The sequence below is a fragment of the Bradyrhizobium sp. CCGUVB14 genome, from assembly GCF_024199935.1.
Classification (GTDB): domain Bacteria; phylum Pseudomonadota; class Alphaproteobacteria; order Rhizobiales; family Xanthobacteraceae; genus Bradyrhizobium.
Map to the genome: position 1 here is coordinate 2332724 of NZ_JANADS010000001.1, position 115343 is coordinate 2448066.

At 63.3% G+C, this 115343-nt stretch carries 96 protein-coding genes, 1 tRNA gene and 7 pseudogenes (2 of these 104 running past the window's edge); 53 read left to right on the forward strand and 51 right to left on the reverse strand.

Annotated elements, in window-relative coordinates:
• On the forward strand, positions 1–84 hold the 3' end of the coding sequence (locus tag NLM32_RS10795) for an SIR2 family protein (protein ID WP_254128969.1). Its footprint begins 1305 nt before the window's first position; only the last 84 of its 1389 coding nucleotides appear in the window; its start codon lies off the left edge, out of view; the stop codon is at positions 82–84.
• A gap of 1 nt (position 85) precedes the next feature.
• Positions 86–2080 carry an ATP-binding protein gene (locus NLM32_RS10800; protein WP_254128970.1) on the forward strand — a complete coding sequence of 665 codons (1995 nt, stop codon included), beginning with the start codon at positions 86–88 and terminating at the stop codon, positions 2078–2080.
• A gap of 145 nt (positions 2081–2225) precedes the next feature.
• Here the strand turns inward: NLM32_RS10800 and NLM32_RS10805 are convergent, their stop codons facing one another.
• Positions 2226–4964: a hypothetical protein gene (locus NLM32_RS10805; protein WP_254128971.1), complete on the reverse strand. Its 2739-nt coding sequence runs from the start codon at positions 4962–4964 to the stop codon at positions 2226–2228.
• A gap of 258 nt (positions 4965–5222) precedes the next feature.
• On the opposite strand from NLM32_RS10805, the gene NLM32_RS10810 reads away from it, so the two are divergent.
• Positions 5223–5711 (forward strand): DUF2937 family protein, encoded by a 489-nt coding sequence (locus tag NLM32_RS10810; protein WP_254128972.1) that lies wholly within the window; start codon positions 5223–5225, stop codon positions 5709–5711.
• Between the two features lie 74 nt (positions 5712–5785).
• On the opposite strand, the gene NLM32_RS10815 is transcribed toward NLM32_RS10810, so the two are convergent.
• Both NLM32_RS10815 and NLM32_RS10820 read right to left on the reverse strand, forming a co-directional pair.
• Positions 5786–6892 carry a hypothetical protein gene (locus NLM32_RS10815; protein ID WP_254128973.1) on the reverse strand — a complete coding sequence of 369 codons (1107 nt, stop codon included), beginning with the start codon at positions 6890–6892 and terminating at the stop codon, positions 5786–5788.
• An 80-nt stretch (positions 6893–6972) separates the two neighbouring features.
• Positions 6973–7902, reverse strand: a pseudogene (locus NLM32_RS10820) (IS701 family transposase); the annotation flags it as partial.
• Between the two features lie 104 nt (positions 7903–8006).
• Here NLM32_RS10820 and NLM32_RS10825 point away from each other — a divergent pair.
• On the forward strand, positions 8007–9125 hold the full coding sequence (locus NLM32_RS10825) for an IS110 family transposase (protein ID WP_254128974.1): 1119 nt from the start codon (positions 8007–8009) through the stop codon (positions 9123–9125).
• Between the two features lie 329 nt (positions 9126–9454).
• Here the strand turns inward: NLM32_RS10825 and NLM32_RS10830 are convergent.
• From NLM32_RS10830 to NLM32_RS10840, 3 genes and pseudogenes are all read right to left on the reverse strand, one after another.
• Positions 9455–9853: pseudogene (locus NLM32_RS10830) on the reverse strand (transposase); the annotation flags it as partial.
• A 58-nt stretch (positions 9854–9911) separates the two neighbouring features.
• Positions 9912–10901, reverse strand: coding sequence for a serine protease (locus tag NLM32_RS10835; RefSeq protein WP_254128975.1), 990 nt, complete (start codon positions 10899–10901; stop codon positions 9912–9914).
• A 120-nt stretch (positions 10902–11021) separates the two neighbouring features.
• Positions 11022–11588, reverse strand: coding sequence for a hypothetical protein (locus NLM32_RS10840; RefSeq protein WP_254128976.1), 567 nt, complete (start codon positions 11586–11588; stop codon positions 11022–11024).
• A gap of 178 nt (positions 11589–11766) precedes the next feature.
• On the opposite strand from NLM32_RS10840, the gene NLM32_RS10845 reads away from it, so the two are divergent.
• From NLM32_RS10845 to NLM32_RS10865, 4 genes and pseudogenes are all read left to right on the forward strand, one after another.
• The gene (locus tag NLM32_RS10845) at positions 11767–12963 is read left to right on the forward strand and encodes a Fic family protein (RefSeq protein WP_254128977.1); all 1197 of its coding nucleotides are present in this window, start codon (positions 11767–11769) and stop codon (positions 12961–12963) included.
• A 534-nt stretch (positions 12964–13497) separates the two neighbouring features.
• A pseudogene (locus NLM32_RS10850) lies at positions 13498–14503 on the forward strand (IS3 family transposase); the annotation flags it as partial.
• Positions 14504–15019: 516 nt separating this feature from the next.
• A pseudogene (gene ltrA / locus NLM32_RS10855) lies at positions 15020–16308 on the forward strand (group II intron reverse transcriptase/maturase).
• A 63-nt stretch (positions 16309–16371) separates the two neighbouring features.
• Positions 16372–16524 (forward strand): annotated as a pseudogene (locus NLM32_RS10865) (integrase core domain-containing protein); the annotation flags it as partial.
• Positions 16525–17091: 567 nt separating this feature from the next.
• Here NLM32_RS10865 and NLM32_RS10870 read toward each other — a convergent pair.
• Complete coding sequence (locus tag NLM32_RS10870; RefSeq protein WP_254128979.1) at positions 17092–18879, reverse strand: sigma-54-dependent Fis family transcriptional regulator; 1788 nt, start codon at positions 18877–18879, stop codon at positions 17092–17094.
• Between the two features lie 394 nt (positions 18880–19273).
• Between NLM32_RS10870 and NLM32_RS10875 the strand changes: the two genes are divergently transcribed.
• The 3 genes from NLM32_RS10875 (at position 19274) to NLM32_RS10885 (ending at position 22842) form a co-directional block, all read left to right on the forward strand.
• A complete protein-coding gene (locus tag NLM32_RS10875; protein ID WP_254128980.1) occupies positions 19274–20749 on the forward strand; it encodes a benzaldehyde dehydrogenase in 1476 nt (491 codons plus the stop codon).
• 84 nt (positions 20750–20833) lie between these two features.
• Positions 20834–21934: an NAD(P)-dependent alcohol dehydrogenase gene (locus tag NLM32_RS10880; RefSeq protein ID WP_254128981.1), complete on the forward strand. Its 1101-nt coding sequence runs from the start codon at positions 20834–20836 to the stop codon at positions 21932–21934.
• Between the two features lie 17 nt (positions 21935–21951).
• Positions 21952–22842, forward strand: a complete 891-nt coding sequence (locus NLM32_RS10885; protein ID WP_254128982.1) for an alpha/beta hydrolase — start codon at positions 21952–21954, stop codon at positions 22840–22842.
• Between the two features lie 117 nt (positions 22843–22959).
• On the opposite strand, the gene NLM32_RS10890 is transcribed toward NLM32_RS10885, so the two are convergent.
• The 3 genes from NLM32_RS10890 to NLM32_RS10900 are packed head-to-tail and all read right to left on the reverse strand — an operon-like array spanning position 22960 to position 25114.
• The gene (locus NLM32_RS10890; protein WP_254128983.1) at positions 22960–23826 is read right to left on the reverse strand and encodes a HEPN domain-containing protein; all 867 of its coding nucleotides are present in this window, start codon (positions 23824–23826) and stop codon (positions 22960–22962) included.
• Positions 23823–24596, reverse strand: coding sequence for a Qat anti-phage system TatD family nuclease QatD (gene qatD / locus NLM32_RS10895; protein ID WP_254128984.1), 774 nt, complete (start codon positions 24594–24596; stop codon positions 23823–23825). Before qatD ends, NLM32_RS10890 begins: the two co-directional genes overlap by 4 nt.
• Positions 24593–25114: a hypothetical protein gene (locus tag NLM32_RS10900; protein WP_254128985.1), complete on the reverse strand. Its 522-nt coding sequence runs from the start codon at positions 25112–25114 to the stop codon at positions 24593–24595. The genes qatD and NLM32_RS10900 overlap by 4 nt, the downstream gene beginning before the upstream one ends.
• A gap of 89 nt (positions 25115–25203) precedes the next feature.
• On the opposite strand from NLM32_RS10900, the gene NLM32_RS10905 reads away from it, so the two are divergent.
• The gene (locus NLM32_RS10905) at positions 25204–26640 is read left to right on the forward strand and encodes an IS701 family transposase (protein ID WP_254128466.1); all 1437 of its coding nucleotides are present in this window, start codon (positions 25204–25206) and stop codon (positions 26638–26640) included.
• Positions 26641–26703: 63 nt separating this feature from the next.
• Positions 26704–28044: an IS1182 family transposase gene (locus tag NLM32_RS10910; protein ID WP_254128467.1), complete on the forward strand. Its 1341-nt coding sequence runs from the start codon at positions 26704–26706 to the stop codon at positions 28042–28044.
• Positions 28045–28100: 56 nt separating this feature from the next.
• On the opposite strand, the gene NLM32_RS10915 is transcribed toward NLM32_RS10910, so the two are convergent.
• Positions 28101–29519 (reverse strand): IS701 family transposase, encoded by a 1419-nt coding sequence (locus tag NLM32_RS10915; protein ID WP_254128986.1) that lies wholly within the window; start codon positions 29517–29519, stop codon positions 28101–28103.
• 930 nt (positions 29520–30449) lie between these two features.
• Here NLM32_RS10915 and NLM32_RS10920 point away from each other — a divergent pair.
• From NLM32_RS10920 to NLM32_RS10930, 3 genes are all read left to right on the forward strand, one after another.
• Positions 30450–33650 carry a hypothetical protein gene (locus NLM32_RS10920; protein WP_254128987.1) on the forward strand — a complete coding sequence of 1067 codons (3201 nt, stop codon included), beginning with the start codon at positions 30450–30452 and terminating at the stop codon, positions 33648–33650.
• A gap of 40 nt (positions 33651–33690) precedes the next feature.
• Entirely contained in the window at positions 33691–35130 is a 1440-nt protein-coding gene (locus NLM32_RS10925) for a hypothetical protein (RefSeq protein ID WP_254128988.1), read from the forward strand.
• Between the two features lie 142 nt (positions 35131–35272).
• Positions 35273–37453 carry a di-heme-cytochrome C peroxidase gene (locus tag NLM32_RS10930; RefSeq protein ID WP_254128989.1) on the forward strand — a complete coding sequence of 727 codons (2181 nt, stop codon included), beginning with the start codon at positions 35273–35275 and terminating at the stop codon, positions 37451–37453.
• A gap of 285 nt (positions 37454–37738) precedes the next feature.
• On the opposite strand, the gene NLM32_RS10935 is transcribed toward NLM32_RS10930, so the two are convergent.
• From NLM32_RS10935 to NLM32_RS10955, 6 genes and pseudogenes are all read right to left on the reverse strand, one after another.
• Positions 37739–38803 (reverse strand): ISL3 family transposase, encoded by a 1065-nt coding sequence (locus NLM32_RS10935; protein WP_375143632.1) that lies wholly within the window; start codon positions 38801–38803, stop codon positions 37739–37741.
• Positions 38709–38927: pseudogene (locus NLM32_RS46340) on the reverse strand (transposase family protein); the annotation flags it as partial. The gene NLM32_RS10935 and the pseudogene NLM32_RS46340, both read right to left, overlap by 95 nt.
• Before the next feature lie 182 nt (positions 38928–39109).
• Positions 39110–39622: a recombinase zinc beta ribbon domain-containing protein gene (locus NLM32_RS10940; RefSeq protein ID WP_254128990.1), complete on the reverse strand. Its 513-nt coding sequence runs from the start codon at positions 39620–39622 to the stop codon at positions 39110–39112.
• A complete protein-coding gene (locus NLM32_RS10945) occupies positions 39517–40008 on the reverse strand; it encodes a recombinase family protein (protein ID WP_375143551.1) in 492 nt (163 codons plus the stop codon). Before NLM32_RS10945 ends, NLM32_RS10940 begins: the two co-directional genes overlap by 106 nt.
• Positions 39912–40310 carry a recombinase family protein gene (locus NLM32_RS46345; protein WP_375143552.1) on the reverse strand — a complete coding sequence of 133 codons (399 nt, stop codon included), beginning with the start codon at positions 40308–40310 and terminating at the stop codon, positions 39912–39914. Before NLM32_RS46345 ends, NLM32_RS10945 begins: the two co-directional genes overlap by 97 nt.
• A complete protein-coding gene (locus tag NLM32_RS10955) occupies positions 40291–40482 on the reverse strand; it encodes a hypothetical protein (RefSeq protein ID WP_254128992.1) in 192 nt (63 codons plus the stop codon). Before NLM32_RS10955 ends, NLM32_RS46345 begins: the two co-directional genes overlap by 20 nt.
• Before the next feature lie 318 nt (positions 40483–40800).
• On the opposite strand from NLM32_RS10955, the pseudogene NLM32_RS10960 reads away from it, so the two are divergent.
• The 3 genes and pseudogenes from NLM32_RS10960 to NLM32_RS10970 form a co-directional block, all read left to right on the forward strand.
• A pseudogene (locus tag NLM32_RS10960) lies at positions 40801–40992 on the forward strand (transposase domain-containing protein); the annotation flags it as partial.
• A 41-nt stretch (positions 40993–41033) separates the two neighbouring features.
• Positions 41034–41633, forward strand: coding sequence for a UPF0149 family protein (locus NLM32_RS10965; RefSeq protein ID WP_254128993.1), 600 nt, complete (start codon positions 41034–41036; stop codon positions 41631–41633).
• Positions 41634–41837: 204 nt separating this feature from the next.
• Positions 41838–43634 (forward strand): IS1634 family transposase, encoded by a 1797-nt coding sequence (locus NLM32_RS10970; protein ID WP_254128994.1) that lies wholly within the window; start codon positions 41838–41840, stop codon positions 43632–43634.
• 205 nt (positions 43635–43839) lie between these two features.
• On the opposite strand, the gene NLM32_RS10975 is transcribed toward NLM32_RS10970, so the two are convergent.
• The 3 genes from NLM32_RS10975 to NLM32_RS10985 form a co-directional block, all read right to left on the reverse strand.
• Positions 43840–43914: transfer RNA gene (locus NLM32_RS10975), tRNA-Val, on the reverse strand.
• Positions 43915–44074: 160 nt separating this feature from the next.
• The gene (locus tag NLM32_RS10980) at positions 44075–45373 is read right to left on the reverse strand and encodes a hypothetical protein (RefSeq protein WP_254128995.1); all 1299 of its coding nucleotides are present in this window, start codon (positions 45371–45373) and stop codon (positions 44075–44077) included.
• A gap of 117 nt (positions 45374–45490) precedes the next feature.
• Positions 45491–46099 (reverse strand): DUF1134 domain-containing protein, encoded by a 609-nt coding sequence (locus NLM32_RS10985; protein WP_254128996.1) that lies wholly within the window; start codon positions 46097–46099, stop codon positions 45491–45493.
• A 140-nt stretch (positions 46100–46239) separates the two neighbouring features.
• Between NLM32_RS10985 and NLM32_RS10990 the strand changes: the two genes are divergently transcribed.
• Entirely contained in the window at positions 46240–46725 is a 486-nt protein-coding gene (locus NLM32_RS10990) for a YHS domain-containing (seleno)protein (RefSeq protein ID WP_254128997.1), read from the forward strand.
• On the opposite strand, the gene NLM32_RS10995 is transcribed toward NLM32_RS10990, so the two are convergent.
• Positions 46715–47545, reverse strand: a complete 831-nt coding sequence (locus NLM32_RS10995) for a 3'(2'),5'-bisphosphate nucleotidase CysQ (protein WP_254128998.1) — start codon at positions 47543–47545, stop codon at positions 46715–46717. The two genes, NLM32_RS10990 and NLM32_RS10995, sit on opposite strands and share 11 nt — an antisense overlap.
• 191 nt (positions 47546–47736) lie before the next feature.
• Here NLM32_RS10995 and chpT point away from each other — a divergent pair, with 191 nt between their 5' ends.
• The 6 genes from chpT to NLM32_RS11025 all read left to right on the forward strand — a co-directional run bounded on the left by chpT (position 47737) and on the right by NLM32_RS11025 (position 54448).
• Positions 47737–48390, forward strand: coding sequence for a histidine phosphotransferase ChpT (gene chpT / locus NLM32_RS11000; protein ID WP_254128999.1), 654 nt, complete (start codon positions 47737–47739; stop codon positions 48388–48390).
• 196 nt (positions 48391–48586) lie between these two features.
• A complete protein-coding gene (locus NLM32_RS11005; RefSeq protein ID WP_254127717.1) occupies positions 48587–51370 on the forward strand; it encodes a hybrid sensor histidine kinase/response regulator in 2784 nt (927 codons plus the stop codon).
• Positions 51371–51394: 24 nt separating this feature from the next.
• On the forward strand, positions 51395–51865 hold the full coding sequence (locus NLM32_RS11010; RefSeq protein WP_254129000.1) for a chemotaxis protein CheW: 471 nt from the start codon (positions 51395–51397) through the stop codon (positions 51863–51865).
• Between the two features lie 74 nt (positions 51866–51939).
• Complete coding sequence (locus NLM32_RS11015; protein WP_007600538.1) at positions 51940–52305, forward strand: PleD family two-component system response regulator; 366 nt, start codon at positions 51940–51942, stop codon at positions 52303–52305.
• 74 nt (positions 52306–52379) lie between these two features.
• Complete coding sequence (locus NLM32_RS11020; RefSeq protein ID WP_254129001.1) at positions 52380–53579, forward strand: chemotaxis response regulator protein-glutamate methylesterase; 1200 nt, start codon at positions 52380–52382, stop codon at positions 53577–53579.
• On the forward strand, positions 53576–54448 hold the full coding sequence (locus NLM32_RS11025) for a protein-glutamate O-methyltransferase CheR (RefSeq protein WP_254129002.1): 873 nt from the start codon (positions 53576–53578) through the stop codon (positions 54446–54448). The genes NLM32_RS11020 and NLM32_RS11025 overlap by 4 nt, the downstream gene beginning before the upstream one ends.
• Before the next feature lie 167 nt (positions 54449–54615).
• On the opposite strand, the gene NLM32_RS11030 is transcribed toward NLM32_RS11025, so the two are convergent.
• From NLM32_RS11030 to NLM32_RS11045, 4 genes are all read right to left on the reverse strand, one after another.
• Positions 54616–55776: a glutathionylspermidine synthase family protein gene (locus NLM32_RS11030; RefSeq protein WP_254129003.1), complete on the reverse strand. Its 1161-nt coding sequence runs from the start codon at positions 55774–55776 to the stop codon at positions 54616–54618.
• A 3-nt stretch (positions 55777–55779) separates the two neighbouring features.
• Positions 55780–56040 (reverse strand): hypothetical protein, encoded by a 261-nt coding sequence (locus tag NLM32_RS11035; protein ID WP_254129004.1) that lies wholly within the window; start codon positions 56038–56040, stop codon positions 55780–55782.
• A gap of 66 nt (positions 56041–56106) precedes the next feature.
• Positions 56107–56535, reverse strand: coding sequence for a hypothetical protein (locus tag NLM32_RS11040; protein ID WP_254129005.1), 429 nt, complete (start codon positions 56533–56535; stop codon positions 56107–56109).
• 1 nt (position 56536) lies between these two features.
• Positions 56537–56941, reverse strand: coding sequence for a DUF350 domain-containing protein (locus tag NLM32_RS11045; RefSeq protein ID WP_254129006.1), 405 nt, complete (start codon positions 56939–56941; stop codon positions 56537–56539).
• 275 nt (positions 56942–57216) lie between these two features.
• Between NLM32_RS11045 and NLM32_RS11050 the strand changes: the two genes are divergently transcribed.
• On the forward strand, positions 57217–59034 hold the full coding sequence (locus NLM32_RS11050; protein ID WP_254129007.1) for a CHAT domain-containing protein: 1818 nt from the start codon (positions 57217–57219) through the stop codon (positions 59032–59034).
• Between the two features lie 74 nt (positions 59035–59108).
• Positions 59109–60692, forward strand: coding sequence for a hypothetical protein (locus NLM32_RS11055; RefSeq protein WP_254129008.1), 1584 nt, complete (start codon positions 59109–59111; stop codon positions 60690–60692).
• A gap of 88 nt (positions 60693–60780) precedes the next feature.
• Here NLM32_RS11055 and ctrA read toward each other — a convergent pair whose 3' ends face one another.
• On the reverse strand, positions 60781–61482 hold the full coding sequence (ctrA, locus tag NLM32_RS11060) for a response regulator transcription factor CtrA (protein ID WP_008138878.1): 702 nt from the start codon (positions 61480–61482) through the stop codon (positions 60781–60783).
• A gap of 415 nt (positions 61483–61897) precedes the next feature.
• On the opposite strand from ctrA, the gene fliI reads away from it, so the two are divergent.
• The 6 genes from fliI (at position 61898) to NLM32_RS11090 (ending at position 68119) form a co-directional block, all read left to right on the forward strand.
• On the forward strand, positions 61898–63223 hold the full coding sequence (fliI, locus tag NLM32_RS11065; protein ID WP_254129009.1) for a flagellar protein export ATPase FliI: 1326 nt from the start codon (positions 61898–61900) through the stop codon (positions 63221–63223).
• A gap of 135 nt (positions 63224–63358) precedes the next feature.
• On the forward strand, positions 63359–63778 hold the full coding sequence (gene fliJ / locus NLM32_RS11070; RefSeq protein WP_254129010.1) for a flagellar export protein FliJ: 420 nt from the start codon (positions 63359–63361) through the stop codon (positions 63776–63778).
• 182 nt (positions 63779–63960) lie between these two features.
• Entirely contained in the window at positions 63961–64506 is a 546-nt protein-coding gene (locus tag NLM32_RS11075; protein ID WP_254129011.1) for a sigma-70 family RNA polymerase sigma factor, read from the forward strand.
• Between the two features lie 37 nt (positions 64507–64543).
• On the forward strand, positions 64544–65647 hold the full coding sequence (locus tag NLM32_RS11080) for an anti-sigma factor domain-containing protein (protein WP_254129012.1): 1104 nt from the start codon (positions 64544–64546) through the stop codon (positions 65645–65647).
• A gap of 169 nt (positions 65648–65816) precedes the next feature.
• Positions 65817–66776, forward strand: coding sequence for an AraC family transcriptional regulator (locus NLM32_RS11085; protein WP_254129013.1), 960 nt, complete (start codon positions 65817–65819; stop codon positions 66774–66776).
• A 116-nt stretch (positions 66777–66892) separates the two neighbouring features.
• Positions 66893–68119 carry an NAD(P)/FAD-dependent oxidoreductase gene (locus tag NLM32_RS11090; RefSeq protein ID WP_254129014.1) on the forward strand — a complete coding sequence of 409 codons (1227 nt, stop codon included), beginning with the start codon at positions 66893–66895 and terminating at the stop codon, positions 68117–68119.
• 114 nt (positions 68120–68233) lie between these two features.
• Here the strand turns inward: NLM32_RS11090 and NLM32_RS11095 are convergent, their stop codons facing one another.
• The 10 genes from NLM32_RS11095 to NLM32_RS11140 all read right to left on the reverse strand — a co-directional run bounded on the left by NLM32_RS11095 (position 68234) and on the right by NLM32_RS11140 (position 78016).
• The gene (locus tag NLM32_RS11095) at positions 68234–68845 is read right to left on the reverse strand and encodes an LpxA family transferase (RefSeq protein WP_254129015.1); all 612 of its coding nucleotides are present in this window, start codon (positions 68843–68845) and stop codon (positions 68234–68236) included.
• Between the two features lie 87 nt (positions 68846–68932).
• The gene (locus NLM32_RS11100) at positions 68933–69712 is read right to left on the reverse strand and encodes a class I SAM-dependent methyltransferase (protein WP_254129016.1); all 780 of its coding nucleotides are present in this window, start codon (positions 69710–69712) and stop codon (positions 68933–68935) included.
• A gap of 934 nt (positions 69713–70646) precedes the next feature.
• Positions 70647–70847: a hypothetical protein gene (locus tag NLM32_RS11105; RefSeq protein WP_027532768.1), complete on the reverse strand. Its 201-nt coding sequence runs from the start codon at positions 70845–70847 to the stop codon at positions 70647–70649.
• Positions 70848–71141: 294 nt separating this feature from the next.
• Positions 71142–73283, reverse strand: a complete 2142-nt coding sequence (gene flhA / locus NLM32_RS11110) for a flagellar biosynthesis protein FlhA (RefSeq protein ID WP_254129017.1) — start codon at positions 73281–73283, stop codon at positions 71142–71144.
• A gap of 346 nt (positions 73284–73629) precedes the next feature.
• Positions 73630–73929 carry a copper-binding protein gene (locus NLM32_RS11115; RefSeq protein ID WP_254129018.1) on the reverse strand — a complete coding sequence of 100 codons (300 nt, stop codon included), beginning with the start codon at positions 73927–73929 and terminating at the stop codon, positions 73630–73632.
• Between the two features lie 17 nt (positions 73930–73946).
• Complete coding sequence (locus NLM32_RS11120; RefSeq protein WP_254129019.1) at positions 73947–74402, reverse strand: cupredoxin domain-containing protein; 456 nt, start codon at positions 74400–74402, stop codon at positions 73947–73949.
• A 32-nt stretch (positions 74403–74434) separates the two neighbouring features.
• The gene (locus NLM32_RS11125) at positions 74435–75766 is read right to left on the reverse strand and encodes a copper oxidase (RefSeq protein ID WP_254129020.1); all 1332 of its coding nucleotides are present in this window, start codon (positions 75764–75766) and stop codon (positions 74435–74437) included.
• A gap of 13 nt (positions 75767–75779) precedes the next feature.
• Positions 75780–77201, reverse strand: coding sequence for a TolC family protein (locus NLM32_RS11130; RefSeq protein ID WP_254129021.1), 1422 nt, complete (start codon positions 77199–77201; stop codon positions 75780–75782).
• Between the two features lie 9 nt (positions 77202–77210).
• The gene (locus NLM32_RS11135) at positions 77211–77492 is read right to left on the reverse strand and encodes a hypothetical protein (RefSeq protein WP_254129022.1); all 282 of its coding nucleotides are present in this window, start codon (positions 77490–77492) and stop codon (positions 77211–77213) included.
• Between the two features lie 77 nt (positions 77493–77569).
• Complete coding sequence (locus tag NLM32_RS11140) at positions 77570–78016, reverse strand: hypothetical protein (protein WP_254129023.1); 447 nt, start codon at positions 78014–78016, stop codon at positions 77570–77572.
• A gap of 148 nt (positions 78017–78164) precedes the next feature.
• Between NLM32_RS11140 and NLM32_RS11145 the strand changes: the two genes are divergently transcribed.
• Positions 78165–79430 carry an MFS transporter gene (locus NLM32_RS11145; RefSeq protein WP_254129024.1) on the forward strand — a complete coding sequence of 422 codons (1266 nt, stop codon included), beginning with the start codon at positions 78165–78167 and terminating at the stop codon, positions 79428–79430.
• Positions 79420–79920, forward strand: a complete 501-nt coding sequence (gene lspA / locus NLM32_RS11150; protein ID WP_254129025.1) for a signal peptidase II — start codon at positions 79420–79422, stop codon at positions 79918–79920. Before NLM32_RS11145 ends, lspA begins: the two co-directional genes overlap by 11 nt.
• On the opposite strand, the gene NLM32_RS11155 is transcribed toward lspA, so the two are convergent.
• Positions 79917–80324: a DUF4864 domain-containing protein gene (locus NLM32_RS11155; RefSeq protein ID WP_254129026.1), complete on the reverse strand. Its 408-nt coding sequence runs from the start codon at positions 80322–80324 to the stop codon at positions 79917–79919. The two genes, lspA and NLM32_RS11155, sit on opposite strands and share 4 nt — an antisense overlap.
• Before the next feature lie 65 nt (positions 80325–80389).
• The gene (locus NLM32_RS11160; RefSeq protein WP_254135285.1) at positions 80390–81028 is read right to left on the reverse strand and encodes a TetR/AcrR family transcriptional regulator; all 639 of its coding nucleotides are present in this window, start codon (positions 81026–81028) and stop codon (positions 80390–80392) included.
• A 242-nt stretch (positions 81029–81270) separates the two neighbouring features.
• Between NLM32_RS11160 and NLM32_RS11165 the strand changes: the two genes are divergently transcribed.
• From NLM32_RS11165 to NLM32_RS11175, 3 genes are read left to right on the forward strand one after another with little or no spacing between them, the layout of a single operon-like run.
• Positions 81271–81768, forward strand: a complete 498-nt coding sequence (locus tag NLM32_RS11165; protein ID WP_254129027.1) for a (2Fe-2S)-binding protein — start codon at positions 81271–81273, stop codon at positions 81766–81768.
• Positions 81765–82817 carry a xanthine dehydrogenase family protein subunit M gene (locus tag NLM32_RS11170; protein ID WP_254129028.1) on the forward strand — a complete coding sequence of 351 codons (1053 nt, stop codon included), beginning with the start codon at positions 81765–81767 and terminating at the stop codon, positions 82815–82817. The genes NLM32_RS11165 and NLM32_RS11170 overlap by 4 nt, the downstream gene beginning before the upstream one ends.
• Positions 82810–85071 (forward strand): xanthine dehydrogenase family protein molybdopterin-binding subunit, encoded by a 2262-nt coding sequence (locus NLM32_RS11175; protein ID WP_254129029.1) that lies wholly within the window; start codon positions 82810–82812, stop codon positions 85069–85071. The genes NLM32_RS11170 and NLM32_RS11175 overlap by 8 nt, the downstream gene beginning before the upstream one ends.
• A gap of 46 nt (positions 85072–85117) precedes the next feature.
• On the opposite strand, the gene NLM32_RS11180 is transcribed toward NLM32_RS11175, so the two are convergent.
• Positions 85118–85270, reverse strand: a complete 153-nt coding sequence (locus tag NLM32_RS11180; protein ID WP_254129030.1) for a hypothetical protein — start codon at positions 85268–85270, stop codon at positions 85118–85120.
• 146 nt (positions 85271–85416) lie between these two features.
• Positions 85417–85965, reverse strand: a complete 549-nt coding sequence (locus tag NLM32_RS11185; protein WP_254129031.1) for a cupin domain-containing protein — start codon at positions 85963–85965, stop codon at positions 85417–85419.
• Positions 85966–86113: 148 nt separating this feature from the next.
• Here NLM32_RS11185 and NLM32_RS11190 point away from each other — a divergent pair, with 148 nt between their 5' ends.
• Both NLM32_RS11190 and NLM32_RS11195 read left to right on the forward strand, forming a co-directional pair.
• Positions 86114–87442, forward strand: a complete 1329-nt coding sequence (locus NLM32_RS11190; RefSeq protein ID WP_254129032.1) for an aspartate aminotransferase family protein — start codon at positions 86114–86116, stop codon at positions 87440–87442.
• Between the two features lie 70 nt (positions 87443–87512).
• Positions 87513–88778: a D-amino acid dehydrogenase gene (locus tag NLM32_RS11195; protein WP_254129033.1), complete on the forward strand. Its 1266-nt coding sequence runs from the start codon at positions 87513–87515 to the stop codon at positions 88776–88778.
• Positions 88779–88943: 165 nt separating this feature from the next.
• Here the strand turns inward: NLM32_RS11195 and NLM32_RS11200 are convergent, their stop codons facing one another.
• Complete coding sequence (locus NLM32_RS11200; protein ID WP_254129034.1) at positions 88944–89585, reverse strand: helix-turn-helix domain-containing protein; 642 nt, start codon at positions 89583–89585, stop codon at positions 88944–88946.
• Between the two features lie 179 nt (positions 89586–89764).
• Between NLM32_RS11200 and NLM32_RS11205 the strand changes: the two genes are divergently transcribed.
• The 4 genes from NLM32_RS11205 to NLM32_RS11220 are packed head-to-tail and all read left to right on the forward strand — an operon-like array spanning position 89765 to position 93226.
• Positions 89765–90523 carry an ABC transporter substrate-binding protein gene (locus NLM32_RS11205; protein WP_254129035.1) on the forward strand — a complete coding sequence of 253 codons (759 nt, stop codon included), beginning with the start codon at positions 89765–89767 and terminating at the stop codon, positions 90521–90523.
• Between the two features lie 24 nt (positions 90524–90547).
• Positions 90548–91201: an amino acid ABC transporter permease gene (locus NLM32_RS11210; protein ID WP_254129036.1), complete on the forward strand. Its 654-nt coding sequence runs from the start codon at positions 90548–90550 to the stop codon at positions 91199–91201.
• A complete protein-coding gene (locus NLM32_RS11215) occupies positions 91198–91929 on the forward strand; it encodes an amino acid ABC transporter ATP-binding protein (protein ID WP_254129037.1) in 732 nt (243 codons plus the stop codon). The genes NLM32_RS11210 and NLM32_RS11215 overlap by 4 nt, the downstream gene beginning before the upstream one ends.
• Before the next feature lie 13 nt (positions 91930–91942).
• Positions 91943–93226, forward strand: a complete 1284-nt coding sequence (locus NLM32_RS11220) for an FAD-binding oxidoreductase (protein ID WP_254129038.1) — start codon at positions 91943–91945, stop codon at positions 93224–93226.
• Between the two features lie 54 nt (positions 93227–93280).
• Here the strand turns inward: NLM32_RS11220 and NLM32_RS11225 are convergent, their stop codons facing one another.
• Together NLM32_RS11225 and NLM32_RS11230 are read right to left on the reverse strand one after the other, a co-directional pair.
• A complete protein-coding gene (locus tag NLM32_RS11225) occupies positions 93281–93496 on the reverse strand; it encodes a hypothetical protein (RefSeq protein WP_254129039.1) in 216 nt (71 codons plus the stop codon).
• Between the two features lie 195 nt (positions 93497–93691).
• Positions 93692–95281 carry a gamma-glutamyltransferase family protein gene (locus NLM32_RS11230; RefSeq protein WP_254129040.1) on the reverse strand — a complete coding sequence of 530 codons (1590 nt, stop codon included), beginning with the start codon at positions 95279–95281 and terminating at the stop codon, positions 93692–93694.
• A gap of 158 nt (positions 95282–95439) precedes the next feature.
• On the opposite strand from NLM32_RS11230, the gene NLM32_RS11235 reads away from it, so the two are divergent.
• Positions 95440–96213, forward strand: a complete 774-nt coding sequence (locus NLM32_RS11235; protein ID WP_254129041.1) for an enoyl-CoA hydratase-related protein — start codon at positions 95440–95442, stop codon at positions 96211–96213.
• A 132-nt stretch (positions 96214–96345) separates the two neighbouring features.
• Here NLM32_RS11235 and NLM32_RS11240 read toward each other — a convergent pair whose 3' ends face one another.
• Both NLM32_RS11240 and NLM32_RS11245 read right to left on the reverse strand, forming a co-directional pair.
• The gene (locus NLM32_RS11240) at positions 96346–96522 is read right to left on the reverse strand and encodes a hypothetical protein (protein ID WP_254129042.1); all 177 of its coding nucleotides are present in this window, start codon (positions 96520–96522) and stop codon (positions 96346–96348) included.
• 9 nt (positions 96523–96531) lie between these two features.
• Entirely contained in the window at positions 96532–96765 is a 234-nt protein-coding gene (locus NLM32_RS11245; protein ID WP_254129043.1) for a DUF6894 family protein, read from the reverse strand.
• Positions 96766–96971: 206 nt separating this feature from the next.
• Here NLM32_RS11245 and NLM32_RS11250 point away from each other — a divergent pair, with 206 nt between their 5' ends.
• From NLM32_RS11250 to NLM32_RS11260, 3 genes are all read left to right on the forward strand, one after another.
• A complete protein-coding gene (locus NLM32_RS11250) occupies positions 96972–99047 on the forward strand; it encodes a PQQ-dependent sugar dehydrogenase (RefSeq protein WP_254129044.1) in 2076 nt (691 codons plus the stop codon).
• Positions 99004–99945 (forward strand): SMP-30/gluconolactonase/LRE family protein, encoded by a 942-nt coding sequence (locus NLM32_RS11255; RefSeq protein WP_254129045.1) that lies wholly within the window; start codon positions 99004–99006, stop codon positions 99943–99945. Before NLM32_RS11250 ends, NLM32_RS11255 begins: the two co-directional genes overlap by 44 nt.
• A gap of 120 nt (positions 99946–100065) precedes the next feature.
• Positions 100066–101091 (forward strand): histone deacetylase family protein, encoded by a 1026-nt coding sequence (locus NLM32_RS11260; RefSeq protein WP_254129046.1) that lies wholly within the window; start codon positions 100066–100068, stop codon positions 101089–101091.
• Between the two features lie 49 nt (positions 101092–101140).
• On the opposite strand, the gene NLM32_RS11265 is transcribed toward NLM32_RS11260, so the two are convergent.
• Both NLM32_RS11265 and NLM32_RS11270 read right to left on the reverse strand, forming a co-directional pair.
• The gene (locus tag NLM32_RS11265; protein ID WP_375143553.1) at positions 101141–101980 is read right to left on the reverse strand and encodes a Crp/Fnr family transcriptional regulator; all 840 of its coding nucleotides are present in this window, start codon (positions 101978–101980) and stop codon (positions 101141–101143) included.
• Positions 101981–102062: 82 nt separating this feature from the next.
• A complete protein-coding gene (locus NLM32_RS11270) occupies positions 102063–102332 on the reverse strand; it encodes a hypothetical protein (protein WP_254129047.1) in 270 nt (89 codons plus the stop codon).
• On the opposite strand from NLM32_RS11270, the gene NLM32_RS11275 reads away from it, so the two are divergent.
• From NLM32_RS11275 to NLM32_RS11285, 3 genes are read left to right on the forward strand one after another with little or no spacing between them, the layout of a single operon-like run.
• Positions 102325–103707: an ABC transporter substrate-binding protein gene (locus tag NLM32_RS11275; protein ID WP_254135287.1), complete on the forward strand. Its 1383-nt coding sequence runs from the start codon at positions 102325–102327 to the stop codon at positions 103705–103707. The two genes, NLM32_RS11270 and NLM32_RS11275, sit on opposite strands and share 8 nt — an antisense overlap.
• A 4-nt stretch (positions 103708–103711) precedes the next feature.
• Positions 103712–104512, forward strand: coding sequence for an ABC transporter permease (locus NLM32_RS11280; RefSeq protein WP_254129048.1), 801 nt, complete (start codon positions 103712–103714; stop codon positions 104510–104512).
• Positions 104509–105348, forward strand: coding sequence for an ABC transporter ATP-binding protein (locus tag NLM32_RS11285; RefSeq protein WP_254129049.1), 840 nt, complete (start codon positions 104509–104511; stop codon positions 105346–105348). The genes NLM32_RS11280 and NLM32_RS11285 overlap by 4 nt, the downstream gene beginning before the upstream one ends.
• Here NLM32_RS11285 and NLM32_RS11290 read toward each other — a convergent pair.
• The 4 genes from NLM32_RS11290 to NLM32_RS11305 all read right to left on the reverse strand — a co-directional run bounded on the left by NLM32_RS11290 (position 105345) and on the right by NLM32_RS11305 (position 114034).
• On the reverse strand, positions 105345–106325 hold the full coding sequence (locus tag NLM32_RS11290) for an LLM class flavin-dependent oxidoreductase (RefSeq protein WP_254135288.1): 981 nt from the start codon (positions 106323–106325) through the stop codon (positions 105345–105347). The two genes, NLM32_RS11285 and NLM32_RS11290, sit on opposite strands and share 4 nt — an antisense overlap.
• Entirely contained in the window at positions 106322–107053 is a 732-nt protein-coding gene (locus tag NLM32_RS11295; RefSeq protein ID WP_254129050.1) for a 4'-phosphopantetheinyl transferase superfamily protein, read from the reverse strand. Before NLM32_RS11295 ends, NLM32_RS11290 begins: the two co-directional genes overlap by 4 nt.
• Before the next feature lie 228 nt (positions 107054–107281).
• Positions 107282–107545: a hypothetical protein gene (locus tag NLM32_RS11300; protein WP_254129051.1), complete on the reverse strand. Its 264-nt coding sequence runs from the start codon at positions 107543–107545 to the stop codon at positions 107282–107284.
• 48 nt (positions 107546–107593) lie between these two features.
• Positions 107594–114034, reverse strand: a complete 6441-nt coding sequence (locus NLM32_RS11305) for a non-ribosomal peptide synthetase (RefSeq protein ID WP_254129052.1) — start codon at positions 114032–114034, stop codon at positions 107594–107596.
• A gap of 136 nt (positions 114035–114170) precedes the next feature.
• Here NLM32_RS11305 and NLM32_RS11310 point away from each other — a divergent pair, with 136 nt between their 5' ends.
• Positions 114171–115343, forward strand: partial view of an AAA family ATPase gene (locus NLM32_RS11310; RefSeq protein WP_254129053.1) — the 5' end (the start) only. It continues 2286 nt past the right edge of the window; only the first 1173 of its 3459 coding nucleotides appear in the window; its start codon is at positions 114171–114173; the stop codon falls past the right edge of the window.

Below are 115343 nucleotides of genomic sequence, written 5' to 3' on the forward strand. Positions count from 1 at the left end.
CTGGACGACTTCCTGCGCCTGCGGCGATTCGAAAAGCAAATAGCTTCGTCCGCGACGCCCGCCGAACCCGCTCCGGAGGCGTGAGATGGATAATCCACGTCTCGTCGGCCATATTGTCTCGGTTCAAGGCTTCCGGGTGAAGGTGGAATTGCTGCCCGAAACCAGATCGGCCCTGCGCGCGACCCTTGACGGGGTTCAGGCTGCGATCGCGATCAACGCGTATCTGACCTTTTCGTTGGGGGCGGGCGAAACCGTCATTGGTATCATTACCGATCTTGAGGCACGTGAGAGCTTCGATCCCACCAGCGGCGATGAACTCAACCTGGAACTCATGAAGCCGCGCCGGACCGCCAGCGTGCAGTTGCTGGGTACCATCGAGCATGCCGACGGTGACCCGTCTTTCAGTCCGGGTATATCCATCCTGCCAACACTCGATACACCGGCAGAAATCGGATCACCTGACATCTTGCGCGCCGTGTTCGAAATCCCGCCCCGTCGCAACAGGCCGGAGGGTTATGATGCGAGGGACTTTGACTGCGACTTGAAGATCGGATTTCCGACGGGCCAGGCGCGTAACGTCGTCCGGGCGTCCTACAATGACCTGTTCTCGAGGCCCTTGGCCATCGTCGGCAACACCGGGTCAGGCAAGTCATTCTCGGTGTCGAGCCTCATTCAGAAGGCCATGAAGGCGCTCGACGGCGCAGCAGAGGAGCCGCATGTCTTCATTCTCGACATTAATGGCGAATACGCCAAAGCCTTTCCTGCCGCAAAAGCAGCGGTTCGCATGCCGGATCGCATCTATCTCAATGGCAAAGAGTTCGGCCTCCCGCTCTGGTTCCTGAACGCGGAGGAGATTTGTGCATGGCTGAGCGCGGCGGAACAGACACAGGAACCCGTGTTGAAAGACTGGTGGGCGATTGCGAAGGGCGGCAATGCCACAGCTGCGGCCAGTCTCGGTTCATTGCAGAATGCAATGAGCGCGCTCGATCAACTTCTCAGCGAACTTACAAAGATCAAGAAGAAGGCGGCGGGTTCCTATTGTGACGCCGTTACCGGCCATCTCGCGAACACCGATATCGACACCACGGCGTTCGACAGACTGTTCACCTCACATCGCTCCGCCAACGACTACAACACCGAGGTCATGAACAATCAGGCTGTGATCGCGGCCGAAGCAGAGAAGCTCAAGGACGCCATCCGATCCAAGATTGTCGGCGGGCGTGATACAGCGGAGGCTGGCGCGCGCACTGCGGACTCTCCACTTCCGATCGCGCGCTCGACATTAACCGATCCATCACTGATCAACCGCGCCGTATCGAAGGAGGACACCTTTCGGGTGGACGCCCATCTCACCACGCTGAAGCTGCGTTTGAAAACCCGCCTTGATGACCAAAGGTGGCGTGCGTTCCTCAACTATGAAGACGCTGTCACTGCCATCGCTAGTTTGTCCGCCTGGTTCGCTCGTTTTGGATTGGGGGCTAAGACAGGTCCAAAGGTGTCGGTGCTCGATCTTTCGATGCTGAGCAACGAAGTGCTGCCCTATGCATGTGCCGTCATCGGGCGCGTGTTGCTGGAGGCGCGGGAACGCTTGCCCGCTGCGTCACGCTACAAACATCCGTGGGTTCTCGTCCTCGAAGAAGCGCATAACTATGCCCGACCGGCTCGCGCGGACGAGGATCGAGGTCATCGACTGGCGCGATTGACCTTTGAGCGTATCGCAAAGGAAGGGCGCAAGTTCGGCCTGTCGCTCATCATCGCCAGCCAACGTCCGAGCGAGATTAGCCAGACTATCATCAGTCAGTGCGCTAACTTCATCAGCCATCGTCTCCAGAATCCGGACGACATCGACCATTTCCGTCGCATCATCCCGATGCAAGCCCGGCGCTTGCTCGATCAGGTAACGATATTGTCGTCAGGCGAAGCGATTGTCTTCGGCAGCGCGTTCCACATCCCGACGCGAGTGCAATTCGATAGGCCCGATCCCAGCCCCTATAGCCAGACGGCGGCGCCTTTCCATGAGTGGTCGAAAGAAAAAGCCCCGTTTCCGCTCGCACAAATTATCGATGCTTGGGGGGCCTAGCTCAAAGTTTCTCGATGCCTTTGCCGGAACTTGTCACGGATCGATTATGCAGAACCGGTCTCCTCGGTGAAAGTAGTCGAAGTAGCGTGCTCGAGGACTTTCCACTTGCGTCGAGAAGGGGGCGACACGGATTGGGATGCGTCGGTCAAGTAGGTCGTCGTGATCCCACTTGCCGTCCAAGTCCCGCGTCGTTGAGCCGCATATCTAGCCGGGCCGCTTCGACCTCCTTTTGACTCGCTACACGAGCCTCGACGAGATCCTCGGTGGCGTGAGCGTCGCCAAGGTCGGTCCGGATGTCATAACGCAGTTCTAAGAATTCGCTGCGAAAATGGTCCGCACGGAGTCGGTCCAGCGCCTTGCTGATCCAGACCAATGCTTCGGCTGCGTCTCCTTGCCCGCGCCGCGCGCGCGCCATGAGCCTTTGGAGCCACTCGCTGGTCTCAAGCTCCTTCCGCTCTCGCAGGAGGGCCTCGCCTTCGGCCGGCCGACCCATTTCGATCAGGAGTTCGGCGCGCCGCTGGAGGTGGAAAAGCTGTGGTCGGACCAGCGACTCATGGAGGGCGAGGGCCTTGGCATGGAAGCCGGAAGCGTCGGCACCCGGCAGGCGGGCTGCCTCGAAATAGACCTCAGCCCACGCAAAACGATCGCTGTCGGTCTGCAAGCCTTCTAATGCGGGCTCGGAGAGCTGCTTGAAGATGCGTCCAAACATGACCGGCTCTTCGGTCGAGAGGTAGCGCCCGAGCGCAGCGAACGCACGAATCGCTTGCAGCACGCCGACATTCGCTGCCTCGACGATCGTTCGCTCGATTGCGTCTGCATGGCGTCGGATAAGCCCTGCTCGCCAGTTGCCTGAGCCCCATGGCAAGCGCTCGATCACACCCAGGAGAACCGAGTAAGTCACGTTATCTTCGCCGGGGGCGCGAGCGAGGATTTCATCCACCAGCTCAATCGCCCGAGCCACTGTGGCGGAATTGCCCCGGTAGATATCGATCAACTGCAGGCGGGTTTCGTGCATGGGCGAGGGCCCGCTCAGCACCTGCTCAAAGAGTTCGGCCGCGGCGGCCGAGTCACCAAGTCTCTTGAGCGCCTTACCCTTATGATGCTGCACTTCGGCAGCCTGTCTGTCGGTGAGCCCGGGAAGCCCGGTAAGTGTGTCGAAGGCTGACAGGCGTTCCCGCAGCCGGGCCTTGGCGATCTCATCGCCTTCCAGCTTGTCGTAGAGGAACAGCTGCTCGATCGCTTCGATAATTGCCATCAACTCCAAAGGCGCCGGCGTGCGTCCTGCCAGCGCATTGGCGTCGGCCAATGGGTCGCCCACGAGTTCGGACCGCAGTTCGGTATGATCCGATACCGTGAGCAGCGCGTAACGGAACGCGGCAGAGCGAGCTCCTGCAGCAATCAGCTTCTTGAGCTTAGGGAGGAGGATACGCCCGATCGTCCAAAGACGCAGACCAGACTCACTCGCCGCGACTTGCAGATAGGCCTCCAGCGCGGCATCAAGCTCGACGCGCCGCTCCGGGGGGCACCAGCCGCCGCCGCTCAGCGCCGCGTACACGACATCGTGGAGCCGAATAATCCCGCTTCGGTCAGCAGCCGTAAGCCCGTGGCTGCGGAGCTTGCGAATGCCGAGCGGCTGGACGACATACTCGAGAAAGTCCTGCCCGCAGGTTGTTTGCTCGGCCCAGGCGAAGACAGACAGCTCGCGCTCGAGGGCAGGACGCAGGCGCCCCAGGAGCCGGTCGGCGAGGCGCTGGCCATGATGTTCCAGTTCGCCGACAGCCCGACAGTCAAGAACGATCTCGTCCCATGTGGCGCCCTGCCGCACTGCAGCGCTGATCAGACCCAGGGTCAGCGGATGGCCGCCCACCGTGGACCAGATGATGTCAAACACATCAGCTGGGCACATCGCGCCATCCTGGTCGAGCAGGCTCTGTGCCTCCCCACGAACGAACATTGGCAGTTCGTATGAGCCTGGTTGTGCCGACCGCTGCGTGAGGATGATCCGTGAGCGGGGCCCGCAAAGGTCGCCAAGGCGCGCCGTCGAAAGATCGGGTTCGGCGTCATCGATTACTAACAGACAGGCTCCGGCGCGCAGCAGCGCCGTGACGTTCCGGGTTTCGCCGCCTCGCACCAAAGGGAGCGCCTGGAGATCTTCAGGCCGACGGACTTCCCCCGCATCTAGCCAGATCACGAGGTCGTACTGATCTTCGTGGTCTGTGGCGTAAGCGGCAGCTGCCGCTGACTTGCCGAGCCCGGCGATACCGCTGATGGTCACCACTGGACTTTTCGAGAGGCGCCGCGAGACGTCGGCGTCGACATCGGGGCGAGCAATGCGGCTTCGATCCGGGGCGGGAACCAGGCGGCTCACCGCCTCTTCATCCCGGATCCTCTGTAGCTCAGGCAGGTATGGAGCGAGCCTTCGAACAACGGTGTCGCTGAAGATCAGCTTTTCGATCAGCTGGGTCGCGATCTCCTCCGCGCCCCACAGGTGCAGAGTCTTGCCCTCCATTTCCGGCCACGTTCTGACGGCGCTTTCGAACTCCTGGGCGACTTGGGGCCGCTTTCGCTGGCCCGACAGCAGGAAGATGTCCCGTGCGGACGGTTTGCGATTGAGCGCCTTTCTCAGATCGCCATCTGCCTTGGCCATCGGGCGCTCAAAATAACCACGAGCATCAGAGTACTCGGCGACTATCCGGCCGTCGTCGCTGACTGTGTCGACCACGCCGCCAACGGCATAGCCGACCAGATTGGTCCCTTGATGGTTCAGAGGCACCTCGAGCAGGGCATCCAGAAATAGTCCGGCAAACCTCTCGAAATCGGTGGCGATGTAGCCAACTGCACCAGCCAGACGGTCAATTTGCGCGACCTTGCGCTTTGGGTTCATCTTGAATTCTCGACTGGTGACACAGCTTCCATTCCCGCCGCATATTGTAGCACATCGTCCAACATTTCGATTGCTCCCGAGCGAAAGCAAATCGGTGCATAGAGCCCGCTACAGGTCTCCCAAACGAGCTGAACGCCCTCGGCCGACTGGGGCGCTAAGGCGGGCCGACAACCACTTCTTGTGATTGGACCCGAATGACCGAATCGAGGTTATTGAAACCTTCAAAGCGGTGGCCTCGACGCGAGAAGGAGTGGTGCAATGCAACGGCTCTTTGCGGTTTTGTCGCTTCTGGGTGCTTTGCTGTTTGCGCAGATTCCTGAGCTCCTGCAACAGTATAGGCAGCGGCTCGGTGGCGCAGCCGACGAGCTGACAGTCATTGTGCGCAACTTCGACGAGGACTCCCGCCGCTCGGGTTATGACCGATCGGGCGCACTCGGTGTCATGGCGAAAAACGCAGAACAACTGGTGCGCGACCAGGCGCAGCGAATGACGGAATATATTCGAAGGCTGGAGCGGCTGAACGAGCAGCAATCGGCTTTGGCGAATGGCGTCACGCCTGCGGCCATCCTGGCGGTAGCGGTCGACTATGACAAGCCGATCATGGCGCAAGCCTGGAGCGCCTATGCGCCCGCGCTTCCGACGACCCTCACGGGCATTGTATTTGCGATCATTGGCTGGTGCTTGTCTTATGCTGCACTCTTGGTTCTCGGCGCTGTTGCCGGCTCACGAGGCAGAGTCGCTGCGTGATCCGACGAAACCGAGATTCATCGGCAGGAGGACAGCAAACCGAGCCGTCAAACTCCGCGCGGCGCTTCTATGCCTCAACTCTTATTTGCCGTCTTCACCGCGAGCGGCTGCTGGACGAAGCGCCATAGCGGCAACGCATCACTTTTGTAGTCGGACGATATCAGTGGCGCGAACCAGTTGGGCCGATGTTCAAGTTCAATTTGCACTGAATCCGGTTCTCCGTTGGCCTGTTGCGAATAGTGGCGGGAAAACATCCGGCTCAGCGTGCCGATTATTTCAAATCTCTCGGTGTCCTCGTTGAGCCGTTCCTCGGGCAGCCAAGAAAACTCGATCGCCGACAATCTTCCGTCAGTCACAATGGCCTTGGTCTCCTGCTCGGACCATTCCCCGAGATTCATGAATATCCACGCGATCTCCTGCTCGTCCGTACGCGTGAGGACACGATCCTCACTGAGCATCGTGACCTCTCCAACCGTGAAAGGCGCCATTCCGTCGGGGCCGATGGCGTTGGGCTTGTCGGCGGTTAGCCGAAGTGTGAGCGGCGGCGTTGTGCCGACTGTCATATCGCCGAGCCTGCCCAGCTCATTGAAGCGGACGGCATGTTTCATGTCGAGCTTGAGGTAGCCATTTTCGTTCAGCAGATCGTGCGGGGACACCAGCGTCCAGATGCCCCATCTGGCCCAATAGACGGCCACCTTGAGCGTGGCTCGTGTTGCCCGCGCGTAGCTGTCGAGCGAGGACAAATAAGACGGTGTCATGATCTGACGTTCTTGCCGGACCGGATCCGCCTCGTAGACGTTCTTGACTTCGACCAGCCATTGCTCGTCGTCTTCCAGTACGATCCGGAAATCGGGCGCCCGATATCTGCCGACAGGATAGACGCGCCCGGTATCTTCGACCTTCATCAGCTTGTAATGACCAAGCGCCACCACCATGGCTTCGAACATTGCCGCTGTTCGTTGGCCATGTATTAGGGTGTCATCGGTCAATGCCTTGTCGAGCTGCGCGCCGATCGCCGCGAGGAATTCCTGGGCTGTCTGGGCCGCCGTTACGGAAATCTTTCGCTCACGGCTGAAGCGGGCATAGAGATTGAGAAGATCAAATGGTTTGCTCATGTCGGCATCGTTGACTTGAATGCGCGCGTGGGAAAGGTCGAGCCCACGACTTGGTGAAATCGGCATACTTGGTCGGCTTCCAATCTAGCTGACCCGCCTAGCACTACTCTGGCAGTTTAGTTTTGCTTGGATCGACGAGGAGTTTCTCACAGTGCGGGCATCGCCGGGGTGGAGGCTGCGCGAAGAGGTCGAGGATGGCTTGCCTGACGGCCGGCATGCTCGGCTGTGGCGGCGGTCCGGCGATTCTTTTTTTTTCGTCCCGCTGCTTTGAGGCGGCGGGATTGGAGGAAGGCGTAGGCGATCATGGTCATCAAGGCGTGTCGGTGTAACCCCGTCCAGGATCTCCCTTCGAAGTGGTCGAGGCCAAGCTCCTCCTTGAGCTGCTGATGGGCCTGCTCACAGACCCATCTGGCTTTGATCGTGGCGACGAGCATCTTGAGGCTCGCATCGGCCGGTAGGTTCGACACATAGTATTTTTGCTCGCCAGTCGACCGGCGTTCGCCGACGAGCCAGACCTCGTCGCCCGGCATGCACTGCACCCGATTATCGAGCATGCGGTGCTTATGGCCATCCGCAACGCGGACACGGCGGGCCGCGAAGAGACATGTCAGTCGACCTTTGGTGCCCCGCCGCCAACTGACCCTTCGCCATTTTCCTTTGGCCAACATCGCTTCAGCAGCGACAGGGGGCTGATCTGGAATGTGGTATTTGCGGCGCTTTCCGGCCTTCGCGACAGGGAAGATCAAGGCAACGTCGGTGGGATAAACGTTCTGGCGTCGCGACAGACCCACCGCCCACAACAGACCGCGCTCGCTCAAAGCCTGACGGAAAGTCCCGCTGGAGCCGTACCCTGAATCGGCAAGCACACAGCCAAAACGTGCACCGGAGGCGATGACGCGGTCGATCTCCGCGATCGCGATTTCCGGCTTTGTCAGTGCAGTCTGTCTATCCTTCGGCACACCGGCCCGCGCCATGCGCTCACGATCATCTGTCCAACTCTCGGGTAGGAATAGCCGCAGGCCCACCATCACGGGTACCTCGCGCGACGCCAACGTTACCGAGACCAGCGACTGGCAGACCGTATGTTCGTTGTCCGAGAGGTGGCTCGTCCGCAATATGCGATGAGCGAGGGTTGCGCCGGGTGGGCCGGCGCCGAGCCTCTCACATAGGAGGACGAGCCGTGCGGCAGGATAGCAAAATCTACGTGGGACTGGATACGTCGAAGCTGAAGATCTCGGTAGCCGTAGCCGAGGCGGGGCGCGATGGCGACGTGCGCTTCATCGGCGAGATCGACAGCGCGCCTGATGCGGTGGAGCGATTGATAGCGAAGCTCGCCAAAAGGCACCGGGACCTCGCCTTTTGCTACGAAGCCGGCCCGACCGGCTACGGTCTCCATCGTCAGATCACGCGGCTTGGCCACGACTGCATCGTGGTTGCACCATCACTGATCCCGAAGCGGCCTGGAGAACGGGTCAAGACCAATCGCCGTGATGCGCTGACCCTGGCCAAGCTGCATCGTGCAGGAGAGCTGACCGCGGTCTGGGTACCGGATCCGGAGCACGAGGCGGTGCGAGAACTGGTACGTGCCCGGGAAGCCGCGATGGAGGATCTGCGGCGGGCCCGTCAACGCTTGCAGTCCTTCCTGCTCCGTCACGGCCGGGTCTTCACCGGCCGTCAAGCGTGGACCAAGGCGCATACACGATGGCTGTGCGAGCAACGCTTCGAGCATCCGGCGCAGTATCTCGTGCTGGCCGAGTATCGCCAAGCGATCGAGGCCGCCGAGATCCGTCTCAAGCGTCTGGACGACCAGGTTGCCGAGGCGGTGAGTTCATGGTCCATGGCTCCAGTGATCGCCGCCTACCAAGCGCTACGCGGCGTCGCCTTCCTGACCGCGGTCACCTTCGTCACCGAAATCGGCGACGTGCGCCGCTTCGACAGCCCGCGCCAACTGATGGCGTATCTTGGCCTGGTGCCCTGCGAAAACTCCACGGGAGAACGCATCCGGCGCGGCAGCATCACCAAAGCTGGTAATGGCCGGGCGCGCCGCGTGCTCATTGAGGGCGCCTGGACCTACCGCTTCCCCGCCCGGATGAGCCGCCTACTGCAGGAGCGGCAGGCCGGCCTGACGAAAGCGGTGTGCGACATCGCCTGGAAAGCCCAAGTCAGACTCTGCGCTCGCTATCGCAAGCTGATGGCACGCGGCAAACGCCAGGCAGTCGTCACCGTGGCCATCGCCCGGGAAATGGCCGCCTTCCTTTGGGCAATCGGCCAAGAGGTGGAGCCGCACGGCGTAACCTGATCGCTTGCTGAATTAGCTACGCTTCCTTCCACCTCAACACAGGAGAACTCTCAGGAACGACATCATTGTTGCGCATCGCTGGAGGCAGGGCCCCGGTTGGGGAACTCTCGCACCAATTGTGTGGCCGACATTGTCGATGCCCGCTGGCAGATCGAGACAGCCCCGGACGAACAAACGGAAATGCGGTATCCAACCCGCGTATCAGAGTCTACAAACCGTCGTCTCAGCGGCTCTGCCTCCTGCGCTGCGTAACAATCATCCAATTGACAACTCCGGCACAAACGGAGGTCGCACCCTCATGCCGATAACCCTGGACAACGAACATCAGAGTTGGCCGTCTTTCCGAGCGACGAGGCATATTGGGGTGCCACGCCAACCGAGTGAGATCCCTTCTTGGGCAACGCCGTGTCATCGATGACAAGAAACCCCGCCTCATCACCAACCAGGCCATCTGCCTTCTTCAGCAAAACGGCTTCAAGCGAGGCACTGTCCCAAACTCCGGCGGTGACGAAATGATGCAGCTGATCGTAGCCGACTTCGCGAGCGCGCGTCGCCATCGGCTGAATGCTCTTGCGGTCTCCTGGACCAATCAGCCCGGCGATATAGGCTGGACACATCCGCGCTCTAGTCTTGTGCCGTAGCGCCGCGACAAACGGCGCAAGCCAGCGATCGAGATCAGCCTGCCAGTTTACGTCCATTGATCGGCCCTCCATGAGCCGACCTCCCATGAGTCACAGAAAAACTGATTTGGGAATCCCGCGCCGCTAAAAATCTGCCAAGGTAGTGCTAGTCGGCCGAACCAATAAAGTCATCTGAGCCAGCCCTCAGGGAGCCAAAGCGAACCGAATAGTCCGACGCCAGCGTCGCGCAGATTTCCTCTGCCCTTGCGCGGTCGTTGGTCATTGCCGCAACATGCCAGGGAGCGTTGCGCACCACCGCCCAACCGCGCACCCATCCTGGGTTCGATGGGTCGACGTGAGGGAGGTTGCGTTGAAGACCCGGGATCGGCGCAAACCAAAAGGCGTAGGATTGCGCACCGTCGCTTCCCGGCTCGTCGCTTGAGCTGACGAGGCCGATCACCTCTCCGTCCTGGTTGAACACGGGTCCGCCGCTCATGCCGCCGGGCCAATGGCTGTCGACCGCAAATGTCGGCCAAGGCCGATGTTCGCGGCCACTCGGCAGCACTGCGGTTACGCGGCCAATAGACCCATACATGCGCTCGGTCAGAACATCCGCGTCGATCTCGCGGTCCCGTATCGAACGCAGTTCGGGAAACCCAATGGCCATGACCTCACCGCCGACCTCGGGCCATTTCCCGGTCAGCCGCAGGGGAAGAAAATCGCGTACTTCGTTCAGGCGCGTGTTGTCTGCTTTGAACGACAGCATCATGCAGTCGAGTGACATGCGGCTCGAGTCACGGTTGAGCAGCCGATCAAGGGCGATATCTTCTGGCGGGGTGCGAAAGGCGGTCGCTGACGCAATCATCACCATCCCGTCGACCCCGATCGGGGCACGCCCATAGACAAGCCCCGGGTTGAGAAGACCGACAACCGTCGACCGCGGGCGCGAAGGCCCGAGCCATGTTTCAAGCACGTGCTGCGCGGTCAGATATCCTCCGAAGGGGTCGATACGGAACGCCGTGCCGAGACCAGAGACGCGGTGTGTGTGGTTGTCGATTGCCAGCAAGGAGATAATCGGATGGCGAACCCCCGTCGGGTCTTGGATCAGAAACTGGCGGGGATCGTCTCCGGCTGTGGGGGTGACTGGAAAGGGCATCGCCCAGTCTAGCATGGCAAGGCGAGTCGCCCTAAGGCGCATTCAATGTGAAGGCTCATCCGAGTCACAAGGAAACCGGCGCCGCTTTTTTGAGACGGCGCCGGTTTCCTTGTCAAAGATCTAGTGAGCGGCGGCACCTTGCTTGATCGCAGAGGCGAAGCCTTCGACGACCCGAACAAATAGATCGGGATCACGCAGTGCGTTCTTGAGCTCCTCAGCCCAATCCGGATTGGACTCGGTCCACTTGATCAGCGCGGTCGCCTTGACGCCGCGGTGCTTGATCAGGAAGTTGGAGATCTTTGCCGGCACGGCGCCCGCGACAAAAGCAGCGTTAGCCGGTTCGGCGCGCGCCAGAAGAATGAAGGCCCGTGAGAAGCTCGCGAGATCGTCCTCTTCCGCGAGTTTGGTGAGGAGGTCCAGTACGGGCCCGGAGGGGGTTGTGTAGGCTGCCGAGCCCTGGGATGCGATCGCCTCGGCAATACGGTGCAGTGTTTCTGGGGGCATGCTCTTAATTCCTTCGTCAAGGCCGGCGAGCGCTTTGGCTTTTGCCCTGCGATCGGCGGCGAGGTTTCTGATGTCGTTTGCGTCTTGTTCGGTGGGCACCCACACACGGACTTCCTGCCAGCCTTCAGCCAGGCGAACGTCGCGCTGGCGTTTTACTCGCCTGACTACCGTAGGGTCGGCCACGAAATGTCTCCGTACTGTCGTTACGAAACATAAGTCGTAACGACAGTACGTGTAAGCGGTTCCTTGAAGATGGAACTCAAAAAGCTTACGTAGGATCCCGCGTCAGCCCCTTTATTGAAGTATATATAAATAACCTTTATTATGGTGCCGAGATTAGCTCCTCTGCGAAAGGTTTCCATTGAACCGCGATAATCTCACTCACGCCGTGCGGGAACAATTGAAGCGGCTACCGGCCCCCCATGCCGCGCATTACGGCGTGGTTCCGCTGCCCCCGCCTGAGGATGGCGTTGCCGTGGGGGCGGTCCTTGCCCGGCTCAGGGCGGCGGATGCAGCCTTGGTGCGCATCGAGACGCTCGCGGCCGAACTAAAGGACCCGTATCTCATAAGCCGCATCTTGCCGCGGCGGGAAGCTGTCAGCAGTTCGGCGATTGAAGGCACCAACAGCACGCTTGACGAATTGCTGTCTGGTGAAGAAAGCGAAGATTCCCAGCAGGGCGAGGCGGTAGTTCAGGTGCGTGATTACGCGCTCGCGCTCGACGACTTCCTGCCTCGGGCCAGACAAGAGAAACTGGAAATCTTCACAAGCGGTTTGGTGCAGGATCTGCATCGCGCCGTCATGCGCGGCGACGCCGAATACAAAGACAAGCCCGGCGATCTTCGCCAGGTTGTCGTCTGGATCGGCGGCAGGGGCGATATCGCTTACTCAACCTACAATCCGACGCCGCCGTCGGACATTGCCGCGTGTCTTGAGGGTACGATGAAGTACATGCGCTGCGAGGGCATGCAGGCGATGCACCAGAGCTTCATCGTCCGAATGGCGGTTGCGCACGCACATTTCGAGGCGGTCCACCCGTTTCGTGACGGCAATGGCCGCGTTGGCCGTCTGCTTTTGCCATTGATGATGGCCGCTGAAGGCATGATGCCGATTTACCTGTCACCGTACATTGAAGCCCACAAGACAGCTTATTATGAATCGCTCAAGGGGGCTCAGCAGCGCCTCGAATGGCATGAAGCGGTCGGCTTCATGGCGGACGCGATTGTCGGCACCACAGATGAGCTCCTGAAGACCCGCGATGCCTTGTCTGCACTTGGCCATCTATGGCGGAAGCGGCGGAGGTTTCGCCAGGGCTCAGCCAGCCTGCGCGCACTCGATGTTCTGCCGCACTATCCCGTGCTGACCGTCAAGCGTCTGGCCTCGCTTCTCAGCATTACGGTGCCTGCAGCCTCGCAAGCGGTAGAGCAACTGGTCGCGAATAAAATCTTGAACGAGCGTACCGGCTACGCGCGCAACCGCGTCTTCGCCGCGCCCGACGCGCTATCGATCATTAACCGCCCCTTCGGCGAAGAACCCATTCTTCCCGGTGCAGACACCTGACGGCCGCCATGCCGGGTTGACAATTGGTGACGCCGCGAGTTGCGGCTTCGCCACGCCGTCGGTCATGCAGTCGGCTCGGACCTCCGTGAGACGCCAAGCGATTTTCCATAGCAAGCGATCCCGCAAATGCTCCATGATCACGCCGGAGGAAGGGCGATTCGGTAGATGGTCGAGGCGATTCTCCGAAGGACACTCAAGAGAGTGGTTGACCTTGCATCGATGCACAGCATCACGAGTGATGCGCTCATAGCGATGAGCAAGGACGATTATCAGGTTCTCCGTCGCGCGGCGACGCGCGCGCGGCTCGACAGGAAAGCGCGTTTCGTCTGCGCGAAATGCGGACATGCCGTCTATGCTCCGCGCGAAGGCCGGAGCGGCCAGCCCTACTGGAAACACCACCCGGGTGCCCCGCAACTTTGTCCCTGGTGGACGGGGACGCCGGCCAGAGAGCTGGCTCGGCAAATTCGGACAGTAGCTTAAGTGGATTTTCTGCCTGACAGCGGCGAGGATTCTTGCCGCGAATCAGGAGCGAAGATGACGAAGAGGAGCCGCCGGACGCATTCTCCGGCCTTCAAGGCTAAGGTGGCTTTGGCCGCCGTGAAGGGGGAGAAGACACTGGCCGAACTTGCGCAAGCGTTCGATGTTCACCCTAACCAGATCACGACCTGGAAGAACCAGCTCCTGGAGGGCGCCGCCGGCGTGTTTGGGCAGGACAAGGGATCGGCCGAGGCACCGGTCGATTTGAAGGCGTTAGTTAGTAGATGCCAAGCGACAAACTTCGTTTGCGCAGAGATCGGCGAGCTTGCGTTGGAGAACGATTTTTTGTCCGGCGCGCTCACCAAGGCGGGCCTGCTGAGCGCAAGCGATGATCGACCGCGATCATGATCTGTCTGCTGTTCGCCAGGCAAAGGTCCTGAACCTCGCCCGCAGCACGATCTACTATGAGCCTCGGCCGGTTTCGGCCGAGGACCTTGCCTTGATGCGTCGGCTCGATGAGCTGCACCTCGATTACCCCTTCGCGGGAGCCCGGATGCTGCGATCGCTGTTGCGGCGTGAGGGTGTGCGGGTTGGCCGCCGCCACGTCGCGACGCTGATGAAGCGGATGGGGATCGAGGCGATCTATCGCCGTCCGAACACCAGCAAGCCGGCACCGGGCCACAAGATCTACCCGTACCTGTTGCGCGGATTGAAGATCGGGCGGCCCGACCAGGCGTGGTCGATGGACATCACCTACATTCCAATGCGGCGTGGCTTCGTCTACCTCGCGGCGGTCGTTGATGTGTTCAGCCGACGGGTCCTGGCCCATCGCGTATCGATCACGATGGAGGCGGCCTTCTGCGTCGAAGCGCTCCAGGAGGCATTGGTGAAGCACGGCAGGCCCGAAATTTTCAACACGGATCAGGGCAGCCAGTTCACCAGCCTCGACTTCACCAGCATGCTGCTGGACGCTAAGATCGCCATCAGCATGGACGGCAAGGGCGCCTGGCGCGACAACGTGTTTGTCGAACGGCTCTGGCGGACGGTCAAATACGAGGAAGTGGTGTGCTGTGAACGTCACTGTTCGAAATATGAACGGTGGCGATGCTTTATCGGAGATGAGGGTAGGCCCCTCGAAGTCGGCTTGCAGGAGCAGGCTTCAAACCGCCACGAGCTGCATTGGTCAAGAGCCATTGTGGTGAACGTCGATGGAAAAGGCGGAGCAAGACTCCGTCAGGTGAGGTTCAAGGAGACGAACGGAAGTAAACCGCTGATGACGTGTCGAAACGTATCAAACGACGTCGAAACCGGGACCCAGACTTCTGTCCCGCGAATAAAGATTGAGGGGAGCCTGTCTACTGCTCAATCGGCGTCCGGCATGGAGGCGGCGTGACCTTGATCCAGGCTTTGGTAAGGAACTCAGGAACCTGTCGTCCCGATGCCAAGGGAGAAGCTCAAGCGGATGGACTCCGCGAGGGCGAGAGTACCGATGCGGGACACAGGGGCGGAGTCGCTCGTAGTAGGGATGAAGGCTCTGTAACGGAGCTGGACCGAAGGGGTGACGTCGCCCGGCTTTATTATGTTGGCAACCCGCAAGGGGAGGACCAGCGTGGATAAAGCAAGACCGTTTAATATTTCCAAGCGCGAAGTATGGTTGGCTTATAAGCGAGTGAGGGAAAACCGCGGGGCGGTTGGCGTCGACGATCAAACGATCGCGGAGTTCGAGAAGGATTTGAGTAACAACCTTTATCGGCTCTGGAATCGAATGTCGTCGGGCAGCTACATGCCGCCACCGGTTCGTCGAGTTGACATACCGAAAGGGGACGGACGGGGAACGAGATCGTTAGGTATCCCGACCGTTTCTGACAGAATCGCCCAAATGGTAGTCAAGCGATATCTTGAGCCCGTCCTGGAACCAGTGTTCCACGATGACTCCTTTGGATATCGTCCCGGTCGGTCGGCGCATGATGCGTTGGCTGCGGCACGGCAGAGATGCTGGCGCTTTGACTGGGTGCTCGATCTCGACATCAAAGGCTTCTTCGACAACATCGATTGGGAGTTATTGATGCGAGCGGTGCGTCGTCATACCGACTGCGCATGGGTGCTGCTCTACATCGAAAGATGGCTGAAGGCACCCGTGAGCATGCCGGATGGCGCGCTGGTCAGCCGAGAGAAAGGGACCCCGCAAGGGGCAGTCGTCAGCCCAATCTTGGCAAACCTTTTCCTGCACTATGCGTTCGATCGTTGGATGAAGGAAAATAATCCAGACATTCCGTTCGAGCGCTACGCGGATGATGCCATCTGTCACTGTCGCAGTGAGGCGCAAGCGCTTTCATTGCGGCAAGCGCTGGAAGCGCGGCTTGCGGCGTGTAAGTTGGAATTGCATCCGCAAAAGACGAAGATTGTGTACTGCAAAGACTCGAACCGACCGAACGGTTATCCGGAGCAACGCTTCGATTTTCTGGGCTTTACGTTTCGACCCCGACAATCGATGAATCGCGCTGGAAAGCTGTTCGTCAGTTTCTCTCCTGCGGTCAGCGACAAAGCGGCCAAGGCGATGCGCGAAGACGTGCGTCGCTGGAAGCTGCATCATCGCAACGATCTCGACTTGAGAAAATCGCCCAATGGGCACGGCCAATTCTTGTTGGCTGGGTCAACTATTACGGGCGTTTTCATCGTTCGGCGCTTCGCAGGGCACTGCGCACGGTAGATCCATTTATCGTGCGGTGGGCACAGCGGAAATACAAAAGACTTCGAGGACACGCAAAGCGAGCGTGGGGCTGGTTGCGCGGGGTTAAATCCCGCCAGCCAAACCTGTTCGCCCATTGGTTCAACGGGTCTCCGGTTGGGGCGATAGGAGCCGGATGAGTCGAGAGGCTCACGTCCGGTTCTCGGAGGGCGTGGGGGTGGGATTCCCCCGCGCTACTCAACTATCTTCGTGCCTACGACAGCGTGTCTGAGGCGCGAGCGTCGATTACCAAGTATTTGACGTTCTACAATCAGGGACGCCCTCACTCGAGCCTTGACGGACGCACGCCTGACGAGGCTTGCTTCGGCGCGCAAGCAATGGTGATGGCCGCATGACCGTCGTTTACGATTTTGTCGTCGCTCTGGTCGGGCAACGCCCTCCCGACGCAACGACAAAATCGTAGAGCCCCGCGTTCAGCGTAACCCGGCAGGAATCCACTTAATTTCCGCGGGGCGCTGTCCAAACAACCGGAGCCACCTCACACGGAGTCGCGCTGATCAACCGATTGATAGAATGATCGCGGGATTATCTAGCGAATGTAGCGTCGCCTCCGATGCGGATCAATATCGGAATGGGCGGCATTCCCTACGAGAATCGAGAGTTGTGAATCTCAAATCTGGGGATTGACGCTGCCACTTTTGTACGAAATGCACCGATCTCTCGCCGAGAAGAGTCGCTAGAGTGAGGAACGACGCCGAGGAGTCCCTCGATTCACAAAACGGGCGCTTGGCCCCGATTCGCGCCCGTCGAGAATCCCAGGGCCTGACGATGCGGATAAAGTCTGGCTTGAGGCGCCGGGAATCTTGGCTCGATGGTGATCCTGTTGGTGGAGATGCTGCCACTCAGAAGTGATTGAATGAAAGGGCCTCGATCATACAAGACTGTCTCACGTCGAGCGTGGTCTAAAGCCCGAGACGGCGCAGTCGATAGTCCAGCTTTGGTCTGCTGATCTTCAACAGGCGCGCGGCGGCTGACACGTTGCCGTCCGTTTGGGTCAGCGCGGAGCGATAGGCGGCGGCCTCCATCTCTGCAAACGACCCCTTCGCGAACGACGCGCCGCTGTTGAGCGCGGCGGTGTCTCTTTCGTCCGCCGACGATGGATCGAGACCGAGCAGCGGCGTGCGGCCCAACCGTCCGTCGCTGGTGAGCTGTATCGAGAAGGGCGGCAGCAGCTCCGAGCCGCTGAAGAGATGGCTGATGTCGATGATGCCGCCGTCGTCGGCATAGACGACGCCGCGCTCGATCAGGTTTTGCAGTTCACGGATGTTGCCGGGATAATCGTACTTCAGCAGCGCGTCGGTGGCGCGGCGGCTGAAGCCCGTGAGGTGCCGATCGTGCCGCGCGCAATAGATCCCGAGGAAATGTGCCATCAAGAGCGGGATATCGTCGCGGCGTTCGCGCAGCGGCGGGATGAGAATCGGAAACACGCAGAGCCGGAAATACAGATCCTGCCGGAACCGGCCGGCCGCGACCTCGGCGGTCAGGTCGACATTGGACGCGGCCACCACGCGGACGTTGAGCGAGATGGTCTTGCTGCCGCCGACGCGTTCGATCTTGCGCTCCTGCAGTGCACGCAGCACCTTGCCCTGCGCCGAATAGGTCAGTGACGCGATCTCGTCGAGAAACAACGTGCCGCCGGAGGCGCGTTCGAAATAGCCGGCGCGCGAGGCGATGGCGCCGGTATAGGCGCCTTTCTCCACGCCGAACAATTCGGATTCGACGAGCTGCTCCGGGATAGCCGCGCAGTTGATCGCCACGAACGGACCGCCGTTGCGCCGACTCATGGCGTGAAGCTGGCTGGAGAACAGCTCCTTGCCGACCCCGGATTCGCCGACGAACAGCACGGTGGCATCCGTCGCGGCAACGCGTTCGAGCTGGCGGCGGGTGCGGACGAACGCGGCAGAGACGCCGACCGCGACGGTGCTGTCGTCGCCTGAGGGAGGTGGGCTTTGGTCCGCCGCGGCCGCGGTCTTGCCCACGGCATGCGCCGGGCGGCTCTTCCATTCCAGCCCAAAATAGCTGCGCTCGGGCGCGTCCTCGCCCCATGCATCGGCGTGCTGGCCGACCACCACGCAGCGTGGCGCGCCCATGCCGGCGCATTCGACCTCGCGGAAGATCACCGGCCAGCCGCACAGTTTGCTGGTGTAGCCGGAGGGATAGCCGACCTGTAGCCAGCAGACCGGTTCGCTGGCGAGGCCGTAGCTTGCAAGGTGCTCGGCGGCTTCCGAGGAATCCTCCCACAGGAACTCGCCAAAATACGTGCACTTGTCGCGATCGAATTCGAAATGCCGCGTCGTCACCTTGACGAAGCCCTCCAGCGTATGGACGCGCGGCCCGGCCGCGAGCGCGTGGGTGAGGTCCTCGTTCGGGAAGCGCTTCTGGATCAACTCCGCATCACGCATGCCCTGCATGTAGCCGACACGGGTGAACAGCGCGCGGGCGGTCTCGACCCCGAAGGCGTCGATGATCTCGCAACGGAGGCGCCCGAGCACCTGCGACTGCATCAGCACCATGCGCTGGTCGTTAAGCCAGATGCGGCCGTCGCCGAGCGCGAAGTGCAGCGACTCGGCGAGATCGTTGAAGGTCGGCGCGGCGCCGGTCTCGAGCTCGCTGCTGGCGCCGCGGGTGAGAATCCGGGCGGCCCGGCGGGAGGCCTCCGCCAGCGAAATCCGGGTTTCACGCTCCGCCATGTGGCGCCTCATATTCATGAAATGATGAAATAGTGCCCGATCTAATCTTCACTATTTCACAAATAATCGCGAATGGAAGTCCCCGCCGACGAACGGCTGCCGCATCGTGACTCGCGTTTCTAAGTATCTGTCTAAATTATATAATTTTGCGATTTTGCGATCTGGCCGGATCCCGCCGGATTCACTGGCACCGGCCTTGCTATTCGCTCTCCCATTCGCGGGAGGAAGCGAGGCAAGAGGACCGGGTCACGGTCCCGAAAAAGGAGTGGGGCGCCATCAGGCCGCCGCGCGCAAGGCAGTCGTCTTGCCTCTCTTTCTCCCCGGCAGGCAGGCCGCGGTCGCAACGACCGTGCAGTCAAACAATCCGCATCGGGCGGAACGGGAGGAAATTTCGATGAACATGCAGGCGCGCGATTTCATTGCCGTCGACCGGTGGCGCGGCAAGGCATTTTTGGGCGAATGGAGCGCCACCGATGGCGGCGCGATGGAGATCAGCGATCCGGCGACGCGTGCGGTGCTCGGTTCAGTCGGCATCGCCGATCCGAAGGACATCGCCAGGGCCGCCCGCGAAGCGCGCCAGGCTCAGGCGGCATGGGCGTTGAGGCTGCCGCAGGAGCGCGCGGCGATTCTCAACAAGGCGGCGGATCTGCTCGAGCAGAACGGCGAGGAACTGATCGGCTGGATCATGCGCGAGAGCGGCTCGATCCAGCCCAAGGCGGCGATCGAGATCGAGCATGGCGCTGGTTTCGTGCGCCATGCGGCTGCCGTTGTGACCGAGCCGAACGGCATCATGCTGCCATCGATGGAGGCGGGGAGGTCGAACACCGCCAAGCGCGTGCCCCATGGCGTTGTCGGCGTGATCTCGCCGTTCAACTTCCCGCTTGTGCTCTCCATTCGCGCCATCGCCGCGGCGCTCGCGGTGGGCAACGCCGTGGTCCACAAGCCCGATCCGCGCACCGCGGTATCAGGCGGAATCATCATCGCCCGCATCTTCGAGGAAGCGGGCCTGCCCAGGGGCGTCCTTCAGGTCGTGCCGGGTGGCGCGGCCGCGGGCGAAGCGATGTGCTCCGATCCCAACATCGCGATGATCTCCTTCACCGGCTCGGCGGAAGGCGGCAGCAAGGTCGGCGAGGTCGCCGGCCGCCATCTCAAGAAGGTGCAGCTCGAGCTCGGCGGCAAGAACTCGCTGATCGTGCTCGACGATGCCGATGTTGATGTGGCGGCGTCCAATGCCGCCTGGGGCGCCTTCCTGCATCAGGGGCAGATCTGCATGTCGACCGGTCTCGTGCTCGCGCATGCGAATATTGCGGAAGCGCTGGCGACGAAGGTCGCCGACAAGGCGCGGCATCTGCCCGCGGGCGATCCGTCGTCCGGGCAGGTTGCGCTCGGTCCCATCATCAGCGATGCGCAGGTCGCGAAGATCCAGGCGATCGTCGACGATGCGGTAGCGAAGGGTGCGCGGCTGCTGGCCGGCGGCAACCATGACGGACGCTATTACCAGGCGACCGTGCTCGCCGGCGTGAAGCCCGGCATGCGCGCGTTCGAGGAGGAAATTTTTGGACCCGTTGCCTGCCTCGTCAGCTTCGCCAGCGACGATGAAGCGGTCGAGCTTGCCAATCGCTCCGACTATGGCCTCGCCGCCGGCGTGATTTCCGGCTCGATCGCGCGGGCGCGCGCGGTCGGCGATCGCCTTGCGGTCGGCCAGCTCCACATCAACGACCAGACCGTCAATGGCGGGCCGTTCGCGCCGTTCGGTGGGCGCGGCCGTTCCGGCAACGGCAGCCGCATCGGCGGGCCCGCGATCTGGGAGGAGTTCACGCAATGGGTGTGGACCTCGGAGAAGCCGCAAGCGACGCCGTATCCGTTCTGAACCGTTCCGCAATCCCGCACGGCTTCCGGCGCCTCGCGTGCCGGGAGCCTTCCATTTCAAAACGTTTGACCTCTGGAGACCAGGATGAAGATCCGTGCCGCCGTCGCCCGCGAAAAGGGCGCGCAGCTGAAGCTTGAGACCATCGACCTCGAAGCCCCGCGTCCCGACGAGATCCTCGTCAAGGTGAAGGCCACGGGCGTCTGTCATACCGATCTCGTCGTCCGCGACGGCATGCTGCCGACGCCGCTGCCGGTCGTGCTCGGGCACGAAGGCGCCGGCGTCGTCGAAGCGGTCGGCACGGGGATTACCAAGGTGAAGCCCGGCGATCACGTGGTGATGACGTTCAATTCGTGCGGCGGCTGCCCGAGCTGTCAGGACCAAGCCGCCAGCTACTGCCATGAATTCTTCCCGCGCAATTTCTTCGCCGCACGCGCCGATGGATCGAGCGCGCTATCGGCGGATGGCGCGCGGATCAACGGCAATTTCTTCGGCCAGTCGTCGTTTGCGACCCACGCGATTTGCCACGAGGTCAATGTGGTGAAGGTCGCGACCGACGTTCCGCTCGAGCTACTCGGTCCGCTCGCCTGCGGCGTGCAGACCGGCGCCGGCGCGGTGATGAACGCGCTGAAGGTCTCGGCCGGAAAATCCTTCGCCGTGTTCGGATCCGGATCGGTCGGGCTCTCTGCACTGATGGCGGCGCATGTGGTCGGCGCCACCACCATCATCGCGGTCGACACCAATCCGGCAAGGCTCGAGATCGCGAAATCGCTCGGTGCGACCCATGTGGTCGATCCGCGCCAGGCCAATGCGGTCGAAGAGATCATGCGGATCACCGGCACTGGCCTGAATTTCGCGCTCGACACCACCGGCCTGCCCGCGGTGATCCGCAACGCCGTGGAGAGCCTCGGTCCGCGCGGCGCCTGCGGCATTCTCGGCGCGTCCGGACCGGATGCGGAGATCGTGCTCAACGAGACGCATTTCATGAGCGCGGGCCGTCGCCTGATCGGCATCGTCGAGGGCGACGCCAACCCCGATGTCTTCATTCCGACGCTGATCGATCTCTACCGGCGGGGCCGCTTCCCGTTCGACAAGCTCGTCAGGTTCTACAATTTCGATGAGATCAACGCGGCGATCCACGATTCCGAGACCGGCGCTGCGATCAAGCCGATCGTGCGGATGCACTGAACGCAAACGGAGGAAACATGTCCAGGAAGCAACTCGACGCGATCTTGCAGATGAGCGCGCAATTCCCGCCGCCGGCCAACGGCAGTCCGGCGGACATGCGCGCCTGGTTCGAGGCGATCAACGCGCAAACGCCGATCCCGGACGGCGCCATGATCGAGCGGGTATCGTCGGGCCCCGTCGGCGGCGATCTGATCCGCTACCCCAATTCGGACGGCAAGCGCCTGATCGTCTATTTCCACGGCGGCGGCTTCTTCTTCGGCTCGTCGCGCTCGCATCGTGTCGTCGCCGCCAATCTGGCGCGCGCGTCCGGCTTCAGCGTTCTCGCGGCCGACTACCGGCTTGCGCCGGAACATCCGGCACCCACCGCGCATGACGATGCCCTTGTCGTCTATCAATGGGCGCTGGCGCATGGATTTGCGCCATCCGCGGTCTGCCTGTCGGGCGATTCGGCGGGCGGCAACCTCACGATCGCGACGGCGATGCGGGCCCGCGACGAGGGCTTGCCCATGCCGGGCGCGCTGGTCGTGATGTCGCCGGCGCTCGACTTTACGGGCCAGAGCGAGTCGTTCCGCACCGTTGCCGATGCCCCGCTGCTCACCCCGCAACTGACGGAGCTGTTCAAGCAGGTCTATTTCGGCGCCAGCCTGCCGACGTCGCCCTATCTCGCGCCGCTGAATGGCGACCTGTCGCAACTGCCCGCGACCTTGATCCATGTCGGCTCGTGGGAACTGTTGCGCGACGACAGCGTGCAACTCGCTGGGCGGCTGCGACAGGCAGGCGGTTCCGCCGAGCTGAAGATCTGGGACGTCATGTGCCATTCCTGGCAGCTGTTCGCGCCGATGCTCGACGAAGGCATGGCCTCGATCGAAGAGGCTGCGGTCTTCGCGCGCGGGCGCCTGGCACCTTGATCCGTCAGGGCGCTCACCGCGCCGGGCGTGCGAAGACAATCCTCCTCAAATCGCAACCAGCACCGAAAGTCGGTATCGGCGGTTGCGCCTCCCCGATTTGAACCTGCTCGCTCTTGCTTACGGGAGACGGTGTCGTGTGCGAGCCATATCAACTGCTTCCAGGATCTGCTCGCGCACGCTAGGACTGCTCGGCGTTCCTCTCAGGACCTGAACATTGGCCAGAAACCAGCGCGCTATTTCGATGCCTTCCGCAGCGATGCGTGGATCGTCACTTGCCAGCGGATCGAGTATCCGACGGATGATGACCGGATTGCTGGATGCGGCTCCCTCTGGCATGGGCAGATGTGCGAAATCCGCAGGCGCAAAGGGTAGGTTGAGGTTCAGTGCCGCCCGACGCAACCGCGTATCTTCGCGTGTGCCGATCAGCTCATCGAGTGGCATGCCCATTCGACCGTAGTAGTCGGGCTGGCGAGTGAGAATGTCGCGATGTGTGAAGATAGGCAGATCAGGTTCGTCACCCGCAAACACCCTGCCGTCGAGTTCGCAAACAACCCGACGGATCGCGAACACCATGGCATCGAGCATGTGGAGGTCCTGTGTGCTCGTAACGTATCCATAGATGGCGTAACGATTGTCGGCGTTCCCGTTGTCCAGAAGATGCGCCATGAATTCTTCGGCGGACCTTTCCCGCCAAAGGAAGATGTCGAGTCCGGCTGGTTTAGTAAGTCGATCGGGCAAGAGCGTGCCGGCGAGTGCCTTTACGTCCCGGTAGAGTCGAACGACATCGTGGCCATAGCCCCTCGTGTCTTGCCCGTTCACGAGCAGCGCCGCCTTCAGATACTTCTCGAGTGCATGCACCGCTAGCCAAAGGAAGTCGATGTTCAGTCGGTTCGCGGCGCACCAGCGGGCGGTGACATAGTTCTCGTCCGCGGTCCGCACAAACAGCTCGCGGGCGAGGTTGTTCTTCGAGGCCTCGAAGCTCACGGACGCGCCTCGTTCAGAAGCGTGCGCAAGTTGTTGAGAATGCCGCCTTCCATCGCCTCGATGGTCTCGCCTCGCAGTGCGGCAAGTTCAGCTACGGTTTGGGCGACATCGCGGGGGCGCACAGGGCGTCCCCCTATCTCCACAAACGGACCGTCCGTTTCGGTCAGCAGACGGTCTGCAGGTAGGCCGGCGACCAGCTGACGATGTTTCGGTGACCGCAGCATTTCGCCATTTACCGAGAAATAACAGCCCAACGCGACGGCCCTGCGCGCTTCTGCGACCGTTCCGGTGAACCAGTGCAGCACAACACGACTCCGTTCCGGCGGCAACTCGCGCTCGACATGGCCAAGTACCTTTCCGACCGCACGCACGCTATGCACCGTGAGCACCTTGCCTCTCTGGTCGGCGCAAGCTTGCAGGATCCTTACGAAAACTCGTTCCTGGGCAGGAAAGCACCGGTAAAAGCGGGGTCCCGCATCGAGGCCAATCTCGCCGACGTAACGGGCGTCTCGCAGATAGTGCTCGAGGAGCGGCAGCTCGCTTTCGCGGTCGCCGACGAGCTGAGGATGTAGGCCGAGAGCCACGCGCACGTGGTCGGATCGCGCTGCCAATTCCCGGTTGCGGAGCCATGCCTTGGGCGTGGTGGTAACCGCAAGCGTTGCCACGCGCTCACGGTCGCATTCGGCGATCAGCGCCGCGTGATCTTTGTAGAGGTCAAGATGGCAGTGGAAGTCGACCAAGCGTGCAGGTCGGTTCGGTGAAACTGTCATTGTGGTCGCGCTCGTACGCCCTGCAGCAATCGGCCGACCTCTTGCAGTCCGGCGACATAGACGGCCTCGTAGTTCTTCAGCCGATCCGGATGATCAACCAGGGGGCCGGGGCGATGGATGTCGAACCGAGCCCGATCCGGCTTTTGCGCGAGACGTGATAGCATGAGCTGGAAGGAGCGCACATGCTGTCCCTCCACCTTTTTTGTGTCGAGGACTCGCGCGCGCGGGTCCGCGATGCGATAGGGCGTGTCGTCGGCGCCCCAGGCTTCCAGGATTGCCGCGCGCCTGATCAGGCATGGAACGCAACGGCCACAATGCTTGGGATCGCGCTGGCTCGGGTCCGGATCGTAGCGACGGCTGGCGGGCGAGGAACAGGACATCGTGTTCCGAGCCTCCTTGCGAAGGAACGCAAGATCCGCGCAGGCTTTCGCCATCTCGCCCTTGGTCTGGAAGGCGTAGGGGTTCTCGAGACGCGTCCGGAGGCCGAGACCGCGCAGCAGCTCGTCAAAGCGCGCCATACTAGTCTGACTGAGTCACAAAACCGCAGGCTTTGGCCGGCCAGAATCAGCGATGGTTGAGGCATCGACCATCAACCGACGAGGCCGACATGAACGGGCGTGGCACCAAGACCAGCGAAATGCGATTTGCGGCGTATTTGGAAGGGCTTGCCAGCGTCATCGGTCATGCGGATCGGAAGGCGCCACTGCGCGACTATTGCGTCGGCCTGATGGCCTGTGGCGGTCGCAAGAGCGTGGAGCCGATGGCGGCGGTGACGGCTCCGGAACGGACGGCCGCCCAGCATCAATCGCTGCTGCATTTCGTCGGCAGCGGCGCCTGGTCGGATGAGAAGGTGCTGGGCAAGGTACGCGAGATGGTCCTGCCGGCGATTGAACGCCAGGGCCCGATCGAAGCTTGGATCATCGATGACACCGGATTTCCCAAGCAGGGGCGACACTCGGTTGGAGTTGCACGGCAATATTGCGGGCAGCTCGGCAAGCAGGATAATTGCCAGGTGGCGGTGTCACTGTCGATTGCCAACCACCACGCCAGCCTGCCTGTCGCCTATCGCCTTTATCTTCCGAAGGAATGGACTGAGGATTGCGATCGGCGGCGCAAGGTGGGCATTCCTGCCGAAGTCGGCTTCCGGACCAAGCCTGAGATCGCGCTGGAGCAGTTGCGGTGGGCCTGTGCGAGCGAACTTCCGCGCGGTGTCGTGCTGATGGACGCGGGCTATGGCAACAACAGCGATCTGCGCACGGAGATCACGGCGCTGGGATTGACCTATGTGGCGGGTCTTCTGTCGAGCACAACGGTATGGGCGCCCGGCACCGGTCCCTTGCCGCCGAAGCCATGGTCGGGCCGCGGTCGTCCCCCGAAACTGATGCGCCGCAACCGTCAGCATCAACCGGCCGCCGTCAAGGCGCTCGCGATCGGCCTGCCGGCCAAAGCTTGGCGCACCATCACATGGCGGCAAGGAACGAACGAAAAGCTGAGCTCGCGCTTTGCCCGCGTCCGGGTCCGTGCCGCGCACCGTGATTATTGCCAAACCACCCAGCGGTTGGAGGAATGGTTGCTGATCGAATGGCCGAAAGGCGAGGACCAGCCTACCAAATACTGGCTCTCGACATTGCCGGAGGATGTGGCATTCCGGACTCTCGTAGAGACGGCTAAATTGCGCTGGCGCATCGAACGCGACTATCAGGATCTCAAGCAGGAAGTCGGGCTTGGCCACTTCGAGGGACGCGGCTGGCGCGGCTTTCATCATCACGCAACGATGTGCATTGCAGCCTTCGGATTCCTGATCTCCGAGCGGGAGACGATTCCCCCCTCAGGCGCTCGGTGCGCCCGGCCGATCCCGCTCGCTCGCGTTCCCGCAGATTACAGACCCCGCGGATCTGCCACTGCGAACCCAACGCCACATTCCAGATTCGATCACGACGATGCGACGGCGGCTCGAACAAGGGCTGGTCCGAACGTTGTTGAGATGTCCTTGTTGTGCGATCAAGTTCGCCCACTCCACCGACCACCGTTTGTGACGCAGTAGGACTAGGAGCCTGTCCGAGTAGTCCCTGTTCAATTGGGTGGGTTTCTGATTCTATTGGCGGCGATGAGCAAGTATTTTCGCCTCTGGAAGATTGATCAGCCGCAGCTTCTGCCGCCCAGCGTGCAGGATTTCGTACCAAGGGACCACTTGTCACGGTTCATCGTGGAACTGGTGCGGGAGAGCCTCGACCTCACCGAGATTAGCGGCAGCTACACGAGTGCGCTCGGCCGGCCGCCGTTCGATCCGCGCCTGATGGTGGCGCTGCTGCTCAACGGCTATGCGAGCGGCATCTACTCCTCTCGGCGCATCGCCAAGGCGTGCATCGAGCGCGCCGACTTCATGATGATCGCAGCCCTCGATGCGCCGGACTTCCGCACCATCTCCGAGTTCCGCAAGCGGCACCTCAACCAGCTGGCCGGGCTATTCGTGCAGGTGTTGAAGCTCGCCGAGAAGGCTGGGCTGGTACGGCTTGGGCATGTCGCGCTCGATGGCACCAAGATCAGGGCGAATGCGTCCAAACACAAGGCGATGAGCTATGGGCACATGAAGAAGCGCCAAGCCGAACTGCAGGCCGAGGTCGATCGCTGGCTGGCCGCCGCCGAGGCCGCGGATGCCGAAGACGACAAGCTGCACGGCACCAAACGTGGCGACGAACTGCCCGACTGGGTCGCCGACAAGCAGAAGCGGATCGCCAGGATCGCTGCGGCCGAGGCTGAGCTGGAGGCGGAGGCCAAGGCCGCGGCCGACGAGGAGCGTCGCATCGAGGCCGAGAAGCAGAAAAGCCGCGAGGCTGAGGGTCGCAAGAAGACCGGCAAGCCCGCCGCGCCGCCATCCGACGAGCCTGCCGCAAAGGCACAGCGCAACTTCACCGATCCTGAAAGCCGCATTCTCAAAACCAAGGACGGCTTCATCCAGGGTTATAACGCGCAGGCGGCCGTCGATGGCAAAGCGCAGATCATCGTTGCACACGGGCTGACGCCGAGCACGAGCGACCATGGCCAACTGGTGCCGCTGGTCGATGGCATCGAAGCCAATCTCGGCCACAAGCCACAACAAGCTTCCGCCGACAGCGGCTATCTGAGCGAGGCCAATCTTGCGAGCCTCGAGCAGCGCGGGATCGACGGCTACATCGCCACCGGACGCGCCAAGCGCCCCACCGCCGACAACGGCAAGGTCGGCGGACCGCTGACACAGGCGATGAGAAAAAAGATTGCCGATGGCGGCTTCGACACCCCCTACCGGCTAAGAAAGCAGATCGTGGAGGCGGTGTTCGGACAGATCAAGCAGGCACGCGGCTTCCGCCAGTTCCTGTTGCGGGGCCTGGCCAACGTGCGTGCCGAATGGGCGATGATCTGCACCGCCCACAACCTCGTGAAGCTCGCTAACCTCGCAAGGGCCGCATGAGCGGGATTCGTGTCGAAATGCGCCAACCAGAAAGCTATCTGGACGGGCTCCTAGTCTTACTGCGTCACAAACGGTGATCTGTGGAATGGGCGAACTTGATTGCACAGCAAGGACGTCTCGACAACGTTCGGACCAGCCCTTGTTCGAGTCGCCGTCGCATCGTCGTGATCGAATTCGGAATGTGACGTTGGGTCCGTAGCGGCAGAACCGCGGGGTCTGTAATCTGCGGGAATACGAGCGAGCGGGATCGGCCGGGCGCGCCGAGCGCCTGAGGGGGGAATCGTCTCCCGCTCGGAGATCAGGAATCCGAAGGCTGCAATGCACATGGTTGCGTGATGATGGAAGCCGCGCCAGCCGCGTCCCTCGAAGTGGCCAAGCCCGACCTCCTGCTTGAGATCCTGATAGTCGCGTTCGATGCGCCAGCGCAATTTAGCCGTCTCTACGAGAGTCCGGAATGCCACATCCTCCGGCAATGTCGAGAGCCAGTATTTGGTAGGCTGGTCCTCACCTTTCGGCCATTCAATCAGCAACCATTCCTCCAACCGCTGGGTGGTTTGCCAATAATCACGGTGCGCGGCCCGGACCCGCACGCGGGCAAAGCGCGAGCTCAGCTTTTCGTTCGTTCCTTGCCGCCACGTGATGGTGCGCCAAGCTTTGGCCGGCAGGCCGATCGCGAGCGCTTTAACGGCGGCCGGCCGATGCTGACGGTTGCGACGCATCAGTTTCGGGGGACGGCCGCGGCCCGACCATGGCTTCGGCGGCAAGGGACCGGTGCCGGGCGTCCATACCGTTGTGCTCGACAGAAGACCTGCCACATAGGTCAATCCCAGCGCCGTGATCTCCGTGCGCAGATCGCTGTTGTTGCCATAACCCGCGTCCATCAGCACCACACCGCGCGGAAGGCCGGTCGCACAGGCCCACTGCAACTGCTCCAGTGCGATCTCAGGCTTGGTCCGGAAGCCGACTTCGGCAGGAATGCCCACCTTGCGCCGCCGATCGCAATCCTCAGTCCATTCCTTCGGAAGATAAAGGCGATAGGCGACAGGCAGGCTGGCGTGGTGGTTGGCAATCGACAGTGACACCGCCACCTGGCAATTATCCTGCTTGCCGAGCTGCCCGCAATATTGCCGTGCAACTCCAACCGAGTGTCGCCCCTGCTTGGGAAATCCGGTTTCAATGGGACCTTGGCGTTCAATCGCCGGCAGGACCATCTCGCGTACCTTGCCCAGCACCTTCTCATCCGACCAGGCGCCGCTGCCGACGAAATGCAGCAGCGATTGATGCTGGGCGGCCGTCCGTTCCGGAGCCGTCACCGCCGCCATCGGCTCCACGCTCTTGCGACCGCCACAGGCCATCAGGCCGACGCAATAGTCGCGCAGTGGCGCCTTCCGATCCGCATGACCGATGACGCTGGCAAGCCCTTCCAAATACGCCGCAAATCGCATTTCGCTGGTCTTGGTGCCACGCCCGTTCATGTCGGCCTCGTCGGTTGATGGTCGATGCCTCAACCATCGCTGATTCTGGCCGGCCAAAGCCTGCGGTTTTGTGACTCAGTCCGACTAGGGCGGCCGGATATAAAGACAGAGGCCGCCAACCGAGGTGACCTACTGCTCGCGGAGCACCTTAATCGATGGCTCTATCGTCAACCGGTAAGCAACGAAATGAGCCGCTCCGAAAGCCTCGATCAAATTGCCACAAGCAGGGCAGTGGTACTTGCCCTCGGTGCCACGCTCAGAGCTGAGCTCAAGACGGTGGAAACCAGCGCCGCAGTCGGAACATGTTACATCACTCTTTCTCACGCTCCGCCTCCTCACGCTGCACGCCGTCACAATTCTTTAACATGTGTTTAGTTGCGGCACATCTCCTTTGTCCAGATCCTCGGTCGGCATCACCATTGCGGTCCGCTGATGCTGAGCGCGTGAGCGCGCGAAAAAGCTGCGCGGTCCGCCGATCACGCGCATAAATTCAACGTTGAGTCGGGCGTAAATTGAGAAACTGTGACTTCACGGCACGGTATGTTGAACGTGCCTGCACCTGTCGGAGGGTGAGTTGGATCAAGACGATCTATCGAGTCGAGACCGAGAAATTTGTACGATACGTACAAAGGCGTGTAGTCGGCAACTCGCCCTTGCAGCCAACGAGTTGGTCACAGTCGCGGTTATCCGCATCGAAAAACCTAATTGACGAATCGTGCGAACTTATCGACATAGTCGGACCTACTACTGTAGGTTAAGTACTCAATTTTCGACGCTCTGCTCGCGAGTAGAGCCATAATTATTTTGTTGCAGGTCGCGTGTATCCAGGGGCTCGATCCTGTTCGGTGCAAGCTGGCATGAATGTCCGAATCCGAGCCCACTCCACCAGCTCAGTGACTATCTCCGCAAACCTGTGAGGGAAATGACGCGATGACTGTGCGCGAGCAGCTCTTTACCCTGTTGCGCAACCTCCGGTGGATGATTGTTCTGTCGGTGGCCATCTCAGTATTGCTCTACTTGCCAGACCAGATTCAAGAGCTTTACCGGATAGCTGCTGATGATATCGGCTGGGTGACCGTCAGGGAGTTTATCGCCCTGGGCGTGATCGCGATAACGATTTGGGCGGGTGCTTTTCAGCTTACCACGGCGTCGCTACCGCTAATCCCCCATGCTTCCGGCCGTTTGGCCTTCTATATACGATTTGCGCCCGTAGCGCTCGGAGCGCTGCCGATAATCGCCGCGACGGCAGGTCAATTCGCCTCGCGGCCGGCGCGAAAGGTCGGTGAGGTCGAGGAAGTCGGGAGTATTTTCCGCATTCAGGACCAGGCGCTCGCATTCGAGCGTAACATGCTGCTCATCCTCGCAATCGCCATGCTCATCATGCTCGTCTGCTTCGTGATATTTGCTTGGCGGATGGGATCAAGAGATCGCTCTATTGATCTCGCGAGTCGAGCCAACAACGCATATTTCATCCGGTATAGATTTCTCGCGCTTACGATCGGCGGCATCGTCCTGTTGACAACAGGATTCATTCTGCTCCCGGATAGGCTTGCACAATTTTTCGGATCGTTCGGCGTGATCGCTCTCTTTGCGGTTTGCGTCGTTGGTCTGACCGTCCACTTTGCCCTGCTGACGATCAAGTTTGCGTTTCCATTTATACCTGTTGTCTTTGGCGGTTTGTTTCTGCTTGCCTCCTTCTTAGGAGGCGACGACCATGAGCTGCGCACCGCGGCTGAGACAAACAGCCTGCCAGAAGATACACGCACGTCCGCCGCCGGGGCATTTCGTGAGTGGCTTTTACAGAAGCCGCGGGTGGAGGAAGCCAAGAGGCTCGGCGAATATCCCGTCTTCATCGTGGCGGCTCAAGGAGGAGGTATCTATGCCGCCAATAATGCGGCTCGTTTTCTTGCGAGGATGCAGGATCTCTGTCCAGCATTTCGGCAGCATCTGTTTGCGATAAGCGCTGTCTCCGGGGGCAGCGTCGGTTCGGCAATCTTCGCCGCTGCGCTCCACGCCGAGAATGCGTCCCTTGGTTCGAATGCTGCCGACGGAAAGACATGCCCGAAAATCGCAGACTTTCTGGCCGGTGTCGGGCGAGTCGAAGATATTGATGCTCCTGGGCCGGTGGAACAGCGTGTTGCAAGGGTCTTGGCGACCGATTTTCTCTCGCCTTTGGTCGCCGGCTTTCTATTCACCGATTTCACTCAAATGTTTTCTCCGGTCGCGGTCCCCGCCTTCGATCGCGCGCGTTTTCTGGAATACACTTTGGAGAACGCTGGTGACAGAATGCTCGATAGCAACAAGGGTACCGGCGATCAATCCAATCTGCTGAGGGCCGACTTTCAGTCCCATTGGGCACCAGGCAACAACATGCCGGCGCTGTTGTTCAACACGACAGATGCCGGCAGCGGCAAACGGGCTGTCATTTCTCCCTTCGATATCGATCCGTTACATCCGAAAGACAAGGACCTGTGTATTCTTGCGGCGCTTGACCGTGCGGGGACCGGGGGTGACCAAACTGTTAAGAGCCACTCACTTCGTATTCCGCTCAGCACAGCTGCTTTCACGAGCGCTCGATTTCCGTGGGTGACGCCGGCGGCGACCGTCTCATTGAAAAATGACTGCATAACAAACAATCCGCAGGCGCGCCTTGTGGATGGCGGATATGTGGAGAATTCGGGGATCGAGACCGCGCTCGATCTGATTGAGAAGCTTAACAGTATCAAGGGCACCTCCGACGCGCCAAAATTCCGAATTTACCTGTTGTCTCTGGTGAGCGGACAGTTCGGAGATCATGGTTCATTTATGTTCGGTGAGCTCATGGAGCCGGTACGCGCGCTTTTGAGCACGCGAACTTCCCGAACCTATGTCGCGCTAAATCATGCAACCAGCATCGATCGTCGACCGGACACCGAAGTCACCCCAAGCGTACAGCGCTTTCCAGCGTTCGGCCGAACGGACATAAAAGGTTTGTTTTACAGCCTTCCGCTCGGCTGGACGTTGTCCCAGAAAACTGAGGATATCATCTCGCTCAGCAGTGGCCGCTTTTGGGACTGCGTGCCCAAGGACGACTTCGATCAGTCCCGCGAGAGGCAGAGCAACGCTGATTGCCTGCAAGTGAAATTGTTTCATCTTCTGAATGGATCAGTCGCGTCAGCGTTTGAAACGCTCAAAGACGCCAAACTCGCACAGGCTGCCTACGCCGATGAGTTAGACAAGGAATATCGACCAACTCCAAAAGTCAGGCCGCAGCCATTACTTGCTTGTTATGAGAGCAATTGGTTGCAAGAGCGCCGTTATCAAAAATACCGGGATAGGGTTGCTGATTACGAGCACCAGCTGACTGAATCGATCAAGGACCATTCGCCGGCTCCTCCACCCGTTCCGCCGTATCGCAAGAGCTACACGGCGTATTTTCAGGCCGAGCAGGTCAAAGCTTTATTGCAGGAGTGGGATCGCGTCGAGGAAACGGACCCTCGTATCCTGGCCTATATTCTGGGATCAGTCTCCTACGACAGCGCCGATTTTACACGTAGTAGCGAGAATTTCTTTTACAGCGCCGTTTCTCAACTCCCTCGCAAATGGCGCGATCGTATCGAAAAAAATAACGCAAAGCTTGTGACCGCCAACAAGCCGGCGGTCGACGTGAATTCATTGCTCAACCATCCCAAGGAATTGGCCAACTTTGTTCTTGGCTACGATGGCAACCCTTTTGGAAACCAGCCCGGAACAGATGACGGTTGGCTGTTTCGTCCGCGAGGAATGTATCAATTGGTCGGACGTGAACAATATCAGGAAGCGCAGGCTCAAACGCAGCAGCTTGGCGAGCTGGAAGGACTTGATCTGCTAACGCTTCCCGACGCGTTACGGGATGCGAAGGTCTCAGCCAAGGCGACTTTCGCTCACTTTCGGCTTCATCCTTACGAAAACAATCGGACACTATTCGAGTTGCTGAAGGATCGTACGAAGGATTGGACAGCCGTGCGCGCATTGCAGACGGACATGGAGCATGCCCCAGCTGATGGCGCGCGTGTCAATGCAAGGAGTGAGATGTTCCTTGGGTGTATCGAGGAGGTGTTGCATCCGACGAAGCTCAAGACCTTGCAAAGCCAGTTCTACGGCGAGGAATGAGAAGGTTGGTCCGCCGGTCCACTTTGCGGTGGAGAGAACGTTGCGCCGAGGTCTCTGCTTTCTACAGCTGATGTTTGAACTCTTAGTTTCGCAGGAGGGATTGCCAATGATGGCAAGGGGTGAAGTGCAAGGATCGAGGTTTCGTCAACGGCTTGCACGACTATTTGCGGCGGGGGCGGTCTTCGCCGCAGCTTTGGGCGTGGGAGCCGCTCCGGCGCAAACGGCGTCAAAGCCGCTTTCGGCCAACGATGTGTCCATCCTCTTTCCTCCACCGAAATCGGCGGGTGACCTGGCTAATCTGATCGCGGTATCCGATCTGGCCGGCCCCACAGGATCTCCGCAGCGACTGTTTTCCGACGCAGACTTCGCGCGCTTTATCGCCAACGCGGAAAATCCCGAGCGTCCGGGAGTGCCGGACTCAGGTGTGCGCCACATCCAGCTGCCCGATGCCGTGAAAAAGATCGATGCCTGGTTTGTCGCCGGCATTAGGATCGATCCGGGCGCGCCGGGATTGTCGCCGGACGTCATCGCACAGTTTGGCCGGCAACCGCAAATCCGCCTCATCATTCAGCCGGTGACCACTGGACCGGACGGATTCAAGGTTCATGACACGGCCGGCCACCTTATCTTTAGCTTTAACCTCGACCCGGATCCGCCGCTCGATGGCTGTATGCCATTCCCGCGATTCAAGCCGGACGACGAAGCCTTCAAGGCGATCGTTCGTGACGTCGCGACCTTGCGCGATCAACTCGCAACCGGACATTTGGGCGGTGTCAAAGTCTCGACTGCCGGCGATCTGAACGTGCATCCAGGCCTTGTGGGTGCATCGGCAAAGGCGTTTCGTGATGCGCTCAAGGCCCTGCTGGAGAAACATCTCTCACCGCAGCGCCTCAACACCATGGCCGTCATGGGCATTTCACCGCCCGAGCCCTGGATTTTCGTCTCGATGTTAAGGGTTCCGCAAGCCGGCTTGATACCTGTGCCCGGCCCGACGCTCGATGGCCTGCACGCAGCACAGATGTTCAGCATCGTCGGCGGAAAACACGTCGTCCCGCAGCCGGTTACCAACAATCAGAATCCGATCACCTGCCGCCACGCGGCGTTGCAAAATCCGCCTTTGGCAGCCGCCGATCGCAAGGGTGTTTCGACCTCCGAGTTCATTGACGGCAAGGCGCCCAACAGTCGCATACTCGAAATTGTCAATATCATTGCCGATCCGAAAAAGAGCCACTTCTTCAATACCGATTGCGTCAGCTGTCACACCGAGACGGCCCAGCCGCTCGCCAGGAAAATTCCAAACTTCGCAGTGCCGGGCGTGAACCGAGCAGTCTTGCCGAAGGAAAGCTGGAATGTTCGCAATTTCGGTTGGTTCCCATCGTTCTTGAACGGCGGCCCGGCGGCGGCGACGATAACGCGCCGCGCGGCAGCGGAAACAGCTGACGTGGTCGCCCTCATCAATAGCCAATTGCTGAACAAGTAACAGACGCCGTCACCGTTACCGGATGCCTGCCGGCCCGGCTTGGTGCACGAAAAAAATGAATGGAGTGGTTGCTATGGGGAGACGTTCTTTCGGCTCTCGACTTAGTTCCTGGGTAAGGCGCTGGCCGCATGTCGCCGGTCTATTGTTCGCAATCGTCGTCGTCGCGATCGTGTCGGTCGGCTGGGTGTATTTCGCGCCGGAGAAGGTTCGCGATGCGGCTCTTAAAATCAAGAACGACGCAAATCTGGTCGCTCAACTGCTGCCTGCCACGCTGCCGGAGCCATCGAAAATCGAAAGCGCCTATTGGCTGCCGCAGAATTGGAGCTCGCGCCAGCGTTACTGGTTTCACCACACATCGCAGGGGACGGCGACCATTCCTGTCCCCTATCAATGGTTTTTGGCCCTGGAACGGCCGGAGCTGTCCATCTCTTACACGAGCTTGACCGACGAGGACTACCTGCGCCGCCTTGGCTTCATCCCGAGTCCTGGCTCAAAGGACTTCGCCGGTAACGCGCCCTCATACGGTTATCACGAGGATACGTCGAATGGGGACGCTGCGAGCTCCAGTTGGACTCCAAACGTACCCGACAATCCAAATGGCTTGCCTGTCGGCTTTGCCATCGTTAAGGGCGGTGTCGACCCGACGACGGGAGCCTCGTATGAAGATCAGATCGGATTAACCTGCGCCGCTTGTCATACGGGGCATCTGGAATACAAAAATGTCAGCCTTCGGTTCGACGGTGGGCCAGCGATGGTCAATCTCGGCGAGGTTGAAAGGGTCATCGGACTGTCTATCGGCTACACGCTGATTTTGCCGTGGCGATTCGAGCGTTTCGCCAGCAGGCTGGAGCAGATCAAGGGCCAAAGCGTCGATCGAAAGCAGCTTCGAAGCGATCTGGAGCTTGCGCTCCAAAAGATCAAGAAGCAAAAGGCGCAGGGCGATAGCCTTTTGACGGGACAGGGAGTTGCGGATCTCGATGAAGGTTTCGGTCGACTCGACGCGCTGAACCGGATCGGGAACCAGGTTTTCTATAGCAACCTTCTCGATCCCGTGACCGGTGAACTCCCCGATCCCCTCCTCAAGGGCAACTTCGCGCGCCACGATGCGCCCGTGAGCTTTCCGCCCATCTGGGACACGCCGTATTTCCTCTGGGCACAGTATGACGCCTCCGTTCTCAACGAACTTGTTCGTAATTCAGGCGAGGCGCTCGGTGTTAGCGCGAAAATCAATATGACCGCGCCCGGACGGCCACTTTTTGCCTCATCGATACATCTATCCGACATCGCGCGGTTCGAAGAGCTTCTGCGCGGCGCCGATCCCTTTTCGGCGGCCGATGCAAGTGGCAGAAAATTTACCGGGCTCGTAGCGCCCAGGTGGAAGGACGCGCAGGAAAAATTTCGGGGCGACCAGGCTTGGGCCATTGACGAAAACCTCGTTGAAAAAGGCCGCGATCTCTATCGCGCGCATTGCTTTGAATGCCACCGAGGCCCGGTCAACGATCCTTCCTTCGACAAGAGATGGCCGGAGGATTCGTTCTGGAAACCGGAAAATCCCGATCGCTCCGCCAAGAACGAGAAAAATTGGGTGGAGATAGGGGGGCGGCATTATTTTAATGTGACCCAGATGCCGGTCACCGCGATCGGCACCGATCGTCAACAATCCGATGTCCTCACGACGCGCCGAGTTCACTTACCCGAGTCACTTGGATTAAATCCAGTCGATGACCTCAACAGAGCCTGGGGTTGCGGCCTTCCAGCGAACAAAGGGGCAGATCCTCTTTTCGTACTCGCCCTCATGGACGTGGTCGGAAAGACAATCGACCAATGGATCATTGCGAACCGCACTTCCGAGGAAGCCAAGCAGCAGATGTGGGGACCTAGGAAAAACTGTCAAAACCAACGAGTCTATGTTGGGGCTCGGGCGAACCGTAACGGAAAGGACGAAGATGTTCTTGCCCTTGAACCTCAGTATCGGGCGCGCCCGTTGGATGGTGTTTGGGCGACAGCTCCGTATCTGCACAACGGGTCCGTGCCGACGCTGAGAGACATGTTGTTGCCGCAGAAGGAGCGGCCGACGTCTTTCTGCGTTGGCAGCCGCCAGTTCGATCCAGTCAAAGTCGGGCTTGTTACGAAGACGAAAGCGGACGATGCCTGTGCGGCCGGCCTGACGGACTTCAATGTATCGCTGCTTGGAAATAGCAATCGTGGACATTCGTTTGAGGGCAAGGAGACCGACGTGACCAAGCTCCCGCCTGGCGTCATCGGACCAGAATTGACCGATGTCGAGCGACGAGCACTTGTCGAGTATCTCAAGACGCTGTGAGATATCTGTTGATTGGCGGTGGTTGCCCTGATCGACCTACCGATCTTTATCCGCTTGTGGTGCTGCGTACAGAATTGGCTGCGGAGCCCTGCGGGATAGGTTTTTCGTGGGAATGTGACCTAGCCCTGGCGAATTTGCTCCTCGAAGCGAGCCAGTCGGCGCCGCACTTCCTGCACAGGTAGGCGGCATCTCGGATGCGCGAAGGGAATGTTCCGCGTCCTGAGTTTTCAGGGTCTTCGTGAAGTCGTGTGGGTGGATTTCATGCAAATTCAACCGCGAAAGGCATCAAAGCGCTGGCAGCATGCAGGTAAGGATTTTGAGGCGAAGGTACTCTTCGTCGCGTATCCCATAGGCCCGTCGTTGGATAACTCGGATCTTGTTGTTGAGCCCCTCGACGAAGCCCAGCGAGACATTGTTCTCCTGCTTGCGATATGCGGCGATGCCATCCCAATGACGATCGATCATGTCGGCGAACTTCTCGTAGGGTTTCAACCTCTGCCATTTGAGCGAGGCGCGCCATTGCTCGAAGAAGCGCCGTGCCCAGCCCTCGTGCTCATAGCTCCAGAGCTGACCAAAGGATTCCTTGAGCAGGTAGGCGGTATGGAGTCGTTTGTTGGCCCGCAGCAATGTCTGCAAAGCTTGTCGGCCCTGCAACGTCAGATTCTCCTTGCGCGACAGCAGCGTATATTTCTGTCCCTTGATGAAGCGACGGTTCTTTCCCGACAGCCGCGCATACTCGCTCTTGCGAACCTGATCGAGGGCTTCGCCGAGGTGGCGAATGATATGGAACTTGTCGAACAGGATCGCGGCCTGCGGGGCATGCGCGGTCGCGGCGTTGCGAAACGGCTTCCACATGTCCATCACGGCGAGCCGGATACGACCGCTCTTGTTCGGGCCAAGCCATTGATAAAACTGGGTCATACTGGCTTCCGAGCGATCGTTGCCGCCAAACCAGATCGGGCGTTCGCGAATGAGGTCGCTGACCACGATCCGATAGGTGTGGCCCTTGCGGACCGAGATCTCGTCGATGCCGATCACCATCGGTGCCGGCGTTCCAGCCTTGGCGAGCTGAGCGCGCATGGACTGCTTGTCGAGCTCCTTGACCGTGTGCCAATCCAGCTTGAGCTCCTTTGCAATATCCTGGATCGGAGAGCTGCGGCAGCGCCGGCCGACATAGAACGCAAACCGCTTGGTGTAGAGCGGATTGTCCGCCAGGAATTCCAATCGCTCGCGCTTCCTTGTCGCAATGCCGGCACCTGATGCGCCGCACCTCGAACTCCAGAAATATGCGCAAGCCGGCGGTCGGAAGATCCCGAACGCGGCGAAGCTTGCGATCGTACCATCCGGAATGCTCTCGCCCGCATGTGCCGCAGCTGGTTTTTTTGAGCGCCGAACCAGCGTGACAATCCGCGCATGCGGATCGCCAAACACACCACGGATCTGTTCGATTGGTCGAAAGCCGGCAAACCGATATGCATCACGCAACCGCCGCCGCTTCGTTGCAGTAACCAAAATTCTTCCCCCGACGCTGCCAATACCTCGCCTGCGGAATCATCTCCGATTCGCGAACGAAATCCGAGCACCGGTCAAAATCCCAAAAGCCGCTATCCACGGGCCTTTCGCGGTTGAATTTGCATGAAATCCACCCACACGACTTCACGAAGACCCAGTTTTCATTGTATTTAGCGCAGCCTCAACGCCAAGTGGTTGAAGCCGCTCCAGCACCTCTCGCGCCACCATCCGATCGAGGCGCATTCCACCGAAGCCAAGACAAGCTGCGACGGCTGCCTTGGTGAAATCTCCGCGGCAGACATATCTCAGCGTGTCGCCGCCTCTACCTGAGTACTGAACGTATAACCGCCGACCACATCGCGCGCAGCGCAAAAGCCCAGGGAGAAGTGCCTCGCCGCGTCGGACGGCGCCCCGACCCAGATAGCTCTTGCCGTTGGCATTGTCTGCAATGAGGCGCTGGTTTCGAATAAACTCATCCCAGGAGATGTAGCCCTCGTGATGCTCGCGGAGCAGCACGTCCCAGGCTTTCCAATCTCGTTGGGGATTTCGCTTTACCTTCTTCCGACCGTTCTCGATCGTCGTCCGAACACATAGGCACCGGCATACACAGGGTTGGTGAGCATGTGATTCAACGTCGTGTAGCTTGGTGTGCGCCATTCGATTTTCGGATCGTGCGAACCTCCAACGGCGAAGGGTAGCGCGATCTTTTCCTGGAGCAACCGGAGCAAGACCTGCCGGATCGATTGGAGCTCCACAAACTTCCTGAAGACGAGATCCAGCGCCTCGCGGACACGTACGTCCGGGTTTTTCTCGATTCGATCATCCTTCGTCTTCACATACCCGACCGCGACCGTCGTGAAGTGCTCGCCGCGCCGGGCCTTTTGTTTGACGGCTTCGACTGATCGCTGTCGAATGACACTGAGCTCCAGCTCGCTCATCGTACCCTTCATCCCCAAGAGCAATCGATCGTTAATCGACCGAGAATCATAGACACCATCTTCGTCGATAATGAGCGTGCCGACCAAGCCGCAAAATTCCAACAACGTGTGCCAGTCTCGACCGTTTCGAGCGAGGCGGGTGGCCTCGATTGAAAACACCGCACCGACGCGCCCTCGCAGATTAACGCCAACAACCGCTCAAATCCACGTCTCGCAACGCCGCAGCCGGACTTGCCGAGATCATCATCAATAACCTCGACACCGCTCCAGCCGAGTGCGCGTGCGCGAGCCTCAAGGCCGTATTGCCTGCGTTGGCTCTCCAGGTTGTGGACAACCTGGTCGACCGAGGACTGTCGAACGTAAACCACGGCGCTGCGCACCAGGTGATCAGCGGTGATCTTCGTCATGATCCACCTCTTGACTTGACTGGGCGGGTGGGGCAGACACCTTTGCCGCGGTTTCGTTGAGCAGGAGCGACAGCAACTTTGCGGCCTCGGCTTGCACCGCCTGAGGTAGATGCTCTGCTTGCGCTGTTTCGAACAGATCCGGTTGCTGCCTCTTTTGTATCGTCTTGGACATGGGCTCCTCCCTCAGCGGGAGGCGATTCCTCCCAACGCGAGGTTACGAGGACGTCAATAAATGTCCGAAGCTCAAGAAGCTGGTCTATTGGTAGAAACGGATCAGCTACAATTTTCGTCGATGCTGCTTCGGGCTCCGTCATCCATGCCGACAGAAGATGGAGACGGCCGTTCTCGCGGCGAACTGTGAAGTGGCGACGGCCATCATGGATTTGTTCGCTGAGAACGATCAGGTCTCGGCCGGCGTCGGGATGGAATGGATATGTTACTCGAACTTCGTTGCTTGAAATCCCTGCATCATGCAGCCCCTTCGGAAGGAGGAGGCGAGACTTGGTCGATACTTTCTTCGCTTCTTAACACGGCAAAATTGAATGGCCTCGACCCCGAGGCCTATCTCGTCGACGTTCTCGAGCGCATGGTGAGCGGCGCCACGAAGGCCAACCAGCTGCACGAACTTCTGGCTTGGAACTGGAAGGCCGCACGCGAAGCCGAAAAGCGGGCCGCAGCATGACAAAGCCGAAGCAACGGCGAGGAAAGCGGGCCAAGACGACGATGGCGGACTATGCCATGTCGTTCGAACAGCTCGGGCAATGGATAAGCGAGGGCGCCAGGGCGCCGGCGCTTCGGCATCCGCGGGCGACATCGCTCTCCATGCTCGACGGCGCAGTGGCCGCGGTCGTCGCCGGGCCGGTCTCAATGGCGTCCGAGGAATGGGTATGCCCGCTCCTTGGCGTAGATCCCGACGCCTTCAATCACGATACCGAGGAGTTCTCGGCGATCGCCGCCACGCTGATGCGCCACAACGCGATCAGCGAGACGCTGTCGACGAGACCGGAGAGCTTCGAGCCGCTGTTCGTGCGATCGCCGGACGGCGAAGTCGACCCGCGGCCCTGGTGCATGGGCTTCTACGCCGTCATGAAGCTTCGGCTTCTCGTCTGGTGGCGCCTTCTCTCTCCGAACGGCACTGAACACCTTATGCTGCGGCCGATCCTGATCCATTGCATCGATGACGCCGGTCGGCCCTTGCTACCCCCGGCCCGGCACACGCTGGGAACGCTGCCCGTCGCTCAAAACGCCTGGCGTGACATTCCAGTAGCCGTTGAGGCCCTGCGGCAGTTCTGGATGCCTATGCGCTTCAAGCGTGGCGCGTAGGCCGTCCACGCCAAGTCCGTGGTCTGCTCGTACCGCTAACCCGAGTTCGCGGATTCGCGGACAGAAATCGTGATTTTGCGATTTTCTGACGAGCTAAGTGGTTGATCTGGAAAGGGCGGCATCGTCAGTTTTGGCCGAAAACGGCTGTAGTGAAGACCTACCCGATTCCCAAGGGCGTGATGGTGCGGGTAGATTCGCCGCGTCATGTTCCTGCGACGCACCGAGCGAAAGAAGAACGGCAAGACGCACAGCTCCTGGAACATCGTTGAGAACAAGCGTCTCGATGATGGCCGCGTGGTGCAGCGGCATGTGCTGTATCTCGGCGAGATCAATTCCTCGCAGGCAGCGAGCTGGCGCAAGGCGATCGAGGTCTTCGACGAGGACGCCGGCCGCGCGCGGACACTGGCGCTGTTCCCGGAGGATCGATGCGAGGCGGTCGCATGCGATGCATCGATCGTCCAGCTTCGGCTGTCGGAGATGGAGCTTCGCCGTCCGCGTCAATGGGGCGCCTGCTGGCTGGCGGGGCAGTTATGGCAGGAGCTTCGGCTTGATCGGTTCTGGGCCGATCGGCTGCCCCCGAGCCGCAAGAAGACCAGGTGGGATCAAATCCTGCAAGTGCTCGCGACCTACCGGCTGATTGCGCCGGGCAGCGAATGGCGTCTGCATCGCCAGTGGTTCGGCAACAGCGCGATGGCTGATCTACTGGGCGCGGACTTCGGCCTGGCGGAAGAACACAAGCTCTATGCCTGCCACGATCTCCTGCTCGCGCACAAGGATGCGCTGTTCTCGCATCTGGTCGGGCGCTGGCGCGATCTATTCAATGCCGACTTCGACGTGCTGCTGTACGATCTGACCAGCACCTACTTCGAGGTCAACGCCTCGGACCTGCCGGAAGGAGCCAAGCGCCGCCACGGCTACAGCCGCGACAAGCGGCCGGACTGCCCGCAAGTCGTGATCGCGCTGGTGGTGACGCCTGACGGCTTGCCGCTGGCTTACGAAGTGCTGCCCGGCAACACCGCCGACAGCAAGACGCTGCGGATGTTCCTCGACAAGATCGAGCTGCAATACGGCAAGGCGCGCCGGGTCTGGGTGATGGATCGCGGAGTGCCGACCGAGGCCGTGCTGGCCGAGATGCGCAACAGCGATCCGCCGGTGCAGTACTTGGTGGGAACGCCGAAGGGCCGTCTGAACCGTCTGGAGAAGCACCTGGTGGACAGGCCCTGGCAGGATGCGCGCGAGGGCGTGAAGGTCAAGCTTCTGGCCGAAGACGGCGAGCTCTATGTCTTCGCGCAGAGCCATGATCGCGTCACCAAGGAGTGCGCCATGCGCCGGCGGCAATTGACGTGGCTGTGGAAGCGGCTCCGGCAGATCGCCGCCATGGAGCTCTCCCGCGAAGAACTGCTGATGAAACTCGGCGGCGCGCGCTCCAAGGCGCCGGCAGCCTGGCGTCTGGTCGACATCGAGATCGACAAGCAGCGCCCGAGCTTCACCTTCGCGCTCAATCGCAGGAAACTGCGGATCACGCGCCGGCGCGAAGGCCGCTATCTGTTGCGCACCAACCTCACCGACAACGATCCCGCCCAGCTCTGGCAGTACTACGTCCAGCTCGTCGCCGTCGAAGAGGCCTTCCGCAACCTCAAGGGCGACCTGGCGATCCGCCCGCTCTTCCATCAGGGCGAGGCGCGGATCGAGGCCCACATCTTCATCGCGTTCCTGGCTTATTGCATGCAGATCACGCTGACCCGCCGTCTCCACGCTTTGGCGCCGGGGCTGACCGCGCGCAGCGCGCTCGAAAAATTTGCCGCCGTCCAGATGATCGACGTTCATCTGCCGACGACAGATGGGCGCGAGATCCGGCTCACCCGCTATACCCATCCCGAGCCCGAACTCCAGCTCTTGATCGATCGGCTGAAGCTCCGCCTGCCACCGCAGCCGCCGCCCAGGATCGCCGCTGCCGCCATCAACCAAGCCAGTCGCCGTAGTGAAGACCTTTTGAGCTAAGCCATTGACTGCTTGATGTCGGCTCTTCAAAAACCGACGAATCCGCGAAGACGGGCTAACAGTCTTATTGATTGGCCGTCGAGATCGGAGCGGCGGGTGACGTAGACGGGATGATTTTTTGCAGCGTGCCCCTGTTGTGCCCCAGACTTTTAAGGGCACACCGTGCGGGAAGCAGGCTTCTAAGTCATTGGAGATACGGAAGAAATGGTGGGCGCACAAGGGATCGAACCTTGGACCTCTCCCGTGTGAAGGGAACGCTCTCCCGCTGAGCTATGCGCCCGGGACCATCATGCAGACGGCCGGACCTCGTCGGCCGGCCGGCGCATCGGAGCCCGCGATTTAGAAGTGCGGGTGAGACGTGTCAAGTTTTCAGGCGGCTCGAGGCCGGAAAACCTTGCCTCAGTGTCTTAAATCCGCGGCGAGGCCGGATTTCGGGCGATTTACGCGCCCTGCTGGCGGGCGCGGGAGGCGTGGGCCTGCAGCGCGCGGATGCGCTCGGCGAGCGTTCCGCCACCCTCGGGGAGGGCAGCTGCGACCGCGCCGTTGGCAGCAGAGCCGTTGGCCGGGCGGGTGGCCTGCTTCGGTGGCTGGCCGGCCTCGGCCGCCAGCAGCGCCTCGATCGGCGAGTTCGGGCCCTCGAGCTGCATCGCGAGTTTTGCCACCTCGGCGGCGATGTCGTTGATGCGTTCGCGCAGCAGCGCATTCTCCATGCGCTCGGTCGCCCAGGAGCTCTCCGCCTGCTGCTGGATCGCATTGATGTCGCGCTGGAGCTTTGCGCGCTCGTCGCGGGCGGTGCCGAGCTGTTCTTCCAGCGCGGCCTTCTCCGCACGCATCGCCTCGAACGCGGCCGACGACTTGCCGCCGCTCAAGCCGGCGATCTCGACGCGCAAGTCCTTGATGGTGCGCTCGGAGCCTTCGTTGGTCTGGCGGAGCTGGTTGTTCTCATAGTCGCGCTCGGCCAGCAGCTTGCCTTGCGTGGCGAGACGGCCTTCGAGATCGGCGACGCGGCCGGACAGCATCTCGGCCTCCTTGACCTGCACGATCAGCTGGCGATCGAGCTCGGTGACGCGCTGGCTCAGATTCTCGACGCGGCCGCGCGCATCGGACAGATCGCGCGAGGCGACTTCCGAGTCAGAGCGCTCCTGCGTCAGCCGGGCCTGCGTCGCGGAAAACTCCTTCTCGGCATCGCCGACGCGGTTCTTCAGTTCCTCGATCTGGGCGCGCACCGCGACCAGCTCGACCTGGCGGCTCTCCGCCATCATCGAACGGTCGGACAGTTCGGAATTGATCTTCGCGAGCTCGCCCTGCTTGTCGCTCAGCGCAATCTCGGCCTCGCGCAGGGCGGCGGTCTTGGCGTTGAATTCCTCTTCGGTGGCGCGGAGCTGCTCCTTGACCGCCTTCTCGCGCGCCTCCAGCGCGAAGATCGTGGCGTTCTTCTCGCCGAGCTCGATCTTCATGCGGTTGATGGCGTCGCTCTTCTTGCCGAGCTCGGCGAGCTGGCTCGTGGTCTTGTTCTTGAGCTGGTCGACGCTCATCTCCAGCCGGCGCGCCGACATGGCGAACTCGGCGCGGAGCTGGTCCTTGTCGGCCTGGATCTCCGCCATCGACAGCGGCGTGGCGGCTTCGAGCCGGCGCGTGGTCAGGCGGACCGCGCGGTTATGCACCAGCGGCACGATGGCAAGCCCGCACAGCATCGAGAGCAGGAAACCGATCGCCAGGTACATGATCGGTTCGACCATGGGTCAGAGCTCCAAAGACAAGGAAAAATTTACCAAAGACAATGCATGGCGGGCCGGCAAAAAGCCAGCCCCGCCCTGTTGTTAACGTGAATCCGGAACGGGATAAGCGGAGCAGACCTAGAACGGGTTCCAGGTCGCCCGCGGCGTGTATTTGAGGTAGCCGATATTGGCGCCCAGGCGCAGCCCGAGGCCGGAGCGGATCGGCACCAGCACGATGTTGTTGGCGGTGAGCGCCGTCATGCCGAAGCCGCCGATGATGTAGGCCGAGCCGTCGATGCCGGCGAAGCGCTGGTAGATCGCGTTGGTGGCGGGCAGGTTATAGACCAGCGTCATGGTACGCGCGCCGTCGCCGCCCCAGTCGAAGCCGAGCGAGGGACCCTGCCAGTAGACGCGCAGGTCGCCGGCATTCTTGGTGTAGAGCGTGCCCTCGCCATAGCGCAGGCCGGCGACGAACGCGCCGGAGCCTTCCTCGCCCAGGATATAGCCGTTCGGCAGGCCCCATTGGCTGACCGCCTTCTCGATGATCGAGGCGAGGCCGCGCGAGACGTTGCCGAAGAAGCGATGGCCCGCGGTGACGAGCTCGTCCGGCCCATAGGTATTGGGCGTCGGGGTCCGCTGCGGTGGCGGCAGGTCCGGCGGCGGCGCGGCCGTCTGGGCGGCGGCCGGCACGGTCCAGCCAGCCAGCGCGATGAGCGCCACTGCGGCAAGGCGTGATGCGAAAGTCATAAAAGAACCCCTGGTATCGATTCCGGTCCGCTTCCCTTAACCTGACGCCAACGGCACGGTCCTAGGTTGCACCGGATGTCCCCTCGACTCGGATGTTATCCGCAGCAACTATGACGGCACAACGGCAGGAAGATAGCCCTTTGCGCCCCGGAATTGCCTTGATCGGCCGTCTGGTCTGCCTGCTGGCGGCCATTTGGCTCGCCTGCGCAGGCGGGCCAGTGCAGGCCGCCACCACCGAGCGGATCGTCGTCAATCGCTTCTCGGGCGTCGCCATCGAAGGCTTCGATCCCGTGGCCTATTTCGTCGATGGCAGCCCCGGGCAGGGGACGGCGGAGTTCGAAGCCAATCTCTGGGGCGCGGTCTGGCGCTTCCGGAACGAGGGCAACCGGGCCTCTTTCCTGGCCCATCCCGAAATCTACGGCCCGCAGTACGGCGGCTACGACCCGGCCGATATCGCGCGCGGCGTCGTCGTCGCCGGCAATCCCCGCTTCTTCGTGATCGCGGAGCAGCGTCTCTATCTGTTCAGCCGCGAAGACAATCGCGACGCCTTCGCCGCCAATCCCGAGCGGTTCCTGTATGAAGTCGGCAAGCGCTGGCCGGCGCTCCAGGACAAGCTCAGTCAGTAGGCATGACCGCCCCGGCGTCGCCCCAGGCGACGAACGCCGGGATGATGAAGCCGGTGTCGCCACGTTCGCCGAACCGGATCTCGCCGCCCTTGCCGTCGGTCACCTTGCCGCCGGCTGCCGTGACCACGGCGCAGCCTGCCCCGACGTCCCATTCCGAGGTCGGCCCGAAGCGGGGATAGATGTCGGCGCTGCCTTCGGCGATTCGGCCGAATTTGACCGCCGAGCCACACGTCTTTCTGACGGCCTTCGGCCGTCGGTCGATGAAGGCTTCGCTTGTGGGGTCGCCGTGCGAGCGGCTCACCGCCGCGACCCAGGGCTCGCCGTGCCCGGGCAGCTTGCGGGTCCGGATCGGCTCGGCGGCGCCGATCGTTGTGCCGTCAAACGTCACGCGCTCGGCGCCGCGGCCGACGATGCCGCGCCAGAGCAGCCCGAGCGCGGGGGCGCTGACGATACCGAGCAGCGGCACGCCGTCGGTCACGAGCGCGAGATTGACGGTGAACTCGTCGCGGCCGGCGACGAACTCCTTGGTGCCGTCGAGCGGGTCGATCAGGAAGAAGCTGCCGCGAAACGGCGGCGAGGCGAGCTGGCACCGTTCCTCCGAGAGCGACGGCACGTCGTTCGCAAGCCTGGCGAGCCCCTCGGCAATGATTCGGTCGGCGGCGAGGTCGGCCTCGGTCACCGGCGAGCCGTCCTGCTTGCCGTCGACCCGCATCGCCGTGCGGTTGACCGCGAGGATCGCCTCGCCGGCCTGAACCACCAGTGCGGTCAGGGGCTCCATCAGCCGGGATGCGGCCTCGCCGTCGATGATCCTCACCTGCATGCCTCATTCATTGGCAAATCTCGTATTGGCAAATCTCGCCTCTCGTCGCTTGATTCGCCTGCGTCCCTTATGGCCGCTTCGAACCTATCGCAAGCTAGCTGCCACGGGCTGGCGAATGATAGAACCCGCAGCAACAGTTTAAGCCATGCGTGATTCGCCGCGTCCACGCCGTGCCATTCCAGGAACCCTTTATGTCTGACGCTCCGTCACCCGGTACCGCTTCCGCTCCCGATATGCTCGAACTCGCTGCACTGCTGTGCTCGCGGGTCTGTCATGATCTCATCAGCCCGGTTGGCGCCATCGTCAATGGGCTCGAGGTGCTCGATGACGATCCCAAGCCCGAGGACCGCGAATTCGCGCTCGACCTGATTCGCAAGAGTGCGAAGACGGCCTCCGCCCGCCTGCAATTCTGCCGCCTCGCCTTCGGCGCGGCCGGCTCCTCCGGCGCACAGATCGACCTCGGCGACGCCCAGACCATGGCGCGTGGCCACATCGAGGACGGCAAGTGCACGATCACGTGGAATCTGCCGCGGCTGCTGCTGCCGAAGAATCGCGTCAAGCTGCTGCTCAATATGCTGGTCGTGTCCCAGCACACGATCCCGCGCGGCGGCATGCTCACGGTCGATCCGATCGGCGAGGGCGAAACGATGAGCTTCCGCATCACCGCGACGGGACACAACGCGCGCCTGCCGCAGAACATCTCCGAGCTTCTGAGCGGCGAACGCGGGCCGGCTGCGGATGCGCACGCGATCCAGCCTTATTATACCCGGCTGTTGGCGCAGGCCTGCGGGCTCACCGTGACGCTCAAGCCGGAAGGCGAAGCCATCATCATTAGCGCTTCGTAAACGCGCCTATCGTTCTCGCAGGTTAATCGAATCTTTACGAGGCGCTTCGGCTTGTCCGGAGCGCCTTATCTCTTTGTTGGTTCCGTTCTTTTGCACATACTCAACCATTATTAAACGCTTTGCGGTGAAGCTGGCCCCATTCTGACATGGCGCATCACAATTCGTGCGTGCCCTCCCTGTATGAAGGCCTGTTTTCATGGATGATCTGTTGCGGGAGTTTCTGACGGAGACCAGCGAGAGCCTGGACACCGTCGACAATCAGCTGGTGAAGTTCGAGCAGGAGCCGAACAACGCCAAGATCCTCGATAACATCTTCCGCCTGGTCCATACCATCAAGGGTACGTGCGGCTTCCTCGGACTGCCGCGGCTCGAAGCGCTGGCACATGCCGGCGAGACGCTGATGAGCAAATTCCGCGACGGCATGCCGGTGACCGGACAGGCCGTGACGCTGATCCTGTCCTCGATCGACCGCATCAAGGAGATCCTCGCAGGCCTCGAGGCAACCGAAGCCGAGCCCGAGGGCAACGACCGCGATCTCATCGACAAGCTGGAAGCGATGGTCGAGCAGGGCATGGCCGCGATGGCCGCCGGCGCCGCTGCGCCTGTCGCTGAAGCCCCGCCGCTGGTGCCGGAAGCGCCCGTTGCGGCTGCGCCCGCTCCCGCAAAGGAGATGACCACGGGCACGCTGATCGACCAGACCCTGGAGCGTCCGCTGCGTCCCGGCGAAGTCTCGCTCGACGATCTCGAGCGTGCCTTCCGCGAGACCGCGATCGAAGCGCCGGCGCCTGTTGCAAAGGCCGAACCCGTTGCCGAGGCTCCGGCACCTGTTGCCAAGGAAGCTAACAAGGACGCCAAGGTGCCCCGGGAAAAAGCGGCCAAGAAGTCGGCCGCCGACGAGACGGGCGCCGAAGGCGACCGCGTTGCCAACCAGTCGATCCGCGTCAACGTGGATACGCTGGAGCACCTGATGACCATGGTCTCCGAGCTGGTGCTGACCCGCAACCAGCTCTTGGAGATCTCCCGCCGCAACGAGGACACCGAGTTCAAGGTGCCGTTGCAACGCCTCTCCAACGTCACTGCCGAGCTGCAGGAAGGCGTCATGAAGACGCGCATGCAGCCGATCGGCAATGCCTGGCAGAAGCTGCCCCGCATCGTCCGCGATCTCTCGTCCGAACTCGGCAAGCAGATCGACCTGGAGATGCACGGCGCCGACACCGAGCTCGACCGCCAGGTGCTTGATCTGATCAAGGACCCGCTCACCCACATGGTGCGCAACTCCGCCGATCATGGCCTGGAGACCCCCGCCGAGCGCCTCGCCTCCGGCAAGGGCGAGCAGGGCACCATCCGGCTGTCCGCCTATCACGAGGGCGGCCACATCATCATCTGCATCGCCGACAACGGCCGCGGCCTCAACACCGAGAAGATCAAGGCCAAGGCGCTCTCCTCAGGTCTCGTCACCGAGGCTGAGCTGGAGAAGATGTCGGAAGCCCAGATCCACAAGTTCATCTTCGCGCCCGGCTTCTCCACCGCGGCCGCCATCACCTCGGTCTCCGGCCGTGGCGTCGGCATGGACGTGGTCCGCACCAATATCGACCAGATCGGCGGCACCATCGACATCAAGTCGGTCGCAGGCGAAGGCTCCTCCGTCACCATCAAGATCCCGCTGACTTTGGCCATCGTCTCGGCGCTGATCGTCGAGGCCGCCGGCGATCGCTTCGCGATCCCGCAGCTCTCGGTGGTCGAGCTGGTCCGTGCCCGCGCCAACTCGGAGCACCGCATCGAGCGCATCAAGGACACCGCGGTCCTGCGCCTGCGCAACAAGCTCTTGCCGCTGATCCATCTGAAGAAGCTGCTCAAGATCGACGACGGCGCGGCTTCCGATCCCGAGAACGGCTTTATCGTGGTGACGCAGGTCGGCAGCCAGACGTTCGGCATCGTCGTCGACGGCGTGTTCCACACCGAAGAAATCGTGGTCAAGCCGATGTCGACAAAACTGCGTCACATCGACATGTTCTCCGGCAACACCATCCTGGGCGATGGCGCTGTGATCATGATCATCGACCCCAACGGCATTGCCAAGGCGCTCGGCGCCGCCGGCTCCTCGGCCCATGACATGGCCGACGACAATGGCGCGCACCACATCGGCTCCGGCGAGCAGACCACCTCGCTGCTGGTGTTCCGCGCCGGCTCGTCCCAGCCCAAGGCGGTCCCGCTCGGGCTCGTCACCCGCCTGGAAGAGCTCCCCGCCGACAAGATCGAGTTCAGTAACGGCCGCTACATGGTGCAGTACCGCGAGCAGCTGATGCCGCTGGTGGCCATGGACGGCGTCACCATCGCCAGCCAGGGCGCGCAGCCGATCCTGGTGTTCGCCGATGACGGCCGCTCCATGGGTCTCGTCGTCGACGAGATCATCGACATCGTCGAGGAACGGCTCAACATCGAGGTCGGCGGCTCGGCTAGCGGCATTCTCGGCTCGGCCGTGATCAAGGGCCAGGCCACCGAGGTGATCGACGTCGGCCACTTCCTGCCGATGGCGTTCTCCGACTGGTTCACCCGCAAGGAGATGAAGCCGTCGATGCACTCGCAGTCGGTGCTGCTGGTCGACGACTCCGCATTCTTCCGCAACATGCTGGCGCCGGTGCTGAAGGCCGCCGGCTACCGCGTCCGCACCGCGCCGACCGCGCAGGAGGGCCTGGCCGCGCTCCGTGCCCAGACCTTCGACGTGGTGCTGACCGACATCGAGATGCCCGACATGAACGGGTTCGAGTTTGCCGAGACCATCCGCTCCGACAGCAATCTGGGCGCGATGCCGATCATCGGCCTCTCCGCGCTGGTGTCGCCGGCCGCGATCGAGCGCGGCCGTCAGGCCGGCTTCCACGACTATGTCGCCAAGTTCGACCGTCCCGGTCTGATCGCGGCGCTGAAGGAACAGACCGCGGGTGCCGCCGGCGCCTCCGAGCTGAACCGGGCAGCGGCGTAACGACAGGGATCAGGAGATATCGATATGACCAAGAAGACCCAGTCCGGCGAAGGCGCCATGGTCGAGTACGTCACCGCGATGATCGGTGGCCAGCTGTTCGGCCTGCCGATCTCCCGCGTCCAGGACGTGTTCATGCCCGAGCGCGTCACCCGCGTTCCCTTGTCCTCGCGCGAGATCGCGGGCGTGCTGAACCTGCGCGGCCGCATCGTCACCGTGGTCGACATGCGCGCCCGCCTCGGCCTGCCCAAGCCCGAGGACGGCAAGACCCCAATGGCTGTCGGCGTCGACCTGCGCGGTGAATCCTATGGCCTCCTGATCGACCAGATCGGCGAGGTGCTGCGCCTGTCCGAGAACGGCATGGAAGAGAACCCGGTCAATCTCGACCCCCGCATGGCCAAGCTCGCCGGCGGCGTCCACCGTCTCGACGGCCAGCTCATGGTCGTCCTCGATGTCGATCGCGTCCTCGAGCTCGCGCCCGAGATGATGGCGGCCTGATACGGCGGCATTGCCGCCGATGGACTCGCAATTGGAAGTGCCCCCGCACAGGGGGATCAGAAGCAGAGGTTCACATGCGAACTTGTCTCGTCGTTGATGATTCCAGCGTCATCCGCAAGGTTGCGCGCCGGATCCTGGAAGGCCTCGACTTCCAGATTCTCGAAGCCGAGGACGGTGAGAAGGCGCTCGAGGCCTGCAAGCGCGGGCTGCCCGACGCCGTGCTGCTCGACTGGAACATGCCGGTCATGGATGGCTACGAGTTCCTCGGCCATCTGCGCCGCATGCCCGGCGGCGACCAGCCCAAGGTGGTGTTCTGCACCACCGAGAACGACGTGGCCCATATTGCGCGCGCGCTGCACGCCGGTGCCAACGAGTACATCATGAAGCCCTTCGACAAGGACATCGTGACGGCGAAGTTCCAGGAAGTCGGCTTGATCTGAGCGAACACCGGAGGCTGAACGGCTCCTTCGGCGTTTGTTTTCAACTAAACCGTTTCAGTCTGAGTTGGTGAGTAATGAGTGTTGCGTTCGCAGGTAATTCGACCACGGGTTCGTCGCGCGAAGCGGGACCACTGCGGGTGATGATCGTCGATGACTCCGTCGTCATACGCGGTCTGATCTCGCGCTGGATCGGCGCCGAGCACGACATGGAGGTCGCAGCCTCGCTGCGCACCGGGCTCGAGGCGGTCAACCAGCTCGAACGCATCAATCCCGACGTTGCCGTGCTCGACATCGAAATGCCCGAGCTCGACGGTATCTCGGCGCTGCCGCGACTGCTGGCGAAGAAGCGCGATCTCGTCATCATCATGGCCTCGACGCTGACCCGCCGCAACGCGGAGATCAGCTTCAAGGCGCTGTCGCTCGGCGCGGCCGACTACATTCCGAAACCGGAATCGACGCGCGAGACGTCCGCCGCGGATATCTTCCATCACGATCTGATCCAGAAGATCCGTCACCTCGGCGCACGGCTGCGCCGGAAGCCGGCGGTCGCGAGCCCGCCGCTGGCGCCTGCGAGCCCTGCTGCTGCTCCGGCTGCACGCGCGCCGGCCGTTGCGCGGCCCACCGCGCCAGCACCGGCCCCGCATGCCCTGTTTTCAGGCTCGGTGACCACGCGTCCGTTCTCGAGCCAGATGCCGAAGGTGCTGCTGATCGGCTCCTCGACCGGCGGCCCGCAGGCGCTGATGGCGCTCGTCACCGAGCTCGGTCCGGTGATCGACCGCGTCCCCGTGCTGATCACCCAGCACATGCCACCGACCTTCACCACCATTCTGGCCGAGCACCTGGCGCGTTCGAGCCGTAAGCCGGCAGCCGAAGCCGTTGACGGTGAGCCGGTCAAGGCGGGTCGCATCTACCTCGCGCCCGGCGGCAAGCACATGCGCGTCGCACGTAATGGCGCGGACGTTGCGATCGCGCTCGACGACGGCCCCGCCGTCAATTTCTGCAAGCCGGCCGTCGATCCGCTGTTCACCTCCGCCATCGACATCTGGCACGGCAACATCCTCTCCGTGATCCTGACGGGCATGGGCTCGGACGGCATGCGCGGCGGCAAGGACATCGTCGCGGCCGGCGGCAGTGTGATCGCGCAGGATGAAGCGTCCAGCGTGGTGTGGGGCATGCCCGGTGCAGCTGCGCACGCCGGCATCTGCGCCGCGATCCTGCCGCTCAACCAGATCGGCGCGAAGGTCAACCGCCTGTTCGCGGGAGATCGCTCGTGACGCCGATGGACTATGAGTATCTGCGCAAGTTCCTGAAAGAGCGCTCCGGTCTCGATCTCTCGGCCGACAAGCAGTATCTGGTCGAGAGTCGCTTGCTGCCGCTTGCTCGTAAGGCGAGCCTGCCTGGCATCCCCGATCTCGTGCTCAAGATCAGGAACGGCGATGGCCGGCTTGCGACCGACGTGGTCGAAGCCATGACCACCAACGAGACGTTCTTCTTCCGCGACAAGATCCCGTTCGATCATCTGCGCGACAGCATCGTGCCCGGCCTGATCCAGGCCCGCGCCGCGCGCAGATCGCTGCGAATCTGGTCGGCGGCTTCGTCGACCGGGCAGGAGCCCTATTCGATCGCGATGTGCCTGAAGGAGATGGGCGCCGTGCTCGCGGGCTGGCGCATCGAGATCGTTGCCACCGATCTGTCGCAGGAAGTGCTGGAGAAGTGCAAGGCCGGCGTCTACAGCCAGTTCGAGGTGCAGCGCGGCCTGCCGATCCAGCTCCTGATGAAACACTTCACGCAATCGGGCGAGGTCTGGCAGCTCAACGCCGACATTCGCGCGATGGTGCAGTTCCGTCAGCTCAACCTGTTGCAGGACTTCTCCCATCTCGGCACGTTCGACGTGATCTTCTGCCGCAACGTGCTGATCTATTTCGATCAGGACACCAAGGCGGTGATCTTCGAGCGCATGGCGAAGGGCCTGGAAGCCGACGGCACACTGTTGCTGGGGGCTGCCGAATCCGTCGTCGGCATCACCGATGCGTTCCGCCCGATGTCAGACCGCCGCGGTCTCTACCAGCTCAATCCGGCGCGCTCCGGCCGTCCGATGGGTGGACTGATGCCGCAGCCATTGAAGGTCGCTGCGGCGAGATGAGCTTTCTTCTCCCCTTGCGGGAGAAGGTGGCGCGAAGCGCCGGATGAGGGGGTATCTCCCCGAATTCAAATCGTGAGAGCATCCCTAGCGGAGAGAAACCCCTCACCCGTCTCGCCGCTTCGCGGCGATCCACCCTCTCCCGCAGGGGGAGAGGGGAAAGAGAAACCTCACAAAATCGCGTGCGGCAGAAACCGCGAGCTGTTGCCCGTGATCGGGCTCTCGTCCTCGCGGATCGACAGCCCGCACGGCTCGTGGTTGACCAGCCAGCTTCCAACCACCGGATAGACGCCTGAAAAGTTCGGCAGCGGTGCGAGTGCCTGGCGCACGAAGCCTTCGGCGCCGTAGGGACCGGCGTGCTCATCGAGTGACATTCCGCCCGACACCAGCGTGACATTGGCGCCTTCGCGCGACAGCAGCGGCTTGCGGACGTAGGAGCTGCCAAGCTCGGCTGCGCGCGGATCGTCCTCGAAGAACGCCGGCAGCAGATTGGGATGGTTCGGAAACATCTCCCAGAGCAGCGGCAGGATGCCCTTGTTGGAGAGTACCGCCTTCCATGGCGGCTCGATCCAGCGCGTCGGAGCGCCGGCGAGCTTTGCACCGAAGGCGTCGTGGAACATCCATTCCCAGGGGTAGAGCTTGAAGACAAGCTCCATGTCGCGGTCGTCGAGATCGACGAAGCCGCCGGCCTCGTCGCGCCAGCCGATCTCCTCGATGTCGAGCAGCGTGGTCGAGAGGCCCGCCTGGCGCGCCGTGTCTTCGAGATAGGCGAGCGTGCCCGCGTCCTCTTCGTTGCCGGTCGTGCCGGTCAGATGCAGATGGCCGCCCGCGCCGATCGCTTTCCAGGCCTCGATGAGCCGCTCGTGGATCGAGTTGAACTGATCGGCTCGCGAAGGGATGATGCGTCGCTCGATCGCCTGCTCGAGCCAGGTCCATTGAAACACCGCGGCCTCGAAGATCGAGGTCGGCGTGTCCGCATTGTATTCGAGCAGTTTTGCCGGACCGTTGCCGTCGAATTTCAGGTCGAGCCGGCCGTAGAGGCTGCGGTCGTCCCGCTCCCAGCTATCCGCGATCAGGTCCCAAAACGCGTCCGGGATCTTGAGCCGTCGCAAATGGCGTTCGTCGCCGATCACGCGACCGGCGAGCTCCAGGCACATCGCATCGATCTCGCCGGTCGGGGTCTCGATCGAGCGCTCGATCTCGTCGAGCGAGAACGCATAATAGGCGCGCTCGTCCCAATAGCGCTCGCCATCGATGGTGTGGAAGGCGAAGCCGCATTGCTCGGCGGTCCGTTGCCAGTCGTCGCGCTCGGGGCAAGTGATCCGCTGCATATGTCAGCCGCCGCCGTGACCGCCATGGCCATGACCGCCATGACCTTGGCCGGCATGACCTTGACCCGAATGGCCACCGTGCATGTGATGCAGCGTGCTGCCGAAGCCGCCATAGCTCGGCCGGCAATACGGCTCGCCGTCGATGCCGGGCACGGCTTCGAGCCCGGACCCGCAGGACCGCTCGCGCTTCACGAATCCCATCGAGACCGCACCGACCGCAGCAGTGCCCATCAAGGTGAGCACGACTCTTCGCGAACGCTTCATATCGCTTCCTTCCGCGGCATCACCTAAGCAGAGCGGTGCGCGGCGTTGAATTCACAAATCCGCGTCTCAGCCGCCGCCTGAGAAGCCATGCGCAAACGAGCCGAAGCCGCCGCGCGTGACGCCACCGGAGCCGGAATCCGACGACGTGCCTGACGAGGAATGGCTCGAGGAGTCGCTGCTGTAGAAACCCGAACGCGAAGACCAGTGCGAGCTGCCGCCTGACGAGCTGCTGCTGCAGTTTGTCGTCTGGGCCGGTGTGGCCGCCCCGGGGACTGTCGCCCCGGGGACTGTGGCCCCGGGGACTGCGGGAGGCGAAGGCTCGCAGTTCCGCCGTGGCATCATCACGAAGGCGGTGGTGCCAAGCGCGATCGTGCCCATCACCAGCAGCGCGACATGGCCCGAGCGCTTCACCGGCTCCCGCTGCGGTAGCGGCAAGTCCGCCGGAAGGCGCGGCCGGCGCTTGCCGAAATCCTTGGTGGGAGGCTTCGTTGTCATGTCAGTAGATCATGCAGGCGGCGTTCAGGAGGCCGGCTGCGAGCGAGGACAGGCCGAGCCAGATTGCCGGCGCCAGCTCGCCGGCGGCAATCCGCCCCGACAGGTTCGGCACCGGGATCTTCACGATGTAGAACACGGCGACCTGCACGATCAGGGCGATGAAAGCCCAGATCAGGCAGTCCAGCACGTTGGCCGAGTGCGCGATCGCGCTGAACAGCGGCGCCACGAAGCCGAGCAGGCTGAGGCCGAGCGCAATCGCAGCCGCCGGATCGTTGTCGCGAATGAGCTGGAACTCGTTGTGCGGCGTGATCCGCGTGTAGACGAGGAGATATGCCACTATCGCGATTAGTCCGGTGCAGAAATAGACCAGGAAGGCAGGCAGGCCGGCGAGCGATTGCAGGATCATGGGGGGAGGGTCCACCGTTGGCGCCGCGAATTCTGGCACGACGGCTTAGTCGCCGCATCGGTCGAACAGGTTCGATCCCCAGAAACAAGTCGCCCCCGCGATACGCCCGGCACTGCACAAAATATCGGGTCGCATGAGACATGCTTCACAAATGCGTCTCGAGGTTGTGTGTGATAGTCTAGCGCATTGATTTCACGGTCGTCCTGGTTGCGATCGGCCACGCACATTCGAGGGCTTCTTCGTTCTGATCAAAATCGTGTTGAGTGAGGCTCAAAATGCCTGTTGCCGAATACGAAGATTTCGAGCTCGAGATCGGCTCCGATCTGCCCGTGGGTGGCGGTCCTCAGCAATATTACGGTCGCGTCGTCAGGTCGCCGGCGGGCGAAGCGCCGAAGAGCCAGGTGAAGTTCTGGTTCTCCGCGCCCGGTGAACTGGCCAAGCTGCGCGGCGAGCTGGAAAACGCCGTCCTCGAGATCGACGAGAAGAATCGCCAGGGACCGACCACGCGCGGCGAGCAGGTGCTGCGGGATTTCGGCCGCGGGGTGTTTCGCAGCGTCTTCACCGACGTGCCGTCGATCCAGCGCATCTACGAGCGCAGCAAGGGCGCAGCGCAGGATCTGAGGATCAAGCTGCGCATCGAAGCGGCCGATCTCGCCGGGCTGCCCTGGGAATATCTCTACGACGAAGACGACATGCCCGGCTTCGTCAGCCTCACGCGCCCCATCGTGCGCTATCTCGAGACGGCGGGCGGTGTCGGCCGGATGGGCGTCAAGGGACCGTTGCGCATCCTCGGCATGATCGCCGATCCCTCGACCAGCGAATGGCCGAAGCTCAACGTCGTCAGGGAGCGTGATCGCATCAACAAGGGCATCGATGCGCTTCAGCACGAGGGCAAGGTCGATTTTCAGTGGGTCCCCGGAGGGACCGGCAAAGACCTGATGAAGAAGCTGCTGGAAGGCGAGTGGCACATCTTCCATTTCATCGGGCATGGCGGCGTCGAGGAAGCCTTGCCCGGCTCCGGCGCGAGCGGCTTCGTCGTCATGGTCGACGAGGATGGCAAGCCGGTGAAGAAGTTCGCCTCCGACCTGGCGATGATGCTGACGGGCGCACGGCGCAGCCTGCGCCTCATCGTGCTCAATTGCTGCGAGAGCGCCAGGGTCAATGTCGGCGACCGCTTCGGCAATCCAGCGATCGGATTGATGAAGACGGGCTGGCTGCCCGCCGTGGTGGCGATGCAGTTTCCGATCACCGACAATGCCGCGATCTCGATGTCGGAAGGATTCTACGCGGCACTTGCCGGCAACCGTCCGATCGACGATGCGGTGACGCTTGCGCGCAAATTCATCCAGGAGAAGTCCCGGGTCGAATGGGGCATTCCGGTTCTCTACATGCGCTCGCCGGACGGAAGGATCTTCGACGTCGAAGCGCAGCAGCCGCCCGTGCCTCCGCCCGAGGCGGCGCGCCCCTCGAAGGAAATGCTGCAACAGCGCCGCGATGAATTCATGGAGGCGTTGCTCATTGCCCCGACGACGGTCGAGGCGCTGGAGGACCTGACCCGGCGCGGACAGGAGCTGCACAGCCTGCTCGCGGATGACAGCGAGCTCTCGGTTCGGCTCGCAAGGGTCTATTTCGATCTCGGCACGCTGCAGCACAAGCAGAAGCAGATCCCGAAGGCCGCTGCGAGCTTCGCCTACATGCTGAAGCTCGATCCGGCGAAGCCCGAATATTTCGTGCGCCGCGCCAATTTCAACGTGACGGTCGGCCTCTACGAGAATGCGCTCAGCGACATCACCGAAGCCATCAAGCTCAAGCCGAAGAACGCGGAGTTCTACTGGATCAAGGGCATCGTCAGCATGACGGCCGCCGGCACCGACGACAAGCGCGGCTATGTCGAGGAGGCGATCAAGGCTTTCGGAACGGCGATCTCAACCAACGAGAACGAGCCGAAATATCTGGTGTCCCGGGCCAATGCCTACGCCCAGATCAAGGACGTGGCGAAGGCCCAGAACGATATGGACAGCGCGATCGCGCTGGCTCCCGACAATATCGATCTCCTGGTCCAGAAGGCCAAGATGATCGCCGAGGCTGCCTGACTCCCACGCCACCGCCGGATGCCGCGGCGTCGGGCGCGCCTTTCAACAGCGAACCCTAGCAATAGGAGTTCATCGTGCCGCTTGCTTCTGTCGTAGAACCCCTGAACGCGATCTTCGAGTCCTTCGGTGGACCGCTTCTGGTCGTGCTGTTCTACTGGTTCAGGTTTCACACCATGAAGGGGACCCGCTCCTTCACGACGCGGCCGCTGTTCCTGTTCGGACTCGCCGTCTTCATCACGCCGTTCCTGGTGATCTACGCTTTACTTCCCGACAAGCTGTCGCCGCTTGCCGCGGTCTGGCTGCTGATGTTCGCGTGGCTCATTCCCGTCGCGCCGAAGGCTTGGCGGAAATTCTGCCAGGAGCTGGCCGGCATTCCCGTCAGCGCGCTCGCGCTGCGCGATGCACTGGCCGCGGCACCGTTCCAGGTCGGTCCGGACGACATGCCGAGCCTGCAGCGCAAGCTGTCCAGGGTCGGCTATCAGGTCGACGATTTCCGCGCCACGCAATCGACCGCGATCCAGTCGCGCTTCCTCAAGATCTCGGCGCTCATGCTCCATCTCGAGCGCTGGGCCGCGGACCATGATGCCTTCATGGAGCGCAATTCCGATCTCTATGCCGAGCTGCTCGCGGTCTACGATGCGCTCTGCTTCCGCACCGTCCGCGTGCTCAAGAGCAGCGCCGAGATCTACGGTGCGATCATGGAGGACAGCCTGGTCGAGCCGAACGACTGGCAGGCGCTCGACCAGCTCTCGACCCGCCATAGCGCGGTCAGCCAGCTTCAGCTGGCCGCCCAGACCGCGGCGGGGTGCATGCTGGAGGATCTGCGCAAGGACATGGATTCCCTGCTCAACAATCTCCTGCTGTTCGCCGCGCGCGCCGCGCTCGCCGGCGAATGGACGCTCGGCCGCAGCAGGAAAAGGTTGGGGGCGATCGGCTTCACGCTGCAGCCGGCCCCGCCCGGCATCGTGAAGTTCGTGGCGGTCGCGGCGGGCTTCGCCTTCATCTGGTGTCTGGCGTGGCTGCTGGGGTCCGGCAGGATCGTCCACCAGCCTGGAGACCAGTATGTCGGCATGATGCGGACGCTGCTGATGACGCCGCTGTACCTGATCGTGAACTTCTGGCTGGTCTATTATTTCAAGCGGCAATACGCGTTTGCGAACGAGACCATCTTCGGCCGGCTGCCGATCGGATTCATTCTCACGATCGGTCTCTGGAGCGCGCTGATCCTGTTCCCGATTCAGGCCGCGTTCGACTTCTACCAGTTTCCGCAGAAGCCCTATCTCGACGTGGTCTTGCGCGAGCTGCCGATTTTGATCTTCCCCTGGGGGATCGCGGCGATGGCGGCCCTGCTGGTGCAGGATTCGACCTGGGGCAGGCGGTCGCGCAAGACACGGCGGTTGCGCGATGGCCTCGTCTTCGGCGGCGGCATGACGGTGCTGCTGTGGGTGCTGCTGGCCATCCACCAGGTCAGCCCGATGCCGGTCATGGAGGTCGTCGACAACGTCTCGGGCTGGACGTTCTTCTGGTCCTTCGTGCTCCCGACCTTCGCGTTCGGATTCATCATCGGCTACGCGCTGATCGCCTGGCTGCGCGAGACGGCTGCGCGCGTCCCGGTCAGGAGCGCGCCTCTCGCAAGCCCCGCGTTCGCGGGCGCCTGACGAGGCCCCAAAAAACAAAACCCCGCCATTTGCGGCGGGGTCCAGGCTGGGAGGAGCGAGCCCGACGGGGGCTCGCGACGTAAACGGATCAGGCCGGGATGCGCTCTTCGTGCTCGTGCGGCTCGCGCAGCACATAGCCGCGGCCCCACACGGTCTCGATGAAGTTGCGTCCCTCGGAAGCGTTGGCGAGCTTCTTGCGGAGCTTGCAGATGAAGACGTCGATGATCTTCAGCTCGGGCTCGTCCATGCCGCCATAGAGGTGGTTGAGGAACATTTCCTTGGTGAGGGTCGTACCCTTGCGGAGCGAGAGCAGCTCCAGCATCTGGTATTCCTTACCGGTCAGGTGCACGCGCTGGCCGCCGACTTCGACCGTCTTGGTGTCGAGGTTGACGACGAGGTCGCCGGTCTGGATGACCGACTGGGCGTGACCCTTGGAGCGGCGCACGATCGCGTGGATGCGGGCAACCAGCTCGTCCTTGTGGAAGGGCTTGGTCATGTAGTCGTCGGCGCCGACGCCGAGACCCTTGACCTTATCCTCGATGCCGGCGAGGCCGGAGAGGATCAGGATCGGTGTCTTGATCTTGGAGACCCGAAGCTGCTTGAGCACGTCGTAGCCGGACATGTCGGGCAGGTTGAGGTCGAGAAGGATAATGTCGTAATCGTATAATTTACCGAGATCGACGCCTTCTTCCCCCAAGTCGGTCGTGTAGACATTGAAGCTCTCAGACTTCAGCATCAGCTCGATCGACTGCGCGACGGCGCTGTCATCTTCAATCAGCAAAACGCGCATGCCAGTTCCCCATAGTCGCCGCTCCTGGGCGTCAGGTCGGCCGCATTCGCGGCACTCAACAAAACGCCTTTGAACAACTGATTCGGATCCTGACAACAGATGGTTAACAAATCCTGATTCTGGAACGCAAGTCCCCCCGGTGCAATTTTTCTCGAATCGCCCTAAGGTCTTGCGTTGAAGCAGCTTTCGTTATCCGGCTCCGTTCAAGTTCCACTTTAAGAGACGGGCCTAACCGACTCCCGCGACTCAGCCTTCTTCTGAAGGGGAGCCACGCTCAGTCACAAAGACAGTGACGCAATGATTAACGATGCGGGTAAACACGAAGTTAAGCGCCGTTCAGAAATATGGCGAAATTTAAGGGTTTCGCCATGAAGGCCCCGATCATGCAGGCGCGTCCCCTTATGAAGGCCCTCATATGAAGGCGTTGGCTGAACAGATCGGCGACATCGACGGCGTCAATATCTATGGCCGCGTGGTCGGCGTACGCGGTCTGATGGTCGAGGTTGCCGGCCCGATCCATGCGATGTCGGTCGGTGCACGGCTGGTCATCGAGACCGGCGCCAACCGTTCGATCCCCTGCGAGGTGATCGGCTTCTCCGGCAACAACGCTGTCGTGATGCCGTTCGCCGGCCTCGACGGTGTGCGTCGCGGCTGCAAGGCGGTCATCGCCAATGCCGCCAATCAGGTCCGTCCGTCGTCGGCCTGGCTCGGCCGCGTCGTCAATGCGCTGGGCGAACCGATCGACGGCAAGGGACCCTTGCCGCAGGGCGCTTCGCCGATGCCGTACCGCAATTCGCCGCCGCCGGCGCATTCGCGCAAGCGCGTCGGCAGCCCGCTCGATCTCGGCGTGCGCGCGATGAACACCTTCCTCACCTGCTGCCGCGGCCAGCGCATGGGCATCTTCGCAGGCTCCGGCGTCGGCAAATCCGTGCTGCTCTCGATGCTCGCGCGCAACGTCGATGCCGCTGTCAGCGTCATCGGGCTGATCGGCGAACGCGGCCGCGAGGTGCAGGAGTTCTTGCAGGACGACCTCGGCGAGGAGGGCCTGGCGCGCTCGGTCGTGGTGGTCGCGACCTCCGACGAGCCGGCCCTGATGCGGCGGCAGGCCGCGTATCTGACGCTCGCGGTCGCCGAATATTTTCGCGACGAGGGCCAGGACGTCCTCTGCCTGATGGATTCGGTGACGCGTTTCGCCATGGCCCAGCGCGAGATCGGCCTGTCCGCCGGCGAGCCGCCGACCGCCAAGGGCTACACGCCGACGGTCTTCACCGAGCTGCCGAAACTCCTGGAGCGCGCCGGACCGGGGCTGGGCGAGGGCGCCATCACCGCGATCTTCACCGTGCTGGTCGACGGCGACGATCACAACGAGCCGATCGCCGACGCCGTCCGCGGCATCCTCGACGGGCACATCGTGATGCAGCGCTCGATCGCGGAGCGCGGCCGCTACCCGGCCATCAACATCCTCAAATCGGTGTCGCGCACCATGCCGAAATCGGCCGATCCGCAATTCTGGCCGACCATCCAGAAGGCGCGGGCGGTGATGGCGACCTACGCCGATATGGAGGAGCTGATCCGGCTCGGCGCCTACCGGGCCGGCTCCAGCCCCGAGGTTGACGAGGCGATCCGCCTGCACGAGCCGCTGGAGGCCTTCCTGCGGCAGCGCAAGGACGAAAATGCCTCGCTGGCCGATGGTTACCGGCAGTTGGCGCAAATCCTCGGCAATTTGGAAACGGAACGCTAACTTTGTCCCGTCATCATCCGATCCCACAGAGTAGCAGAGCCGGTCTTGGCCCCAATCGGGCCAGTGGGGAGACCGGTGCCGTCCCAATGTGTGTGTATGTCTTGCAGCTAAGGGACTTCTGGGGAGTACGAGTCGATGAAGTCACGTGATACCCTCATTCGCCTGAAGAAGTTTCAGGTCGACGAGAAGCGCCGCCGGGTCGCCCAGATCGAGTCCATGATCGCCGACTTCCAGCGGATGTCGACCGATCTGGATCGCGAGATCCAGACCGAGCAGGACCGTGCCGGGATCAACGACCCCGCGCATTTCGCCTATCCGACCTATGCCAAGGCCGCCATCCAGCGCCGTGAGAACCTGACCCGCTCGGCCGACGAGCTGAGGGGCCAGCTTGAGGAGGCCAAGGCCGCGCTCGGGGAGGCTTTCGAGGAGCTGAAGAAGGTCGAGCTCCTGGACGAGCGCGACCAGGCCCGCGAGCGCGCCGAGGAAAATGCCCGCGAGCAGGCCGATCTCGACAGCATCGGCCTGATGCGTTCCCGCATCGGCGCCATCGCCTGACGGCCGCCAGCGGTCAAAATCGCTAGAGAATTTGCGAGCCCGGACCCGCAAGGTCCGGGTTTTTGCGTGCGCTGTCCACAGCGCGGCGCGCCGCCTCTTGGTGACGGGCTTGACCGCGCGCTATGGTAGCGGAGTGCCGGGGTCTGCGCGGATGCGACGGGGCCTGAGCTTTGGGGGGCTGAATGCTGACGCCAGCAGAGCTGGTCGGGCTGATCGAGGCGGTGTCGAAGCGCGACCAGGCCGCGTTCGAGCGCCTCTACGCCGCCACGCGCGCGAAACTCTATGGCGTCGTCCTCCGTATCTTGCGCCGACAGGATCTCGCAGAGGAGGTCATTCAGGAGACCTACGTCAAGATCTGGAACAGCGCCGGCCAGTTCAATCCGACGCTGTCATCGCCGATCACGTGGATGGCGTCGATCGCGCGTAACCGCGCCATCGATATCGTTCGCAAGAAGACGGAGGCCTCCATCGAGGAGGAGCCGCAGGCGATGGACGTCGCCGCCGACAGTCCCGATCCGCTGGCGCGCCGGGAGATGTCCGAGGAGTTGAAGCGGCTGCTGGAATGCATCGGTCGCCTCGAGCCGGACCGTCAGCGGCTCGTGCTTCTCGCCTATTACAACGGCTGGAGCCGCGAGCAATTGGCGGAGAAATTCGCAGCACCCGTCAACACGGTGAAGACGTGGCTGCGGCGCAGCATGCTGGATATCCGGGAGTGTCTCGGATTATGAGCGCGTCGACGACGAGGATGGTTTCGGACTGCAACTGATGGCCTACAGCGAGGACCATATCGCGCTCGCCGCGGAATATGCGCTCGGCACACTCGAGGCCGACGAGCGCGCGCAGGTCGCGACCATGATGGCGGTGGACCAGGAGTTCGCCGCGGTCGTGCAGGCCTGGGAATTCCGGCTCGGCGTCCTCAATCAGATGGTCGGCACGATCGAGCCGCGGCCGATCGTGTGGGAGAACATCCAGCGCGCGATCGCGCAGACGCTATCGTCGCAGGATTCGCCCGAAGCGCCGCCGGTGCCGTCGGAGGCGCCGCCGCCGCCACCACTGCCGGAGTTCTATTCGCCGGCGCCTTTATCGCTCGAGGCTTCAACGACAGAGTCTTCGGCGCCAGAGTCTTCCACGCCAGAGACGCCATCGCCAGAACCTTCGTCGCTGGACGTGCCGCCGCAGGCGTTGCCCGATTCCAACTCCGATGCCGTTCCGATTTTCCCGCCGCAGTTCGTGCCGCAGACCCATGCGCCCGATCCGAGCGTGACGCCCGCGACGCCGGCGCCGGTCGTCGACGGCAGCAACGTGATCTATCTCGAGCGCCGCGTGAAGCGCTGGCGCACGATCGCCTCCGCCGTGGGCGCGCTCGCGGCCGCCTTGCTGGTGACGCTGTCGCTCCAGATCTTCCTGCCCGATGCGCTGCCCGGCCCGCTGCGGCCCGCACCGCGCATCCAGACGGTCGAGCTCAAGGCACCGGCCGCGCCGCTGTCTTCGCCCGCGCAATATGTCGCGCTGCTGCAGGGCCAGAGCGGCGGCCCCGCTTTCATCCTCACCATCGACGGGGCGACCAAGAACTTCACGGTGCGCAAGGTCGGTGCGACGCCGGAGCCGGGCAAGAGCTTTGAGCTCTGGCTGATCTCCGACAGGTTGCCGCGCCCGCGTTCGCTGGGCGTGATCAGTAACGGCGACTTCACGGCGCGCCCGGTGCTCGCCGGTTACGATGCCGATGTCGTCAACGGCGCAACCTATGCAGTCACGGTCGAGCAGTCGGGCGGCTCGCCCAACGGCCAGCCGACCTCGGCGCCGGTGTTTTCCGGCAAGCTGATCGAGACCGTGCCGCCGTCCCAGCCCCAGGTTCCGGCGAAGAAGTAGCCGCCCCAACGGCGCATAATTGTCGCGACGGTCCGTTTCTCCGTCGCAATCCGACAAGTCTTGCTGAATCCACCTGTGATTTGAACCTCCATGCATGTCCCGGCGTCAAATGCCCGGAATTTGCAGTCGGCACAGCCGATCATGGTGCCGGAGAGGGGCTAGAAACCAGATGGATGCAGCCAAGCCGCCGGGCGTCTTTATTCACCAATATGCAGGCCTGCCGCAGGGGCCGGCGTTCGAACATTGGCGCGACAGGGCCTTGGGGGCCTGTGGCCTCGAGATCGGACCGAGCCAGGGCGACAGCATCGACTGCCGGTTGCAGATCAGCGTGGTCGACAATATCGCGCTCGCCATTCCCGAAGGCTCCTCCGCGCAATATTCGCGCACGCAGAGCGGTCTCGCCGACGGCAGTGACGATCTCGTGCTGATCGCCGCGCATGCCGGCCTCGTCAGCGTCCGGCAGAACGGCCATACGGTCGAGCTCGCGCCGGCGCAGATGGTGCTTGCCGACATGGCCATCACCGGCAGCGTCGGTCACACCGACGAGAACCGCTTCACCACCATCCGCATGCCGCGCCGCGCGCTGCTGGACATCAATCCGCGCGCCGAGGAGAAGCTGTCCCAGGTGCTGTCGGACGGGGTGGTCGCCGAGACCATCTTCCGTTATCACGCGCTTGCCGCTCACCACGCGCCGCATCTCGACGCCGTCGGCCAGCGCCTGACCGCGCAGCACATGGTCGATCTCGTCGGCCTCCTGCTCGGCACCGACGCCGAGCACGCGGCGCTCGCGCGCGGTCGCGGCCATGCGGCGGCCCGTCTCGATCTCATGCGCGCCGACGTGATGGCCGCGCTCGGCCGCAACGATCTCTGCCTGTCCGAGGTCGCGACCCGCTCGGGGCTCAGCCCGCGCCAGGCGCAGCGGCTGTTCGAGCAGGCCGGCACCACCTTTACCGAGTTCGTGCTGGAGCAGCGCCTGCTCCTGGCGCGAAAACTGCTCGGCGATCCCCGCGCGCGGGCGCGCAAGATCAGCGACATCGCGCATTCCTCGGGCTTCTCGGATCTGTCCTATTTCAATCGCGCCTTCCGCAAGCGTTTTGGCGCGACGCCCTCGGAGCTGCGCGAGGCCTGAGGCCCGATTTTGGGCAGCGGCCGACTGCTGCCGCAGTTGGTCGATCCGGATGATTGAGCTATATCTGTCCAGCGGCACAGATCGCCGGATGGTCTCGAACAGCGAAGTCAACGGACATGGCGCGTATCGTCGTGCTCGGCGCCGGATTTGCAGGCCTGTGGGCGGCCATCGGAGCCGCGCGCATGCGCGACGAGATGGGTGCGGCCGGCCGCGACATCGAGATCCACGTTATCGACCGCAATCCCTATCACAACATCCGCGTGCGCAATTACGAGGTCGACCTCAGCGAGGTTGCGCTGCCGCTTCCGCAACTGCTTGATCCGATCGGCGTCACGCACGGTCTCGGCGAAGTCGAGGCGGTCGATCCGGCGCGGCGCCAGATCGCGCTGGTGACGAGCAGCGGCGAGCAGACGCTGAGTTACGATCGCCTCGTGCTGGCGCTCGGCAGCGAGGTGATGCGGCCGGATATTCCGGGCCTCGCCGAGCATGCGTTCGACGTCGACACCTATGCCGCGGCGCTTCGCCTCGAGGATCATCTCACCTCGCTCGGACGCAGTGCGCCGTCGCCGGGTCGGTCGACGATCGTGGTGGTCGGCGCTGGCTTCACCGGCATCGAGGTTGCCGCCGAAATGCCAGACCGGCTGGTGCGCGCCGGTATCACCGGGAGTCGCCGCATCATCCTGGTCGATCCCAATCCCGCGGTCGGCGCCACGATCGGCGACCACGCGCGCCCCGTCATCGAGACCGCTTTATCGTCGCTCGAGGTCGAGACGCGGCTCGGCGTGCGCGTCGCGTCGGTCGAAGCTGCCGGCGTTCATTTGAGCTCAGGCGAGTTCATCGCAACGCAGACCGTGATCTGGTGCGCCGGCATGCGCGCGAGCCGGCTCGCCGAAAACTTTGCGGGCGCGCGCGATCGCCTCGGGCGCCTTCTGGTCGATCCCTTCATGCGGGTCACGGATCTGCCGGGCGTCTTCGCCGCCGGCGACGTCGCCTCGAGCGTGGTCGATGGCTTGCATCCGACCGTGATGTCTTGCCAGTTCGCCCGTCCCATGGGCCGCTTCGCCGGCCACAATGTAGTGGCCGATCTCGTCGGCCAACCGCTGCTGCCGCTGAGGATCGACTGGTACGTCACCGTGCTCGATCTCGGCGATTGGGGCGCGCTCTACACAGAGGGGTGGGACCGCGAGGTGCGCACGACCGGCCAGGCTGCCAAGGCGACCAAGCAGACCATCAACTGCAAACGCATCTATCCCCCGCTCTCGGGGCGCAAGGACGAACTGTTCGCTGCCGCCGCGCCAACGGTGCAGGCGCCGCCGCCGACTTATGGAGCGCGGCGGAGTTGAGCTGGACGGCCAGCTTATGAACTCCGCTATGTCCCGACAGCGGACCAAATCCCGCGTCACAGCGAACCGGCGCTATGCGCCAATTTCAGAAGTGACGGTGCGCCGCTGTGACGATCAGCTCGGTCGCTGATCCACCGAAGTCAACCGTGCAATGATTGTTCCCCTTTCAAAGATTGCTCCGGGAGCGACAACGGCGTTTGCGCCGAACTTGCAGTCATCACCGATCAGTGCGCCAAACTTGTCGACGCCGGTGTCGACGATCTCCCATGAATGCAAGATTCGAATCCTTGGATCGGCAAGCTCATTTCGGAAATTGGCGACGATGGAGCCGGCCTCGAGATTCACTCTCGCCCCGACGACGCTGTCTCCGACAAAATTGAAATGTGCCAACTTCGATCCGGCAAACAAGAAAGAGGATTTAAGTTCGCTGCCCGGGCCAATGATGCAATTTTCCTCCAACCAGCACCCGCCACGGATGAGCGAGCCGGCGGCGATGAAGCACCTTGGTCCGATTATCGCCGGCCCTTTGACCAGCGCGCCGGCTTCCACCGTCGTTGTTCGATGGATTGCGACGTCATCCGACATGCAAAACTCTTCGCTGATCCCGTTCAAAAGACGTCGAACTGCCGAGACGGAGTTTGTGGTCAGCGCCCAGGGCGTCTTTTCAGTCAGCGCAGCCAGCGGCGAGTTGGAAAATGCAGCTATATGCTCGGTGAGAAGTTGCATTTGCCCTCATATCCTGCGCTCACGGAAGTCCTGAATTGTGCAGCGGAACCTAAACGAAGCCAAGATTCCATTCGAGCCAATCCAGAGCTACTCACCGAGGCCGATGCGGCGGGCCATGTAGAGGTGGGTTTCGTAGTCCACCTCGAATTCTCCGCCGTGACGGTCGATCGCCTTGGAAATGTCATTGCGCAGCTCTTCGCGTATAGTTGGCGTGAGCATTCGAAACTCCGAGCGCGTACCCAGGAAATTTGCGTAGCTTGATGTCGTGTGCTGCCACTTCCAGGGATAGCAGCGGTGCTCCACCGCTCCGAACAATCCCGACTCGTCGAACCAGCCTTTGAATGGACCGCTGGGCAGGTACCAGGCCTCCGGTGGCGGTCCCCAGCGGCCCGTATGACGCAGGTATATGTCCTTGAACCGTTCGAGCAATGAAGCGGGCAGTCCTGTCGGAACATGTCCAAAGACGGCCAATGATCCGTCAGGTGAAAGCAACTTCGCCGCTTTCACGAATCGCAATTCTGGAGCGACCCAGTGCCACGACTGCGCCGCGACGATGAGCCGGAACGGTGCCTTGTCCTGTGACCACGCCTCGAACGTCGCCTCGACCAGTTCGACATTGTCAAAACCGGCGAGGCTCTCGCGCGCAGTGCGTACCATTTCGGGCCCAGGGTCGATTGCAACGATCTGCAGATCGCGCGTCGCGAAGCTCTTTGTTGCCTGCCCCGTGCCGCATCCGACTTCGAGAACGGGATCTCCAGGCTTCATGGCGGCGTACGAAACCACGTCGTCGACGAGAGCTTCGGGATAATCGGGACGTGAGGCCCTGTATGCTCCCGCAATCTGATCGAAAGTAAAGCGCTGCTCCATCGCGTGCTCCGCTTCATCAGGTTCTGAACCTAGCCGAGCAAAGCCAGTCGCTGTCAAGGCATCGTGGGCTCATCGACAAGCCCTTGCGTTGCCCGACGGGCAAAACATCCAAGCCCTCGGTCAATCCTGGTCGTCGAAAATATTCCACTTTACCGAAATTCGGAAACGGCGTATGTGTCGCGCAACCCGGCCCAAGGAAGAGGGGCGTATCGCGATCGTCACGAACGCGGGCCGGGCGGCGGTGGGCGTGGCTCACATCGGCGCGAAGCGCTTTGCAGGGCGGGCAACCGTGAGCGAAGGCCTCGCGCACACGACCGGTGTGATCGGCGTACGGCAAAATCGTGTGGTCCTGGCGCCCGGAGCCTGTGCGCCAAGTCTTGTGGTGATGCACGCTGTCCAACCGGACACGCGCATCAGTCATCTGCAGGGCGACGGGGGCAATAGTGCATCGCTCCCCGGGGAGATCACGACATAAGCCGTCAAACCACTGCGCAGGGAAGGCCGGATGTTCAGGCTTCACCTGTATGCCACTGTGCAGATTCTTCATCTGCAACCTCGCACAGTGGACCGCGGGTGCCAGCCGGCACCCGGTCTTCCCTGCGCCCTCTTTCAATGGAGGGTGAGGCGACGAAGCAAAGCTCGGGCGAGACAAGCCGCGAGGGCGCGAAGGTGTGTTTGTGAAGGGAGTAGGATGGGTAGAGCGTAGCGAAACCCATCACGCGTCGGCTCGGAGGGGGCCTCGATGGGTTTCGCTGCGCTCTACCCATCCTACCGATCTACCGATCCGTCATTGCGCTACCCCAGACATGAGAAAGCGCCCGTGGGGGGCGGGCGCTTTCTGTAGTCGACTTGGGGTTGGGGTCGTCTACATATCCACGTGGCGACTTTGGGGGGCTGGTAAAGAGCCGCGTGAATTCCTGAAACTCATATCTCCTTAGCGAACGAGCGATGCGTTCGAGCTGGTGATCACGACCGGCTTGCCGGCCTTGATGACGCGGGCGGTCTGCGTCAGGCCGTCGTCCGAACCGGTGCGTGCCGTAATGCCGAAGCCTGCCACCGCGATCCCTGCAACGAGGGCCACGACCACGATCTTCAGGTGGGTCGAGCGATCTGCGCTGTAAATCGAGTGGTTCATGGAAGGCTCCTGCCGCCATCTACCCGAAGTAGTCGCCACCTTTGTTAGGCAGGTTCATGCTTCCGGTGCCCAACAACCTAGTATTGGGGGGATTCGTTCCCAAGGGGCGATCACAAGAGCGTGACACGACGTGAACGATCGCGATCAAGAACGAGGCTCGATCGTTCGATTTCGTAGTTATTTCAAAGCTGTAATGTGCCTGGAGGGCGCCTTATCGGCCTTTGGTCGACAAGGCGCCAGGAACTCAAAAACCATTTGCCTGTGGCTGAAAAACACACGGCTTCTTAAGGCAAATCAGATGCTTCCGACCGTTTTCAGCCTCGCGCGGGGGTGTATTTCGGCCTGCGACAGCACGGTCGTCTGGGCCCGGAACCGTTCGACCAGGGACCGGACGAAGGGACGAATTGCCGCAGATGTCACCAGCACCGGCGCCTCGCCTTCGCGGGCGGCGCGCTCGAAGGCCTCGCGCACACCGGTCATGAACTCTGACAGTTTCGAGGGTTGCATCGCGAGGCTGCGCTCTTCGCCCTGACCCACGATGGACTCGGCAAAGGCCTGCTCCCACCGCGCAGACAGTGCGATCAGGGGCAGATAGCCGTTGTAGGACGTATTCTGCGCGCAGATCTGACGCGCCAGGCGAGCGCGGACATGCTCGACCATGGTCGCGGGATTGCGCGAGAAGGCGAGCGAGTCGGCGATGCCTTCGAGGATGGTCGAGAGGTCGCGGATCGAGATACGCTCGGCGAGCAGCAGCTGCAGCACGCGCTGGATGCCGGAGACGGTAACCTGTGCGGGCACGATGTCCTTGACCAGTTCGCTCTGCTCCTTCGGCAGCTCCTTGAGCAGCTTCTGCACCTCGCCATAGGAGAGCAGGTCCGACATGTTGGCCTTGAGCAGCTCGGTGAGGTGGGTCGAGAGCACGGTCGCGGCGTCGACGACGGTGTAGCCCTTGAGCGAGGCCTCTTCCTTGAGGCTGGCATCGACCCAGGTCGCGGGCAGGCCGAAGGTCGGCTCGGTGGTGTGGATGCCGGGCACCTGCACCTGGCTGCCGCCGGGGTCCATGACCATGAACTGGTTCGGCCAGATCTTGCCGGTGCCGGCGTCGACCTCCTTGATCTTGATGATGTAGGTGTTGGCCTCGAGCTGCACGTTGTCGAGAATGCGCACCGCCGGCATGACAAAGCCCATCTCGATCGCGAGCGAGCGGCGCAGCGCCTTGATCTGCTCGGTGAGGCGGTCGGTGCCGTCGGGGCCATTGACGAGCGGCAGCAGGGCATAGCCGAGCTCGATCTTGAGGTCGTCGATCTTCAGCGCGGCGGAGATCGGCTCCTCGGCTGCGGCGGCGCCCGCGGCTCCGGGCTGCCCGGCAGCGGGCGCGGCCTTGGCGGCTTCCTCGGCCTTGATGCTCGTGCGCTTGTGGTTGCGGGCGTTCCAGGCGAGCGCGCCGGCACCGGCGCCGAGTGCGAGGAACGGAATGGTCGGAATGCCCGGCAGCGCCGCCAGCACCAGCATGACCGCCGAGGACATCGCGAGCGCCTGCGGATAGCCGGAAAACTGCTTCATCAGCGCCTTGTCGGCGGCGCCGGAGACGCCGGCCTTGGAGACGAGCAGGCCCGCCGCGGTCGAGACGATCAGCGCCGGCACCTGGGTGACGAGGCCGTCACCGACGGTCAGCAGCGTGTAGCTGCGGCCGGCGTCGGCGAAGGACAGGCCCTGCTGCGCCACGCCGATGATCATGCCGCCGACCACGTTGATGAAGACGATCAGGAGGCCGGCGATGGCGTCGCCGCGGACGAATTTCGAGGCGCCGTCCATGGCGCCGAAGAAGCCGCTCTCGTCCTCCAGCTCCTTGCGCCGCTGCTTGGCGACCTTCTCGTCGATCAGGCCGGCGGAGAGATCGGCGTCGATCGCCATCTGCTTGCCGGGCATGGCGTCGAGGTGGAAGCGGGCGGCGACTTCGGCGATACGGCCCGAACCCTTGGTGATGACGACGAAATTGACGATGATCAGGATGGCGAAGACGATGATGCCGATGACGAAATTGCCGCCCATCACGAAGCTGCCGAAGGCTTCGATGACGTGACCGGCGGCATCCGTGCCCTCGTGCCCGTGCGACAGGATCAGGCGGGTCGAGGCCATGTTGAGCGACAGCCGCAGCATGGTCGAGATCAGCAGGACGGTCGGAAATGCCGAGAATTCCAGCGGCGTCTGGATGAACAGCGACGTCATCAGGATCAGGATCGAGAGCGTGATCGAGATCGCCAGGAACAGGTCCAGCACGATCGCCGGCAGCGGCAGGATCAGCACCACCAGGATGGTGAGGATGCCGAGCGCCAGCGCGATGTCGCCGCGCTTGAGGATAGTGACGATTTCGTTGAGGGAGGGGAGGCCCGGCTTGGCGCTGCCTACGCCCTGTCCCGCGGTGACGTCGACCATGGTAGCTGCCTCCCCGCGCGACTGCCGTCCGCGCGCCCCAAACGTCTGCGCGGCGGCCGATGGGCCGCCGTTCCGAAAGTGAGGCACCGCACTGGCGTCCACGGGAGCTCCCGTTCTACGCGTCTGACGACACTCGACTTCACCCGGCAATTCTTGCCGGGTGTATGGTTAGCAAAGGGTTAACGGCGGGGTGCGGCAGGAGGTCGGGCCGGGGTATTTCGGGGGCCCCGGTGGTCATTCCGGGGCGCCCGAAGGGCGAGCCCGGAATCCATCGGGCCGCAAGTCCGGTGGATGAATGGATTCCGGGTTCGCGCCAAGGGGCGCGCCCCGGAATGACGACCGAGCCTTACTTCGCTCTCTCCAGCTTCGTCACCGTATACCCCGAGGCTGCCTCCTCGGCTTCAAACGATACCTTGTCGCCGACCTTCACCTGCTTGAGCATGGCGGGATCCCTGACGCGGTAGACCATGGTCATGGGCTCGTCCATGCCGAGGCTTTTGGCGGGGCCATGCTTCAGCGTGATCTTGCCGGCGCTTTCGTCGATTTTCTTGACCTCGCCGCTGATGGAGGCGGCTTGCGCCAGCGAGCTCACGGTCAGGCCCAGCGTCAGCGCGAGTGCCGCGGTCATGCGCATGATCGGCTTCATGATTGTCTCCATTGTTCTCACTTCACGGTGACGTGGCCGACCATGCCGTAGTCGCGATGATCGGGGATCAGGCAGGAAAATTCGAAGGTGCCGGCTTTGGTGAACTTCCAGACGATCTCGGCGGTCTTGTTCGGCGCAAGCCGTACGCCGTTTGGATCGTCGTGCTCCATGTGCGGGTGCTTCTTCATCACCTCGGCATGCGCGAGATTTTCCTTCGTGGTGGCGAGCAGGAATTCGTGATCCTCCCTGCCGACATTGCGCAGCACGAAGCGGATCTGCTCGCCGCGTTTCACATTGATGTTCGACGGCTCGTAGGACATCTCGCTCAACGCGATCTCGATGGTGCGCGCCGGCTTTTTGGGATCGCCGGGCTCGCCGGCCGAGAAGCCGTGATGGTCGTGCCCCTCGTGCGCGAACGCGGGTGCGGCCGACAGCGCGGCCAGCGTCAGGGCGAGTTTGATCGTCTTCGTCATTGTGGTCTCCAGTTGGTGGTTCATCAAAGCGCTCACATCTTCATCTTGTGCGCGGGCGAGGCCGGCGGCCGCGCCGGCTCCGCCGCGGGGGAAGCGACCTCGTAGGCGACGGTGCCTTGCGGGAATTGATAGGGGCCGGGATCGCGATAATCGTCGCGGGCGAGGTCCTCACGGATCTTCATCACCGTGAACATGCCGCCCATCTCGATCGGCCCGAACTGGCCGGCGCCGCTCATCATTGGCAGCGTGTTGTCGGGCGCCGGCATCTCCATGTTGCCCATCGCCATGCCGGACTGGCCCATCACCATGGCGTCGGGCGCAAGCTTGCCGACCGCCCTGGCGAGATCCTTGCGCGAGACGCCGATCATGTTGCGCATGTCGTGTCCCATCGCATTCATGGTGTGGTGCGATTTGTGGCAGTGAAACGCCCAGTCACCGGGGTTGTCGGCGAGGACGTCGAACACGCGCACGGCGCCCACCGGCACGTCGGTCGTCGTCTCCGGATATTGCGCGCTCTCGGGAATCCAGCCGCCGTCGGTGCAGGTCACGGCAAAGCTGTGGCCATGCAGATGGATCGGGTGGTTGGTCATGCTGAGATTGCCGATGCGCACGCGCACCTTGTCGCCGAGCCGGACCGGCAGCGGATCGATGCCCGGAAACACCCGCGAATTCCAGGTCCACATGTTGAAGTCGGTCATCTCGTTGACCCGCGGCAGATAGGTGCCGGGATCGACGCGATAGGTGCTCATCACGAAGACGAAGTCGCGGTCGACGGGGCGGAAGTTCGGATCGCGCGGGTGCACGACGACCATGCCCATCATGCCCATCGCCATCTGCACCATCTCGTCGGAATGCGGGTGGTACATGAAGGTCCCGCTTTTCTTCATCTCGAACTCGTAGACGAAGGTCTTTCCCGGCTCGATATGCGGCTGCGTCAGTCCGCCGACGCCGTCCATGCCGCTCGGCACGATCATGCCGTGCCAGTGCACGGTGGTGTATTCGGGCAGGCGGTTGGTGACGAAGATGCGAACCTTGTCGCCTTCGACCGCCTCGATCGTCGGCCCCGGCGACTGGCCGTTGTAGCCCCAGAGATTGACCTTCATGCCCTCGGCGAATTCGCGCACGACGGGCTCGGCGACGAGATGGAATTCCTTCCAGTCGCCGTTCATGCGGAACGGCAGCGTCCAGCCGTTGAGCGTGACGACGGGACGGTAGTCGGGGCCGCCGATGGGATGCAGAGGCGGCTGCATCACCGCCTTGTCCATGTGTGCCGCTTCCGGAATCGATGCGGCTTGCACGCGGCCGCTGACGGCTGACGCGCTCACCAGCGCGGCCGTGCCCAAAAATCCTCGACGGGAAAACATGCTGGCCTCCGTGTCAGTGGCCGCCATCGGCAGGTGCCGCCGCGGCGATATTGGTTGGGTTGTCGCCGCCGGCAGCAGGCGCGCCGCCACCATTGACGGCGGTTTGCAACTCGGACTGGGCGAGGAAGAAGTTTTGCCTGGCGTCGATCGCGCCGCGCAGGGACGCGAGGCGTTGTCGTGCCTCGGTCAGGAGCGCGAAAATGTCGACCTGCATGCTGGAGAAGCGCAACTGCATCTCCTCGGTGATGATTTTTCGCAACGGCAAGATCTCGCGCTGGTAGTGGCTCGCGATATCATAGGTGGAGCGATAGACCCGGTAGGCATCGCGCGCTTCCGAGCGGACGTTCACAGCACGCTCGGTCAGGCGGTTGAAGGCGAGGTTGTAGGTCTCCGCCGCTTGCCGCACGCGCACCTCGCCGCCGTCGAAGATCGGGATCTGGAACTGCACGTCGAAACCGCGCTCGCGGAACGGGGCGCTTTCCGGATCCTGGGTGCGGCGTGAGATGCCGGCGAGATCGAGCAGCGTGACGAAGCGGGTCGCCTCGGTGAGGTTCAACGACTTCGCCAGTGCCGTCAGCTCGAGCCGTGCGATCTGCAGGTCGATGCGGTGGGCCACCGCATCGGCTTCGATCGAGGGCAAGGCCTGCGGGCGTGGCAGCGGCGGCAATGCGTTGGGCAGACGGAAGTCGAGACCATCGTCCCACAGCCCCATCAGTCGTGCCAGTTTTTCGCGGGCGCTGGTCGCAGCTTGCCGCGCGGTGGCGAGATCGGCTGTGGTCTCGGCGTAAAACACCTGCTCGCGGGCCTGATCGAGCTTGTTGACCGAGCCGGTCTCACCGAGCTTGACCGCGAGCTGCGCAGTCGATTCCGCCGTCGCTTTCGCGTCGGTCAGCAGCACCACCATCTCGTTGCCGGCTACCGCGCGGACGTAAGCGCGCCGCACGTCGGCAGCGAGCCGCAATGTCGCCAGCGCCGCGCGCAATTGCGCTTGACGAAAACGCTCGCGCGCGATGTCGGAGCGGAACGGCAGCGTGGCCAGCGCCAGGATGTCGCCGACGACCTGGCGCTCGATCTCGCTGGCGCCATTCCCCGAGATTCGCGAGACCGAGAACACGGGATTGGGCGGCAGGCTCTGCTCGATCAGGTCGGTCTCGGCCAGCGCCAGCTCGTTGTAGGCGGCCTGCAGTCCCTTGTTGTTGAGCAGCGCGACCTGCACGGCAGTCTCTGCGGTCAGCGTCCGCGACAGCAACTGGCGAACGCGGGCGTCGACCGCACCGGCCCCCTCCGCCGTTCGCACGAAGGCGACGTCTTTCTTGATGGTCTGGCTCGTCAGCTCGGAGACGGCCGTCATGCCGCTGTCGGGCGAGAACGCGGCGCAGCCGGAGAGGCTGAGCGCGCCGAGAACGAGCAGGACTCGCGCCAAATGATGTGCCATGGCGCGCGCCTACTGGTCTTGCTTCGGCTGCGGTGTGACCGCGTCGTTGCGGTCTTGCCACGGCGCGGGCGTCGCGGGCCGCAGGCTCGTATAGGCGACCGTCGAGCGGTAGCCGACGTGCGATGCCTTTGCCGCGGGATCGGCAGGATCCGCGGTGGCGACAGACGTCGTTGCCGGCATGCAGCCCGATAGCGCGAACGCGATCGCGGCCAGCAGCGGCCAATGGAATAGAAAGTATCCTCCACGCGCCGCAGATGCGGCGGCGGACTTCGCCCCGAGAAGCGTAAGCATGAATCATCCTGATCTGTCTGGAGACCACAGGTTCGCGCGCGCGGATTGCGCGCTCGGCCTGACCTCGTGGAATCAGATCAGATGATGGGAGGGCGGTAGAGCAGGGGCGGCGCCGCGCTGTGCAGGCTGGCCACGATCTCAGGCGCACAGCTGGACACCGGCTGAAGCGGCTTTGCGAAGCTCGGCAGATCGGCCGGCAGCGCGGTGACGCACATCATCGCGCAGCACGGGCCAACCTTGCCCTTGCCGTCATGATGATGCGGGGCAGGCGTGTCCTGCGCGGAACTCTGGTGATGCGCATGCATCCCCGCGTGGTCATGCGTCACGTCGCCATGCATGTGGCTGGCCGACATCTGATGATGCACAGGCACGAGGTCGGCGAGCAGGGCGTCGTCGTCGAGGCACGGCGCTGGACCGCTGCCCCAGGCGAGGCTTGCCGCCGGCGCGAGCACGCAGAACAGATAGGCCAGCGCTATGAAGCGCCCCACCCTGATCCGCATCGATCGCGTCAATTGCAACAACATTCCGACAGCATGCTCCGCGCGGCAATGTTGCACACGCAGATTGCAAACTAATGGCAAAGCGCGAGTTCGCCAAGCGCCTTCTTACCGCAGTGCACCGCGCATGCCCATTATCGCGGCACGATGCTTGACCGCGAGGCGATCCGCGAACATGGTCCGCGCCGTGCACGCACCAAATCACCCCGGACAGAAATCGGCCTCATTCACCCCTGACTCGCGTCAGGCCTGGGTGCGGCTGTTGCTCGCACTGGTGATGGGCTCGATCGGCGGCGTCGGCATGTGGGCGGTCGTCGTGGTGATTCCGGTGGTGCAGGCCGAGTTCGCCGCCACGCGCGGCGCGGTGTCGCTGGCCTTCACGCTGATGATGTTCGGCTTCGGGCTCGGCGGCGTGATCGCGGGCAAGATCACCGACAAGTTCGGCATCGTGCCGGCCATGGCGATCAGCATCGCCTTTCTCGGCGTGGCCAATACGCTCGCGGGACTGTCGACCCAGCTCTGGCAGTTCGTCGCCGCCTATTTCCTGATCGGGCTCGGAACGTCCGCGACGTTCGCGCCGCTTATGGCGGAGGCCTCGCACTGGTTCGAGCGCTATCGCGGCCTCGCCGTGACCATTGTCGCGAGTGGCAATTACGTCGCCGGCACGATCTGGCCGCCGCTCGTCAACACCGGCATTGAGAGGATCGGCTGGCGCTATACCCATATCGGCATCGGTCTCGTCTGCGTGGTGTTGATGTCGATCCTGGTTCTGGTTCTGCGCGCGCAGATGGGCGATGACAAGGTCCGCAATCACGCCAATGCGGCGCCGCCCCGTGTTGATCTCAGGCTCTCGACCAACACGCTGACGGTGCTGCTCTCGATCGCCAGCATTTCCTGCTGCGTCGCCATGGCGATGCCGCAGGTGCATATCGTCGCCTATTGCGGCGATCTCGGTTATGGCGTGGCGCGCGGTGCGGAAATGCTGTCGCTGATGATGGCCTGCGGCATCGTCAGCCGGATCGGCTCGGGCTATCTCGCGGACAGGATCGGCGGCATCCCGACGCTGCTGATCGGGGCATTGGCGCAGGGCTTCGCGCTGGTGTTCTACCTGTTCTTCGACAGTCTTGCCTCGCTCTATCTGATCTCCGCGATGTTCGGCCTGTTCCAGGGCGGTATCGTGCCGAGCTACGCCATCATCGTGCGTGAGGCGATGCCGGCCAGCGAAGCCGCAACCCGCGTCGGCATCGTGATCTTCGCCTCGGTGTTCGGCATGTCCTTCGGAGGCTGGGTGTCCGGCATCATCTTCGACGCCACAGGCTCCTACGCGGCCGCGTTCGCCAACGGCGTGGCGTGGAATGCCCTCAATGTCGGCATCGTGCTGATGCTGTTGATCCGGGCGCGGATGAATTCGGTCAAGACGGGTCCGGGTTTTGCGACTTAGGACGACGCCACATGTCGGCGTCCGCTGGATCTGGCTGGTCCTTGTTGTCGTGCTGCTGGATCAGGGTACGAAGCAGCTTGCCGTCGGCTTGCTGGAGCCCGATCGTCCGATGATCATCTTCTCGTCCACGGCATTGCCATCCGTCGACCTTGTGCTGTCCTACAACAAAGGCATCTCGTTCAGCTTCCTGCGGTTTGCCGACGATGCGCAGCGCTGGCCGCTGGTTGGCCTCTCGCTTCTGGCCTGCGGACTATTGGCCTGGTGGCTCCGCCGCGTGGCATCTGGCCAGCCGATCCTGGCAACCGGACTTGCCCTGGTCATCGGCGGCGCGCTCGGCAATATGCTGGACCGCGCGCGGATCGGTTCGGTGATCGACTTCGTTCACCTCTCCTACCACGCCTGGTCCTTCGCCATTTTCAACGTCGCCGACACCGCAATCACCCTGGGCGCCGTCGCGACCGTGGTGTCCTTATGGCTGGAGGCGGCTTAGACCGCCTGTCCCGCCTTCAGCAGCGAGCAGCCGGTGATCTTGTAGCTTCCGTCCGGCTGCTGCTCGAGCGTGTAGAGCGCTTCCCAGGCTTCACCATTGGCATCGATGATGTGAACGCGCTGGGCAATTGAGCTGCCCTCGATCCTGCTCTCGCCGAACTCGAAGCTCTTGTGGCGGTAGACCGGCGCGTAGCCCTTCTGCACCATGGACATGAAGATGTCGGGCGCGGGGAAGATTTCCCTGATCGCCGGCGCGGCCTGGGAATAGGCCGCAGCCGCATCGTCTCGCGCAAAAGCTTGTTCCTGAGCCCGGATCACGCCTTGCGCCGTCGCGACATCGTCGGCGCGCGCAGAGAAGGAGCTGCAAGCAAGACTGAGAACGACCAGCAAGGCGGCAATGCGCATGGCAGGCTCCGCGTTGACATCCCGGCGATGCTGATCCTAGCACGGCCTTGGCAAATACGGACGCGCTATCGCTTCGGTTTCAACGCCGTCTTCGCGCGCTTGGTGGCGCGCGCCTTGGCTTTTGCGACGGGCTGCACGCGAAGACCGTCGACGAACACGTCGAGCGTCCGCAGCACCGAGGATTGCCAGCCGGGCTGGTCGTGCATGTAGCACATGCCGATCAGGGCCCTGAACAGGTCTTCCGGACTGATATCGGCGCGCATCTGGCCAGCCGCGACGGCGCGATCGAGCAGCGAGCCGACCGCCCTGGTCAGACGGTCCATCGAGAACGCCGCGAGTTCAGACGAGCTCTGGAACGTCAGCGCCAGCGCGGCCGACATTCCCTTTTTCGTGGCGACGAATTCGACGGTAGAGCCGAGCCAGCGCCTGAGCGCATCGACCGGGTCCTTGGCGTTCTTCAACTGCTCGGCAAGCTCGCTGAGCTGTTCGACCTCGCGCCGGTACACCGCTTCGAACAGATCCTCGCGCGTCGGGAAATGCCGATACAGCGTGCCGATGCCGACGCCCGCGCGTTTGGCCACGGCCTCCAGGCTTGCCTCGGGGCCGCCGGCGTTGAACACGAGCTTGGCCGCTTCGAGCACGCGCTCGCGATTGCGCACGGCGTCGGCGCGGGGCTTGCGGGTCTGGTCGGTGTGGTCGTCCATGCCGGCAATGTAGATCACGAATTGGTTAGATTGAACCCTTGCAGGGCTGCATCGCGTTGTCTGCCCACGGGCTTTTGACGAATTCCAAATATTTTCCGACGGCCCTTGTTAAGCGGAGGGTGCCTCCGTATCTTCGCTGGGTGCCGGTGCGGACTTCGGGTCCGGGCGGCGCGATATCGACGGCGGCCACGGCGGTGGCGCGCCGAGCGATGAGCCATGTCCATATCTGATCGGAGCCTTATATGAACCACTCCATCAGCCTCACCGTGAACGGCACGCGGCGCGATTTCGTCCTCGACGATCCGCGCGTTACGCTGCTCGATCTCCTGCGTGAGCGCCTCCATTTGACCGGAACCAAGAAGGGATGCGATCGCGGCCAGTGCGGTGCCTGCACCATTCTCGTCGACGGCAAGCGCATCAATTCCTGCCTCGCACTCGCCATCAGCCATGACGGCGCCGACATCCTCACCATCGAGGGCGTCGCGCGTGGCGACCAGCTTCATCCGGTCCAGGCCGCGTTCATCGCCCATGACGGATTCCAGTGCGGCTTCTGCACGCCCGGCCAGATCATGAGCGCAATCGGCCTGATGCAGGAAGCCCAGGCCGGCAACGATCCCGAACGCATCCGCGAATGCATGAGCGGCAATCTCTGCCGCTGCGGTGCTTACGCCGGCATCGTTGATGCCGTGCTCGAGGCGCAGGCCGGTGCCGACGAATCCAGCCAGAGGCGCTCAGCATGAAACAGTTCGATTACATCAGGCCCGCCACGGTCGCAGAGGCCGTCGCCGCCGCAGCCCAGCCGGGCGCGACCTATCTCGCTGCCGGCACCAATCTGCTCGACCTGATGAAGGGCAACGTCAGCCGACCCGATCGTTTGGTCGACGTCACGCATCTCGACGGTCTCGATCAAATCGAGACTCTCGCCGACGGGTCGTTGCGGATCGGCGCGCTCGTCAGCAATGCCGATCTCGCGCATGATGCGGAGTTCGCAAAATCCTATCCGGCCGTCGCGGAAGCGCTTCTCTCTGGCGCCTCCGCGCAACTGCGCAACGCCGCGACCGTGGGCGGCAATCTGCTGCAGCGGACCCGTTGCGCCTATTTCTACGACACCGCCAGCCGCTGCAACAGGCGCGAGGCCGGCAGCGGCTGCGACGCCCGCGACGGCGAGAACCGGACGCACGCCGTGCTCGGCTGGAGCGAGAGCTGCATCGCCACGCATCCGTCCGACTTCTGCGTACCGCTTGTGGCGCTCGGCGCCATCGTCGAGATCGAGGGCAGAAACGGCCGTCGCGAGATCGCACTCGACGAATTGCATCGCCTGCCCGGCGATACGCCTGAGCGCGAGTCCGTGCTCGAGCCCGGCGATCTCATCGTTGCGGTGCGCCTGCCGCCCGCAGCGCGTGGTTTCGCCGCGCATGCGCGTTATCTCAAGGTGCGCGAGCGCACCTCCTACGCATTCGCCATCGTCTCGGCTGCGGCGGCGCTGCGGATCGAGAACGGCAAGATCGCGGAAGCGCGACTTGCGCTCGGCGGCGTCGCCGCAAAGCCCTGGCGTGCCCGCGCCGCGGAAGACGTCCTCAAGGGCGTCGCGCCAACGGCGGATGCCTTCCAGGAAGCCGCCTGGCGCGCGCTCGCCGACGCAAAGCCGTCCGGCGACAACGGCTACAAGATCGAGCTGGCGCGCCGCATCGTCGTGCGCGCGCTGACCCTCGCCGCTGCCGGTACGCCTGCGCGCATCCCCGCGCTGCCGGCATCCCCCTTTGCTTCGTCTGGAGCCATTCATGCCTGAGCTCAATCTCACCAGCGCTCCCGCCCATCTCCGTCACGGCTCGAGCATCGGCCAACCCCTGACCCGCCGCGACGGCGTGCTCAAGGTCAAGGGACAGGCGACTTACGCGGCCGACAATCATCCGCCCGGCATGCTGTTTGCGGTGATGGCCGTGTCCAGCATCGCGCATGGCCGCGTGACCTCGCTCGATGTCGCGGCCGCCAAGCGTCATCCCGGCGTCGTCGACGTCATGACGGCGGACCACAAGCCGCAGCTCGCGATCGATCCGGAGATCAAGACCAATCCGTTCGTGTTCCGGATGGAGGTGCTGCAGAGCAACGAGGTTCGTTACGCCAACCAGCCCATCGCCGTCGTGATCGCCGAGACGCTCGAGGCGGCGACCGAGGGCGCGGTGCTGCTGGCGCCGCGTTATGAAGCGCTGCCCGCGCTCGTCGGGCTTGATGCTGGTGAAAGCTACGTGCCGCCCGTCGTTGGTGTCGGCAACCCAACCGAAAATCACCATGGCGATGTCGCGGCAGGGCTTGCATCAGCGGACAAGCAGATCGACTCGATTTATGAGACGCCCGCGCAATATCACAACGCGATGGAGCCGCACGCGATCGTGGCTCACTGGAACGGCGACAGTCTTCAGATCGACATGCCGACCCAGGGATTGATGTTGTCCCTGGCGCGTGTTGCCGAGCTATTCGGCATTCCCCATGACAAGATCCACATCCGCAGCCCGTTCCTCGGCGGCGGCTTCGGCTCGAAGGGGCTGATGGCGGGGCCTCCGGTCCTCGGCATCATGGCGGCAAAGCTGGTCGGCAAGCCGGTCAAGCTCGTGCTGCGCCGCGAGCAGATGTATGGCCCGGTCGGCCATCGCGCGCCGACGCGTCAGCGCCTGCGCATCGGTGCCGACGCTGAGGGGCGCCTGACCGCGCTCGATCACCACGCCCGCACCGTGTCGAGCACGTTCGACGATTTCTACGAACCGGCGGCTGACGCCTCGCATACGCTCTATGCGGCGCCTGCGATCCGCACCTCGCATGACGCCGTGCGCGTCAACACCGGCACGCCATTGTTCATGCGTGCCCCGGGCGAAGCAACGGGATCGATTGCACTGGAAAGCGCGATCGACGAGATGGCCTGGGCTTGCGGTATGGATCCGCTGGCCTTCCGCCTGAAGAACTATGCCGAGGTCGAGCCGATCACCGGCAAACCGTTTTCCTCGAAAGCGCTGCGTGCCTGTTACGATCAGGGCGCGGCGCGTTTCGGCTGGGCGAAGCGCGCGCTCCAGCCGCGACAGATGCGCGATGATGCCGGACTTCTGGTCGGCTGGGGGATGGGCACCGCGACGTTCCCCGCGCTGATGTTCCAGGCCGAAGCGCGCGCGGCGATCCGCCGTGACGGCACGGGGGCGATGGAGATCGGAGCGCACGATATGGGGCAGGGCGCCTGGACGGCACTTGCCCAGATCGCGGCCGACGCCGTCGGGCTCGATATCGATCGCGTCACGTTCAAGGCTGGCACGTCCGACCTGCCGGACGCCGGCATCGCCGGCGGCTCGGCGCACACGGCGACCGCGGGCGCTGCGATCCACAGCGCGGGCGCGGCCGTCATCGCCAAGCTCGCCGACCTCGCCACCAATGACGAGCGCTCGCCGTTGTTCGGCGCCGGCAATGCCGGCGTCATCGCGCGCGATGGCCGGTTGATCCGGCGCGACGACGAGAGCCGCGGCGAGGGCTACACCGAGATCCTCGCGCGGGCAGGCGTCGCCGAAATCGAGGCCCGCGGCACCGGTGCGCCGAATCCGGCAGCGATGGAAGAGTATGCGATGCATGCCCATGGTGCGGTGTTTGCCGAGGTGAAGGTCGACCCCGAGCTCGGCCAGATCCGCGTCACCCGCATGGTCGGCGCCTTCGCCGCGGGACGCATCGTCAACCCGCATCTGGTGAAGAGCCAGCTGTTCGGCGGCATGATCTGGGGCATGTCCTTTGCGCTGCACGAAGAGGCCATCACCGACCGCCGCAGTGGCCGGATCATGAATGCCAATCTCGGCGAGTACCACATTCCGGTGAATGCCGACGTGCCGCCGCTCGACGTGATTACGGTCGAGGAGCACGATCCGCACGTCAACGCGCTCGGCATCAAGGGCGTCGGCGAGATCGGCATCACCGGCAGCGCCGGCGCGGTCGCCAATGCCGTCTGGCACGCGACCGGCGTGCGGGTGCGCCGCTTTCCGATCAGGATCGAGGAACTGCTGGTGCAGGGCTGAAGCAAGCAAAAGGCGGGACGAGATCATCTCGTTCCGCCGCGTATCGCTAATGCAGCTTCTTGCGGAGTGCCCTAAGCGCTTCGCGCTGCGTCTCGATGTAGTCGGCAATGGCCCTGCGCAGCTCCTCCGAGTGGAGCTTGTCGGCGTCGCGCTGCACTTCGTCGAGCGCGGCCTCTGCATTGGCGAGCGTGATCTTCATCTGCGAGCCTGGTTATGAAGCGGCGCCGGAATGTCTCTCGGCTACGGCTCGCAACATATAGAGGACGGACGCGCGGAAATTGAGATGCATCAAGCTCCGTAAGACACCGGGGCACTCCGTAGGATCCCGGATAACACTGGTGCGCTCTAAAACGTCGGCGGCGTGCAAGCCGAGATCACTTCGCAAGCCTTGCCGCCGACGCAGCGAAAGCGATGCGGACGGCGGCTCTCGAAATAATAGGCATCGCCCGGATTGAGAATGCGGCGCTCGTCCTCGACGGTGACTTCGAGCTTTCCCGAAATCACGATGCCGCCTTCCTCGCCGTCATGAACGAGATGCACGCGCCCGGTGTCGCTGCCGGGCTCGTAGCGCTCTTTCAGGATCTGCAGGCTGCGGCCGAACAGATTGTCGCCGATCTGGCGATAAGAGATCGGCTTCTTGCCGACCTCGGTCAGCTCCTCCGAGCGATAAAAGATCTTGCGCCGCGTCTCTGGCTCCAGGGCGAAGAACTCGGCAAGCCCCATCGGGATCCCGTCGAGGATGCGCTTGAGCGCGCCCACCGACGGGTTCATCTGGTTGGATTCGATCAGCGAAATCGTCGAATTGGTGACGCCGGCGCGCTTGGCGAGTTCGCGCTGCGACAGCTTCTGGCGCGCCCGGATGAATCGCAGCCGTCCACCGATGTCGACGCTCATGCCCAAATCCCTGTTGCAGGTGTTGCGGATCGCGCAAATATGGACCGGCAGGCCTAGTGAAATCAATGGCTTGCAGATCGTCAGAAAAGGACTTGTTGCGCTTTGGAAGCCGTGCCTCTGCTATCCCGTCAGCAAAGGAGCGTGGCCCGTGACCCTTCATCAGATTCCGAACACTATCAAGACCGACTCGTTCTGGATGCCGTTCACGGCCAACCGTCAGTTCAAGAAGGCCCCGCGGCTGTTCTCCTCGGCCGAGGGCATGCACTACACCACCGTCGACGGCCGCAAGGTGATCGATGGCTCCGCCGGCCTCTGGTGCGTCAATGCCGGCCACGGCCGCAAGCAGATCGCCGCCGCCGTCGAGCGGCAGCTGATGACGCTGGATTTCGCACCGACCTTCCAGATGGGTCATCCGCTGGCATTCGATTTCGCCGAGCGCCTTGCCGAGATCGCGCCCAAGGGCCTCGATCGCATCTTCTTCACCAACTCCGGCTCTGAATCGGTCGACACCGCGCTGAAGATCGCGCTCGCCTATCATCGCGCCAACGGCCAGTCGAGCCGCACCCGCCTGATCGGCCGCGAGCGCGGTTATCATGGCGTCGGCTTCGGCGGCACCTCGGTCGGCGGCATGGTCGCCAACCGTCGCGCCTTCGCCACGCTGCTGCCGGGCGTCGATCACATCCGCCATACCCACGATCTCTCCCGCAACGCCTTCGCCAAGGACCAGCCCGAACACGGCGCCGAGCTCGCCGACGATCTCGAGCGTCTGGTGGCCTTGCATGGTGCCGAGACCATCGCCGCCGTCATCGTCGAGCCGGTGCCGGGCTCGACCGCGGTGCTGCCGCCGCCGAAGGGCTATCTGCAGCGCCTGCGCGGGATCTGCGACAAGCACGGCATCCTCCTGATCTTCGACGAGGTCATCACCGGTTTCGGCCGTCTCGGCACGCCGTTCGCCGCCAATTTCTTCGGCGTCACGCCGGACCTGATGACGACGGCCAAGGGCATCACCAACGGCACCATTCCCTGCGGCGCCGTGTTTGCGAGCCGCAAGGTTCATGATGGCATGATGGTCGGGCCGGAGAATGCGATGGAGCTGTTCCACGGCTACACTTATTCCGCGCATCCGACCGCCTGCGCCGCGGGTATCGCGACGCTCGACATCTACAAGGATGAGGGGCTGCTCACGCGCGGTGCGACGATGGCCGAATACTGGCGCGATGCGCTGCACTCGCTCAAGGGTCTGCCCAACGTCGTCGACATCCGCAATTGCGGCCTGATGGGCGCGGTCGAGCTCGCGCCGCGTGACGGCGTCGTCGGCGCGCGCGGCTACGACGTCATGGTCGACTGCTTCAACACCGGCCTCTATCTGCGCATGAGCGGCGACAGCTTTGCGATGTCGCCTCCGCTCATTGTCGAGAAGAGCCACATCGACCAGATGGTCTCGATCCTCGGTGACGCCATCAAGAAGGTGGCCTGATAATTGCTCTCGCCGTTGCAGGGTTCTATCTTGCAGCGGCGCGCGTGATGCCGCGGGAGTTTGACCAAGCGTGAAAGTTCTGATCCTCGGCAGCGGTGTCATCGGTGTCACCTCTGCCTACTACCTCGCCCGTGCCGGCCACGAAGTGACGGTCGTCGATCGTCAGCCCGAACCGGCGCTGGAGACCTCCTTTGCCAATGCCGGCGAAGTGTCGCCCGGCTACTCCTCGCCATGGGCCGGCCCCGGCGTGCCGGTGAAGGCGGTCAAATGGCTGCTGATGAAACACGGCCCGCTGGTGATCCGGCCGAAGCTCGACCCCGTGATGTGGGTCTGGCTGCTCAAGATGCTGCGCAACTGCACCAGCGCGCGCTATGCGGTCAACAAGAGCCGGATGATTCCGATCGCGGAATACAGCCGCGACTGCCTGCGCGATCTGCGCCGCGATATCGGCATTCAATATGACGAGCGCTCGCAGGGCACGCTGCAGCTGTTCCGCTACCAGGCGCAGCTCGACGGCACCGGCGAAGACGTCGCGGTGCTCAAGCAGTACGGCGTGCCTTATGAGACGCTGAGCCGCGAGGGCTGCATCGCGGTCGAGCCGGCGCTTGCGGGCGTGAAGGAAAAATTCGTCGGCGGGCTTCGGTTGCCGCAGGACGAGACCGGCGACTGCCACCTGTTCACGCAGGCGCTTGCCAAGCATGCCCAGGCGCTGGGCGTGCGCTTCATGTTCAATACCGGCATCGATCGTATCGTCACCGATGGCACGCGCATCAGTGGCGTCGCGACCAGCGCGGGTCTGTTGCAGGCGGACGCTTACGTCCTCGCGCTCGGAAGCTATTCGTCCCGGATGGCGGCGCCGCTCGGCATCTCGCTGCCGGTCTACCCGGTGAAGGGATATTCGATCACGGTGCCGATCAAGGAGGCATCCGGCGCGCCGGAATCGACCGTGATGGACGAGAGCTACAAGGTCGCGATCACGCGCCTCGGCAATCGCATCCGCGTCGGCGGCACCGCCGAGATCTCGGGCTTCTCGACCAAGCTCTACGAAGCCCGCCGTGCCACGCTCGATCACTCCCTGACCGATCTGTTCCCGCGCGGCGGCGATCTCTCCAAGGCGACGTTCTGGAGCGGCCTGCGCCCGATGACACCGGACGGCCCACCTGTGATCGGCCCGACGCAATACGCCAACCTCCACCTCAACACCGGCCACGGCACGCTCGGCTGGACCATGTCCTGCGGTTCGGGGCGCGTGCTCGCGGATATGCTGTCGGGCAAGAAGCCGGATGTGGATGTGAGTGCGCTGACGGTGGATCGGTACGCGCACAGGTTTGGCTAGGCGTCCTCCTGCGAATCTATCCATCACCGCCACCGTGAGGTGGCCCTTCAGCGGCCCTCGAAGGGCGACGGCCCAGCTCTATCGGGGCCGTGCATCCTTCGAGGCTCGCTTTGCTCGCACCTCAGGATGACGGGGTTTGGGGGGCGCTCGCTGCGTGAAAGGAAGCTACCCAGCCCCCGTCACGCAATTCACCCACAGCACCACGGCCTTCGCATCCTGCGCCGGATTGGAAAACCGGTGCGGCCTGCGGCTCGCGAACCGAAAGCTGTCGCCGGTCTTCAGCGACCAGGTCTCGCTGTCCACCGTCAGCATCATCTCGCCTTCGAGCACGAGGCCGGCCTCTTCGCCGTCATGGGTGTAGAGCTCGTCGCCGGTCGAGCCGCCGGGCTCCAGATGCACCAGAAACAGGTTCAGCTTGTTGTCGGCATTCGCGGGGCTCAGCAATTGTTTGGACACGCCGGTGCGCCACAGTTTCAGCTCGGGCCGCTGCGATCCGCGCGTAACGACCTGATCGGACGCGCCGTCGGCGCTCGGGCTGGCGCCGAACAGTGCGGCGATGCCGACGCCGAGCACGTCGGCGAGCGTAGCAAGCACGCGTAGTGATGGCGACGAAAGGCCGCGTTCGATCTGGCTGAGGAAGCCGATCGACAGGTCCGTGCGCGCCGCGACCGTTTCGAGCGAGAATTGCCTGACGCGTCGGAGATCCCTGATGCGACGGCCGACCGCGACGTCCATTGCCGGCTCCGCCGGCTTCGCGGTAGCCTTCTTGACCTTCCTGGCCGGCTTTGCGGCGGCCGGTTTGCGCATTCTTTTGCCACCGCTCACGTCAAACCGCTTCCTTCATGTGCATGAAAACCGCTTGCGTCGTCCGCGAAAGTGTGACCAAATTTTCATATTGGTGAAAATAGGCCGAAACGGCTCGGTCCGCAACGTCTGCGATCACGACGTGCGAGCGCCGCCACCGGCCGGACCCAAAGGGGGATGCGATGAAGCGTTTTGGTCTGGCCGCGGTCGCGGCACTCGCGATTGCAGCGGTGACGCCGGCATCGGCGCAGCAGGTGCTGAAGGTCGGCTCGACGCCGACCGGCATCCCCTTCACCTTCCTCGACACCAAGACCAACAGCATTCAGGGCATCATGGTCGATCTCGTCACCGAAATCGGCAAGGATGCCGGCTTCAACGTGCAGATCGAGCCGATGCAGTTCTCGGCACTGATCCCGTCGCTGACCTCGAGCAAGATCGACATCATCGCAGCTGCGATGTTCATCACGGCGCCGCGCAAGGAGGTCGTCGATTTCTCCGACCCGATTTACACCTACGGCGAAGGCCTGGTGGTGCCGAAGACCGACACCAAGGCCTACGCCACGCAGGACGATCTGAAGGGTGAGACGGTCGGCGCGCAAGTAGGCACCGCCTTCGTCGACGCGCTGAAGAAGACCGGCCTGTTCGCCGACGTCAAGGCCTACGACACCATCCCCGACATCCTGCGCGACGTGAACACCGGCCGCCTCAAGGCCGGCTACGCCGACTATCCGATCCTCGCCTACAACATCAAACAGGGCGGCTTCCCCGAGGTGCGGCTTGTCGACGGCTACAAGCCCGTCACTGTCGGCTCCGTCGGCATCGGCGTGCGCAAGGGCGAGGCCGCGCTGCTCGGCAAGATCAACGCCTCGCTGGCGAAGCTCAAGGCCAACGGCACCATCGACAAGATCCTCGACAAATGGGGCCTGAAGGCACAGGGCTGATAGAGGCTGATCGCAGGCTTTCCGATGAAAGGCTTCTGGCACGACGCCGTCGAGTTCTTCCCGATCCTGATGAGCGGCGTCGCGCTGACGATCGTCGTCACCATCGGCTCGCTGCTGCTCTCGACGGTGCTCGGCCTGATCTGGGCGATGATGCGGGTCTCCGGCATCAAGGCACTGTCGATGCTCAGCGCCAGTCTGATCAACGTGATCCGCGGCATTCCGATCATCGTGCTGCTGTTCTACCTCTACTTCGTGATGCCCGATCTCGGCGTCACGTTGTCGGCGTTGCAGGCCGCGATCCTCGGGCTCGGCATCGCCTATTCGGCCTATCAGGCCGAAAACTTCCGCGCTGGCATCGAGGCCATCGACAAGGGCCAGATCGAGGCGGCGCAGTCGATCGGCATGGGCTGGTGGCTCACCATGCGCCGCGTGGTGCTGCCGCAGGCGGTGCGCATCGTGCTGCCGCCCTACGGCAACGTCATGATCATGATGCTGAAGGATTCCTCGCAGGCGTCCACCATCACGGTCGCCGAGCTTGCGCTTCAGGGCAAGCTGATCGCGTCCTCGACCTTCAAGAACACCAACGTGTTCACGCTGGTGGCGCTGATGTATCTCACCATGAGCATTCCGCTGATCCTGTTGGTCCGGCACTTCGAGAAGCGGGCGGGCAAGCGATGATCGAGCTGAACGACGTCCACAAGAGCTTTGGCAAGGTCGAAGTGCTCAAGGGCATCACGGCTTCCGTGCAGAAGGGCGAGGTGGTCTGCATCATCGGCCCGTCGGGCTCCGGCAAGTCGACCATCCTGCGCTGCATCAACGGGCTCGAAAGCTACGACCGCGGCGAGATCAGTATCGAAGGTCTGAAAGTCGACCGCGATGCGCCCTCGATCGTGAACATCCGCACGCAGGTTTCGATGGTGTTTCAGCGCTTCAACCTGTTCCCGCATCGCACGGCGCTCGAAAACGTTATCGAAGGGCCGTTGTTCGTGAAGAAGGAGCCGCGGGCCCAGTCGTTCGAGCGCGGCCGCGCGCTGCTCGCGCGCGTCGGACTTGCCGAGAAGGCCGACGTGCATCCACCGCAGCTCTCCGGAGGTCAGCAACAGCGTGTCGCGATTGCCCGGGCGCTGGCGATGCAGCCCAAGGCGATCCTGTTCGACGAGCCGACCTCGGCGCTCGATCCGGAACTCGTCGGCGACGTGCTCGGCGTGATGCGCAAGCTCGCCGATGAGGGCATGACCATGGTCGTCGTCACCCATGAGATGGGCTTTGCCCGCGACGTTGCCGACCGCGTGCTGTTCATCGATGGCGGCGTCATCGTCGAGCAGGGGCCTGCCAAGGCGTTGCTCAACCAACCCCAGCATCCGCGCACGCAGGATTTTCTGCGCCGCGTGCTGCATCCGCTCTGACCGGACTCTTGCAATGACGCGCCTGCCTCTGCCGCCCTGGCTCTATGCCGACACCGCCGTTGCGCCGGTGGCCACGCCGCCGCTCGATGCAGACAAGACCGTCTCCGTCGCGATCGTCGGTGGCGGCTATACGGGGCTTTCCACGGCGCTGCATCTGGCGGAGCAAGGCGTCGAGGCGCTGGTGCTGGAGGCGCAGGAACCGGGCTGGGGCGCGTCGGGCAACAATGGCGGCCACACCAATCCCGGCCTGAAGCACGATCCCGATCAGATCGAGGCCGATTTCGGCGCTGAGCTCGGTCGCCGCATGATCGAGTTCTCCTATGGCACGACGAACTTCACGCATGATCTGATCCGCCGTTACCAGATCCCGTGCGAGGCGCGGCAGAACGGCACGCTGCGCGCGGCCTATAACGAGGCCAGCGCCGCCGCAATCGAAAAGACCGCGCAGCAATGCATCCGCCGCGGCATGCCGGTGTCGTATCTGAACCGCGAGCAGCTGCGCGAAATGACCGGAACGGATCGCTACATCGGCGCCATGCTGGATAGCCGCGGTGGCGACCTGCATCCGCTCAGCTATGCTCGCGGCCTCGCGCGGGCCGCGATCTCGGCGGGGGCCAAAGTCTATGGCGAGACGCCCGCGCTGTCGCTCCGGCGCGACGGCAGAAGCTGGCGCATCGAGACGCCGCGCGCGGTGGTGCATGCCGACAAGGTGCTGCTTGCAACCAACGGCTTTACGGACAATCTCTGGCCGGCGCTCCGTCGCACCATCGTGCCGGTGTTTTCATCGATCGCCGCCACCGCGCCGCTCTCGGACGACGTCGCGCGCGCGATCATGCCGACGCGGCCCGTCCTCTACGAGAGCGGCCATATCACGGTCTACTACCGCATAGATCAGAACAACCGCCTGCTGATGGGCGGCCGCGGGCCGATGCGCTGGATCAACTCGCCGAACGACGTCGCCTATCTCATCCGCTACGCTGAGCGGTTGTGGCCGCAGCTCAAGGGCGTGGCCTGGACCCATGGCTGGAACAGCCGGCTCGCGATCACCAAGGACCACTATCCGCATGTGCATGAGCCCGCGGAGGACATCCTGATCTCGCTCGGTTGCAACGGTCGCGGCGTGGCGCTCTCGACCGCGATGGGTGCGCAGCTCGCGCGCCGTCTGATCGGTGGTGCCAAGGCCGAGATCGACATGCCGGTCACCGGCATCAAGCCGATCGCGATGCATGCGTTCTGGCCGGTCGGCGTGACCACCGCGGTGATCACCGGCCGCGTGCGCGACCGGCTCGGCATATGAAGAAGGCGCCGCTCGACGAGAGAGCGACGCCTTGCATGATCTACAGATTGAATGTCAGCAGCGACCCTGCTTCCACAGGCCGGGCGGGCACCCGTGACCGCGCCAGCCGACCTTGCGGCCATGCGACCATCCGGGCGGCGTGCCGTGATGATGATGGCCCATTCCGTGACCATGACCACCGTGTCCGTGTCCGCCCCGGGCCAGTGCGGGACTGGTGAGTGTGAGGCCGGCTGCGACGATCAGCGATGCCGCCAGCGCAAGTTTCTTCATAAAGGTCCTCCATCGGGATGAGCGCACTTGTCCGTTCAACAAACTGACCGCGCGCGGCTAAGTTCCCGGAGAATGTGGAGGAGTCGTGACGCTCGCGGAGATGCACGGGTATGCGTTAACTCAACGCATGCTAGCGCCGTCGCGCGTCTGTCGTTGCGTCGCTGTCGCCAGCTCGCATCGCTGGCTGATGGCGGCTCAGTCCTCCGCCACCGCGTCGGCCCAGGGCTGGAAGATGTCGACCGCGCCGGAATTGACATCGCCGGCGCGCATCACCACGCTTGGGCAGGCGAACTTCTGCGGCAGAGCCTGCACCTGCGTTTCCTCGTAGTTGAAGCGCGCGGCCAGCGTCTGGCGTACGTCCGCAGGCAGCCGAGCGTCGCCGATCACGATCGCGCCTTCGCTGGCGTCGATGCGTGGCTGGTGAATGGCGGCATCGAGATCCATGCCAAAGTCCATCGCAAAGGAGACGAGTTGCATCACCGACGGCAGGATGCGGCGGCCGCCGGAGGCGCCGACTGCGAGGCGCTTGCCGTCCCTGGTTTCGGCAATGACGGGCGTGTAGTTACAGAGACAGCGTTTGCCGGGTGCGAGCGAGTTCGTCGTGCCGGGGGTCGGATCGAACCACATGATGCCGTTGTTCATGGCGATGCCGGTGTGCGGCGTCACGTATTTCGAGCCAAAGGACGAGAGCAGCGTCTGCGTCACTGCCGCGATATTGCCGTGGCGGTCGACCACGGAGAAATGCGTGGTGCAGGCGGGCGCGAGGTATTCGGCGCCGAGCGAGCGCTTGCCGGCGGCATCGCCCATGTCCTTGAGCCGTTCGCGGAACGCCGCCTGAAGAGCGAGCGCATATTCGGCATAGGCGGCTGAATCTGGCGCGTTCGCCGGCTTCAGGCCTTGCTGCAACAATCGCAACGCATGGGCCATCGTCGGGCCGGCCGTGAGCTCTGGCGTCGCATACACCTTGCCGTCGCGATAGGGGATTGCCAACGGCTCGCGCAGGTGCGCGCGGAACGCGGCGAGATCCTCCACCGACAGCGAACCGCCGTCCGCCCTGATATCGGATGCGATGCTCTTGGCGAGATCGCCCTGGTAGAAATCGCGGGGTCCGGCGTCGGCGAGATGCGACAGCGTCGCCTTGAGCGTGTCCTGCGGAAGCCGGATCTGGGACTTGATGCCCCATGGTGGGCTCGGGGGCAGGCCGTCCTTCAGGAATGCTGCTGCACTCGCCGGATAGCGCCGGAGATCGGCAGCCGACGCGGTGATCGTCAGCGCGGTCCACCAATCGACCAGCAGGCCTTCGCCGGCAAGCGCGGCAGCGGGCGTGACAAGATCCTTCCACGGCATCTTGGCGTAGCGCCGATGAGCCTCCTCCATACCGGCGACGACGCCGGGCACGGCGATCGAACCGGGACCGTGGATGTTGCGGTCGTCTTTCACCCGCGGCCAGGGAAACAGATCGGAGGCAGCGCCTTCCCCGCTGAGTGGATAGTCGGTGGTACGCAGGCTCTGCGGCGCACACATGCCGTAGTCGATCACCTCAGTGCGATTTTCCTTGGCGCGGTAGAGCACCATCGCGCCACCGCCACCGATGCCGCTGTTCCAGGGCTCCAGAACGTTCAGCGCAAAGGTGGTCGCCACGATCGCGTCGACGCAATCGCCGCCCGCAGCCAGCACCTGCGCGCCCACCTCGGCCGCGCGCCGCGATTGCGAGGCGACGATGCCGCCCTTGGAGGTGACGGCGGGCTTGCGGACGGTTTGGTTGAGGCTGAACTGATGAGGCATGATGTCGGTGAACTCTGTCTTCGGTTGTCTGCTGGATTCAGTGTCTTTTGGATTCAGTATCTTGGCTTCGCTGCGCCGACGTCGAAGCTCCGCAATTGGCGGAGCGCGCGAAGAATGGCACATTGCCGGCAACGAGAACATCGAAAGGGAGATGCGACATGGCAGGTGTGAAACAGGCGCGGGATGGCGCCGTCGGGATCTTGACGCTCGACGAGCCGGCAAGCCTGAACGCGATGACGCCGGACCTGCTCGGCGCGCTTGCCGCCGCCGTCGCCGAGATGAGTGGGGATGAGGAGGTCCGTGCGCTGGTCCTCACCGGCTCTGGGCGTGGTTTTTGCTCAGGACAGAATTTGAAGGCAGCCGGAGCGCTGGGCGACGACCTCGCAGCCGGCGTGATGCGCTTCTACTGGCCGGCCTTCAAGGCGCTGCGCGAATGCCGCGTGCCCGTCGTCGTTGCCGTCAACGGTGTCGCGGCCGGCGGCGGCTTCAGTCTGGCGATGGCCGGCGACATGATTGTTGCGGCGCGCTCAGCCAGTTTTATTCAAGTCTTCAGCCGTATCGCGCTGGTGCCCGATCTCGGCTCGACCTGGCTGCTGCCAAGGCTGATCGGCCGCCAGCGCGCGCTCGAGCTGATGCTCCTAAACGAGCCCCTCACGGCCGAGCGTGCCCAGGAGATCGGTCTTGTACGGCAGGTCGTCGACGACGCGAAGCTGATGGAGGAGGCGTTGACGCTGGCGCGCCGTCTCGCCGATGGCCCGACCCGCGCGCTGGTCGCGACCCGCGCCCTGGTCGAGGAGAGCGAGCACAGCAGCTACGAGGCGCAGTTCCGCCGCGAGATCGAGCTTCAAGCCGCGATCCGCACAAGCGCTGACGCCGTCGAAGGCCGCAAGGCCTTCGTCGAGAAGCGCAAGGCGAAGTTTACGGGGAGGTGAGGCGATGCGGCCTCTCCAAGCTCGTCATGCCCGGGCTTGACCCGGGCATCCACGTCTTGCCGTCCGTCCTAAAACGTGGATGGCCGGGACAAGCCCGGCCATGACGGCGAAGAGATGAGTGGGAGGCGACGCTCAGAGCCCGCGGTGTAACCGGCTGGCCTGATACTTGGCGTGCCATTTCGGTCCGGGTCCGCGCATGTAGTGCAGCTCGGGGCGATAGGGGTTGCCGGCGATGCGCACCAGCTTCTGCCATTTGGTGGCGACGAAGGCGAAGGGCTGGCGGAACAGGGTCAAGGAAGCGAACAGCATGACATCACCTCAATGCGGCTTGCCGAGCATGGCGGTGAAGGGGAGATCGAAAAGATCCTCGCCGTCGGAGCCGCTGACATGGATCACCCAGTCGCGCCAGTCTTCAGCGCCGGGCGTCTGAATCATTGAATGCATGATCTGGGCGGCGCGGTCGCGCGCTTCGGTCAGGCTGGAGACCGCGGCACCATTGCGATCGATCAGCGTGCCGTCGGTGTTCGAGCAGTGAAAATAGACCTGGACCATATGCGCCTCCTGTAGGGAGCGGACGGGACGGCAAATGGATACCACCCGACGTGTTCGCGAAATATTCGGGGCGAGCCCGGTAAGGGAATCTACGGAGATTGGTCGGCACGAAGAGCCCTGCGGGTTTGATCACAGGCGGGTGATGTTCAACTGGACGGCGCCTGGTGGGCATGGAACAACCTTCGACCGAAATCCGGGAGGCGGCTGTGAATCATCTCACATTTCAGGTTGGACGCCGAAGCTTGTGCGTGGGTGTCTTCGCCTTCGCGGCGGTCCTGCTCGGCTTTGCCTCGCTGGCTGCGTCCGATTCCGTGAGGAAAAGCGGCTACGCGGTGGGACCGGAGACCTGCGGCAGCGGCGATCTCGCCTTTCCCAGGGTCCAGATCGACATGCAGGCCGGCTTTTGCGCCGGCCTCGTCGCCAGCGAAGAGGATCATCTGAAATTTCCGCGGTCGATCATCCAGCTGCCAGGTCGTGACCTGTTCGTGGTCGCCGACATGGGCGGCTGGGGCCATGCCGATGGCCGGCTGCTCCTGCTCGATCCCCACGCCGCAGGCGGCCAGCGGTTCAAGGAGCTCCTGACCGGGGTCGAATATCCGTTCGGCCTGGTGATCGGTCCGGACAAGAAGCTCTATGCCTCGACCGCCGAGACCATCTTCCGCTTCGATCCGCTCGCGGATAACCCGCGCAGCACGGTCGAGACCGTCATCCGTCACATGCCGGGCCGCCGCATCACGCTGCCGGATGGGACGAGGCTCGACGAGTCCGCGCATCCGCTCAAGCAGTTCGTGTTCGATCGCAACGGGCGGCTGTTCGTCAATGTCGGCGCCCATAGCGACGATTGCATCACGCCGGCGCCGATCACGAGGCCTTGCGCGGCAGCAGAAGGTGCTTCCGCCATGGCCGCGATCTGGCTGTTCACGCCGCCGTCAGGCGGTGTCTTCCCGGCGTTGAAACCTGGCGATACCGACCCGCCGCACACGATCTACGCGCGGGGCCTGCGCAACTCGATGGCGCTGGCGCTGCACCCGAACTTTCCCGATGCCGGTTACGCGTTCCTGCAAGGCGAGAACGGCCGCGATCTGCCCGATATCTTCAAGCCGAACGAGGAGATCAACGCGATCGAGCAGGGTAGGCATTATGGCTGGCCCTATTGTTTTGATCTCTCGACGCCGAGTCCCGAGTTCAAGCTTGTGCTGCAATCCGGCGTCTATAAATCCCTTTGCACGGCAAACGCGCTTTACAAGCAGCCATTCTCGCTCATGCCCCCACACGGCGCGCCGCTCGCGATGCTGTATTATCACGGCGCCAAATTTCCGGAGCTGGAAGGCAAGCTGCTGGTCGGCCTGCACGGTTATCGCCCGACCGGTAGCCGCGTCGTCATCTACGATGTCGACGACCACGGCTTCCCGAAGCCCGTGCCGGCACCGGTGCGCTACCATGTCAGCTGTGCCGCCGATCCGACCCATAACTTTCAGACCGACGCGGGAGATGTCGCTGCGGCGCCGTTCGAGGAGTTGATCGCCGGCTGGCATCGCGTCAATGGTGCGCGCCCGCAAGGCGCGCCGGTCGGCATGACGGTCGCGGAGGATGGTGCGATCTGGCTGGTCGAGGACAAGAATCAGACGATCATCCGCATCGACCGCGCTGCGGGCGATCCACCGCCGCCGCTGCCCTGCGACACGCGCAGCCAGGCTCTGATCGACCAGCTCGCCGGCTTCGTCGCCAAGGATGCGCAAAACAAGATCCGGCTCACCACGCTGCGCAAGAACCTCGTCGAAAAGCACTGCGTCGGCTGCCACTCGGATTTCGGTCTGAAGGCGGGGCAGTCGGATGCCGACAAGGATGCGACCGTGCTCCGTTTCATGCTGTCGCAGGATGGCTGGATCTATCCGGACGATCCGCAGTCCGGCAAGCTGCGGACGCGGCTGCGCGGCATTGGCGCGGAGAAGCTGATGCCGCCGGGCGGTGAGAACCTGCCGAAGACCGAGCCGGGTTATGCGGCTCTGCTCACGACCGCGGATCTGCTCGTCGCGAAAATGGTTCCGGGAACGCGGATGCTCGTCAAGTTGGGCTTGCCGCAGCGCAAATTCTTTAGCAAGACGAACAAGGAATGCGGCGAAATACCGGCCGCCAAGGTCGTTGTCGTGACACAAAGGAACGCTGTAGACAAACCGGGCTTCAGCCGATTCTTCCGGCCGGCCGATCCCTACTTGAATGGCGAGTGCAGCGACGACGATGGCTATTACATCCGGCAGGAATTTCTGGTGCCTGTGCAGTAGCATCCTGCTCGTCGTCGCCACGCCGCTCGTCGCAGCCGAGACGAAGCTGTTCGAAAGCGTGCAGGTGACGCCGGCCAGCGAATACACGTTCGGCATCGAAGGGCCTGCCGCCGATCTCGATGGCAACCTCTTCGTCGTCAATTTCGGCAAGCCCGGCACCATCGGCCGATTGCCCGCAGGTGGTACGGCTTCGGAGGCCTTCACGACGCTTCCCGAGGGCAGCGTCGGCAACGCCATCCGCTTCGATCGCAACGGCACGATGTTCATCGCCGACTACAAGAAGCACAACATCTTTGCGATCTCCAAGGGTAGCTCCGAGCCCGTCGTCTGGTTTCACTCCGACGAGATGAACCAGCCCAACGACATCACCATCGCCCGCGACGGCACGATCTATGCGAGCGATCCGAACTGGAAGGGCCGGGAAGGCCACGTCTGGCGCATTGCGAAAGCCGCCGATGGCACGGTGCAGGGACAGGTCATGTCGGCTCCGCGCGCGATGGGCACCACCAACGGCATCGATCTCAGCCCCGACGGCAGCACGCTCTATGTCGGCGAATCCAACAATGGCCAGATCTGGTCCTACGCGATCCGCGGCAATGAACTCGCCGACGCAAAGCCCGTCAAAGCATTCCAGCCCGACACCATCGACGGCCTGCGCACCGATGTCGCCGGCCGCCTCTACGTCGCGCGCATTCTCAAGGGGACGATCGCGCTGATGAAGCCCAATGGCGCGGTCGAGCGCGAGATCGCGCTGAAGGGCAAAGAGCCGACCAATCTCGCCTTCGGCGGTAGCGACGGCAAGACAATCTTCGTCACCCAGCGCCAGGGCGGCTTTATCGAATCCTTCCGCACCGACCATGAGGGTCGCGAGCACTGCCTTCAGCGCGGACGCTGCTGAGCGCTTCACGGGCGGTCTGCTTCCGGCGCAGAGAGGTCGGCATTCTTCTTGCTTGCATCCGATCGCCGCAGGCATCAAGACATCTGTGGCATTGTCGAAGACGCGACCACGGAGTGTTGAGTGAAAGCCGTCCATACCGAACTGCACCGCAGCCACGATCCGCAATTCTTCCTGGTCCGCGGCGTCGTCAAGCGCACCACCGAGCAGCCCGAGCGCGCTGACCGCCTGCTCAAGGGCCTGAAGGACGGCAAGCATCAACTGGTCGAGCCGACGACATTCGGCCAGGGTCCGCGCGCGCGCATTCACAGCCCGGAATATCTGTCGTTCCTGAGTGAGGCCTGGGATGCCTGGACGGCGCTCGGCGATTCCGGCCCGGAGATGATCGGCAACATCCACCCCGTGCGCCATGCCGCGACCTATCCGACCCACATCGTCGGCAAGCTGGGCTGGCACACCGCCGATACCGCCGCGCCGATCGGCCCGGGCACCTGGGCCGCGGCCTGCGCCGCGACGGACGTCGCGGTCACCGCCGCGCAAATGGTGATGGACGGCGAGGATGCGACCTACGCGCTGTGCCGTCCGCCCGGCCATCACGCCTATCGCGACATGGCCGGCGGCTTCTGCTTCCTCAACAACAGCGCGATTGCCGCGGCACATCTGCGGCTCAAGCACGAGCGCGTCGTCATCCTCGACGTGGACGTCCATCACGGCAACGGCACGCAAGGCATCTTCTACGCCCGGCCGGACGTCTACACGATCTCGATCCACGCCGATCCGACCGCGTACTATCCCTTCGTGTGGGGCTATGCGCATGAGCGCGGCGAGGGTCCCGGTCTCGGCACCAATCTCAACATTCCGCTGGCGATCGGCACAGGCGACGACGGCTACATCCAGGCGATGGATCTCGCGCGCAGGGCGATCGAATCCTTTGCGCCCGGCGCCCTCGTCATCGCGCTCGGCCTCGATGCCTCCGAGGACGATCCGCTGAAGGGCCTCGCCGTCACCACGCCCGGCTTCCGCCGCATCGGCCAGGCCATCGCGAAGCTGGGCCTGCCGACCGTGTTCGTGCAGGAAGGCGGCTATCTCTCGGATATCCTCGGAGCCAACCTGACTTCGGTGCTGGCGGGATTCGAAGAGGCGCGGTGAAGCGTCTTCTCTCTCTCCCCGTAAGAACGGGGAGAGAGAGAAGACGCACCTAGTCCTTGAACAGGATCTGCTCCAGCAAATCCATCCGCATGATCCGGATGGTGCTGCCCTCGATGGCGATGATGCGGCGGTTCTGGAAGCGCTTGAGCATCATCGTAACCCATTGCCGGGTCGAGCCGACCATGGCCGCAATCTGGTCATGGGTGATCTTGCGGTTGATGACGATGGTGTCGGCGTCGGCAATGCCGTGCAGCTCCGACAAAGTGAGCAGGAACTGCGCCAGCCGCTCGATCACCGATCGCGTGCCGAGGATTTGCGCCATTGAGGAATAGCATTTGCCCTTGGCGATGAGGCCGTCGATCAGCGCCAGCGCGAATTGCGGCATGCCGGTCAGGAGCTTCTCGAGCGCCGGGCCGGAGAGCGTTGTGATCTCGCAGGCGTCGATGGCGATGCCGGACCACATGTGGACGCCTCCGCCGGAGATCTCCGGGCCGCCGATGAAATGTCCCGGCGTCCAATAAGCGAGGGTGATCTCACGACCCGACGGTGCCGTATAGTAGACCCGCACCTGGCCGCGGCGGATGATGAAGATGCCGTCATGGCCATCACCCTGGCTGAACACCATCTCGCCCTGTGGCACCGTGATCGTGCGGCCGGCGGCGTGCACGCGCGCCTGTTCCGATGCCGACAGGCGATCAAGGAAATGCGCGCCGGCATTCAAGCCGTCGATCGTCTCGCTCATGAACAGCGCCGAGCTCGTGCTCTTCGTGCGCCAGGTGCGGGACCGCCGCGGCTTCTCGCGGCCAGGCCAGTCGAACCGCGCACCTGCATGTGGCCGCTCGGCGAAAGCGGCAGGCGCGGTTGCGGCAGCTTCCTTGAGAATGGTCATCGCAATCCTGAGCTCGACGAAGTCTTGCGACTAGGTAAGAGCGGCAATGGTACGATGTCCATCTCTTTACGATCGTTCCAGATCACTTAGCAAAGCTTGATATGTGCGCCGAGCGGAGGCGAAACGATTTCTCTGCCGATCGCATCGTCCTGAGAAAATTCTTTGCGTCGTCGCGCGACGGAATCATGACGCGGGCGCGCCCCTCGGTGGCGATGCAAGTAATTGCTTCAAGGGTCGTGTTGCGCCTTCGATAGTGCCGGCCAGCGTTGCTGCCGGTACGCGACCGGCCTGCCGAGGACAGTTCGATGATCGATTTCAGCTCTTTGAGACTCAGTGTGGCCGTCATGGTCATGACCGTCGCGATGTTCGGACCGTCGCGGGCGGAGACGATCCGGGTTGCGGTCGGGACGCAGGATACGACCATCAATTGCGCGACCGGCGGGCTGCTCATCCGCGAGCTCAAGCTGCTGGAAAAATTCCTGCCCCATGACGGCAAGTACAAGGATGTCACTTACGACATCCAGTGGAAGAACTTTACCAGCGGCGCGCCGCTCACCAACGAGATGGTCGCCGGCAAGCTCGACTTCGGCGCGATGGCGGATTTTCCGGGCTCGCTGAATGGCGTCGCTTTCCAGAAGGCAGGGCGTCGCAGCCTCTTCATCAGCGTGCTGTCCGGCAGCACCAAGGGCAGCGGCAATGGCATCGTGGTGCCGTCGAGCTCGCCGGTGCAGTCGCTCGACGAGCTCAAGGGCAAGACCATCTCCGTTCCCTTTGCCTCGACCTCGCACGGCATGCTGCTCCGTGCCATCGAGGCCAAGGGCTGGAATCCCGAGACCGACGTCAACATCATCACGCAGGCGCCGGAAGTTGCCGGCCCGGCCTTGCAGGCCAACAAGATTGAGGCGCATGCCGACTTCGTTCCGTTCGCCGAGCTGTTTCCCTGGCGTGGCTTCGCGCGCAAGATCTTTGACGGCGCGCAGGCCAACGCCCCGACGTTCCATGGTTCACTGGTCGACGCCGATTATGCCGAGAAATATCCGGAGATCGTCGTCGCCTATTTGCGCGCGGCAATCGAGGCGGATCGCCTGATCGCGGAGGAGCCGGAGAAATACAGCGAGTTGATCGCCAAGGTGACCGGCATCGAGGCGGAGGTCGACTATCTCTTTCACGGACCGCTCGGGCTTCAGACCCGCGACATCACCTGGAAGCCGGAATACCGCCAGGCCGTTGCGACCTCGATCAAGACGTTGAAGCTGCTCAAGCGCGCGGACAGCGATCTCGATATCAACCAATTCATCACCGACAAGTATATTCGCGTTGCGGCCGCGCAGGCCGGCCGCGATTATGACGCCGGGCTGAAAGATTATGCTCAGCTTCCGCTTCGCGCCAGGGATGCGGCGACGGGCACCGAGATCAGCGACTTCAGCCGTGTCGCACAGATCTGGGTCAAGGATGAGCCGCACGTGCGCCACTACGCCTCGCCCGAGAACGCGCTGAAGGCGCTCGCCGGACTCGAGAAGGACGGCAAGGCCATCCGCGTCGTCTATGCCCAGGATCGCGAAAGCGGCATCAAGCTGTTCGCAAACCAGGCGTGGTTCGTACGATCCCAAAGCGGTGAGCTGAGTGCGTTCCTGCTCAAGGACGGGGCCGACCGCTGGTCGAAGCAGCATGGCGGGACAGTGCTCGATTTCGCCGCTGCGCGCGAATCCTTCGGTGCGAGCCGGTAAGACCATGGCGATCGCTTCGCGGACGCGGTCTGCGGGCATCCGATGGGTGGTCCGCGGCCTTTCCATCCTGGCCTGCATCGCGCTGTGGCAGGTCGCATCGGTCACGCATCTCAATCTGGGGATCGTCACCTTCCGCAACGTGCCGCCGCCGGTCGAGGTGGTCGAATCCGCCGTCGCGCTGTTTCGTTCGCCGAAGCTGGCGGCGCACATCACCAGCAGCCTCTGGCGTGTGTTCGCGGGCTACGGGGCGGCGGTGGTGATTGGCGTGATCCTTGGCTTTGCGATCGGCCGGTCGCGCGCCGCGAGTGACCTCCTGCTGCCGCCGCTGGAATTGCTGCGGCCGATTCCGGCGGTGGCGTGGATACCGCTGTCGATCCTGATCTTTCCGTCGTCCGAACTCTCGATGATCTACATCACCTTTATCGGCGCCCTGTTTCCGATCGTGCTCAACACTGTCCACGGTGTTGCGAATGTCGACCGTCGGCTGGTCGCCTCCGCGCGCAGCCTGGGCGCGGGAGAGTTGGCGATCCTGAAGGAGGTGGTGCTGCCGGACGCGGCGCCCAGCATCGTCACCGGGCTTGCGATCGGCATGGGCACCTCGTGGTTCTGCCTTGTCACCGCCGAGATGATCTCGGGCCAATTCGGCATCGGCTACTACACCTGGGAGGCCTACACGCTCCAGAATTATGCCGACATCATCGTGGGCATGCTGATCATCGGCTTGCTCGGGATGGGCTCCAGCTGGCTGTTGACGACGGCCGGACGGCTCGCGATGCCCTGGCGCAGTCCGAAGGTGGCGCGATGAACATTCGGGTCGCGGATATCGGCACGCAAAACGTCGGCCGTATCGACTTCGTCGATGTCTCGATTTCGCTCGGAGTGGGGAGCGATGCGTTCGAGGCGGTGAGTGGGCTCAATGTCTCGATCTCGCCGGGTGAACTCGTCTGCATTCTCGGCCCGTCCGGCTGCGGCAAGTCCACGCTGCTGGGCGCGCTGGCCGGACATCTGCCGATCACGGCGGGCCGGCTCACGGTCGATGGACAGACAGTGGTAGGACCGAGCCCGGACCGCGGTATGGTGTTTCAGCAGCACACATTGTTTCCGTGGAAGCGGGTGCGGGACAACGTGGCCTTCGGCCCGAAGATGCGCGGCGTCGCCCGCGCCGAGCGCGACCGAGCGGCAGATGCGATCCTGGATCTTGTCGGCCTGTCCGGCTTCGAGGCGTTTTATCCGGCGCAGCTGTCGGGGGGCATGCAGCAGCGCGTCGAGATCGCGCGGGTTCTTATCAACCAGCCGCGGGTGCTGCTGATGGACGAGCCCTTCAGCGCGCTCGATGCGCAGACGCGCGGCATGATGCAGGAGGTCCTGCTCGAAATCTGGGGCAAGATCCCGACGACCACGGTGTTCGTCACCCACGACATCGACGAGGCGCTATTCCTTGCCGATCGCATCGTCGTGATGAGTGCAAGGCCTGGCCGCGTGATCGAGGATATCGTGCTGCCGTTTGCGCGGCCGCGAAGCCAGGATCTCGTCACCGAACCCGAGTTCGTTCGGCTGAAGCGTCATGTCATGCAGCTACTGCGGCGGCCGGAAGGCCGCGAGCCGCTGGCGCGACTGAGCCCGCTCGGCGTGCCGAGCTAGAACAATCCACTTGCGCTGAGCGCCTTGCAGACGTGCTGCATCTCGGTCTCGTCCGCGACCATGTCGAGCATGATCGTGGTCAGGCCCTTTGCGGCAAATTCTGTCAGCTTCGCGCCGATCTCGGCATAGCTGCCGACGAGATAGGGGCAGTCGGCCTGGAAGGTGAGGTAGGGCAGCAGCCAATAGCCATTGTCCTGGAGCTCGCCGCTCTGGCCCTCATACAAGCGCCGCTTCCAGACGGAATCGGAGTTCTCCACCGTGAGCGCCAGCAGCTCGCGGTCATCAGGAGTGTCGCGGAAGCGGGCCTTCGCCGCCTGCCGCGCTTCCTCTCTGCTCTCGCGCGCGAAGATGCCGAAATTCATGCCGGGGGCGTTGAGACCGTGATCGAGGTCGGGCGGCAGCATCTGCATCTTGATGCAGCCGGTCTCGGCTGCAACGCGCTGTGCCGCATCCGATTGCCCCGCGATCAAGAATTCCGGCATCAGCCCAGCAGGCAGGCGCGGGCGCAATTGCAGATTGCTGGCACGATAGAACCGGGCATCGACATTGACCGGGCGCGGGCTCACGAGCAACTGGCGCATCAGCGCGACGAACTCGCCCAGCCGGACGTAGCGGTCGGCATGCGACTGCTCGTCGCCCAGCCCCTGCAAATCGCTGATCGCGGTGCCCGTGATCATGTTGAGATAGATCTTGCGGCCGTAGAGCTGCGCAAAGGACGACACGAACTTCGCCGCCGTGAACGGGTGCATGTAGACCGGATTGACCGCGATCAGCGGCGAAGATCGCGTGGTCGCCGCCAGGATGTGCTGGGCCATGGCCCAGGGCTCGACGAAGACGTCATTGCCCTCGAACAGCAGGATGCCTTCGAAGCCGTTCCGGTCGGCGAACTCGGCCACCCGCATCAACTCGCCGACATATTTTTGGGGATCGCGGTTGCGCGAAATCGCGGGAAAGACGCGCAGCCGCGCCGGCATTATTCCGCCGCTTCCTGGAGCGGCCAGGCGTTGCGGGTGATGCGAAGGCCGCCGGCCGCGCGCGATCCGTCGGCAATCGCCAGGCGATGCGAGGGCGAGGGCGAGCACAGAGAGAAGCGCCAGCCTGCGGGATCGTCGGAGATATCGGGCTTGAAGCTGATCTCGATCGCCTCCCGCGACACCTGCATCGCGAAGGCGTCGAGCGGCAAATTGAGTCCAAAACCCCTGGCTTTCAGATAAGCTTCCTTCAGCGTCCAATAGTCGAAGAAGCGCTCGATCGCGGCCGGCTCCGGCAGGGCGCGCAGCGTCTCGACCTCTTCCGGCGCAAAGAAGCGAAGCGCGGTGGAGAGCGGCGCGACGCGCCGCGACACCGTCTCGACGTCGACGCCGACGGTCTCGTGCTTCGACACGACGCAAGCCACGCAGCCGTCGGCATGGGACAGGCTGAAATGCAGGGCCGTCGAAGTCGCAGGCGCCGCGACAAAGGGCCGCCCGTAACGGCCGGTCGAAAACGACCAGTCGGTTGGTTCGACCTCGGGGGCCGCGTGCGAGAGCGCCATGCGCAACATCGCGTGCGCGAAGATGTATTGCCGCTGATGCCGCTCGAACATGAAGCGGTCGGCGCGGATCCGTTCGTCGACCGAGAGCAGCCGCCGGCACGCTGCGACCGCGCCCGGCGTGTCGATGCTCTCGATCAGTCCGACAAACAGTTCGATTTCGTCGTCTGCCATCAATTGGGCCCATAGTGTCAGGCGGAGGCCAAATCCGGCCCTGACCGAAGAATCGACCGAGCAGGAAGCAACTGCGCAGACCGCTTGTAGCGGTCCACCCAGGCAAATTCTTGTCGATTGCTGGCCGGTTTACAGGCGCAAGCTTGTGCGAGACCCCAACTCGACAGGCGAGCGGCCAAAAATTGGAAATGAAATTGAAGATTCGTGCGGCGTCCCGGCCGACGAGTCTTACTTTTTCTTCTTGGACTTCTTCGCCCCGCCCAGCGTCGCAAGGCTGGCATCGACGTCCTTCAGCGCGGACTGGAGCTTCTTCCTCTCAGCGGTCAGAAGCTTTTGCAGGGCCTTGCGGTCCTTGTCGCTCAGTGAGGTACCCTTGGTAAATTTGATGAAACCCATAATGGCACTCCCCCGGTTGAAAATAATTGTCCAAATCAAAACGCGAGAATAATCTTGCGCGGCAAGCGCCAAAGAATCAAGATGCAACTTGATCATTCACAGCTTTGGCGAGTGAACCCGCGTTCGGCGTGGGCCAACAGCCGGTCACGCCGCCCGGCGATGGAGCAATCGGTCGAGCGGCGTATTGGGCTGGACCACGGCCGCCGCCAGCAGCGCGACGAGATCCTCCATCCACGCGCCGACCATCGCGCCGTCGAGCAAGTCGTCCTTATAATTGCACGAACCTGTGATTCCGGTCGGGCGCTCCTTGAGCATCAGCGATAGCCAGGTCTGGTCGACCGGGAGCACGGGCTGCCCCTCGCGCGCGACGTTTCCGATCGATCGCACCGCGACATTGGGCAGGTCGAGCGGCTGGCGCAGCGGATTTTGCAGAGTGAAATAGACCTGGAGCAGCGATGCCGGATCGACGCCCTCCTGCTCCAGGTGGTCGGCCAGAATGTTGAACGGCAGCTCCTGCCGGGCATGCGCCTCCAGCACGCCGTGGCGCACCCGGCCCAAGGCCTGCGTGAACGACAGATCCGGCGTGATTCGGCTGCGGACGATCACCGTGTTTTCGAACGGACCCACGATCCCCTCGGTGTCCGGCTGGGCGCGATTGGCCATGGCGGTGGCGACCGCAATGTCCGTCCGTCCGGTTCGCGCCAGCAGCAGGGCCTTGAGGCCGGTCAGCAGGCACATGAACAGCGTGGCGTTGTGCTGTCGCGCATAGGCCGTGAGCCGGGCGACCAGGTCGGGCTCCAGACTGAGCGGATGATGGCCCGTCGACGCGCCCGGCCGCGCTTCGCCGTCAAACAGGGGGGCCGATCCGCGCAAAGTCTCGGTCCAGTCGGCGGCCTGTCGGCGGGCCGCTTCCGTGCCGCACCACCAGCGCTGCCAGCGTGCGACGTCGGAGAACGCCAGCGGCATCTTCGGCAGGGGCGGCGACGGATGGCCTGCGAGCGCGGCGTAGCGGTTGGACAATTCCTCGAACAGCACGCCGATCGACCAGCCATCGGCGATGGCGTGATGCAGCGTCAGCAGCAGGATGTGATCCTCGGCGTGCAGCCGCAGCAGCCGCGCCCGTAGCAGCGGCGCCCGGGCGGCGTCGACCTGGGCATAGGTTTCCTGTGCGATCAGAAGCTCGATCTTCTTCTGCTCAAGCGCCTTGCGGCGCTTGTTATTGTGAGGACGCCCGTCGCCGATGGTCTCGACGGTCAGGACCGGACCGAGCGTGGCCGGCGCGACGATGCGGCTGACCGGCTCCTCGCCGGTCCAGCCGAACGCCGTGCGCAGCGATTCGTGGCGGCGCACGATGTCGTCGACGGCCTGCGCCAGTATGCGCGGATCGATCGGGCCCTCGAGGTGGAAAGCGAAGGGCAGGTTGAACAGCGGCAGATCGGGCAGGCTCTGCTCGATCCGCATCATCTGGTCCTGCGCGATCGACAGCGTGGGCGGTCCGCGATCGGCCAGGCGTGGCACGCCGGCCGCGGGCTTTTGCGGTTTCGTGGCGACGGCCTCATCGACCCGCCGGGCGAGCTCTTCGATCGTCGGCGCCTCGAAGATGGTCTTGATCGGCAGCGAGACCCCGAGCGCGCGGGCCACGCGCGCCATCGCCTGGCCGGCGAGCAGGGAATGGCCGCCGAGGTCGAAGAAATTGTCGGTAACACTGATGCTCCCGACCTTCAGCAGATCGATCCAGATGTCGGACAGCACCTTCTCGGTGAAGCGGCGGGCCGGCACGGTGGCTTCCGTCCCGGCGCTCTCCTGTTGCGCCGGCGCCAGCAGGGCGGAGCGATCGAGCTTGCCGTGGGCGTTGAGCGGTACCTGATCCAGGAACAGGAAGGCTGACGGGATCGCATGAACAGGCAGCCGGCTCTTGAGGAAGTCGCGCAGCTCGCTGGCGCTGATCTGGCGGTCGGCCCTGGCGACGACATGGGCGATCAGCCTGATATCGCCATTGGCGTCGCGGCGTGGTTCGACGATGCCGGCGCGCACGCTCGCGTGGTCGCCAAGCGCAGCCTCGATCTCCTTGAGCTCGATGCGATAGCCCCGGACCTTGACCTGAAGGTCGGCGCGACCGAGGCATTCGACCGTCCCGTCGGCGCGGCGGCGGGCGAGGTCGCCGGTGCGGTACAGCCGTGCGCCTTGCTGACGTGCGAATGGATCGGGGATGAAGCGCTGCCGACTTTGCGCGGGATCGTTGACATAGCCGCGGCCGACGCCGGCGCCGCCGATGCAGAGCTCGCCGACCACGCCGATCGGCTGCGGCTCCAGGTTGGCGTCGAGCACATGGAGCTGGGTGTTGGGTAGCGGTGCGCCGACCGGGACATTGGTCGTCGTCGTGGCCGGCGCCTTGGTCAGCCGGTGCAGCGAGACGTCGTCGGAACATTCCGAGGCGCCGTAGGCGTTGATCAGCGGTACCTTCGGGCAGCGGGCGAACCAGGCGCGGCAGAGTTCGACCGGCAGCGGCTCGCCGGTCGAGATCAGGAGCCGCAGCTTCGCAAACGCGCGCGCCATCGGCGCCTCGTCGAGGCGTTCGAGGATCACGCGGAGCAGCGAGGGAACGATCTCGAGCACGGTGATACCCTCGCGTTCGATCTCCCGCGCCAGCAGGATCGGATCCTGTACGACCGAATTGCCGCAGACGTGGACGCGTGCGCCGACCATGGGAGCGGCGAGGAACTGCCAGACCGAGATCACAAAGCTCTGCGGCGCAGTCTGCGCGATCACGTCTTTGCGCGTGAGGCCGAGCTCGGCGATCAGCGACGCCAGATGGTTGGACAGCCCGCGCTGCTCGATCATGACGCCCTTCGGTGCGCCTGATGAGCCGGACGTGTAGATGAGGTAGGCAAGGCTCGTGGCTGCGCGCCGCGCCGCGCGGGCCGGCCTGGTCGATTCCAGCGCGCTCGCATCCTCGATCTCGGCGACCTGGATTCGCGCGACCAGCGGCTCGAGCAGCGCGTCGACCATGGCGGACTGCGCGCGCCCCGTCAGCAGCACACTTGCGCAGCTTGATCCGAGGATCGTTGCGAGCCTCGCCGGTGGCTGCTCGGGATCGAGGTTCAGGAAGGCCGCGCCCACGCGTTGCACCGCGATCATCGCCGCGAGCAGGTCGGGCCCGCGATCGGCCAGCAGCGCGACGACTGTCTCTGCGCCGACGCCCTCGCGGGCAAGCCAGCGTGCGATCGCCTGGCTGCGGCGCGCCAGTTCGCGATAGCTCAGCGACGGGCGTCCGTCGGATATCGCCAGGGTATTCGGCGTCTTCTTCGCCTGCCGCTCGAAGCGTTCGCAGACATTGCCGCGCGTGGTGAAATTGGCCGGCCGGCCTTTTGTCGGCAGCAGCCGGCGGTCGGCGTCGGTGAGCAGCGGCAGGCGCGAGATGCGCTGCTCGGGATTGGCGATGGCGGCCTTGAGCAGCGTCTTGAACTGATCGGCCATGCCCTCGATCGTCAGCGCGTCGAACAGATCGGTGGCGTACTCGAAGAAGCCGGTGAAGCGACCCTCGGCCTCGACCAGCTCGAGCGTGATGTCGAAGCGCGCGACCTTCGGGTCGACCTCCAACCGGCGCGTCGACAGGCCGGCAAAGCTTGCCGCCTCGATCGATGCGTTCTGGAGGATGAACATGATCCGGAACAGCGGATTGCCGTCGCTCCTTCGCGCGATCTGCAACGCGCGCAGGACCTCCTCGATCGGAAGGTCCTGGTTGCGATAGGCATCGAGCGTGACCTGGCGCACCCGCCGCAGCATCTCCCCGAACGTCGGATCGCCGCCGAAATCGTTGCGCAGGATCAGCGTGTTGGCAAACAACCCGATCAGCCGTTCGCTTTCGATCTGATTGCGGTTCGCGATCAGAGAGCCCGTCGCGACATCCTCGTGGCCGGTATGGCGGAACAGCAGGCACTGGAACACCGCGAGCAGCGTCATGAACGGCGTCACACCCTGGTCCTGGCTCAGCGCGCGAATGTCAGCCGAAAGCGTCTTTGAGAATTCGAAATAGTGCCGGGCGCCGTGACCGCTCCAGACGTCCGGCCGCGGCCGGTCGGTCCGCAGCGGCAGCATGGTGACGCCGTCGAGCTTCGACCGCCAGTAGTCGAGCTGCTCCTTCGCCGCCGGTGTCTGTGCCCAGCTCTGCTGCCAGCGCGCAAAATCGCGATATTGGAAGCCGGGCGAGGGCAGCAGCGTCGTCGTGTCCTCCTTGCGCGCGGCGGAATATCCGGCGGCGAGCGCCTCCCAGAACAGCCGCTGTGACCAGCCATCGGTGACGAGGTGATGGATATTGACCACCAGCGCATGGCTGGACTTGTCGAACGAGAGCAGAGTGACCTTCAGCGGCGGCTCGAAGGCGAGATCGAACGGATATTGCGCCAGCTTGAGCGCCTCGCGCCTGACGACCGCAAGCCGTCGGTGCGGAGGGCAGGGTCTCAGCTTGATCCGTTCGAACTGCGGCGCCGCCTCGAGCGCGCGCTGCGCGGGCTCGCCCTCGCGTTCGACGAAGACCGAGCGCAGCGCCTCGTGGCGCGCGCAGATCGCGGCGAGGCTCGCCTGAAGCGCCGCGATATCGACCTGCCCCTTGAGCAGGGCGACTTCGACCACGTTATAATTGTAGCGCGTCGGATCGAGCCGCGAGAGCACATACATCCGCTGCTGCTGGAACGACAGCGGCGCGTCGCCTTCGGACATCTCCGGGCGCCATGCCGGCAGCATCGTGTCGCGATGCGCCGTGGTCTCGAGCCGCGCGGCAAGTGCGCCGACCGTGGCGCAATCAAAAATGTCCTCGAACGAAAAGTCGACGTTGAAACGCTCGCGCAGGCGCGAGCGCATCTGCGTGACCGCGAGCGAGTCCGCGCCGAGCGCAAAGACATCTTGATCGACGCCTAGTCTCGGAAGCTCCAAAAGATTGGCCCAGATCTCCGCGAGCCGGGTCTCCAGATCGTTGCGCGGCAGCTGCGTCTCGTCGTCATCATGAGACGGCGAAATCAGCTCGGCCAGCGCATTGCGCTTGACCTTGCCGCTGGCCCCCTTCGGCAGCGCCGTCACGCTGCGGATCAGGCTTGGCACCTTGTAGGCGGCGAGACGTTTGCGCGCGAACTGGCGCAGCTGGTCGGAGGTTGCCTCGGAATTGTCGCGCAGCACCACGACGGCGGCGACGTTCTCGCCGAGCTTGGGGTGGGGAACGGCGAAGACGCCGGCTTCCAGCACCGCCGGATGGGCCAGCAGCACCTCTTCCACCTCCAGCGGCGAGACCTTCTGGCCACCGCGGTTGATGACGTCCTTGATGCGGCCGACGATGAAGAGATAGCCGTCGGCATCGAGATAGCCGAGATCGCCGGTCCGGAACCAGCCGTTGCGAAACGCGGCCTGCGTCGCGGCCTCGTCATTATAATAGCCGCGGCTCATGTTGGCTCCGCGCAGCATGATCTCGCCACGCTCGCCGCTTGCAAGCGCGCGGCCCCTCTCGTCCATGATCGCGATCTCGGGACCCGCGGCGCGGCCGACCGATCCGATCTTGCGCAGCTCGAACGGATTGGCAGCAATCTGCGAGGCCGCTTCGGTCATGCCGTAGGTTTCCAGCACGGGCACGCCGAACATCGTCTCCAGCCCGTTGAGGATCGCGGGCGCAAGCGAGGACGAGGCCGAGCGGATCACGCGCAGCGACGACGCGCGGGCGCGCTCCGGATTGGCTTCCGCGGCCGTCAGCAGCGCGCGATGAATGGTCGGCACCGCCGTGTACCAGGTCGGTTGCAGGTCCCGCATCCAGCCGAAGAAGGACGGTGCGTCGAAGCCGCCGGTCGCGATCACGCTGGAGCCGGCTGCGAGCGCGGTCAGGAGGCCAGAGATCAGGCCATGGGCATGAAACAGCGGCAGGGCATTGAGCAGGCGATCCTGCGATGTGAGCGACAGCACGCGGCCGGCATTTTGCGCAGAGAGACACACATTGCGATGCGTCAGCGGCACCATTTTCGGCCGCGCCGCCGTACCTGATGTCAGCAGGATAAAGGCATCATCCTCGGCACGCGCGAGGCCGCTTGCGCTCGCCGGACCGATCGTCGGGCCGGTGAACTCGCAGCCGCCGAGATCCGCCTCGGGTCCTGGGATGAAGTCGATCACCGCGATATCGAGCGCCCGGGCGACGTCACGACTTGGTGAGTTCATATCGGTCCGGGTGACCAGTGCCGTCAGCTTCAGCTCGCTGAAATAGCGCTGCAGTTCATCCGCCGTCAGGTCCGGGTTGACGGGGACGCAGGCACAGCTTGATGCGACCGCGATCAGAGCGAGGGCGCTGTCGGCGCCGCGCGGCAGTGCAACAGCAATCCGGTCGCCAGGTGCAATGCCGAGCCCGCGCAGCGTTTGGACGAGATGCGCGATCCCGGCGCCGAGCGCTCCGTAGGTCAGAGGCGGCCGGCCAGGGGCGAGCAGGGCGGGGGCTGCCGGTATCGTTCGCGCGTAGAAGGCGAGTAGGCCGCCGATATGGGCAAACGTATCGGTTTCGGCGCCCGCGCTGGCCGATCCCCCTCCCGCCCCGGATGCAATCGCCGACAATGCCATTCCCTTTTGATCTGATTGGGCTATTCTTCCCAAGAGTTAGGGAACGCGTCCAGTCTGAGGTGAAGTTTTGGCCCCAAAATCTGTGGTTGAGGGACCTTAAGCCCTTCGGCGGGGAGAGTGTCGGGGCGGGATCACCATGCTGGAGAAAGAGCCGGAGACGGAAGTCGGATTGAAGCGTTGGCTCGAAGGGATCGGTCTCGGCCACTACACCGATCTGTTCGCGCAGCACCGCCTCGATCTCGACGTCATGGGCGACCTGACCGAGGCTGATCTTGCCGAGCTCGGATTGCCGCTCGGCGATCGCAAGCGGCTGCAGCGGGCGACCGCGTCGCTGTTCCAGGCAGAGGCGGCGGAGGTGCCGGCCGCGCCGGCGCACCCGCAGACCCGTGCCGAGGTCGGCGCCGAGCGCCGTCAGCTCACCACCATGTTCTGCGACATGGTGGATTCCACCGCGCTCTCCGCCCAGTTCGATCCGGAAGACGTGCGCGACATGATCGCGAGCTTTCGCGAGACCTGCGTGCGCGTGGTCAAGCATTACGAGGGCTTTGCCGCCCGCTTCGTCGGCGACGGCATTCTGGTCTATTTCGGCTACCCGACTGCGCATGAGGACGACGCCGAGCGCTCGGTGCGTGCCGGGCTCGAGATCGTGCGGGTGCTCTCGACGGCGCGCGCGATCGAGCCGCGCGGCGCGCTCAGCCACGCGCCCGCCGTCCGTATCGGCATCGCGACCGGCCTCGTCGTGGTCGGCGATCTCGTCGGTCAGGGCACCGAAGAGCGTGATTCCGCGGTCGGCGAGACCGTCAATCTGGCCGCACGTCTGCAGGCGCTGGCGCCGCCCAACGGCGTGGTCATCTCCTCCTCGACGCAGTCGTTGCTGAAGGGGAAGTTCGATTACCGCAATCTCGGCGCCCATGCGCTGAAGGGCATCTCGGACAAGACCCAGGCTTGGCACGTTGTGCGCGCCACGCGGGTGGAGACCCGCTTCGCGGCCGCCATGGGCACGCGGCTGACCCCGCTCGTCAACCGCGAGGAGGAAATCGCGCTGCTGATGGGACGCTGGCAGCAGGTCAAGGAGGGCGACGGCCAGGTCGTCGTCAAGTTCGGCGAGCCCGGCATCGGCAAGTCGCGCATCATCCAGGAGATCTTTGAGCGGATCGCAGGCGACCGCCACGGACAGGTCTCGTTCCAGTGCTCGCCCTATTACACGTCGACCGCTTTTTATCCCTTCGTCGAACAGCTCAAGTTTTCTCTCGGCCTCGATCGCGAGGATGTGTCCGCGCTGTCGCTGGCGAGCCTGGAGAATGCGATT

Coding starts and splice junctions, on each gene's coding strand:
- NLM32_RS10980 (WP_254128995.1), bottom strand. CDS start 45,373: ATGGTCGAACCGATCATGTACCTGGCGATCGGTTTCCTGCTCTCGATG.
- NLM32_RS11300 (WP_254129051.1), bottom strand. CDS start 107,545: ATGATCAAGTTGCATCTTGATTCTTTGGCGCTTGCCGCGCAAGATTAT.
- NLM32_RS11040 (WP_254129005.1), bottom strand. CDS start 56,535: ATGACAACGAAGCCTCCCACCAAGGATTTCGGCAAGCGCCGGCCGCGC.
- NLM32_RS11230 (WP_254129040.1), bottom strand. CDS start 95,281: ATGCCTCATCAGTTCAGCCTCAACCAAACCGTCCGCAAGCCCGCCGTC.
- NLM32_RS10940 (WP_254128990.1), bottom strand. CDS start 39,622: ATGGCGCACACCAAGCTACACGACGTTGAATCACATGCTCACCAACCC.
- NLM32_RS11305 (WP_254129052.1), bottom strand. CDS start 114,034: ATGGCATTGTCGGCGATTGCATCCGGGGCGGGAGGGGGATCGGCCAGC.
- ctrA (WP_008138878.1), bottom strand. CDS start 61,482: ATGCGCGTTTTGCTGATTGAAGATGACAGCGCCGTCGCGCAGTCGATC.
- NLM32_RS10835 (WP_254128975.1), bottom strand. CDS start 10,901: ATGCCCTTTCCAGTCACCCCCACAGCCGGAGACGATCCCCGCCAGTTT.
- NLM32_RS11080 (WP_254129012.1), top strand. CDS start 64,544: ATGGCCTACAGCGAGGACCATATCGCGCTCGCCGCGGAATATGCGCTC.
- NLM32_RS10800 (WP_254128970.1), top strand. CDS start 86: ATGGATAATCCACGTCTCGTCGGCCATATTGTCTCGGTTCAAGGCTTC.
- NLM32_RS10970 (WP_254128994.1), top strand. CDS start 41,838: ATGTTCCTGCGACGCACCGAGCGAAAGAAGAACGGCAAGACGCACAGC.
- NLM32_RS10875 (WP_254128980.1), top strand. CDS start 19,274: ATGAACATGCAGGCGCGCGATTTCATTGCCGTCGACCGGTGGCGCGGC.
- NLM32_RS10810 (WP_254128972.1), top strand. CDS start 5,223: ATGCAACGGCTCTTTGCGGTTTTGTCGCTTCTGGGTGCTTTGCTGTTT.
- NLM32_RS11205 (WP_254129035.1), top strand. CDS start 89,765: ATGAAGCGTTTTGGTCTGGCCGCGGTCGCGGCACTCGCGATTGCAGCG.
- NLM32_RS11130 (WP_254129021.1), bottom strand. CDS start 77,201: ATGGCACATCATTTGGCGCGAGTCCTGCTCGTTCTCGGCGCGCTCAGC.
- NLM32_RS11275 (WP_254135287.1), top strand. CDS start 102,325: ATGGTCATGACCGTCGCGATGTTCGGACCGTCGCGGGCGGAGACGATC.
- chpT (WP_254128999.1), top strand. CDS start 47,737: ATGTCTGACGCTCCGTCACCCGGTACCGCTTCCGCTCCCGATATGCTC.
- NLM32_RS10880 (WP_254128981.1), top strand. CDS start 20,834: ATGAAGATCCGTGCCGCCGTCGCCCGCGAAAAGGGCGCGCAGCTGAAG.
- NLM32_RS11005 (WP_254127717.1), top strand. CDS start 48,587: ATGGATGATCTGTTGCGGGAGTTTCTGACGGAGACCAGCGAGAGCCTG.
- NLM32_RS11095 (WP_254129015.1), bottom strand. CDS start 68,845: ATGCAACTTCTCACCGAGCATATAGCTGCATTTTCCAACTCGCCGCTG.
- NLM32_RS10995 (WP_254128998.1), bottom strand. CDS start 47,545: ATGCAGGTGAGGATCATCGACGGCGAGGCCGCATCCCGGCTGATGGAG.
- NLM32_RS11285 (WP_254129049.1), top strand. CDS start 104,509: ATGAACATTCGGGTCGCGGATATCGGCACGCAAAACGTCGGCCGTATC.
- NLM32_RS11225 (WP_254129039.1), bottom strand. CDS start 93,496: ATGAAGAAACTTGCGCTGGCGGCATCGCTGATCGTCGCAGCCGGCCTC.
- NLM32_RS11245 (WP_254129043.1), bottom strand. CDS start 96,765: ATGGTCCAGGTCTATTTTCACTGCTCGAACACCGACGGCACGCTGATC.
- fliI (WP_254129009.1), top strand. CDS start 61,898: ATGAAGGCGTTGGCTGAACAGATCGGCGACATCGACGGCGTCAATATC.
- NLM32_RS11085 (WP_254129013.1), top strand. CDS start 65,817: ATGGATGCAGCCAAGCCGCCGGGCGTCTTTATTCACCAATATGCAGGC.
- NLM32_RS11020 (WP_254129001.1), top strand. CDS start 52,380: ATGAGTGTTGCGTTCGCAGGTAATTCGACCACGGGTTCGTCGCGCGAA.
- NLM32_RS10910 (WP_254128467.1), top strand. CDS start 26,704: ATGAGCAAGTATTTTCGCCTCTGGAAGATTGATCAGCCGCAGCTTCTG.
- fliJ (WP_254129010.1), top strand. CDS start 63,359: ATGAAGTCACGTGATACCCTCATTCGCCTGAAGAAGTTTCAGGTCGAC.
- NLM32_RS10965 (WP_254128993.1), top strand. CDS start 41,034: ATGGCGGACTATGCCATGTCGTTCGAACAGCTCGGGCAATGGATAAGC.
- NLM32_RS11215 (WP_254129037.1), top strand. CDS start 91,198: ATGATCGAGCTGAACGACGTCCACAAGAGCTTTGGCAAGGTCGAAGTG.
- NLM32_RS11160 (WP_254135285.1), bottom strand. CDS start 81,028: ATGGACGACCACACCGACCAGACCCGCAAGCCCCGCGCCGACGCCGTG.
- NLM32_RS11175 (WP_254129029.1), top strand. CDS start 82,810: ATGCCTGAGCTCAATCTCACCAGCGCTCCCGCCCATCTCCGTCACGGC.
- NLM32_RS11255 (WP_254129045.1), top strand. CDS start 99,004: ATGGCTATTACATCCGGCAGGAATTTCTGGTGCCTGTGCAGTAGCATC.
- NLM32_RS11265 (WP_375143553.1), bottom strand. CDS start 101,980: ATGACCATTCTCAAGGAAGCTGCCGCAACCGCGCCTGCCGCTTTCGCC.
- NLM32_RS10870 (WP_254128979.1), bottom strand. CDS start 18,879: ATGGCGGAGCGTGAAACCCGGATTTCGCTGGCGGAGGCCTCCCGCCGG.
- NLM32_RS11015 (WP_007600538.1), top strand. CDS start 51,940: ATGCGAACTTGTCTCGTCGTTGATGATTCCAGCGTCATCCGCAAGGTT.
- NLM32_RS10920 (WP_254128987.1), top strand. CDS start 30,450: ATGACTGTGCGCGAGCAGCTCTTTACCCTGTTGCGCAACCTCCGGTGG.
- NLM32_RS10985 (WP_254128996.1), bottom strand. CDS start 46,099: ATGACTTTCGCATCACGCCTTGCCGCAGTGGCGCTCATCGCGCTGGCT.
- NLM32_RS10900 (WP_254128985.1), bottom strand. CDS start 25,114: ATGGCGCGCTTTGACGAGCTGCTGCGCGGTCTCGGCCTCCGGACGCGT.
- flhA (WP_254129017.1), bottom strand. CDS start 73,283: ATGGTCGACGTCACCGCGGGACAGGGCGTAGGCAGCGCCAAGCCGGGC.
- NLM32_RS46345 (WP_375143552.1), bottom strand. CDS start 40,310: ATGACGAAGATCACCGCTGATCACCTGGTGCGCAGCGCCGTGGTTTAC.
- NLM32_RS11155 (WP_254129026.1), bottom strand. CDS start 80,324: ATGCGCATTGCCGCCTTGCTGGTCGTTCTCAGTCTTGCTTGCAGCTCC.
- NLM32_RS10885 (WP_254128982.1), top strand. CDS start 21,952: ATGTCCAGGAAGCAACTCGACGCGATCTTGCAGATGAGCGCGCAATTC.
- NLM32_RS11185 (WP_254129031.1), bottom strand. CDS start 85,965: ATGAGCGTCGACATCGGTGGACGGCTGCGATTCATCCGGGCGCGCCAG.
- NLM32_RS11280 (WP_254129048.1), top strand. CDS start 103,712: ATGGCGATCGCTTCGCGGACGCGGTCTGCGGGCATCCGATGGGTGGTC.
- NLM32_RS11135 (WP_254129022.1), bottom strand. CDS start 77,492: ATGCTTACGCTTCTCGGGGCGAAGTCCGCCGCCGCATCTGCGGCGCGT.
- NLM32_RS11050 (WP_254129007.1), top strand. CDS start 57,217: ATGCCTGTTGCCGAATACGAAGATTTCGAGCTCGAGATCGGCTCCGAT.
- NLM32_RS11145 (WP_254129024.1), top strand. CDS start 78,165: ATGGTCCGCGCCGTGCACGCACCAAATCACCCCGGACAGAAATCGGCC.
- NLM32_RS10905 (WP_254128466.1), top strand. CDS start 25,204: ATGAACGGGCGTGGCACCAAGACCAGCGAAATGCGATTTGCGGCGTAT.
- qatD (WP_254128984.1), bottom strand. CDS start 24,596: ATGACAGTTTCACCGAACCGACCTGCACGCTTGGTCGACTTCCACTGC.
- NLM32_RS11115 (WP_254129018.1), bottom strand. CDS start 73,929: ATGAAGCCGATCATGCGCATGACCGCGGCACTCGCGCTGACGCTGGGC.
- NLM32_RS11030 (WP_254129003.1), bottom strand. CDS start 55,776: ATGCAGCGGATCACTTGCCCCGAGCGCGACGACTGGCAACGGACCGCC.
- NLM32_RS10955 (WP_254128992.1), bottom strand. CDS start 40,482: ATGTCCAAGACGATACAAAAGAGGCAGCAACCGGATCTGTTCGAAACA.
- NLM32_RS11045 (WP_254129006.1), bottom strand. CDS start 56,941: ATGATCCTGCAATCGCTCGCCGGCCTGCCTGCCTTCCTGGTCTATTTC.
- NLM32_RS11140 (WP_254129023.1), bottom strand. CDS start 78,016: ATGTTGTTGCAATTGACGCGATCGATGCGGATCAGGGTGGGGCGCTTC.
- NLM32_RS10815 (WP_254128973.1), bottom strand. CDS start 6,892: ATGCCGATTTCACCAAGTCGTGGGCTCGACCTTTCCCACGCGCGCATT.
- NLM32_RS11120 (WP_254129019.1), bottom strand. CDS start 74,402: ATGACGAAGACGATCAAACTCGCCCTGACGCTGGCCGCGCTGTCGGCC.
- NLM32_RS11105 (WP_027532768.1), bottom strand. CDS start 70,847: ATGAACCACTCGATTTACAGCGCAGATCGCTCGACCCACCTGAAGATC.
- NLM32_RS11100 (WP_254129016.1), bottom strand. CDS start 69,712: ATGGAGCAGCGCTTTACTTTCGATCAGATTGCGGGAGCATACAGGGCC.
- NLM32_RS11200 (WP_254129034.1), bottom strand. CDS start 89,585: ATGCGCAAACCGGCCGCCGCAAAGCCGGCCAGGAAGGTCAAGAAGGCT.
- NLM32_RS11125 (WP_254129020.1), bottom strand. CDS start 75,766: ATGTTTTCCCGTCGAGGATTTTTGGGCACGGCCGCGCTGGTGAGCGCG.
- NLM32_RS11295 (WP_254129050.1), bottom strand. CDS start 107,053: ATGGCAGACGACGAAATCGAACTGTTTGTCGGACTGATCGAGAGCATC.
- NLM32_RS11165 (WP_254129027.1), top strand. CDS start 81,271: ATGAACCACTCCATCAGCCTCACCGTGAACGGCACGCGGCGCGATTTC.
- NLM32_RS11180 (WP_254129030.1), bottom strand. CDS start 85,270: ATGAAGATCACGCTCGCCAATGCAGAGGCCGCGCTCGACGAAGTGCAG.
- NLM32_RS11010 (WP_254129000.1), top strand. CDS start 51,395: ATGACCAAGAAGACCCAGTCCGGCGAAGGCGCCATGGTCGAGTACGTC.
- NLM32_RS11170 (WP_254129028.1), top strand. CDS start 81,765: ATGAAACAGTTCGATTACATCAGGCCCGCCACGGTCGCAGAGGCCGTC.
- NLM32_RS11240 (WP_254129042.1), bottom strand. CDS start 96,522: ATGCTGTTCGCTTCCTTGACCCTGTTCCGCCAGCCCTTCGCCTTCGTC.
- NLM32_RS11075 (WP_254129011.1), top strand. CDS start 63,961: ATGCTGACGCCAGCAGAGCTGGTCGGGCTGATCGAGGCGGTGTCGAAG.
- NLM32_RS11235 (WP_254129041.1), top strand. CDS start 95,440: ATGGCAGGTGTGAAACAGGCGCGGGATGGCGCCGTCGGGATCTTGACG.
- NLM32_RS10915 (WP_254128986.1), bottom strand. CDS start 29,519: ATGAACGGGCGTGGCACCAAGACCAGCGAAATGCGATTTGCGGCGTAT.
- NLM32_RS10805 (WP_254128971.1), bottom strand. CDS start 4,964: ATGAACCCAAAGCGCAAGGTCGCGCAAATTGACCGTCTGGCTGGTGCA.
- NLM32_RS11220 (WP_254129038.1), top strand. CDS start 91,943: ATGACGCGCCTGCCTCTGCCGCCCTGGCTCTATGCCGACACCGCCGTT.
- NLM32_RS11090 (WP_254129014.1), top strand. CDS start 66,893: ATGGCGCGTATCGTCGTGCTCGGCGCCGGATTTGCAGGCCTGTGGGCG.
- NLM32_RS11210 (WP_254129036.1), top strand. CDS start 90,548: ATGAAAGGCTTCTGGCACGACGCCGTCGAGTTCTTCCCGATCCTGATG.
- NLM32_RS11035 (WP_254129004.1), bottom strand. CDS start 56,040: ATGAAGCGTTCGCGAAGAGTCGTGCTCACCTTGATGGGCACTGCTGCG.
- NLM32_RS11270 (WP_254129047.1), bottom strand. CDS start 102,332: ATGACCATGACGGCCACACTGAGTCTCAAAGAGCTGAAATCGATCATC.